The sequence below is a fragment of the Aeromonas sp. V90_14 genome, assembly GCF_029967615.1.
In the GTDB taxonomy this organism is placed as follows: domain Bacteria; phylum Pseudomonadota; class Gammaproteobacteria; order Enterobacterales; family Aeromonadaceae; genus Aeromonas; species Aeromonas hydrophila.
Genome location: NZ_JASCAS010000001.1, coordinates 115344 through 230686 on the forward strand (window position 1 = coordinate 115344; position 115343 = coordinate 230686).

At 57.8% G+C, this 115343-nt stretch carries 101 protein-coding genes, 1 tRNA gene, 2 pseudogenes and 1 riboswitch (1 of these 105 only partly in view); of the genes and pseudogenes, 32 read left to right on the forward strand and 72 right to left on the reverse strand.

Translation table 11 applies throughout. The features are described from left to right. The 7 genes from QLG02_RS00495 to QLG02_RS00525 all read left to right on the forward strand — a co-directional run bounded on the left by QLG02_RS00495 (nt 1) and on the right by QLG02_RS00525 (nt 7232). Nucleotides 1–1407 carry an alkaline phosphatase gene (locus QLG02_RS00495; protein ID WP_282464226.1) on the forward strand — a complete coding sequence of 469 codons (1407 nt, stop codon included), beginning with the start codon at nt 1–3 and terminating at the stop codon, nt 1405–1407. Nucleotides 1408–1459: 52 nt separating this feature from the next. Further along, nucleotides 1460–2140 (forward strand): hypothetical protein, encoded by a 681-nt coding sequence (locus QLG02_RS00500; protein WP_282464227.1) that lies wholly within the window; start codon nt 1460–1462, stop codon nt 2138–2140. Between the two features lie 80 nt (nt 2141–2220). Then, the gene (locus QLG02_RS00505) at nt 2221–2952 is read left to right on the forward strand and encodes a transporter substrate-binding domain-containing protein (RefSeq protein WP_233768774.1); all 732 of its coding nucleotides are present in this window, start codon (nt 2221–2223) and stop codon (nt 2950–2952) included. Between the two features lie 231 nt (nt 2953–3183). Continuing rightward, nucleotides 3184–3579 carry a nucleoside diphosphate kinase regulator gene (gene rnk, locus QLG02_RS00510; protein ID WP_011706600.1) on the forward strand — a complete coding sequence of 132 codons (396 nt, stop codon included), beginning with the start codon at nt 3184–3186 and terminating at the stop codon, nt 3577–3579. A 189-nt stretch (nt 3580–3768) separates the two neighbouring features. Next, on the forward strand, nt 3769–4359 hold the full coding sequence (gene uhpA, locus QLG02_RS00515) for a transcriptional regulator UhpA (protein WP_011706601.1): 591 nt from the start codon (nt 3769–3771) through the stop codon (nt 4357–4359). Next, nucleotides 4356–5876 carry a signal transduction histidine-protein kinase/phosphatase UhpB gene (gene uhpB / locus QLG02_RS00520; RefSeq protein ID WP_282464228.1) on the forward strand — a complete coding sequence of 507 codons (1521 nt, stop codon included), beginning with the start codon at nt 4356–4358 and terminating at the stop codon, nt 5874–5876. Before uhpA ends, uhpB begins: the two co-directional genes overlap by 4 nt. Before the next feature lie 27 nt (nt 5877–5903). Further along, entirely contained in the window at nt 5904–7232 is a 1329-nt protein-coding gene (locus tag QLG02_RS00525; RefSeq protein ID WP_282464229.1) for an MFS transporter, read from the forward strand. A gap of 4 nt (nt 7233–7236) precedes the next feature. On the opposite strand, the gene QLG02_RS00530 is transcribed toward QLG02_RS00525, so the two are convergent. Next, nucleotides 7237–8376 (reverse strand): GGDEF domain-containing protein, encoded by a 1140-nt coding sequence (locus QLG02_RS00530; protein WP_282464230.1) that lies wholly within the window; start codon nt 8374–8376, stop codon nt 7237–7239. A 501-nt stretch (nt 8377–8877) separates the two neighbouring features. Between QLG02_RS00530 and QLG02_RS00535 the strand changes: the two genes are divergently transcribed. The 3 genes from QLG02_RS00535 to QLG02_RS00545 all read left to right on the forward strand — a co-directional run bounded on the left by QLG02_RS00535 (nt 8878) and on the right by QLG02_RS00545 (nt 11443). Continuing rightward, nucleotides 8878–9666, forward strand: a complete 789-nt coding sequence (locus QLG02_RS00535; protein ID WP_168967060.1) for a transporter substrate-binding domain-containing protein — start codon at nt 8878–8880, stop codon at nt 9664–9666. A 90-nt stretch (nt 9667–9756) separates the two neighbouring features. After that, nucleotides 9757–10716, forward strand: coding sequence for an amino acid ABC transporter permease (locus QLG02_RS00540; RefSeq protein WP_167824962.1), 960 nt, complete (start codon nt 9757–9759; stop codon nt 10714–10716). Beyond that, nucleotides 10700–11443, forward strand: a complete 744-nt coding sequence (locus QLG02_RS00545) for an amino acid ABC transporter ATP-binding protein (protein WP_124253303.1) — start codon at nt 10700–10702, stop codon at nt 11441–11443. Before QLG02_RS00540 ends, QLG02_RS00545 begins: the two co-directional genes overlap by 17 nt. Nucleotides 11444–11515: 72 nt before the next feature. On the opposite strand, the gene QLG02_RS00550 is transcribed toward QLG02_RS00545, so the two are convergent. After that, nucleotides 11516–11977: a DUF2059 domain-containing protein gene (locus QLG02_RS00550; RefSeq protein WP_282464231.1), complete on the reverse strand. Its 462-nt coding sequence runs from the start codon at nt 11975–11977 to the stop codon at nt 11516–11518. Nucleotides 11978–12227: 250 nt separating this feature from the next. Then, nucleotides 12228–12982, reverse strand: a pseudogene (locus tag QLG02_RS00555) (ABC transporter substrate-binding protein). Between the two features lie 229 nt (nt 12983–13211). On the opposite strand from QLG02_RS00555, the gene QLG02_RS00560 reads away from it, so the two are divergent. After that, nucleotides 13212–14051 carry a sterol desaturase family protein gene (locus QLG02_RS00560; RefSeq protein WP_162516963.1) on the forward strand — a complete coding sequence of 280 codons (840 nt, stop codon included), beginning with the start codon at nt 13212–13214 and terminating at the stop codon, nt 14049–14051. 87 nt (nt 14052–14138) lie between these two features. Here the strand turns inward: QLG02_RS00560 and QLG02_RS00565 are convergent, their stop codons facing one another. The 9 genes from QLG02_RS00565 to tadA all read right to left on the reverse strand — a co-directional run bounded on the left by QLG02_RS00565 (nt 14139) and on the right by tadA (nt 25263). Then, entirely contained in the window at nt 14139–15539 is a 1401-nt protein-coding gene (locus tag QLG02_RS00565; protein WP_282464232.1) for a basic amino acid/polyamine antiporter, read from the reverse strand. A 9-nt stretch (nt 15540–15548) separates the two neighbouring features. Continuing rightward, nucleotides 15549–16451, reverse strand: a complete 903-nt coding sequence (locus tag QLG02_RS00570) for a homocysteine S-methyltransferase family protein (protein WP_282464233.1) — start codon at nt 16449–16451, stop codon at nt 15549–15551. A gap of 269 nt (nt 16452–16720) precedes the next feature. Next, entirely contained in the window at nt 16721–17263 is a 543-nt protein-coding gene (locus QLG02_RS00575) for a hypothetical protein (protein WP_282464234.1), read from the reverse strand. 19 nt (nt 17264–17282) lie between these two features. Next, nucleotides 17283–18602 (reverse strand): hemolysin family protein, encoded by a 1320-nt coding sequence (locus QLG02_RS00580; protein WP_011706614.1) that lies wholly within the window; start codon nt 18600–18602, stop codon nt 17283–17285. Nucleotides 18603–18794: 192 nt separating this feature from the next. After that, nucleotides 18795–19505: a phosphate signaling complex protein PhoU gene (gene phoU, locus QLG02_RS00585; RefSeq protein WP_005334097.1), complete on the reverse strand. Its 711-nt coding sequence runs from the start codon at nt 19503–19505 to the stop codon at nt 18795–18797. Between the two features lie 99 nt (nt 19506–19604). Next, on the reverse strand, nt 19605–20423 hold the full coding sequence (pstB, locus tag QLG02_RS00590) for a phosphate ABC transporter ATP-binding protein PstB (RefSeq protein ID WP_011706615.1): 819 nt from the start codon (nt 20421–20423) through the stop codon (nt 19605–19607). Between the two features lie 174 nt (nt 20424–20597). Continuing rightward, nucleotides 20598–22247: a phosphate ABC transporter permease PstA gene (gene pstA, locus QLG02_RS00595; protein WP_282464235.1), complete on the reverse strand. Its 1650-nt coding sequence runs from the start codon at nt 22245–22247 to the stop codon at nt 20598–20600. 32 nt (nt 22248–22279) lie between these two features. Continuing rightward, nucleotides 22280–24517, reverse strand: a complete 2238-nt coding sequence (locus QLG02_RS00600) for an ABC transporter permease subunit (RefSeq protein ID WP_282464236.1) — start codon at nt 24515–24517, stop codon at nt 22280–22282. Nucleotides 24518–24723: 206 nt separating this feature from the next. Next, the gene (gene tadA, locus QLG02_RS00605; protein WP_077095385.1) at nt 24724–25263 is read right to left on the reverse strand and encodes a tRNA adenosine(34) deaminase TadA; all 540 of its coding nucleotides are present in this window, start codon (nt 25261–25263) and stop codon (nt 24724–24726) included. Nucleotides 25264–25536: 273 nt separating this feature from the next. On the opposite strand from tadA, the gene QLG02_RS00610 reads away from it, so the two are divergent. The 4 genes from QLG02_RS00610 (at nt 25537) to aceA (ending at nt 29759) form a co-directional block, all read left to right on the forward strand. After that, a tRNA-Pro gene (locus tag QLG02_RS00610) sits at nt 25537–25613 on the forward strand. A 286-nt stretch (nt 25614–25899) separates the two neighbouring features. After that, nucleotides 25900–26046 (forward strand): hypothetical protein, encoded by a 147-nt coding sequence (locus QLG02_RS00615; RefSeq protein WP_017409853.1) that lies wholly within the window; start codon nt 25900–25902, stop codon nt 26044–26046. A 716-nt stretch (nt 26047–26762) separates the two neighbouring features. Further along, nucleotides 26763–28370: a malate synthase A gene (gene aceB, locus QLG02_RS00620; RefSeq protein ID WP_106552932.1), complete on the forward strand. Its 1608-nt coding sequence runs from the start codon at nt 26763–26765 to the stop codon at nt 28368–28370. Between the two features lie 75 nt (nt 28371–28445). Beyond that, nucleotides 28446–29759 (forward strand): isocitrate lyase, encoded by a 1314-nt coding sequence (gene aceA, locus QLG02_RS00625; protein WP_282464237.1) that lies wholly within the window; start codon nt 28446–28448, stop codon nt 29757–29759. A gap of 112 nt (nt 29760–29871) precedes the next feature. Here aceA and hda read toward each other — a convergent pair whose 3' ends face one another. The 3 genes from hda to upp all read right to left on the reverse strand — a co-directional run bounded on the left by hda (nt 29872) and on the right by upp (nt 32587). Next, nucleotides 29872–30573, reverse strand: coding sequence for a DnaA inactivator Hda (gene hda / locus QLG02_RS00630; protein ID WP_016351307.1), 702 nt, complete (start codon nt 30571–30573; stop codon nt 29872–29874). A 215-nt stretch (nt 30574–30788) separates the two neighbouring features. Continuing rightward, nucleotides 30789–31817, reverse strand: a complete 1029-nt coding sequence (locus QLG02_RS00635) for a DUF2066 domain-containing protein (RefSeq protein WP_282464238.1) — start codon at nt 31815–31817, stop codon at nt 30789–30791. Nucleotides 31818–31960: 143 nt separating this feature from the next. Next, nucleotides 31961–32587: a uracil phosphoribosyltransferase gene (gene upp / locus QLG02_RS00640; protein ID WP_005302745.1), complete on the reverse strand. Its 627-nt coding sequence runs from the start codon at nt 32585–32587 to the stop codon at nt 31961–31963. 175 nt (nt 32588–32762) lie between these two features. Here upp and purM point away from each other — a divergent pair, with 175 nt between their 5' ends. After that, on the forward strand, nt 32763–33800 hold the full coding sequence (purM, locus tag QLG02_RS00645; RefSeq protein ID WP_073350871.1) for a phosphoribosylformylglycinamidine cyclo-ligase: 1038 nt from the start codon (nt 32763–32765) through the stop codon (nt 33798–33800). Nucleotides 33801–33832: 32 nt separating this feature from the next. Continuing rightward, nucleotides 33833–34471: a phosphoribosylglycinamide formyltransferase gene (purN, locus tag QLG02_RS00650; protein WP_039213228.1), complete on the forward strand. Its 639-nt coding sequence runs from the start codon at nt 33833–33835 to the stop codon at nt 34469–34471. Between the two features lie 118 nt (nt 34472–34589). On the opposite strand, the gene QLG02_RS00655 is transcribed toward purN, so the two are convergent. The 5 genes from QLG02_RS00655 to QLG02_RS00675 all read right to left on the reverse strand — a co-directional run bounded on the left by QLG02_RS00655 (nt 34590) and on the right by QLG02_RS00675 (nt 40614). Next, nucleotides 34590–35351 (reverse strand): Nif3-like dinuclear metal center hexameric protein, encoded by a 762-nt coding sequence (locus QLG02_RS00655; protein ID WP_042033345.1) that lies wholly within the window; start codon nt 35349–35351, stop codon nt 34590–34592. Between the two features lie 147 nt (nt 35352–35498). Then, nucleotides 35499–36842: a sigma-54 dependent transcriptional regulator gene (locus tag QLG02_RS00660; RefSeq protein WP_077095382.1), complete on the reverse strand. Its 1344-nt coding sequence runs from the start codon at nt 36840–36842 to the stop codon at nt 35499–35501. A 61-nt stretch (nt 36843–36903) separates the two neighbouring features. After that, nucleotides 36904–37938, reverse strand: coding sequence for a sensor histidine kinase (locus QLG02_RS00665; RefSeq protein ID WP_024944839.1), 1035 nt, complete (start codon nt 37936–37938; stop codon nt 36904–36906). A gap of 106 nt (nt 37939–38044) precedes the next feature. Further along, nucleotides 38045–39466, reverse strand: a complete 1422-nt coding sequence (locus QLG02_RS00670) for a sigma-54 dependent transcriptional regulator (protein WP_017409846.1) — start codon at nt 39464–39466, stop codon at nt 38045–38047. 278 nt (nt 39467–39744) lie between these two features. Further along, nucleotides 39745–40614 (reverse strand): DUF2726 domain-containing protein, encoded by an 870-nt coding sequence (locus QLG02_RS00675; protein ID WP_282464239.1) that lies wholly within the window; start codon nt 40612–40614, stop codon nt 39745–39747. A gap of 229 nt (nt 40615–40843) precedes the next feature. Here QLG02_RS00675 and QLG02_RS00680 point away from each other — a divergent pair, with 229 nt between their 5' ends. The 3 genes from QLG02_RS00680 (at nt 40844) to ppx (ending at nt 44981) form a co-directional block, all read left to right on the forward strand. Continuing rightward, complete coding sequence (locus QLG02_RS00680) at nt 40844–41356, forward strand: ACT domain-containing protein (protein ID WP_016351315.1); 513 nt, start codon at nt 40844–40846, stop codon at nt 41354–41356. A gap of 75 nt (nt 41357–41431) precedes the next feature. Further along, on the forward strand, nt 41432–43501 hold the full coding sequence (gene ppk1 / locus QLG02_RS00685) for a polyphosphate kinase 1 (RefSeq protein WP_016351316.1): 2070 nt from the start codon (nt 41432–41434) through the stop codon (nt 43499–43501). Further along, a complete protein-coding gene (gene ppx / locus QLG02_RS00690; RefSeq protein WP_282464240.1) occupies nt 43491–44981 on the forward strand; it encodes an exopolyphosphatase in 1491 nt (496 codons plus the stop codon). Before ppk1 ends, ppx begins: the two co-directional genes overlap by 11 nt. Nucleotides 44982–45045: 64 nt before the next feature. On the opposite strand, the gene mgtE is transcribed toward ppx, so the two are convergent. From mgtE to QLG02_RS00760, 14 genes are all read right to left on the reverse strand, one after another. Next, nucleotides 45046–46389 (reverse strand): magnesium transporter, encoded by a 1344-nt coding sequence (gene mgtE / locus QLG02_RS00695; RefSeq protein WP_011706633.1) that lies wholly within the window; start codon nt 46387–46389, stop codon nt 45046–45048. A 120-nt stretch (nt 46390–46509) separates the two neighbouring features. Then, nucleotides 46510–46679: riboswitch (M-box (ykoK) riboswitch) on the reverse strand. Between the two features lie 214 nt (nt 46680–46893). Further along, complete coding sequence (gene flgL, locus QLG02_RS00700; RefSeq protein ID WP_017410419.1) at nt 46894–48102, reverse strand: flagellar hook-associated protein FlgL; 1209 nt, start codon at nt 48100–48102, stop codon at nt 46894–46896. Nucleotides 48103–48106: 4 nt separating this feature from the next. Then, nucleotides 48107–50107, reverse strand: coding sequence for a flagellar basal body rod C-terminal domain-containing protein (locus QLG02_RS00705; protein ID WP_282464241.1), 2001 nt, complete (start codon nt 50105–50107; stop codon nt 48107–48109). 3 nt (nt 50108–50110) lie between these two features. Continuing rightward, a complete protein-coding gene (gene flgJ / locus QLG02_RS00710) occupies nt 50111–51202 on the reverse strand; it encodes a flagellar assembly peptidoglycan hydrolase FlgJ (protein WP_226032001.1) in 1092 nt (363 codons plus the stop codon). 44 nt (nt 51203–51246) lie between these two features. After that, entirely contained in the window at nt 51247–52344 is a 1098-nt protein-coding gene (locus tag QLG02_RS00715; RefSeq protein ID WP_011706637.1) for a flagellar basal body P-ring protein FlgI, read from the reverse strand. A gap of 8 nt (nt 52345–52352) precedes the next feature. Further along, nucleotides 52353–53024, reverse strand: a complete 672-nt coding sequence (gene flgH / locus QLG02_RS00720; protein WP_011706638.1) for a flagellar basal body L-ring protein FlgH — start codon at nt 53022–53024, stop codon at nt 52353–52355. A 14-nt stretch (nt 53025–53038) separates the two neighbouring features. Further along, nucleotides 53039–53827 (reverse strand): flagellar basal-body rod protein FlgG, encoded by a 789-nt coding sequence (gene flgG, locus QLG02_RS00725; protein ID WP_011706639.1) that lies wholly within the window; start codon nt 53825–53827, stop codon nt 53039–53041. A gap of 14 nt (nt 53828–53841) precedes the next feature. After that, nucleotides 53842–54588, reverse strand: coding sequence for a flagellar basal-body rod protein FlgF (gene flgF, locus QLG02_RS00730; RefSeq protein WP_011706640.1), 747 nt, complete (start codon nt 54586–54588; stop codon nt 53842–53844). 135 nt (nt 54589–54723) lie between these two features. Further along, on the reverse strand, nt 54724–56058 hold the full coding sequence (gene flgE, locus QLG02_RS00735) for a flagellar hook protein FlgE (RefSeq protein WP_011706641.1): 1335 nt from the start codon (nt 56056–56058) through the stop codon (nt 54724–54726). A 10-nt stretch (nt 56059–56068) separates the two neighbouring features. Then, the gene (locus tag QLG02_RS00740) at nt 56069–56797 is read right to left on the reverse strand and encodes a flagellar hook assembly protein FlgD (RefSeq protein WP_106552938.1); all 729 of its coding nucleotides are present in this window, start codon (nt 56795–56797) and stop codon (nt 56069–56071) included. Between the two features lie 15 nt (nt 56798–56812). Continuing rightward, nucleotides 56813–57232: a flagellar basal body rod protein FlgC gene (gene flgC / locus QLG02_RS00745; RefSeq protein ID WP_011706643.1), complete on the reverse strand. Its 420-nt coding sequence runs from the start codon at nt 57230–57232 to the stop codon at nt 56813–56815. Continuing rightward, nucleotides 57232–57630 carry a flagellar basal body rod protein FlgB gene (flgB, locus tag QLG02_RS00750; RefSeq protein WP_282464242.1) on the reverse strand — a complete coding sequence of 133 codons (399 nt, stop codon included), beginning with the start codon at nt 57628–57630 and terminating at the stop codon, nt 57232–57234. Before flgB ends, flgC begins: the two co-directional genes overlap by 1 nt. A gap of 63 nt (nt 57631–57693) precedes the next feature. After that, a complete protein-coding gene (locus QLG02_RS00755; protein WP_011706645.1) occupies nt 57694–58518 on the reverse strand; it encodes a protein-glutamate O-methyltransferase in 825 nt (274 codons plus the stop codon). Nucleotides 58519–58536: 18 nt separating this feature from the next. Beyond that, nucleotides 58537–59448 (reverse strand): chemotaxis protein CheV, encoded by a 912-nt coding sequence (locus QLG02_RS00760; protein WP_011706646.1) that lies wholly within the window; start codon nt 59446–59448, stop codon nt 58537–58539. Nucleotides 59449–59670: 222 nt separating this feature from the next. On the opposite strand from QLG02_RS00760, the gene flgA reads away from it, so the two are divergent. The 3 genes from flgA (at nt 59671) to QLG02_RS00775 (ending at nt 61100) form a co-directional block, all read left to right on the forward strand. Beyond that, nucleotides 59671–60276 (forward strand): flagellar basal body P-ring formation chaperone FlgA, encoded by a 606-nt coding sequence (gene flgA, locus QLG02_RS00765; protein WP_257703145.1) that lies wholly within the window; start codon nt 59671–59673, stop codon nt 60274–60276. A 90-nt stretch (nt 60277–60366) separates the two neighbouring features. Beyond that, nucleotides 60367–60687 (forward strand): flagellar biosynthesis anti-sigma factor FlgM, encoded by a 321-nt coding sequence (gene flgM, locus QLG02_RS00770; protein ID WP_282464243.1) that lies wholly within the window; start codon nt 60367–60369, stop codon nt 60685–60687. Then, nucleotides 60687–61100: a flagellar protein FlgN gene (locus QLG02_RS00775; RefSeq protein ID WP_029299796.1), complete on the forward strand. Its 414-nt coding sequence runs from the start codon at nt 60687–60689 to the stop codon at nt 61098–61100. The genes flgM and QLG02_RS00775 overlap by 1 nt, the downstream gene beginning before the upstream one ends. Before the next feature lie 57 nt (nt 61101–61157). Here QLG02_RS00775 and yfcE read toward each other — a convergent pair whose 3' ends face one another. Both yfcE and QLG02_RS00785 read right to left on the reverse strand, forming a co-directional pair. Further along, nucleotides 61158–61700 (reverse strand): phosphodiesterase, encoded by a 543-nt coding sequence (gene yfcE, locus QLG02_RS00780; protein WP_282464244.1) that lies wholly within the window; start codon nt 61698–61700, stop codon nt 61158–61160. A gap of 10 nt (nt 61701–61710) precedes the next feature. Further along, nucleotides 61711–63300 carry a peptide ABC transporter substrate-binding protein gene (locus QLG02_RS00785; protein ID WP_282464404.1) on the reverse strand — a complete coding sequence of 530 codons (1590 nt, stop codon included), beginning with the start codon at nt 63298–63300 and terminating at the stop codon, nt 61711–61713. A gap of 273 nt (nt 63301–63573) precedes the next feature. Between QLG02_RS00785 and QLG02_RS00790 the strand changes: the two genes are divergently transcribed. Next, nucleotides 63574–64479 (forward strand): DMT family transporter, encoded by a 906-nt coding sequence (locus QLG02_RS00790; RefSeq protein ID WP_282464245.1) that lies wholly within the window; start codon nt 63574–63576, stop codon nt 64477–64479. A gap of 11 nt (nt 64480–64490) precedes the next feature. Here the strand turns inward: QLG02_RS00790 and rsuA are convergent, their stop codons facing one another. Next, on the reverse strand, nt 64491–65183 hold the full coding sequence (rsuA, locus tag QLG02_RS00795) for a 16S rRNA pseudouridine(516) synthase RsuA (RefSeq protein WP_016351327.1): 693 nt from the start codon (nt 65181–65183) through the stop codon (nt 64491–64493). Between the two features lie 174 nt (nt 65184–65357). Here rsuA and QLG02_RS00800 point away from each other — a divergent pair, with 174 nt between their 5' ends. Beyond that, nucleotides 65358–66554 carry an HD-GYP domain-containing protein gene (locus tag QLG02_RS00800; RefSeq protein ID WP_011706654.1) on the forward strand — a complete coding sequence of 399 codons (1197 nt, stop codon included), beginning with the start codon at nt 65358–65360 and terminating at the stop codon, nt 66552–66554. Here the strand turns inward: QLG02_RS00800 and QLG02_RS00805 are convergent. Next, complete coding sequence (locus tag QLG02_RS00805; RefSeq protein WP_282464246.1) at nt 66551–66739, reverse strand: hypothetical protein; 189 nt, start codon at nt 66737–66739, stop codon at nt 66551–66553. The two genes, QLG02_RS00800 and QLG02_RS00805, sit on opposite strands and share 4 nt — an antisense overlap. A gap of 99 nt (nt 66740–66838) precedes the next feature. Further along, the gene (gene fsa, locus QLG02_RS00810) at nt 66839–67489 is read right to left on the reverse strand and encodes a fructose-6-phosphate aldolase (RefSeq protein ID WP_024944821.1); all 651 of its coding nucleotides are present in this window, start codon (nt 67487–67489) and stop codon (nt 66839–66841) included. A 128-nt stretch (nt 67490–67617) separates the two neighbouring features. Between fsa and QLG02_RS00815 the strand changes: the two genes are divergently transcribed. The 5 genes from QLG02_RS00815 to QLG02_RS00835 all read left to right on the forward strand — a co-directional run bounded on the left by QLG02_RS00815 (nt 67618) and on the right by QLG02_RS00835 (nt 74842). Continuing rightward, nucleotides 67618–68514: a glycyl-radical enzyme activating protein gene (locus QLG02_RS00815; protein ID WP_282464247.1), complete on the forward strand. Its 897-nt coding sequence runs from the start codon at nt 67618–67620 to the stop codon at nt 68512–68514. Nucleotides 68515–68577: 63 nt separating this feature from the next. Beyond that, nucleotides 68578–71010: a formate C-acetyltransferase/glycerol dehydratase family glycyl radical enzyme gene (locus QLG02_RS00820; RefSeq protein WP_282464248.1), complete on the forward strand. Its 2433-nt coding sequence runs from the start codon at nt 68578–68580 to the stop codon at nt 71008–71010. A 92-nt stretch (nt 71011–71102) separates the two neighbouring features. Beyond that, nucleotides 71103–71849 (forward strand): DNA-binding transcriptional regulator YciT, encoded by a 747-nt coding sequence (locus QLG02_RS00825; RefSeq protein WP_011706659.1) that lies wholly within the window; start codon nt 71103–71105, stop codon nt 71847–71849. 127 nt (nt 71850–71976) lie between these two features. Beyond that, a complete protein-coding gene (locus QLG02_RS00830; RefSeq protein ID WP_282464249.1) occupies nt 71977–72867 on the forward strand; it encodes an EamA family transporter in 891 nt (296 codons plus the stop codon). A gap of 121 nt (nt 72868–72988) precedes the next feature. Continuing rightward, nucleotides 72989–74842 carry an extracellular solute-binding protein gene (locus tag QLG02_RS00835; protein WP_282464250.1) on the forward strand — a complete coding sequence of 618 codons (1854 nt, stop codon included), beginning with the start codon at nt 72989–72991 and terminating at the stop codon, nt 74840–74842. Between the two features lie 115 nt (nt 74843–74957). Here QLG02_RS00835 and QLG02_RS00840 read toward each other — a convergent pair whose 3' ends face one another. Together QLG02_RS00840 and QLG02_RS00845 are read right to left on the reverse strand one after the other, a co-directional pair. Then, nucleotides 74958–75350, reverse strand: a complete 393-nt coding sequence (locus QLG02_RS00840) for a DUF2750 domain-containing protein (protein ID WP_005302792.1) — start codon at nt 75348–75350, stop codon at nt 74958–74960. 93 nt (nt 75351–75443) lie between these two features. Next, on the reverse strand, nt 75444–76001 hold the full coding sequence (locus QLG02_RS00845) for a hypothetical protein (protein WP_194760413.1): 558 nt from the start codon (nt 75999–76001) through the stop codon (nt 75444–75446). A 250-nt stretch (nt 76002–76251) separates the two neighbouring features. Here QLG02_RS00845 and QLG02_RS00850 point away from each other — a divergent pair, with 250 nt between their 5' ends. Further along, a complete protein-coding gene (locus tag QLG02_RS00850) occupies nt 76252–76500 on the forward strand; it encodes a TIGR02647 family protein (RefSeq protein WP_011706664.1) in 249 nt (82 codons plus the stop codon). Here QLG02_RS00850 and QLG02_RS00855 read toward each other — a convergent pair. From QLG02_RS00855 to QLG02_RS00885, 7 genes are all read right to left on the reverse strand, one after another. Next, nucleotides 76487–76792, reverse strand: coding sequence for a hypothetical protein (locus tag QLG02_RS00855; RefSeq protein WP_029299769.1), 306 nt, complete (start codon nt 76790–76792; stop codon nt 76487–76489). The two genes, QLG02_RS00850 and QLG02_RS00855, sit on opposite strands and share 14 nt — an antisense overlap. A gap of 121 nt (nt 76793–76913) precedes the next feature. Further along, nucleotides 76914–77123, reverse strand: coding sequence for a cold-shock protein (locus QLG02_RS00860; RefSeq protein WP_005331438.1), 210 nt, complete (start codon nt 77121–77123; stop codon nt 76914–76916). 204 nt (nt 77124–77327) lie between these two features. Beyond that, nucleotides 77328–78428: a dihydrolipoamide acetyltransferase family protein gene (locus QLG02_RS00865; RefSeq protein WP_076361327.1), complete on the reverse strand. Its 1101-nt coding sequence runs from the start codon at nt 78426–78428 to the stop codon at nt 77328–77330. Beyond that, the gene (locus tag QLG02_RS00870; protein ID WP_011706667.1) at nt 78425–79411 is read right to left on the reverse strand and encodes an alpha-ketoacid dehydrogenase subunit beta; all 987 of its coding nucleotides are present in this window, start codon (nt 79409–79411) and stop codon (nt 78425–78427) included. The genes QLG02_RS00865 and QLG02_RS00870 overlap by 4 nt, the downstream gene beginning before the upstream one ends. Then, nucleotides 79408–80499, reverse strand: a complete 1092-nt coding sequence (gene pdhA / locus QLG02_RS00875; RefSeq protein ID WP_282464251.1) for a pyruvate dehydrogenase (acetyl-transferring) E1 component subunit alpha — start codon at nt 80497–80499, stop codon at nt 79408–79410. Before pdhA ends, QLG02_RS00870 begins: the two co-directional genes overlap by 4 nt. A gap of 281 nt (nt 80500–80780) precedes the next feature. After that, nucleotides 80781–81806, reverse strand: coding sequence for a succinylglutamate desuccinylase (gene astE, locus QLG02_RS00880; protein WP_282464252.1), 1026 nt, complete (start codon nt 81804–81806; stop codon nt 80781–80783). Nucleotides 81807–82080: 274 nt separating this feature from the next. Next, entirely contained in the window at nt 82081–82290 is a 210-nt protein-coding gene (locus tag QLG02_RS00885; RefSeq protein WP_041217336.1) for a DUF1127 domain-containing protein, read from the reverse strand. 521 nt (nt 82291–82811) lie between these two features. Between QLG02_RS00885 and QLG02_RS00890 the strand changes: the two genes are divergently transcribed. Continuing rightward, nucleotides 82812–83705, forward strand: coding sequence for a DNA replication terminus site-binding protein (locus tag QLG02_RS00890; RefSeq protein ID WP_282464253.1), 894 nt, complete (start codon nt 82812–82814; stop codon nt 83703–83705). A 136-nt stretch (nt 83706–83841) separates the two neighbouring features. Here QLG02_RS00890 and QLG02_RS00895 read toward each other — a convergent pair whose 3' ends face one another. The 24 genes and pseudogenes from QLG02_RS00895 to QLG02_RS01010 all read right to left on the reverse strand — a co-directional run. Further along, complete coding sequence (locus QLG02_RS00895; RefSeq protein ID WP_257685330.1) at nt 83842–87684, reverse strand: DEAD/DEAH box helicase; 3843 nt, start codon at nt 87682–87684, stop codon at nt 83842–83844. Nucleotides 87685–87898: 214 nt separating this feature from the next. Beyond that, nucleotides 87899–88552, reverse strand: a complete 654-nt coding sequence (locus tag QLG02_RS00900; RefSeq protein WP_257685329.1) for a DUF480 domain-containing protein — start codon at nt 88550–88552, stop codon at nt 87899–87901. A gap of 151 nt (nt 88553–88703) precedes the next feature. Then, on the reverse strand, nt 88704–90434 hold the full coding sequence (locus QLG02_RS00905; protein WP_282464254.1) for a Wzy polymerase domain-containing protein: 1731 nt from the start codon (nt 90432–90434) through the stop codon (nt 88704–88706). 92 nt (nt 90435–90526) lie between these two features. Further along, nucleotides 90527–92620 carry a YjbH domain-containing protein gene (locus QLG02_RS00910; protein ID WP_282464255.1) on the reverse strand — a complete coding sequence of 698 codons (2094 nt, stop codon included), beginning with the start codon at nt 92618–92620 and terminating at the stop codon, nt 90527–90529. Beyond that, on the reverse strand, nt 92620–93366 hold the full coding sequence (locus QLG02_RS00915; protein WP_282464256.1) for a capsule biosynthesis GfcC family protein: 747 nt from the start codon (nt 93364–93366) through the stop codon (nt 92620–92622). The genes QLG02_RS00910 and QLG02_RS00915 overlap by 1 nt, the downstream gene beginning before the upstream one ends. After that, nucleotides 93363–94034: a YjbF family lipoprotein gene (locus QLG02_RS00920; RefSeq protein ID WP_282464257.1), complete on the reverse strand. Its 672-nt coding sequence runs from the start codon at nt 94032–94034 to the stop codon at nt 93363–93365. Before QLG02_RS00920 ends, QLG02_RS00915 begins: the two co-directional genes overlap by 4 nt. An 89-nt stretch (nt 94035–94123) precedes the next feature. Next, nucleotides 94124–94360 (reverse strand): hypothetical protein, encoded by a 237-nt coding sequence (locus tag QLG02_RS00925; protein ID WP_268037177.1) that lies wholly within the window; start codon nt 94358–94360, stop codon nt 94124–94126. 96 nt (nt 94361–94456) lie between these two features. Then, complete coding sequence (locus QLG02_RS00930) at nt 94457–95419, reverse strand: Wzz/FepE/Etk N-terminal domain-containing protein (protein WP_282464258.1); 963 nt, start codon at nt 95417–95419, stop codon at nt 94457–94459. 75 nt (nt 95420–95494) lie between these two features. After that, nucleotides 95495–98119, reverse strand: coding sequence for an SLBB domain-containing protein (locus QLG02_RS00935; RefSeq protein ID WP_282464259.1), 2625 nt, complete (start codon nt 98117–98119; stop codon nt 95495–95497). A gap of 127 nt (nt 98120–98246) precedes the next feature. Continuing rightward, nucleotides 98247–99413: a nucleotide sugar dehydrogenase gene (locus tag QLG02_RS00940; protein ID WP_282464405.1), complete on the reverse strand. Its 1167-nt coding sequence runs from the start codon at nt 99411–99413 to the stop codon at nt 98247–98249. A 333-nt stretch (nt 99414–99746) separates the two neighbouring features. Further along, a complete protein-coding gene (locus QLG02_RS00945) occupies nt 99747–100589 on the reverse strand; it encodes a glycosyltransferase (RefSeq protein WP_282464260.1) in 843 nt (280 codons plus the stop codon). A 97-nt stretch (nt 100590–100686) separates the two neighbouring features. Beyond that, nucleotides 100687–101841 (reverse strand): O-antigen ligase family protein, encoded by a 1155-nt coding sequence (locus tag QLG02_RS00950; protein WP_282464261.1) that lies wholly within the window; start codon nt 101839–101841, stop codon nt 100687–100689. Further along, on the reverse strand, nt 101831–102934 hold the full coding sequence (locus tag QLG02_RS00955) for a hypothetical protein (RefSeq protein WP_282464262.1): 1104 nt from the start codon (nt 102932–102934) through the stop codon (nt 101831–101833). The genes QLG02_RS00950 and QLG02_RS00955 overlap by 11 nt, the downstream gene beginning before the upstream one ends. Before the next feature lie 137 nt (nt 102935–103071). Further along, nucleotides 103072–103932, reverse strand: a complete 861-nt coding sequence (locus QLG02_RS00960; protein WP_282464263.1) for a glycosyltransferase — start codon at nt 103930–103932, stop codon at nt 103072–103074. A 29-nt stretch (nt 103933–103961) separates the two neighbouring features. Further along, the gene (locus tag QLG02_RS00965) at nt 103962–105392 is read right to left on the reverse strand and encodes an oligosaccharide flippase family protein (RefSeq protein WP_282464264.1); all 1431 of its coding nucleotides are present in this window, start codon (nt 105390–105392) and stop codon (nt 103962–103964) included. 42 nt (nt 105393–105434) lie between these two features. Further along, on the reverse strand, nt 105435–106502 hold the full coding sequence (locus QLG02_RS00970; protein ID WP_282464265.1) for a TDP-N-acetylfucosamine:lipid II N-acetylfucosaminyltransferase: 1068 nt from the start codon (nt 106500–106502) through the stop codon (nt 105435–105437). Next, nucleotides 106499–107629, reverse strand: coding sequence for a dTDP-4-amino-4,6-dideoxygalactose transaminase (gene rffA / locus QLG02_RS00975; protein ID WP_282464266.1), 1131 nt, complete (start codon nt 107627–107629; stop codon nt 106499–106501). Before rffA ends, QLG02_RS00970 begins: the two co-directional genes overlap by 4 nt. A 16-nt stretch (nt 107630–107645) precedes the next feature. Beyond that, a complete protein-coding gene (locus QLG02_RS00980) occupies nt 107646–108206 on the reverse strand; it encodes an acyltransferase (protein ID WP_282464267.1) in 561 nt (186 codons plus the stop codon). Between the two features lie 149 nt (nt 108207–108355). Next, nucleotides 108356–109221, reverse strand: a pseudogene (locus QLG02_RS00985) (GDP-mannose 4,6-dehydratase); the annotation flags it as partial. A 138-nt stretch (nt 109222–109359) separates the two neighbouring features. Further along, nucleotides 109360–110397, reverse strand: coding sequence for a sugar transferase (locus QLG02_RS00990; protein ID WP_282464268.1), 1038 nt, complete (start codon nt 110395–110397; stop codon nt 109360–109362). Between the two features lie 510 nt (nt 110398–110907). Further along, the gene (locus tag QLG02_RS00995; RefSeq protein ID WP_282464269.1) at nt 110908–112893 is read right to left on the reverse strand and encodes a nucleoside-diphosphate sugar epimerase/dehydratase; all 1986 of its coding nucleotides are present in this window, start codon (nt 112891–112893) and stop codon (nt 110908–110910) included. Beyond that, nucleotides 112890–113915, reverse strand: coding sequence for a glycosyltransferase family 4 protein (locus QLG02_RS01000; protein ID WP_282464270.1), 1026 nt, complete (start codon nt 113913–113915; stop codon nt 112890–112892). Before QLG02_RS01000 ends, QLG02_RS00995 begins: the two co-directional genes overlap by 4 nt. After that, nucleotides 113915–114871, reverse strand: a complete 957-nt coding sequence (locus tag QLG02_RS01005) for an SDR family oxidoreductase (RefSeq protein ID WP_282464271.1) — start codon at nt 114869–114871, stop codon at nt 113915–113917. Before QLG02_RS01005 ends, QLG02_RS01000 begins: the two co-directional genes overlap by 1 nt. After that, nucleotides 114871–115343: the 3' portion of a glycosyltransferase family 2 protein gene (locus QLG02_RS01010; protein WP_282464272.1), read on the reverse strand. Its footprint extends 334 nt past the window's final position; only the last 473 of its 807 coding nucleotides appear in the window; its start codon lies off the right edge, out of view; it ends in the stop codon at nt 114871–114873. Before QLG02_RS01010 ends, QLG02_RS01005 begins: the two co-directional genes overlap by 1 nt.

A 115343-nucleotide genomic window follows, 5' to 3' on the forward strand; every position in this document is an offset into this window, starting at 1 on the left:
ATGAAAAGAGCCATCAACCAATCCATAAAGCAGAACCTGCATAAAACCCTGGTCAGCACGGCCCTGCTGGCCGCCCTCGGCGGCGCGGCCCAGGCACAGGCCAGCGATGCCAAGAACGTCATCCTGTTCATCGGCGACGGCATGGGCCCCACCGTGCTCACCGCCACCCGCCTCTACAAGGTGGGAGAAGAGGGCAATCTGGAGATGATGAAGCTGGCCCGCAGCGCCCGCATCAAGACCTTCTCCAACGATGCCCAGACCACCGACTCGGCCCCCTCCATGGCGGCCTACACCACCGGGGTCAAGATGAACAACGAGGTGATCGCCATGAGCAGCGACACCAGGGCCGTCGCGCCCGGCAAGGACGCCAACGGCAACAAGGGCGTCAACAACTGCACCAGCGACAACGGCAAGCCGGTGCCCACCCTTCTCGAGCTGGCCAAGGCGGCGGGCAAGTCGGTGGGCGCCGTCACCACCACCGAGCTGACCCATGCCACCCCGGCCGCCACCTACTCCCACATCTGCCACCGGGATGCCGCCTACGCCATCGCCGAGCAGGCGGTACCGGGCGGTGCCGGCTTCAACCAGGCGCTGGGGGACGGGGTCGACGTGCTGATGGGGGGCGGCGCCAACCACTGGACACCCTACAACAGCACCAGCAACAAGGGTGGCCGCGCCGACGGGCGGGATCTCACCGCCGAGCTGACGGCCCAGGGCTATCGCTATGTCACCACCAAAGATGGTCTGGCTGGCGTCACCTCGGGCAAGGTGCTTGGGCTGTTCAGCGCCAAATCCCACCTCGACTACGAGCTGGACCGCGTCGCCAAAGGGGCGGCCAATACCCAGCCGTCGCTCTCCGAGATGACCGCCAAGGCAATCGATCTGCTCAGCCAGAACAGCCAGGGCTACTTCCTGATGGTGGAAGGGGGCCGGATCGACCACGCCCTGCACGGTACCAATGCCAAGCGCTCGCTCACCGACGCGGTGGCGCTGGACGACGCGGTCAAGACGGCGCTCGGCAAGGTGGACTTGAAAGATACCCTGATCGTGGTCACCGCCGACCATGACCACACCATGACCATTAACGGCTACTCAGCCAAGGGCAACAAGGTGCTGGATCTGGTAAAAAATGGCGATGGCTCGACCCAGAACGACGTGGATGGCAAGCCGTTCACCACCCTGGTGTTCGGCAACGGCCCCAACCGCCCCGACGTGCGCCCCACCCTCACCAGCGATCAGGTGATGGCGGACGACTACCTGCAGGAGACCGGGGTCAAGCTCGGCTCCGAGACCCACGGCGGCGGCGATGTGATGCTGTTTGCCGACGGTGCCGGCAGCAGCCGCTTCAAGGGGACGCTGGATAACACCAAGGTGTTCGGCAAGCTGAAGGAGGCGCTCGGCCTGTAAACGACAGGGCCCGGCAGGGTGCCGGGCTCTGCTCGTTCGAGCGATCACCCATATGCGACTGTTACTTCCGTTGTGGCTGCTCGCCAGCAGCCTCGCTTTTCCCCTCCTGGCCGATGAAGTCCCCGATCTGGCCGCCCGCATCCGTTATCAGGACAGGGTCACCAGCAGCGACGGCGTCAGCAAGGAAAGCCAGTGGCAGGAGAAGTGGCTGCGGGTTGGCGATCAGGTGTGGAGCCAGCGGCTCATCCCGCTGCCGCTTGCCCGCGCCTATCACGCCACCCACGATGCCACCCCGGGCCACAAGCACTTTACCCACCAGATGGCGGCGCGCTGGGTGACCCGCGACCAGCAGGGGATGCTGCAACTGCGCTACGCCGACAACTGGCACAACCAGCTGGTGGAGGTGCCGGAGGAGGAGTACGGTCAGGTGGCTTTCAAACCCGACTGGCCGCGGATCCGCCACCTCATCAACCCGGCCCTGTTGCAGGAGATGACCCCCCTCGACGAGGCGGCCCCCGAACAGGCGCGCTGGTATGAAAAACGCGAGGGCAGGCAGCGCACCCGCATCCTCTGGTCGAACCGCTGGCAGCTGCCGCTGGTGGTGGAGTCGGCGAGCCTCGACGGTTATCGCAGCTACCGGATGGAGGTGACCCTCAAGCCCCTGCCAAAGAGCCTGCCCTGGCAGCAGCTGGAAGGCTACCAGACCCTGGATCTGCGGGACTTCTTCGACTGACGGGACGCCCTGAATGGGGTGAGCTGATTTGTGCTGACGGGATGTTACACTCTGTGTACTCATCCCGGATCCGGCCTGCCATGCGTACTTCCCTGCTCTTGCTGCTTTGCACCCTGCTCTTCCCCGCCGCCCAGGCCAAGGCCGTGGTGGTCATCGCCGCCGAGATCCCCCCCTATGTCATTCGCTCCTATCAGGGCGCCCCGAGCGGCATGGCCATCGAGGTGCTGGAGGAGGCGGCCCGCCGCCTGAAGGAGCCGCTGACCATCGAGCTGATGCCGCTGGCCCGCGCCCTCAGCCAGACTCGCCACCGCCAGGACGTGCTGCTGGTGCCGCCGGTGCGCAGCCCCCAGCGCGAGCCGCAGTTTCTGTGGATTGCACCGCTGCTGGACGAGGCCTTCGTGCTGGTCAGCCATCGCCACTACCATCCTGTCCCCATCACCAGCAAAGAGCTGCCCGGCCTCACGGTCGGCGTGATGCGCGGCTCCTATGGCCAGAGCCTGCTGCAGCCCTACCCGCAAGTGAAACAGGCGCTGGTGGCCGAGGAGATCCACAACGCCAGCAAGCTGGCGCTGGGCCGTATCCAGGGCTGGGCGGTGGCCTGGAACAGCGCCCGCTACAACCAGCAGCAGGCCGGCCTGCCGCTGGCGGATCTGGTGCGCGGCGACACCCTGCAGCGGGCTTCGCTCTATCTGGCCGCCAGCCCCCGTTTCCCGGCCGCCGAGGCAACCCGCTGGCGCAAGATCATCGCCACCATGCGCGACGATGGCAGCCTGGCGCGCATCATCAAGCAGTACGATTACCAGGCCCCCTGACAAGCTTGTCAGGATAATTGCCAAAGCAGTCCAGAATGGTTATGGTATCCCCATGAAAGCGCTCATTATTTTATCAAGCCAGCTCACACCCCGTTGAGCCCCCGCCCTCGCCTCCGACAGCGAGTCGTTCGGGGGCATCGCATTCCCGATCTGTTTTTTCGTATCGCACACTCTTTTTCGACCAGCTTGCCCGTCATCCTGGTCCTTTAACCCATTGATAAGGAATATCTTATGAAACAGCCTCATCTCGTGATCTCCAGCCTGGATCTCGACCGCATCGAGCAACTGCTCGGCAACCATCCCCAGCACCTGGCCCTGCAGGAGGAGCTGGATCGCGCCGAGATGCGCGAGCCGGCCGACATGCCGCCGGACGTGGTCACCATGAACAGCACGGTGCGCTTCAAGATGCCGAGCAGCGGCAACGAGTTCTGCCTGACCCTGGTCTACCCCAAGGACGTGCAGGGTGACGAGTCGAAGATCTCCGTGCTGGCCCCGGTCGGCAGCGCCCTGCTCGGCCTGAAGGTAGGCGACAGCATCGCCTGGCCCGGCCCGGCCGGTCGCACCATCGAGGTGGAGATCCTGGAAGTGGTCTATCAGCCGGAGCGTGCCGGCGAGCTGCACCGCTAATCCTCCCGGGTACGTGCCAAGCCGCTGGCGCAGGCCTGCGCACGTGCCCGCCCCTGATCCCGATCAAGCTTTGCCACAGAAGCGCCGCCAATCCCGCTCACATGCCCTGCTTTCTCTTGAGCCCGGGCGAGGCGGCAGGTATCTTGTTGGCCGCGCCAGCACCCTGGCCGCAGATTTCAGGCTGACATCATGATAAAGATTGCCCTCATCGACGATCACCAGATCGTCCGCTCCGGCTTTGCTCAACTGCTCAATCTCGAACCCGACCTGCGGGTGGTGGCCGAATTTGGCTCCGCCGCCGAGGCGCTGGCGGGACTGCCCGGCAGCGGCGTGCAACTGTGCGTGTGCGACATCTCCATGCCGGACCAGTCCGGGCTGGATCTGCTCAAGCGCCTCCCTTCCGGCCTCGCCGTGGTGATGCTGTCGGTGCACGACAGCCCGGCGTTGATCGAGCAGGCATTGCAGGCCGGCGCCAAGGGGTTCCTCTCCAAGCGCTGCAGCCCGGACGAACTGATCGCCGCAGTGCGCACTGCCGCCCACGGCGGCTGCTACCTCACCCCGGACATTGCCCACAAGCTGGCCTGCAACAGCCAGGATCCGCTCACCAACCGGGAACGGGAAGTGGCCCAGCTGCTGGCGCGGGGACTGGAGGTGAAGGCCATCGCCGAGCAGCTTGGTCTCTCTCCCAAGACGGTGCACGTGCACCGCGCCAACCTGATGGACAAACTCAAGGTCAGCAACAACGTGGAGCTGGCCCACCGCATGCTGGACAGCTGGTGATCCCCCGTCTTGCCAGCTATGTCGCCATCTCGCTGGCGGCCTGTTTCATCTTTGCTGCCGGCTGGTTCTGCCTGTGGAGCATCGGCCTGCACCTGGCGGGATCGCCCATGCTGGCGGCCCTGCTGTTCCCCTTCGGCCTGCGTCTGGGGCTGCTGCTGCAAAGCCCGATCGCCTACTGGCCGCCGCTGCTGCTGTGCGAATCCCTGCTGCTCTACTGGCTCAATCAGGAAGTGGGGCTGCCGCTGTGGCCGCTCATTCAAACGGGCAGCCTGCTGACCCTGCTGCCGCTGCTCATCGCCCGCCGCCAGCCGGTGCGCAACGACTGGCAGCAGCTGCTGGTGCTGCTGGCTACCGTCACGGTGGCGGCGGGGCTGCAATCCCTGCTCTGGCATCTTGCTGGCGAGGATGGCCTCACCGCGCTGCTGCTCACCCTCACCGGCGGGCTGACGCTGACCTCCACCTGCATGCTGATCTGGCACTACCTCACCCGCGCCACCTGGGTGCCGCTCGGCCCGACCCTGGTGGATCAACCGGTGGACTGGCGTTTTCGCCATCTGGTCTGGTATCTGCTGCTGTTCGTGCTGAGCCTCTGGCTGCAGCTCGGCCTGCCGGACTCGCTGGTGCGCTTCACCCCGTTTTGTCTGGCCATCCCCATCATGGCCATGGCCTGGCGCTACGGCTGGCAGGGGGCCCTGCTCGCCACTCTGATGAACACGGTGGCGCTGATGGCCAGCCAGGCCTGGCATGATCATCCGCTCGATCTGCTGCTCTCCCTGCTGGCCCAGAGCCTCACCGGCCTGCTGCTCGGCGCCGGCATCCAGCGCCAGCGCGAGCTCAACCAGGCGCTGAGCCGCCAGCTTGCCCACAATCGCCAGCTCACCGAACGGCTGCTGGAGACCGAAGAGAGCATCCGCAAGGAGGTGGCGCGCGAGCTGCACGACGACATCGGCCAGACCATCACCGCCATCCGCACCCAGGCCGGCATAGTGCGCCGCCTCGCCCCCGACAATGCCGGGGTCGGCCAGAGCAGCGCCCTCATCGAGACGCTGTCGCTGGGCATCTACGACGCGGTGCGCGGCCTGCTCGGCCGGCTGCGCCCCCGCCAGCTCGACGACATGAGCCTGGAGCAGGCGGTACGCGGCCTGCTGCGGGAGCTGGAGCTGGAGCGCCGCGGCATCGTCACCCGGCTCGAGTGGCAGCTGGCGGACGCCGGCCTCTCCGATGCCCAGCGAGTCACCCTGTTTCGGGTCTGTCAGGAGGGGCTCAACAACGTGGTGAAACACGCCAATGCCAGCTCGGTCACCATCCGGGCCCACCGCCAGGGCGAGCGACTGACTCTGCTGCTGGAAGACGATGGCTGCGGCCTGCCCGAACACCGCACGCCCCAGGGCTACGGCCTGCTCGGCATCCGCGAGCGGGTGCAGGCGCTGGGAGGCACATTGCAGCTCTCCTGCGTGCACGGCACCCAGCTGACCGTGACCCTGCCCGGCCGCAAACGGGAGGAGAGTCATGACTGACACCCTGCTGCAAGGGAGGAGCGTCTAATGCTCAGCTTCATGAGAAGCGCACCGCCTCAACCCCTCATCCGCGATCAGGCCGAGATCGACGCCTGTTATCGCCACTGGCGGCTGCACATCCTGCTGACCATGTATCTGGGCTACGCGGTGTTCTACTTCACCCGCAAGAGCTTCAACTTCGCCATGCCGGACATGTTGGCCAGCGGCATGCTGAACAAGGCCGACATCGGCATGCTGTGGACCCTGTTCTACATCACCTACGGCTGCTCCAAGTTCTTCTCCGGCATCATCAGCGACCGCGCCAACCCGCGCTACTTCATGGGCCTCGGGCTGATGGCGACCGGGGTCATCAACATACTGTTCGGGCTCTCGTCGTCGCTGTGGCTGTTCGCCGCCCTCTGGGTGGCCAACGCCTTCTTCCAGGGCTGGGGCTGGCCCCCCTGCTCCAAGCTGCTCACCAGCTGGTACTCGCGCAGCGAGCGCGGCTTCTGGTGGTCAGCCTGGAACACGGCCCACAACGTGGGCGGCGCGCTCATTCCCCTCATCGTCAGCACCCTGGCCCTGCAGCACGGCTGGCGCTACGGCATGATAGTGCCCGGCCTTATCGCCATCCTGGCGGGGTTGTTCCTCTGCTGGCGGCTGCGCGATACCCCGGCCGCCATGGGACTGCCCACGGTGGGCGAGTGGCGAAACGATGCCATGGAGCTGGCCCAGCAGACCCAGGATGCCGGCCTCTCCCATAGCCAGATCCTGCGCAAATACGTGCTCGGCAACCCCTATATCTGGCTGCTGGCCTGCTGCTACGTGCTGGTCTACGTGGTGCGCACCGCCATCAACGACTGGGGCAATCTCTACATGACCGAGCAGCGCGGCTTCAATCTGATGAGCGCCAACTCGGCCATCTCCATGTTCGAAGTGGGCGGTTTTATCGGTGCCCTGGTGGCGGGCTGGGGATCGGACAAGCTGTTCAACGGCAACCGCGGGCCCATGAATCTCATCTTCGCGGTGGGCATATTGCTGGCGGTGGGATCGCTCTGGCTGATGCCCTTCTTCAGCTATGTGATGCAGGCGGCCTGTTTCTTCACCATCGGCTTCTTCGTGTTCGGCCCCCAGATGCTGATCGGCATGGCGGCGGCCGAGTGCTCCCACAAGAATTCGGCGGGGGCCGCCACCGGCTTCGTCGGCCTGTTTGCCTACATGGGAGCGGCGCTCTCTGGCTATCCGCTCGCCAGGGTGCTGGAGATCTGGCACTGGCAGGGCTTCTTCGTGGTGATCTCGGTGGCCGCCGGCGTCTCCGCCCTGCTGCTGCTCCCCTTCCTCAAGGCGCAGGCGCCGCGTCCCCGCGACGCCGATTGACCGGCTAGGCTTGCGCCAGCCGGCAGACCCGATTCTTGCCCTCCCGCTTGGCCTGATAGAGGGCGCGATCCGCCTGGCTGAACAGGGGGTCGAAGTGCCAGCTGTGCTGGCAGCGCACCAGCCCCATGCTGACGGTGATGCCGATCCCGTGCATGTCCTGCGCCGCCAGAGAGCGGATGATCTGCTCGCAGCGCTGCTGCTGCGCCGTTTCATCCTCCTGCGGCAGCAGCAACACGAACTCCTCGCCGCCAAAGCGACTGGCCACCAGCTCTTGCTGAGCGCCGAGATAGGCCCCCACCGCCGCCAGCACCTTGTCCCCCATCTCATGACCATGGCGATCGTTGATCTGCTTGAAGTCATCGAGATCCAGCACCGCCAGGGCACCGAATTCGGTCATCCGGCGCCGGGCCATCAGCTCCATGAAGCCGCGCCGGTTGAGCAGACCGGTGAGCGGATCGTGGCTCGCCTGCTGGCGCAGGGCCAGTGCCCGGTACTGGGTGCAGAGCAGCAACACCCCGAAGGTGGAGAGGTAACTGCCCATCAGCATGGAGAGGAAGGGCAGCACGTTGACACCGCTCTGATCCATCAAGACTCTGGCATCCCCCTGCAGCAGAAATGCCATGCGCAGCAGGTTGAAGCCATAGAGCAGGATGTTGACCACGGTGAACACCAGTACGGCGGGCAGATAGGCGGGATAGCCGTGCCGCCAGATGAGAAAGACGATCACCGCCCCCAGCACCATGTAGCTCAGGCAAGCCAGCAGCACCCGGGGGGCCATCTGATCGTTGAAGGCAATGCTCCAGCTCAGGATCAGCACATAGATCAGCATGAACCAGCCGCTGGCATGCCAGCTGAGGGGCTGGCCGAAGAAACGCTGCAGCGCCAGCGGCATCAGGGCGATGCAGACGGTGATCAGCAGATTGGCCAGCCAGATCCCCGCCAGACTCGGCATGAAGGCCTGCAGGGTAAAGAGGCTCTGGGCCGCCAGTGCGAACAGACTGGACCACCACCAGTATCCGAGTCCGGGGATCTCCCTGTGGGTCGACCAGATGATGGAGAGAGTGATGAAGCCGAGGCTGTAGCCACCCAGTGCCATGATCATCAGAGTGAATACATCCAGCTTGAGCAGTATTGAGGCGTCCATACCAGTGTCACTAAACGAAGGTAACTGAGTATATTGGAAGCGCAAAACAAGACCCAGTGGTGTCTGACTAAATCCTCAATTAAAAACCATTTAGTGGGCGGCAATCGTACACACTAAATTCATTCGAATCTGTTTTTTGGCGCTTGGCGGCCAGATGAGCAACAATTGACACTACTGATGGCGGGCTGGCTTGTAACAAAATGTGCTGAATACATTTTTGGCTTGAACCCGCCTCATTAGATAGATATGTTGTTTTCGTGTGATTTTATGAGTGCCGCCACGGGGAAAAAGCGCCACTAACCTATTGAGTCATCTGGCACAATCGGAATTTGGTACATTTTTCACTCAGTCGGCAGCAAATAGAATCTCATATGGGGCTTTTGCCTCAATCAAGACAATAATCCTGTCTTGCCCTGTTGCCGGATGCAGCAGTCTCTTGTGCCACGGAGTCGCACGGGATCAGGTTCAAGGCCGAACACACTTTTGACAGAGACGTCACTTATGATCAAAAAACTCATTCTTTCTACCCTGCTGCTGTGCGGGCTGGCCAACGCCGCGCCCACTTCCACCCTGGATGCCGTGCTGGAGCGCGGCGTGCTGCGGGTCGGTTTCGACGCCGGCTATCAACCCTTCGAAATGACCAACAAGCAGGGCCAGTACATCGGCTTTGACGTGGATCTGGCCAAGATGGTCGCCAAGGAGATGGGCGTGAAGGTCGAGTTCGTCAACACCGCCTGGGATGGCATCATTCCGGCCCTCTTGACCGACAAGTTCGACGTCATCATGGGCGGCATGACCGTCACTCCCCAGCGCAACCTGCGCGTCAACTTTGCCGACCCCTACATCGTGGTCGGGCAGACCATCGTCCTGCGCAAGGACAAGGCCGGCGAGATCAAATCCTTCACCGACCTCAACGATCCCAAGTACAAGATCGCGGTCAAGCTCGGCACCACCGGCGAGCAGGCAGTCAAGCGTCTGATCCCGAAAGCCACCCTGCTGCAATTTGAAACCCAGGATGACGCCAAGCTGGAAGTGCTCAACGGCAAGGTCGACGCCTTCGTCTACGACCTGCCCTACAACGCCATCTTCGCCACCCAGAACAAGGGTGCCGTGGTGCACCTCGACAAGCCGTTCACCTTCGAACCGCTGGCCTGGGCCATCCGCAAGGGCGACCAAGACACCCTCAACTGGTTCAACAACTACCTGCGCCAAATCAAGGGCGACGGCAGCTACGACCGCCTCTACCAGAAGTGGTTCGAGTCCACCGCCTGGCTGAACCAGCTCAAGTAACCTCGCAAGGGGCGGCCCGCCGCCCCTTCACGCAGTTCCCCACACAATAACTACAACGAGGTTGCGACAGTGCACAACCCAACAAGACAGATGGAAAAACAACCCAATCAACTGCTCTGGCACGGGATCTTCCTGCTGGTCGTGCTGGCCGCCATCTTTGGCATCTACAAGGCCGTGCAATCGGTGGATTACACCTGGCGCTGGGAGCGGATCCCCCAGTACATCGCCTATCAGGCGGAACAGAAAAACTACGCCGAATTTGACGGTACCGTGGTCGCCGGCACCACCGAAGCCGACAAGGGCAAGCTGTTTTTGCAAAACGATCTCGATCCCAACCAGCGCCAAGCCATCGCCATCAGCGGCGGCCAGGTAGCAGAAGGGGACACCGTCTTTCGTGGCGACACCCTCGACACCCAGCTGAGCTGGACTGCCGGCCCCATCGCCTGGGGCGTCTGGGTCACGGTCAAACTCTCGCTGGTGGCAGGCATCTTCGCCATCCTGCTCGGCACCCTGGCCGGGCTGGCCCGACTCTCCCCCAACCCCGCCCTGCGCAACCTGGCGGTTACCTACGTGGAGCTCATCCGTGGCACCCCGCTGCTGGTGCAGATCTTCATCGTCTACTTCTTCATCGGTACCGTGCTGAACCTCGACCGATTCACCGCCGGGGTGGCGGCACTGGCGGTCTTTACCGGCGCCTACGTGGCGGAAATCGTCCGTGCCGGCATCAGCTCCATCCACAAGGGGCAGATGGAAGCGGGCAGAAGCCTCGGCATGACCTCGGCCCAGACCATGCGCTACGTCATCCTGCCGCAGGCGTTCAAGCGGGTGCTGCCCCCGCTGGCGGGCCAGTTCATCAACCTTATCAAGGACTCCTCGCTGGTCTCTGTCATCTCCATCACCGATCTCACCAAGGCGGGGCGCGAGGTGGTGAGCTCCACCTTCAGCCCGTTCGAGGTGTGGTTCACCGTGGCCCTGCTCTATCTGGTGCTGACTGGCACTCTCTCCTTCCTGGTGCGTCGTCTGGAGGTGAAATATGCGCGCAGCAACTGATCCCATTATCAAAGCCAGTGGTGTAGAGAAGTTCTACGGCACCGAAGTGCACGCCCTCAAAAACGTCAGCACCCAGGTCGCCGAGGGGGAAGTGGTGGTGATCGTCGGCCCCAGTGGCTCCGGCAAGTCCACCTTCCTGCGCACCCTCAACCAGTTGGAGACCATCAACGACGGCAATATCGTGGTGGATGGCATCAGTCTGACCGAGCCGGGGAACGTCAACAAATTGCGGGAGGAGGTGGGCATGGTGTTCCAGTCTTTCAACCTCTTCCCCCATCTGAACGTGCTGGACAACATCTGCCTCGCCCCGCAGAAGGTGCGCGGGCTGTCGCGTCGCGATGCCGAAGACAGAGCCAAAGCCCTGTTGCTCAAAGTCGGTCTGTCAGCCAAGGCCGAGAGCTACCCCTCCCAGCTCTCCGGCGGCCAGCAGCAGCGGGTGGCCATTGCCCGGGCACTCGCCATGCAGCCGCGCATCATGCTGTTTGACGAGCCCACCAGTGCGCTCGACCCCGAGATGGTGGGCGAGGTGCTGGACGTGATGAAGGGGCTGGCCCGCGAGGGGATGACCATGGTGGTGGTGACCCACGAGATGGGCTTTGCCCGCGAGGTGGCAGATCGCGTGCTCTTTATGGAGAGCGGCGAGCTGCTGGTAGACGAGAAGCCGACGGACTTTTTCGACAATCCCCCCTCCCCGCGCCTGCGCCAGTTCCTGAGCCAGGTGCTGTAATAGCGCCGGCGATAAAAAGCAGCAGAGGGAGCCCATGGCTCCCTCTTTTCGTTGATGCCCTGCCGACCATATCTATTTTTTCGCTTTGCGTTTTGCTTCATCCAGCATGGTTTGCAGCGCCGGCATGTTGCGCTCGGCCAGAGATTGGCCCACCAGCGAGCTCTCCTGAAAGATGGCCGGCATGGTATCCAGGGATTTCTTCCCGACCGGACTCTGATAAAAGGCGATCAGCGCCTTGAGCTCAGCCTCGGTGAAATGCTTGCGGTAGATAGCGGCCACTTCGCTACTCATTGCCCCCCAGGAGAGGTAACGGCTCACCCAGGCCTCCAGTACATCGCGGTGCTGGGCCAACTCCTGTGCATGTTCACCGGCGCCCCGGATGATCAGCGGGATCATCTGTGCCTGCATCTGGGCCTGCAGCTGCTCCGCCTGCTGCTCGCTGTTGAGCAGGTTGACCAGTTCCTGAGCAGGATCGGCCCACACACTGCCACTCCACACCAGGGCGATGACAACCCCTCTTTTCACCCACTGCATAACCACCTCACTAATCATATAAAAACAACAGGTTACATTGATTCATCAAACAGACCAGTCGCCAGATGGTGGTGATGCATGCAAGGTCTGTGATGGTCGCCCGGATCTGTGCCGGGGACACCCTGTGGTGCCGCCTTTCCCGCCGCCGTCACCGGTGACCCATCAAAAACAGCAGAGGGACTCTCAGTCCCTCTGCTATTGGCCGAAACCCTGTGTTTATCGGCTGAATCTGACTGGCTCCCTGATCAGTTCAGCGCGGGGACTTTCCCAGATAACGCTCCACGATGAGCCGGATCCCGTCCCGCTTCTTGAGCTCGTAGAGCCGCTTGTCGAACTGCTCGGCAAAGTCCTCCTTGAAGTCGAACTCCCCCTTGCGGCTGTAGCCGAGAAACCCCTGCTCCTTGCTGAGCACCGGCCCCTGCTTGAGCTGGGACATGTCGGCCACCGCCAGCTGATTGCCCTTGATCATGTTGAGCAGCTCATAGAGCAGGGAGAGGCGATCGTTGACGGTACAGTCCACCCGGCCGCGCACTATCTTGAGCAGGTTCTCCCGGTTGCTCTTCACCTCCTCCAACCCGATCTTCTGCTGCTGGACGGCCTGCCAGAAGGAGGCACCACCTATGGTGAAACCGGCATTCATGCCAAAGCGCAGCCCGTAGTAGTCGGCCGGGAATTGCGCCTGCGGGGTATTGACCGCCACCCCGGCGCCGCATCCTCGTCGAGCAGGGGTTGGGAATAGGGCCACATCCAGGGGCGGCTGTCGGGCTGGTAATAGGGCGGGAAGATGGCGAAGGCACTGCCCTGTTCCACCATGCTGAGACCCCGTCGCCAGGGCATGGCCTTGAGCACCACCTCGTACTCATCCATGGAGGCCGTCACGCTGCGCACTATGTCGGCATAGATCCCCTTCACCTCCTCCCCTTCCTGCCAGGAGTAGGGTGGATAGTTGGCATCGGCCAGGATCTCGACCCGGGTCTTGGCCTGCGCCAGCAGGCAAACTCCCATCAACAAACAACACCACAGCCGCATCATCTGCCACTCCAGGGGTAGAAAACCTCATCAAGCATAGTCACTGCGCCATGGTTCAGAGGGCCATCACGCCCTTTCATGGCCATGCGTTTGCGGACTCCCGCCGCCAGCGTCAGATGACGACGGCCATCGGGTGAAAATTGTTAATGAAAGATTAAATTCATCCTTTATGCTGGAGAGCAATTGCTCTGACTGGATACCCGACATGGATGTGCAACTGATCCTGCTCTACCTCTCGCCGCTCTTTCTGGCCTTCATCGGCTGGGAGATGCTCTACCTGCGCAAACATGGCGCCGCCTATCCCACCGCCGGCTACCAGTGGAAGGATCTCTTCGCCAACGCCACCCTGGCGCTGATGCATCAGGGGGGTGACGCGCTGACGGCCATCGCCATCGCCTACCTCTACGACGCCCTCTGGGGCTGGCGGCTGCTGGATATCGATCTCAACTTCTGGAGCCTGTTGCTGCTCTTTTTGTTGCAGGATCTCTGCTACTGGCTGTTCCACTTCGCCAGCCACCACGTGCGTTGGCTCTGGGCCTCCCACGTGGTGCACCACAGCTCGGAGCGGCTCAACCTCTCCACCGCCTTTCGCCAGAGCCTGATGTACCCGGTCTCCGGCATGTGGCTGTTCTGGATCCCGATGATCCTCATCGGCTTCCCGCCCGAGGCGGTGGTCGCCACCGTGCTGCTCAGCCTGGGTTTTCAGTTCTTCGTTCACACCCAGGTGGTGGGCAAGCTCGGCAGGCTGGAGTGGGTTTTCAACACCCCCTCCCACCACAGGGTGCACCACGCCAGCAACGCCAAATACATAGACCGCAACTTCGCCGGGGTGCTCATTATCTGGGACAGGCTGTTTGGCACCTTCGTGGAAGAGGACCCCGCCGAACCGTGTCGCTTCGGCATCACCAAGCCCATCCACAGCTTCAACCCGCTCACCCTCACCTTCCACGAGTGGCGCGACATGCTGCAAGAGGCCCGCGGCCTGCCCTGGCGGCAAAAGCTCGCGGTGCTGTTTGGCAAACCCGCCGGCCCCGCCAGCCGCTAAGTCCTTGCCGCAGTAAAACAAATCCGCATTGCAGCCAAAATGAGAGTGCCCCCTTGGGCGCTCTCTTGCATTGGATCACCACCTCACTCAGACGTGGGCAAAAGACCAGATGGCGGGGATCAGGCTCAGCAGCGTCACCCCGGCCAGCAGCCGCTCGCGCCCGCTGAGTCGCAGCTCGGCCCCCAGCTGGCGGCGGCTGTAGAGAAACAGCAGCAGACCCGGCCCGTAGAGCAGCAAGGAGAGCAGCAGGTACTCCCCCCCGGCGGCGTAGAGCAGCCAGAGGCCGTAACCGCTCGATACCAGCGCTACCGCCCGCATCAGGCCATTACCCTCCCCACGCAAGGAGAGCTTGAGCAGGAACAGACCGATCAACAGGTAGGGCACCAGGATCATCGAGGTGGAGATGAGCAGCAGGTTGGTGTAACCCTTGCCGAGCAGCCACACCAGCAGCAGACAGCCCTGCACCGTCAGGCTGGTGAGCCACAGCGATGCGATGGGGGTGCCGTTGCGGTTCTGGCGCCGGAAGATGGCCGGGAAGGCGCCGTGGCGCGCCGCGCTGAACGGCACCTCGGCCGAGAACAGGGTCCAGCTCACGTAGGAGGCCAGCACCGAGACGATAAGACCGACGCTGATGAGCAGCTTGCCCCAGGAGCCGGTCATCTGGGCCATCAACCCCGCCATGGAGGGGTTGGGCAGGGCCGCGAGCTCGGGGCGGCTCAGGATCCCGAGCGCCAGCACAGAGATGAGCACATAGAGCAGCAGCGCCAGCACCACCCCCAGCACGGTGGCCGTGCCCACATCCCGCTTGTTTCTGGCACGGGCCGACAGCACGGCCGCCCCTTCGATGCCGGTAAAGACCCAGAGGGTGATCAGCATGGTGTTGCGCACCTGCTCGGAGACCGGCACAGCCAGGGTGCTGCCCCCCTGATCCGCCGCGAAGGTGACAGGGTCGAACCAGTAGCAGGCGAACAGGATGAACAGCAGCAGCGGCAGGCTCTTGGCCAGGGTCGCCACCAGATTGAACAGGGCGGCCTGCTGCACGCCACGGGCCACCAGCAGATGCACGGCCCAGAGGATGCAAGATTCGCCGATGAAGGCGGCCAGGGTGTTGCCCTCGCCAAACCAGACCTGCTGCGGGGTGTCGACGAAGCTGCCCAGCGCCGCGAAGGCGATCACCAGATAGCCCACCACGCCGATGGTGGCGCAGAGCCAATAGCCCCAGGCGGAGAAAAAACCCACCAGATCGCCGAAACCGGCGCGGGCATAGCTGTAGATGCCGCCATCGAGATCCGGCCTTAATCGCGACAGATACAGAAAACTCATAGCCAGCGCCAGTATGCCCACCCCGGTGACGCCCCAGCCGATCAGCACGGCGCGCGCGCCAGCCACCTCGGCCATGTTCTGCGGCAGGCTGAAGATCCCCGCCCCTACCATGGAGCTGAACACCAGCGCGGTGAGGGACCAGAGCCCGATCTTGCTCTCTTTCATGGGCTCTCCTTAGCGCAGCCGGCGGCTCAGCGCCTGAATGTGCTCCGGCCCGATGCCGCAGCAACCGCCGATAAGGGAGGCTCCGACCCCGCGCCAGCGCTCGGCCCAGCCAAGGTAATCCAGCGGCCCCAGATCGGTGCGGATCTCGTCCAGCCCGTCGTTGGCGGTGGCCTCCTTGGGCTGGGGCGGGAAGGCGTTGGCATAGGCGCCGAGCCGGATGTCGCTGCGACCCTGCTCTTGCAAAGCGGCACCGGCCACCTTGAGCGCCCCTTCGATCACCTCGGGCTGACAGCAGTTGAACAGGATGGCGTCCACCCCGGCCGATGCCAGCGCGGTAACCGCATCGGCCACTCGCTCGCCGGAGCGCAGGGTTGGCTCGCCGCCCGGCGCCTCGTCCTCCAGGGTGAAGGAGACCCAGAACGGTTTGCCATCCTCGGGCAGCAGGGCCCGGATGGCCAGCGGCTCGGCGATGAGGCTCATGGTCTCCGCCAGCCAGAGATCCACGTGGGGGGAGAGCGCCCGAATAAGCGGGGTCGCCAGCTCGCTCACCCTACCCGCGTCGAACAGGTCGGCGCGGTAGGAACCAAACAGCGGCGGCAAGGAGCCGGCCACCTGCACGCGCCCCGGCTGCTCGTCGGCCACCTCGCGGGCCAGCTGGCCAGCCAGTGCCGCCAGCCCCTCCCCCTCTGCCACAAAACGCGCGTCACCGATATGAAACGGCACCAGCGCATAGCTGTTGGTGGTGATGACCCGGGCCCCGCTCGCCACATAGGCCTGATGCACCTCGCGCACCGTCTCGGGGGCCTCCATCAGGGCCAGCGCCGACCACTCCGGCTGGCGAAACGGCGCCCCCCGCCGTGCCAGCTCGCGTCCCATGCCACCATCCAGTACCCACAAATCCTTTGTATCCATCTCTGTCTCTCTGCGTGTCCCCGTCGTGACGGGTATTTATTGTGTTGAGTCAAAATGAGCCATCAAAACATCTAGACGGCTAGAATGCCTTTTCATCATGACCCAAAGTAGAACAAGAGGCAATCGGGTGCTACGAACAAATCTGAACAAGCTCAGGGAGATAACGGCAAAGGAAGGGAGGTATGGCTGTTGAAGGCTCAACACCAGGATGAGAAACGACAAGAGGCCACCCGAAGGTGGCCTCTTGTGGCAACAGTTGATCTGGCGGCTCAACGCCCGGCCAGTACCCGCTTGGTCTGCTTGACCCAGTCGGACACCCGACCCTGCTGGGGATACCCCTGCCAGATCTGCTCCCACTGGGCGGGGCTGAGCGGGCGGCCCAGTCGGCGCTGCACCCCGGCATAGAGGTAGTCGTGAGCCGTGGTGCGTGCCTGGGCGGAGGTGAGGAACTTGGCCACCGGATCGGTCAGGCGCACGTCCCGCATGCCGAGCAGCGGGTAGTCGCTGTGCACCGCCGCCAGCATGGTCTCGCGCATGGCCGACTCGATGTAGCCGCGGGCAAACAGGGCGGTCACCGACTCGAGCGATCCTTGATCCGGGCCGTGATACTCCTCGTCGAATACCGGACTCGGCTCCACCACGGCGCTTTGCACCACCGCATCCGGGTCCTGCTGCGGCACGACCACGGCCGCCTTGGGGGCAACCGGTTTGGCGACTGTGGTGGCCTTGCGCGGAGCGCTCTGGCTGCAGGCACCGAGTGCCAGGGCGAGCGCCACACAGGCCAGCGCACGGGAATGAGACTGCATCTTCATGATTGCTAACTAGCTCCTTTTACGATTCCTGAGCGGGTTTCTCGGCCGGCGTGGGCTCGACCCGGGTGACCAGCAGCTGGTCAATCTTGTAGCTGTCGATGTCCACCACTTCGAACTTGTAACCGGCGTATTTGACCGAATCGGTTCGCTTGGGGATCTTGCGCAGCATGTACATGATGAAGCCGGCGATGGTTTCATAATTCTGGTTTTCCGGGAACTCCTCGATGTCGAAGGCGCGCATCACGTCGGAGATGGGGGTCACCCCGTCCACCAGCCAGGAGTTCTCGTCCCGCTGCACGATCTGCTCTTCCACCACGTGGGTGGCCCACTCACCCATCACGGTACTCATCAGGTCGTTCATGGTGACGATCCCCACCACCAGGGCGTACTCGTTCATCACCACGGCAAAGTCGCCCCTGTGGTTCTTGAAGTACTCCATCGCCTCGTAGAGGTTGAGGGTGTCGGGGATGATGATGACGTTCTGCACCAGCGAGCCGCTGTTGAGGTCGATGCTCTGGCCGCTGATGACCCGGATCAGCAGCTCCTTGGAGTCGACGAAGCCCTTGATGCTGTCGAGGTTGTGGTCACACACCAGGAACTTGTTGTGGGGGTGTTCGGCAATCTTGGCCTTGATGCTCTCCTCGCCCTCTTGCAGGGTGAAGTAGATGAGGCTCTCGCGCGCGGTCATGGCGGAGGTGACGCCGAGGGACTGCAGCTCGAACACGTTCTCGATGAGCTGGTGCTCCTCGCGCTGGATGACGCCCGCTTCGGCGCCCGCATCCATCACCGCATAGATATCGTCGGAGGTGATCTCGTCGTTGCGCACCATGGAGATGCGCAGCAGGCGGAACAGGCCGTTGGCCATGCCGTTGAACAGCCACACCAGCGGCATCAGCAGGGTGACGCACAGCAACATGGGGCGCACCACCACCACGGCGATCCGCTCCGGCATGGTCATGGCGAGGCGCTTGGGCATCAGATCGGCGATCAGGATGAACATGCCGGTGACGAACACGAAGGAGGCAGCCGAGCTGATCTCGCCAAGCCAGGGCCCCTGATAGAACTCGGAGATGAACTCCTTGATGGCCGGGTTCAGGGCAGACTCGCCCAGGATACCGCCCAGGATGGCGACGGTGTTCAGCCCGATCTGCACCACGGTAAAGAAGTTGCCCGGCTGGGCCTGCAGTGCCAGTACCTTTTCGGCATGGCGGTTGCCCTCATCGGCCATCACCTGCAACTTGATCTTGCGGGAGGCGGCGAGGGAGATCTCGGAGAGAGAGAAGAACACGCTGCCGGCGACCAGCAGCATCAGGAAAAATAAACTATCGGCAAAACTCATGATTAACCTATTGCAACAGCCGCCTTAGCACAAGACGGCAAACTGGGTCCGGGGGACCGGACCGTGAGTCAATCCGGGACTCACACAGGGGGCATATTCTAGCAGAAAAGCGCCAAGCGGGTGGCGATATCTTGCACTGACTGAAAAGGCAACAAAAAAGGCGCTCAAAGCGCCTTTTTATGCATCTCAGACTCACCCTTTCCCCAGCAGGGTGCCCAGATCATCCGCCTTGGTGTGGCGCACGTCCTTGCCCTTGACGTAATAGACGATGTACTCGCAGATGTGCTGGCAGCGATCCCCCACCCGCTCGATGGCCCGCGCCGCCCACAGCACGTTGAGTACCTGCGGTATGGTGCGCGGATCTTCCATCATGTAGGTCATCAGCTCGCGAATGATGGACTCGTATTCGCGGTCCACCTTGTCATCTTCCTTGTAGACCGCCAGCGCCGCGTCCAGATCCATGCGGGCGAAGGCGTCCAACACGTCGTGCAGCATCTTGATGGTGCGGCGCCCCATGTTCTCTAGCGACACCAGCGGCGGCTGCGGCTTGTTGGCGTTGTCGGTCAGCATGCGGGCTATCTTGTCCGCCACATCGCCGATGCGCTCGAGATCGGTGATGGTCTTGATGATGGCCATCACCAGCCGCAGGTCGGAGGCGGTGGGCTGGCGTTTGGCGATGATGCGGGTGCACTCCTCGTCGATCGCCACTTCCATGGCGTTGACCTTGTGGTCGTTGGCGACGATCTTGCGCGCCGCGTCCAGATCCTGATCGTGGATCGCCGCGATGGCGTCGGTCAGCTGCTGCTCCACCAGCCCGCCCATCACCAGCACCTGGTTGCGCACGCTCTCGAGTTCGGCATTGAACTGACCGGAGATGTGTTTGTTGAGGTTCATATTGTCCATACAAATAATCCTTGATGCTCCGAGTATGCCTTAGTCGTTGAACTGACCGGTAATCTGTTTGTTGATGCTCATCTTGCTCATCTCCATCACCAGCATTCCTTAGCCGTAACGACCGGTGATGTAGTCTTCGGTCTTCTTCTTGGCCGGGGTGGTGAAGATGGTGTTGGTGTCCGAGTACTCGATGAGCTCGCCCATGTACATGAAGGCGGTCTGATCCGACACCCGCGCCGCCTGCTGCATGTTGTGGGTCACGATCACCACGGTGAACTGGCTCTTGAGCTCGTTGATCAGCTCCTCGATGGTGAGGGTGGAGATGGGGTCGAGCGCCGAGGTCGGTTCATCCAGCAGCAGCACTTCCGGCTCGATGGCGATGGCACGGGCAATCACCAGTCGCTGCTGCTGACCGCCGGAGAGACCGAAGGCGTTGTCGTGCAGACGATCCTTCACCTCGTCCCACAGGGCCGCGCCGCGCAGGGAGCGCTCGGCCGCCTCGTCCAGGGTGCGGCGGTCGTTGATGCCCTGCAGGCGCAGGCCATAGACCACGTTCTCGTAGATGGACTTGGGGAAGGGGTTGGGGCGCTGGAACACCATGCCCACCTGACGACGCAGGGCGGAGACATCCACGCTCTTGTCGTAGATGTTGTGGCCATGCAGCTGGATTTCCCCCTCGATGCGGCAGATCTCCACCAGGTCGTTCATCCGGTTGATGCAGCGCAGCAGAGTGGACTTGCCGCAGCCGGAGGGGCCGATGAAGGCGGTGACCTGACCCTTGGGGATCTTCATGTTGACGTTGAACAGCGCCTGCTTGTTGCCGTAGTACAGGTTGAGATCCTTCACTTCCAGCGCGGTCTGCTCCGGGCTCAGGTTGAGCAGGTCGGTCGCGGTATGCTGGCTGGATGCGGTCGTTACGTTGATCATCTGTTACCTCAAAATCTGTCGGTGGCGGCGGGCACTCTCATTGCCCGCGGCCGGAACGCTTGGCTGGCAGGGAACCCCGTTCCCTGCCCGTCTCTGTGGTGCTGGTCTATCAATGTTCCAGCGACCGGAATTTCTCGCGCAAGTGGTTGCGGATGCCCATCAGGCTCATCGTCATCAATGTTCCAAAGAACGGAACTTCTCCCGCAGATGGTTGCGGATGCCGATGGCCGTCAGGTTGAGGCCGACGATCACCGTCACCAGCAGGAAGGAGGTGGCGTACACCAGCGGACGCGCCGCCTCGACGTTGGGGCTCTGGAAGCCGACGTCATAGATGTGGAAGCCCAGGTGCATGAACTTGCGCTCCACGTGCAGGTACGGGAAGTTGCCGTCCATCGGCAGGGTCGGTGCCAGTTTCACCACCCCCACCAGCATCAGCGGCGCCACTTCACCGGCCGCACGGGCGATGGCCAGGATGAGGCCGGTCATGATGGCCGGGCTCGCCATCGGCAGCACGATGCGCCACAGGGTCTCGGCCTGGGTGGCCCCCAGTGCCAGCGAGCCCTGGCGGATGGTGCTCGGGATCCGGGCCAGCCCCTCCTCGGTGGAGACGATCACCACCGGCAGAGTCAGAATGGCCAGGGTCAGCGCCGACCAGATGACGCCGGGGGAGCCAAAGGTCGGGCTCGGCAGCGCTTCCGGATAGAACAGCTGGTCCAGCGAACCACCGAGGGTGTAGACGAAGAAGCCCAGACCGAACACGCCGTACACGATGGAGGGCACGCCAGCCAGGTTGATCACCGCGATGCGGATGATCTTGGTCAGGCTGTTCTTGCCCGCGTATTCATGCAGATAGACCGCCGCCACCACGCCGAGCGGGGTCACGATGATCGCCATCAGGAACACCATGAACACGGTGCCGAAGATGGCCGGGAACACCCCGCCCTCGGTGTTGGCCTCGCGCGGATCGTCGGAGACGAACTTGCCGATCTGGTGGAACCAGTAGCCCACCTTGGCCAGCAGACTCATGTCGTTGGGCCACACCACGTCCAGCACCTTGGACATGGGCATGGTCACCAGTTCGCCACGCATGTCCTTGACCGTGATGCTGTCTCTGTCCGCCTGGGCACGCAGGGAGAACAGCTCTTTTTCCAGCACCTGATAACGGTCGTTGAGGGCCTGACGCTCGCTCGCCAGCTGGGCTTTAAGCTGATCGGTCAGCTTGTCGTCCAGCTCGGCCTTGCGCTCTTTCAGACGCAGCCGCTCCAGCTGATAGTTGATGCTGCCGATGTCCCCTTTTTGCAGATCGTCGGCCTGCTCCGAGAGACCATTGGCCCGCGCCAGCACTCGCTGCAGGGCAGGATGCAGGTTCTCGGTCAGCGCCTTGCCATCCTCTTTCACCCCGACGATGTAGCCGTAGAAGTTGCCGTTGGTGGCACGCTCCACCATGGCCAGCTCGGTCGGCAGGCTCTGGGACTTGATGTCGGTCTCCAGTACCCAACGGAAGTCCAGGTCGACGAACTCGCGGTTGCCGGTCTTGACCAGATAGCGGGTCAGCAGCTCGCGCTCTTCCCCCTCCAGCGGCAGGCCGGCGGCCCGCAGCCGCTCTACCGGCACCAGCTCGCGGTCGTTGATTTCGCCGATCAGCACGCTCTTGTTGCCCTGAACGTCTTCCAGTTGCCACTCATAGATGGGATGGGGCCAGAAGTAGACCAGACCACGCCAGCCGATCAGCAGCAGCAGACCCAGTACCGCTACCAGACTCAGGCTGACGGCGCCGCCGGTCATCCAGATCCAGGGGGCCCCCGATTTAAACCACTTACCCATTGTCGATTCCTCGGTCCTTTCAGAGCAGCCCATCACAGAGAGCTGTATTTTTCACGCAACCGCTGACGGATGAACTCGGCCAGGGTATTGAACAAGAAGGTGAACACGAACAGCACGAAGGCAGCGAGGAACAGCACCCGATAGTGCGAGCTGCCCACTTCCGATTCCGGCATCTCCACCGCGATGTTGGCGGCCAGGGTACGCAGCCCCTGGAACATGGAGAAGTCCATGATGGGCGTGTTGCCGGTGGCCATCAGCACTATCATGGTCTCGCCCACGGCGCGGCCAAGGCCCATCATCACCGCCGAGAAGATGCCCGGGCTCGCGGTGAGGATCACCACCCGGCTCAGGGTCTGCCAGGGGGTCGCCCCCAGTGCCAGCGAGCCCTGGGTAAGGTGCTTGGGCACCGAGAAGACCGCGTCTTCGGCGATGGAGAAGATGGTCGGAATGACCGCGAAGCCCATGGCGATGCCCACCACCAGCGAGTTGCGCTGGTCGAACTTGATGCCCATCTCGTGGGTCAGCCAGATGCGCGAGTCACCGTGCATGAAGGCGTTCTCGATAAGCGGACTCACCGCGAAGGCGCCCCAGCCAATCAGCAGCAGCACCGGGATCAGCAAGATGGCGTGCCACCCTTCCGGCAGCCAGGATTTGCCGCGCTCCGGCAGGTAGTTCCAGATCAAGGCGGTCAGCAGCATCCCCATCGGCAGCAGGATCAACAGCAGCACCACGCCGGGCAGCGCCCCCTCGATGATGGGTGCCAACCACAGACCGGCCAGGAAGCCGAGGATAACGGTCGGCAACGCCGCCATGATCTCCACCGTCGGCTTGACGTATTTGCGCAGCCCCGCCGACATGAAATAGGCGGTGTAGATGGCACCGGCGACGCCGAGCGGCACCGCAAACACCATGGCATAGAAGGAGGCTTTGAGGGTACCGAACACCAGCGGCACCAGGCTCAGCTTGGCTTCGAAGTCGTTGCTGGCGGAGGTGGACTGCCACACGTACTGGGGCTCGGGATAGCCTTCATACCACACCTGTTGCCAGAGTGCCGACCAGGTCACCTCGGGGTGCTCGTTCTCCACCGCAAACAGCTTGAAAGCATCACCCTGCTGCATCAGCAGCACGTTGTGACGGGGGGAGATGGCCAGGGCCGACAGGGCGCCGCCCTCCACCTTCTCGCTCAGCAGCTTGGTCTCGCCGGTGGCGTGGAAGAAGCTGACGGTGCCCTCTTTGTCGGCACTGATGAAGCCCTTGCGAAAGTGCTCCGGGGTCAGCTGCGCCACGGCACCATCGCCCTTGAAGTCACGGATCTGGGTGAACTGGCGCTTGCCATCCCGGGCCACTTCGAACCACTGGGAGATAACGCCGTTGTCGTTGCCCACCAGCAGGGAGGAGGCGCCGGAGAGCAGCTCGACTCGGGTCACGTTGGCGTTGGGGGCATTGATTTCCATGACATCGCGCAGGGAGATGTCATTGAGGTTGTGAATGTCGTAGACGGAGAGGCGGTTGCCTTCACGCACGAACAGAATGCGCAGGTTGGGGGTCAGCAGCATCTGATCCACATGGCGCGGCAGGGACGGGATGCTGTAGTTCTGGGCGCTCCACTCGATGTCACCGGAGAGGAAGTTCTCCTCGCCGCTCATCACCGCCATCACGCCACGACCATCGGCGGTCACGGCGGCGGTGGCCATCTTGTCCTTGGTGGCCTCAAACACCATCAGCGTCAGCGCCTTGCCCTGGGGGTCCACCACCACCGGCTCTTCGCCGAAGGGTGACTGCAGGCTGGGCTCGATGACCCGCACGTCGTTGGGATAGGAGACCTTGAAATAGGGCTGCACCACCTGGGCCTTGCCATCGGCGAAACCATAAGCGATGAGCTTCTGGCCTGGCGCGGGAGGGGCGACGGCGGTGATGTCACCCTTCACCTGCCCCTGACCCAGCACCTGGCCCACCTTGACTTTGCCATCCCCCTGGACGGCGAAGAAGTTGACCTGGCCTTTGTCGCTGAAGCGATAGCCAATCTCGTTCTGCTCTTCCACCCCGAGCCAGGCGGTCTTGCCCGCCACGGGCAAGGTAAATGACGCGGTCGGCTCCATCGTGGCGCCATTGAAGATGGGTTTCACCACATAGAGCAGGTAGAAGAAAATGAGCAACAGGGCAACCAGCACCAGAGCACCACCCGTGGTGACCCCGTACTTGGCCAACTTATCCTTGATACGGCGCTTTCTGCTGCCCGCCATACCTAAGTTTATCGATTCCGATGACATGCAAAACCTCAATGTGAGCTAGGCTTGGCGGCATTATATGGCGGTTGCATGACAGTTTTGTTACATCAAGGCCCTCTGGGAAGAGGTTATTTTGAAGGGGGATTCAGACCAGGATCCGCTGGCAGACAGCATTGCCAACCATCTGTTTTACAAGAAGATAAAGGAAAATATAAAGCGCGAAGGCGGCCTCGCCGACTTCGCCGTTCTCAGTCGGCGGGGCCACCGCTTTGTTGCAGTGCCAATCTGGCGGCCTTTTTCTCCGCGCGCCGCCGCCGAAAGAAATCCGACAGCTGGGCCGAGCAGGCATCGGCCAGCACACCGCCGGTCAGTTCGACTCCGTGGTTATGGCGCGGGTCCTGCAAGATCTCGAACACCGAACCCGCTGCGCCGGTCTTGAGATCCCTGGCGCCATAGACTACCCGCTTGACCCGGCTGTGGATGAGGGCACCGGCGCACATGCAGCAGGGCTCCAGAGTGACATAGAGGGTGGTATCGAGCAGACGGTAGTTTTGCAGCCGAACGCCGGCGGCTCGGATCGCCATCACTTCGGCATGGGCACAGGCATCGTGCTCGCTGATGGAGCGGTTCCAGCCCTCCCCTACGATCTCGTCACCCACTACCAGCACGGCCCCGACCGGGATCTCGCCGATCCCCTCCGCCCTTTCGGCCAACGCCATGGCATGGCGCATCCAGCGTTCATCCTGCTCGCGCTGGCTCACTGATTCTGTGACGTCTGATGGTTTCACACCCTGGTTCCTCTCTGTGACGGGTTGCCGGCGATGCACTTGCAGCTTGATTGCCTGTCGACCATTGGCCGCAACCGGGTAGCGCAGCCAAGCAGCATGATGACGGGCTCCCCGGCAATACGGGGCGGCGATTATGCCAAATCTGCGCCACAGCCCCAAGTCGCATCTTGCCTGCACAATAAAGAAGCAGTCAGCATCTCCCTGATAAAAAAGGAGTTGCACCCATTTGCTCAGATCATTAGACTTCCCTCCGTCAGCTCGAACTGACCTCGTCGGTGTGTAGCGCAGCCAGGTAGCGCATCTGCATGGGGTGTAGAGGGTCGGAGGTTCGAATCCTCTCACACCGACCAATTTCCCCGAAAATAGCCCAGTCTCGCGACTGGGCTATTTTTTTGCCTGCTTTATATTTACGCCACCACTGTCGCAGCGCATCAGCCGGCCGTCTGAATGCTCTTCCTGGGTGAGCCTGTCGCAGAGTCACCACACAGTTGTGGTACAAATTTCATTCAGAACCGCTTGAAACCTTTCAAGAGTCCCGCTAGGATACGCAACTTTTCCGCCGGCAGTTCAAACAGGGAGGTGGGAGCGCGGGTGATGGAGTCACCGACCGGCTTGCAATCAATGAGGCAAGCACCCATGACCAAAGCAGTTGACACACAGCCCGAGTACGCCCCCCTGCCCCAACCGGCTACCGAGTCGGCAACCAATCAGTATGCCACCGAACACGGCCCGGTGGTGCGACTCGATGTCGTCGATCTGGCGGCCCCGGACGATGATTACTGAGCCGACGGCGCAGACATGCCGCTCTTGAACTACCGGGAGAAAATGGCAGTGGCACTGGAAATAGCGCCCCGTTTTACCTCCTTTGAGGGCCAGGATGGCCCGCTGATACAAATAACAATAAAATGCTAAATAACTAAACGACAGTAGTCATATCCACTGCTACATCCCCTCCCCGCCCCCAGGCACCTCATCAACCCAAGTGATACAAACCTACGTTATTGCGCCTCACTTTCTCCTCTTCTGCCGACCAGATCCCATTCGACCCCTTTTAGCCTAGATTGTTTTAAACAAACGTTCTTTCCTTAATGTCAGCAGGAGTTATATGCCTGCTGGGTTTACACCTTTCATTTCATACATGTGTTTTTTAGAAGCTTGGAGTTAGGTCGGGATTTGTTTTTGCATTTGTAATTTTATTACGTAATAACTTACATCCATGCATCCCTATTCCCCCTCACCATCCGCCACCGGCAGGGGATGAAAAACAAGAGCATAACCATCTGCATAGAGTTTTTACGCTAATCACATAAATTGTTTATAAACATCAACTTAACATCATGACCAAAACGTGCGTTTTAAAAAACCTGTTGACGAATAGAGCAATATTTCGCACCTTATGAATCGTGTTACCCCGTTGTTACGGGAAGTTTGAAAAAACAGGGATCGACTTTAGTCGTAGTTAATTAGTTCAAAATGTAATTCTCAAAGGAGTGAACCCTATGTCGGCACCGGCCCAGACCCACTGCAGCGCTCGTCTGCGCATCCAGGGCGAGACGCATCCCGATTACGCGCAAATTCTGACGCCGGATGCGGTGGCCCTGGTATCCGAACTGGTGGAACGCTTTGCTCCCCAACGGGACGAATTGTTGAAACAACGTGTGGCGCGTCAGGCCCGCATCGACGGCGGCGAGCTGCCCGATTTTCTGCCTGAAACCGCCCACATCCGCGCCGGAGACTGGACGGTGCGCGGCATTCCCGCCGACCTGCAAGACCGCCGTGTGGAAATCACCGGCCCGGTCGAGCGCAAGATGGTGATCAACGCCCTCAACGCCAACGTCAAGGTATTCATGGCGGACTTCGAGGATTCGCTGGCACCGGCCTGGAACAAGGTGATCGAGGGTCAGATCAACCTGCGCGATGCGGTCAACGGCACCGTCTCCTACACCAGCCCGGAAGGGAAGGCTTATACCCTGAGCGCCGATCCGGCCGTACTCATCTGCCGGGTGCGCGGTCTGCATCTGCCGGAAAAACATGTCACCTTCGATGGCGCTCCCATTCCCGGCGGCCTGTTCGACTTCGCCCTCTACTTCCTGCACAACTATCAGGCGCTGCTGGCCAAGGGCTCCGGCCCCTACTTCTACGTACCCAAGCTGCAGAGCCATCTGGAAGGGCGCTGGTGGAGCGAGGTATTCGCCTGGACCGAGGACAAATTCGGCCTGCCCCGTGGCACCATCAAGGCCACCGTGCTGATCGAAACCCTGCCGGCGGTGTTCGAGATGGATGAGCTGCTCTATCAGATGAAGGATCACATCGTCGCCCTCAACTGCGGCCGCTGGGATTACATCTTTAGCTACATCAAGACCTTGAAGAACCACCCTGATCGCGTCCTGCCGGACCGTCAGGTAGTGACCATGGACAAACCGTTCCTGTCCGCCTATTCGCGGCTGCTGATCAAGACCTGCCACAAGCGCGGCGCGCTGGCCATGGGCGGCATGGCAGCCTTTATCCCGGCGAAAGATCCTGCCGTGAATGAACAGGTATTTGCCAAGGTGAAGGCAGATAAAGAGCGTGAAGCCAACAACGGCCACGACGGTACCTGGGTGGCCCACCCCGGTCTCGCCGATACCGCCATGGCGGTGTTCAACGCTGCCATCCCGGCTGGCGCCAGCAACCAGATCGGCGTGCTGCGCGAGCAGGATGCCCCCATCACGGCCGCTGAACTGCTGGCCCCTTGCGAGGGTGAGCGCACTGAGGCAGGCATGCGCACCAACATCCGGGTGGCGCTGCAATACCTGGAAGCCTGGATCAACGGCAACGGCTGCGTACCCATCTACGGTCTGATGGAAGATGCCGCCACCGCCGAGATCTCCCGCACCTCCATCTGGCAGTGGATCCGCCACGGCAAGAGCCTGTCGAACGGCAAGGTGGTGACCAAGGATCTGTTCCGCCAGATGCTGGCCGAGGAGCAGGAGGTGGTCAAAGCCGAAGTGGGGGCCGAGCGCTGGCAGGCAGGCCGCTTCGCCGAGGCGAGCGAGCTGATGGAACAGATCACCTGCGCCGATACTCTGATCGATTTTCTGACGCTGCCCGGTTACGAGCGGCTCTGAACTACGGGCCTCCCCAGCGGGGCTCGCCAATAACAAGTCAATGGAAACGTGAAATCAATGAAAGAGGGAACTGATATGGCACTGACCCGTGAGCAACAGATCCAGGCTATCGAGAAAGACTGGGCGGAAAACCCCCGCTGGAAAGGGATCAAGCGCGGCTACAGCGCCGAAGACGTGGTAAACCTGCGTGGCAGCCTGCAACCGGTGCACACCCTGGCCCAACGCGGTGCCGACAAACTGTGGGAACTGATCCACGGCGGCGCCAAGAAAGGCTATGTAAACTGCCTCGGCGCGCTGACCGGCGGTCAGGCGGTGCAACAGGCCAAGGCGGGCATCGAGGCAATTTACCTCTCCGGCTGGCAGGTGGCGGCGGACAACAACCTCTCCTCCACCATGTACCCGGATCAGTCCCTCTACCCGGCCAACTCGGTGCCGTCGGTGGTGGAGCGCATCAACAACTCCTTCGCCCGTGCCGACCAGATCCAGTGGGCCAACAAGGTGGGCCCGCAGGACAAGGGCTTCATCGACTACTTCCTGCCCATAGTAGCGGATGCCGAAGCCGGCTTCGGCGGCGTGCTGAACGCCTTCGAATTGATGAAGGGGATGATTGAAGCGGGCGCCGCCGGCGTGCACTTCGAAGATCAGCTCGCTTCCGTCAAGAAGTGCGGCCACATGGGCGGCAAGGTGCTGGTACCGAGCCAGGAAGCGGTGCAGAAGCTCATCGCAGCCCGTCTGGCAGCCGACGTCTGCGGCACCACCACCCTGGTGATCGCCCGTACCGACGCCAACGCCGCCGACCTGCTGACCACGGATGCCGATCCGTACGATGCTGGCTTCCTGACCGGTGAGCGTACCTCAGAAGGCTTCTACAAGGTGCAGGCCGGTATCGAACAGGCCATCTCCCGCGGTCTGGCGTATGCCCCTTACGCCGACATGGTGTGGTGCGAAACCGCCAAGCCGGATCTGGACGAGGCACGCAAGTTTGCCGAGGCCATCAAGGCCCAGTACCCGGACAAGATCCTGGCCTACAACTGCTCACCGAGCTTCAACTGGAAGAAGAACCTGGACGATGCCACCATCGCCTGCTTCCAGCAGGAGTTGTCCGACATGGGCTACAAGTACCAGTTCATCACCCTGGCGGGCATCCACAACATGTGGTTCCACATGTACGAGCTGGCCTACCAGTACGCCCGTGGCGAGGGGATGAAGCACTATGTCGAAATGGTGCAGCAGCCGGAATTCGCCGCTGCCGAGCGCGGTTACACCTTCGTGGCACACCAGCAGGAAGTGGGTACCGGTTACTTCGACAAGGTCACCACCGTCATTCAGGGCGGCCAATCCTCGGTGACCGCGCTGACCGGTTCCACTGAAGAAGATCAGTTCCACTGATAGGCAGAACTCTTTGAGAGAGTCCTTGAGATAGCAAAACCCCGGCCAGTGGCCGGGGTTTCTTTTTATTCATTGCCTCGGCGCCGCTCGCGCTCAAGCACACCCGAAGGGCTCAGAGCTCGAGGATCTCTTTGACAAAGGGAATGGTCAGCTTGCGCTTGGCGCGAAAGGAGGCGTTGTCGAGCTGATTGAGAGTGGTGAGCAGGGTGCGCATGTCGCGCGAGAGGCGGTTGAGCAGGAAGCGGCCCACATCGATGGGCAGTTTGAAGCCCCGCAGCTCGGCACGCAGCTGCAGGGCACTGAGCTTGCCCTCATCGTCCAGCTCGTCGAGGTGGAAGCTCACTCCCCAGTCGAGACGGGAGGCAAGATCCGGCAGTTGAAGCCCCAGTTTGCGTGGCGCACTGCAGCCGGTCACCACCAGGGTGCCCTCGCCCTTCTCCTGCCAGCGGTTGTAAAAATCGAACAGGGCCCGCTCCCACAGCGCATTGCCGGCGATCGCCTCCAGGCTGTCGAGGCAGACCAGCGGCAGGCTTTCGAGGGCATCGAGCATGCTGGGATCGAGCTGTTCAAACTGATCGAGGGAGAGATAAGCGGCTGCGGCGTCGCGGGCATTGACCTCGGCGCAGGTAGCGTGCAGCAGATGGGAGCGGCCCGATCCCTTGGCCCCCCAGAAATAGAGGAAAGGTGAGCCCTGACCAATGGCCGCATTTTTGAGGGCGGTGATCAGATGAGCATTGTTGCCGGGATAAAAACTGACGAAGGTTTCATCATCCGGTAGTTGTACGGCTAAAGACAGTTGGGCCGGTTGCTTCACTCGTTGGGCTTTGACTGTGACATTTGCGGGCAAGTGTATCATCGCGAAGGCGGATAGAGAACCGCCCGGACGATGCCGGGCGGTGTGGATCCTCATAAAGGATCCAGGCTGCGACCATTGCTAACGAAAGCGGCTACTCCTTGGCCGGCGCGAAAAAACGCACCCTGGGCCCACGCTGGTTGTGCGCGACCAGCCGGTCAGGATCCTCGCCAGGATCAGGGCTGCGACCATTGATAGCTCAGCCCCTCCGGGGTATCCGCCAGCTGGCGCAGCCGGCTCTCCAGCTGCAGCCCGCGGATGAGCTCGGCCTTGTCCCCTTGCAGGCTCAGGTTGAAGGTCACCTTGTCCCCCTCCAGTTTGCCAATCTCCACCTTGGTGACGCTGGCCATCCCCTGCAACATCTTCTGCACCGTGATCATGCCATCGATGCCGGACAACCCCTCCACCACCAGTGTCTGGCTGGAGGCGACACCCGAGATACGCGCCCCGTAGTTCTGCACCAGCCAGCCTGCCAGGGTATCGGCGAACGTCTGCGCCACCTCGGCCTGAGTACCGGAGCCCTCGCCCTTGGTCAGTTCGCTCAGCTCACCACCCGCTTTGGGGCCGTAGAGTCCCCAGTCGATGCTCCACTTGCCCTCCTCCTTGCCATCAGGCGTCAGCTTGCCCAACACCACCATCTCGGCGCCATAACGCTGGCTCGCCTTGAGGATAGGGTCGGCGAAGCGGCCCCAGACATCGGTGGCGTTGACCGCCATGTTGTCGTCCAAGTCCATCAGCGGAATGCTGACCGGCAGCCCCATGGTCTGGGCCTGGGTACGCAGGGCGGCAGCCCAACCATCGCTGGACTGATCCGGCAGAATGCGCCGCTCCCCTTCATTGATCACCAGCCAGATGGCCACTTGTGGCCGGGCCGGGCCCAGCAGGGCGAACTTGCTCTCGGCCACCAGAGCATTGACCTTGGCCACATCGAAATCGGCCTTGAGAAACTTCACCGGCCCCACGTCCTGATAACCGTAGTGCTGCACGAACTCGCCGGGGGTCGCCAGCGCCTTGACCACCGCCGGCTGGGTCAGGATGTCGCGCTTGCCGGTCACCTTGATCAGCACCTCGCCCAGGGCCTGGGACTGGGCCGCTGCCATGTCGCCGCTGGTGGGCGCCTTGCCCTGATAGAGATCGGTCACCTGGGCGGCCGACACCATGAATGACAAGCCGCAGCAGAGGGCGGTCACAACACGTTTGAGCATGAGAGGAGTCTCGAAATGGGAGATGGTGCTTATGGTAGCGGCAAGGCGCGCATGGCAGCAAGCCGGGGCGGGAGAAACAGCGGAGCCGGCGGGGTGCCGGCTCCGTTTGCGCGCCTGCTGGCGCGCGATGAGGCGATCGAGGCTTACTTGGTGCCGAAGATCTTGTCGCCGGCGTCGCCCAGACCCGGGACAATGTAGCCCTTCTCGTTCAGGCCCTGGTCGATGGAGGCACAGAACAGCTCCACGTCCGGGTGAGCGGCTTCCAGCGCCTTGATGCCTTCCGGTGCGGCAACCAGCACCAGTACCTTGATGGACTGGCAGCCCTTCTTCTTGAGCAGGTCGATGGTGGCGATCATGGAGCCGCCGGTGGCCAGCATGGGGTCGATGACCAGCGCCAGACGCTCTTCGATGTTGCTGACGATCTTCTCGAAGTAGGGAACCGGCTGCAGGGTCTCTTCGTCGCGGTAGATGCCGACCACGCTGACGCGGGCGCTCGGCATGTGCTCCAGCACGCCATCCATCATGCCAAGACCGGCACGCAGGATGGGCACCACGGTGACCTTCTTGCCCTTGATCTGGTCAACTTCCACTGGCCCATTCCAGCCATCGATGGTAACCTTCTCGGTTTCGAAGTCAGAGGTCGCTTCGTAGGTCAACAAACTGCCCACTTCCTTGGCCAGTTCACGGAAACGCTTGGTGCTGATATCGCCTTCACGCATCAGACCGATCTTGTGCTTGACCAGGGGGTGTTTGACTTCAACGACTTTCATTATTATCTCCTCTAACTGCCGCAAAAAAATCGCGGAATCATACAACAAAAGCCGCCGCTTGTAGAGCATTTCCGCCCAAAAACGCGCAAACGATTTCCTTTCTGGTTTTTCACCGCCACTGTTAGAATACGCCCCGAATTTTACCCTCCACTTCTTTATATGACGGGGAATACGCGTGACTGACAAAACCTCACTGAGCTACAAGGATGCTGGCGTGGATATCGATGCCGGCAATGCACTGGTTGAACGTATCAAGGGCGTGTCAAAGCGCACTCGTCGTCCTGAAGTCCTTGGTGGTCTTGGCGGCTTTGGGGCCTTGTGTCAAATCCCTGCGGGCTACAAGGAGCCGGTGCTGGTCTCCGGTACCGACGGGGTGGGCACCAAGCTGCGCCTCGCCATCGACCTGAAGAAGCACGACACCGTCGGCATCGATCTGGTGGCCATGTGCGTCAATGACCTGATCGTGCAGGGCGCCGAGCCCCTCTTCTTCCTCGACTACTATGCCACCGGCAAACTGGACGTCGATACCGCCGCGGCCGTGGTCACCGGCATCGGTGCCGGCTGCGAGCAGTCCGGTTGCGCCCTGGTGGGCGGCGAGACCGCCGAGATGCCGGGCATGTATGAAGGGGAAGACTACGACATCGCCGGTTTCTGCGTCGGTGTGGTGGAGAAGAGCGAGATCATCGACGGCAGCAAGGTCGGCGAAGGGGATGCCCTGATCGCCCTGGCCGCCAGCGGCCCCCACTCCAACGGCTTCTCGCTGGTGCGCAAGATCCTGGAAGTCTCCAAGGCCGACGTGCAGCAGCCGCTGGGTGACACCACCCTGGCCAATGCCCTGCTGGAGCCGACCCGCATCTACGTGAAACCCGTGCTCAAGCTCATCAAGGAGTGCGAGATCCACGCCCTGTCCCACATCACCGGTGGCGGCTTCTGGGAGAACATCCCGCGCGTGCTGCCCGCCAACACCAAGGCGGTGATCGACGAGCAGAGCTGGCAATGGCCGGCGGTGTTCAGCTGGCTGCAGCAGGCCGGCAACGTCACCCGCCACGAGATGTACCGCACCTTCAACTGCGGCGTCGGCATGATCATCGCCCTGCCGGCAGATCAGCTGGAAAAAGCGCTGACCTTGCTCAAGGCCGAAGGCGAGAACGCCTGGCATATCGGCCATATCGCCAAGGCGGCCGATGGTGAGGAGCAGGTCATCATTCAATGAATGACCGGATCAACAGCCAAATGGCCTCCCCCATGAAACGCATTCTGGTGCTGATCTCCGGCAACGGCAGCAACCTGCAGACCATCCTCGACAGTTGTGCCGGTGGCAAGATTGCCGGTGAGGTGGTCGGCGTCATCAGCAACAAGGCCGATGCCTATGGTCTGGTGCGTGCCAAAGAGGCGGGGGTGGCCACCGCCATCCTCGCCCAGCAGCAGTTTGCCAGCCGGGAGGAGTATGACGCCGCCCTGCTGGCGCTGATGGCGGACTATCAGCCAGATCTGGTGGTACTGGCCGGGTTTATGCGGATCCTGAGTGCCGACCTGGTGCGACACTTTGCCGGGCGGATGATCAACATCCACCCCTCCCTACTGCCCAAGTACCAGGGGTTGCACACCCACCAGCGTGCCATTGAGGCCGGCGACGACGAGCATGGCGCCAGCGTCCACTTCGTCACCGAAGAGCTCGACGGCGGCCCGGTGATCCTGCAGGCCCGCGTCCCCATCTTCGAAGGGGATGGTGCCGACGAGGTGGCGGCCCGAGTACAGGTACAAGAGCACAGCATCTACCCGCTGGTGGTGCAGTGGTTCTGTGAAGGGCGCTTGCAGATGCGAGCAGGGGCTGCCTTGCTCGATGGCAAGCTGCTTGGCCCGGCAGGCTATGCCAGCGAGTAACCGCTAACAACAGCATGCAAAATAGAACAAGGGAGGCCCAGGCCTCCCTTGTTATTTCTATCTACCAGCGCACTTGCTGCAGTCACGTCCGGTTACCCCGCGACGCGGCTAATCGGCCCTAGACCGGATTGTCGATATCGATAAAGGTCACATCCAGCCCGTGCACCGTCGCCAGCCACTCCCCCAGCGCCTTGACGCCGTAACGCTCGGTGGCGTGGTGACCGGCGGCGTAGAAGTGCATGCCCATCTCGCGGGCGGTGTGGATGGTCTGCTCGGAGGCTTCGCCGGAGATGAAGGCATCGATGCCCTGCTCCGCCGCCAGATTGATGTAGCTCTGGCCGCCGCCGGTGCACCAGGCCACGGAGCGGATAAGCTCGGGGCCGCTGTCGCCGCAATGGAGCGGTTCACGGCCGAGCCGCTCGGCAATGAGCTTGGCAAAGTCAGACCCGCTCATGGGCTCTTCCAACTTGCCCACCATGGCGACGCTCTTGCTGTTCCAGGGCTCGAGGCCGCGGCGCACCTTGATGTCGAGCAGCTTGGCAAGCTGGGCGTTGTTGCCCACCTCGGGGTGCACGTCCAGCGGCAGGTGGTAGGCAAACAGGTTGATGTCGTGGGCCAAGAGGGTCTTGATGCGGCGCTGTTTCATGCCGGTGATCTGGGCCGGTTCACCGCTCCAGAAGTAGCCGTGATGAACCAGGATGGCGTCAGCATCGGCGGCCACGGCCGCATCGATCAGGGCCTGGCTGGCGGTGACGCCGGTCACCACCTTGCGAATGCGCTCACGCCCCTCCACCTGCAGGCCATTGGGGCAGTAATCCTTGATGGCATGCGGTTCGAGCAGATGGTTGAGTACGGTTTCGAGTTTTCGATGAGAGATCATAGGGGTCCCTTATAAAGGCGCCGACCCCTGTGCTGCGATGCAGACAGGAATCGGGCTCATAACGCCGAGGCCCCATGATAATCGAGGCTAGCCGCCAAGACCATGATGCCTCCCGCACTGCGGCCCATGGCAGGGCCTGGAATGGCTTCAGGCCGGCAGATCGATCCCCGCCTCGCGCATCTGGGCCAGCTTGTAGCGCAGGGTGCGCGGGCTGATGCCGAGCCGGTCGGCCACCGCCTTGCGGCTGCCGTTGCAATCCTGCAGGGTGTCGAGAATGATCTGGTGCTCCTGCTGCTTGAGCTCGCTGCCCAGGTGTTCGCTGCCGCTGCTGCGCTCACTGCCGACAAGGCGGATCTCTTCTTCCTCCACCTCTTCCAGGATCAGGTGCTCACAGCCGATGAGGCCATCCGGGCTCAGAATAAGGGCGCGCTGCACCACGTTGTCGAGTTCACGCACGTTGCCGGGCCAGGGGTGAGCCAGCAGCCGCGCGCGCGCGGGTTCTGTGAGCTGCGGCGTCGGCAATCCCTGTTGGCCGGCATGCAGCGCCAGCAGGTGTTCCGCCAGCGGCAGTATGTCGCCGGGACGCTCCCACAGCGCCGTCCAGCGCAGCGGGAAGACATTGAGCCGGTAGTAGAGATCCTCGCGAAACAGGCCGTCCTGCACCGCTTTTTTCAGATCCCGGTTGCTGGTGGCGATGACCCGCACGTCGAGCGGGATCATCTTGCGGCTGCCGAGCCGCTCCACCTCTTTCTCCTGCAACACCCGCAGCAGCTTGGCCTGCAGCCCCAGATCCATCTCGGTGATCTCGTCGAGCAGTAGAGTACCCCCCTGCGCCTGCTCGAACTTGCCGGGGCAGCCCTGTACCGCGCCGGTAAAGGCCCCCTTCTCGTAGCCGAACAGGGTCGCCTCCAGCATGTTTTCCGGAATGGCGGCGCAGTTGATGGCGACGAACGTCTGCTCGGCGCGGCTGGAATTGTCGTGGATGTAGCGAGCCAGCACCTCTTTGCCCGTCCCGCTCGGGCCGGTCACCATCACGGTGGCCTCGCTTCTGGCCACCCGGGTCGCCAGCTGGAACAGCTCGGCGGTCTTGGGATCGCCGTAGACCACGGCCCGCTTCTCCACCTTCTGGGCCGGCACATAGCGGCTGACCTGGTTGAGCAGTACCTCGGGCGAGAAGGGCTTGGCCAGGTAATCGATGGCGCCTTCGCGCATGGCACGCACCGCCCCGTCGATGTTGGCGTAGGCGGTCATCAACAGCACCGGCACCTGGGGATATTGCTGACGAATGTTGGCCAGCAGGGTCAGGCCATCCATGCCCCCCATCTGGATATCCGAGATCACCATGTCGAAACTCTGGCGCGACAGGGCCAGCAAAGCCCGCTCGCCACTGTCCACTTCGCGGCACTCATAGCCGCCGAGCAACAGGGTATCCACCAGCGCCTCGCGCAGGCCATTGTCATCTTCCACTACCAGGATCCGGGCCTGAGTCATGCTACACCTCCCACCACAGCCAACCTGGCCGCTGCAATATTCATTTCCACTAGCCTGACGCTCATGCTACACCCCCCAGCTGCACCGCTTGCTGGTGCAGGGGGAACGACAGGGTAAAACAGGTTCCCTCGCCGGGTACCGAAGCCACGCTGACCTCGCCCTGATGGGCACGGACCACGGATTGCACCACCGCCAGCCCAAGGCCGGTGCCCTGGGAGCGGGTGGTGAAGAAGGGTTCGAAAATCTGGCTCAGCAGGTGAGCGGGCATCCCCTTGCCATTGTCGAGAATGCGCAGCTCCACCCGGGTGCCGCTGCGCACCGCACTCACCAGAAGCGACGTTGCGCCGGCTTGCTGGGCATTGGCAATGAGGTTGTTGACCGCCCCCGCCAGCGCGCTGCTGTTGGCCAGCAGGCAGAGATCGGGCTCCGGTGCCTCCATGTGCAGCTCACAGCCCTGCTGGCTGCAAAATGCCTCGGCGCCAGCCTGCACCTCGGCCAGCAACCCCTGCACCGACGTCGGGGTCACCACCTGGTTGTCGCCGTTGCGGGCAAACAGCAGGATGTCGCTGATCTGTTTCTCGAGATCCTGCAGGCGCGCCATCAGCTTTTGCTGGAACTGGCTGCGGGATTCAGGTTTGAGGGTGCGGTTGGCCAGGTTGGCGGCATAGAGCATGGCGGCGGAGAGCGGCGTGCGGATCTGGTGGGCCAGCGAGGCGGCCATGTTGCCAAGGGCGGACAACCGCTTCATGTGGTTGATGCGATCTTGCAGCTGGCGGGTTTCGGTCAGATCGTTGATGAACACCAGCTGGCCCGGCTGATCCGGCAGCGGCTGGGTCGACAGCTGGACCCGGCGCCCATCGCGCAGGGAAATTTCGTGGCCGTCATCCTCGCGGGGCTGGAAACAGCGGTCGATGATCTGGCGCCAGGCCTGGCCTTCCAGCGGCTCCCCCAGCAGCGCCTTGGCGGCCGGGTTGGCGCGGGTGATCCGGCCCTCGCCATCGAGCAGCAAGACACCGGTAGGCAGCGCCGTGAAGATGGCGTAAAGCTGGCTCACCTCGTGAGACTGGAGCGGGGTATCCTGCGGCTGGGCTGTCATAAAGCTGACCTCAAACTGGCGACTGAGTCAGCTTATTCAATTTCCATGCCACTAAAATTCACATGTAAAATCAAAGCCTTGAAGCTAGGCGTCAAGGCTTTGACCCTTATGCTTCCTTGCTCATCCCGTATTTTTTCATCTTCTCCACCAAGGTGGTGCGGCGCATGCCGAGCAGGTCGGCGGCGCGGGCCACCACCCCGTCCTGGGACTCCAGCGCCTGGCGGATCAGCTCCACCTCCAGGTCGGCCAGCATCTCCTTGAGGTTGACCCCCTCCTCCGGCAGCTGCATGGCGCGGGCGTGGCTGGCGGGCAGATCCAGCTCGGGCGGATCCTGGAACACGGCGGCCAGCGCATCGCGCTCGTCCATCTCGGTCAGCCGCTCGTCCCGCGGCTCGCACGGCAGCAGACGATAGCGGCTCGGCAAGTCAGCCACGTCGACGATCTGCTGCGGATAGAGGATAAGCAGCCGCTCCAGCAGGTTGGAGAGCTCGCGCACGTTGCCGGGCCAGGGGTACTGCATCAGGGATTCCATGGCGCGCTGGGTCAGGCGGATCATCCCCTGATGCAGCTCGGCATGGCGGTTGAGCAGCTCCTGCAGCAGCAGCGGGATGTCGTCGGCCCGATCCCGCAACGGCGGGGTCTCGATGGGGAAGACGTTGAGGCGATAGTAGAGATCTTCACGAAAACCCTGGGTACGGATCATGGCTTCCAGATCCCGGTGGGTGGCCGCGATGATGCGCACATCCGCCTGGATGGGCTTGCCGCCGCCAACCCGATCAAACAACCGCTCCTGCAGCACCCGCAGCAGCTTGACCTGCATCGGCAGCGGCATGTCGCCGATCTCGTCGAGAAACAGGGTGCCCCCCTGTGCCAGCTCGAAGCGGCCGCGCCGGGCCGCGATGGCACCGGTGAAGGCTCCCTTCTCGTGGCCGAACAGTTCGCTTTCGAGCAGCTCAGCCGGAATGGCGCCGCAGTTGATGGGCACGAAGGGGCCCTGGCTTCGGCCGGACAGCTCATGGATGGCGCGGGCCACCACCTCCTTGCCGGTACCCGATTCGCCGAGGATCAGCACGTTGGCATCGGTCTCGGCCACTTGGCTGATGAGCCGACGCACCTCCTGGATCCCCTTGCCCTTGCCCACCAGCAGCCGCAGCAGCGCCTGACCCTTGTCGTGGGTCTGCTGACGGGGATGGAGGGAGACGAAGGCCTGGCAAAAGTGCAGATGGCGGGTCAGGGATTCGTAGGTGAAAGGCGCCTCGGCCACCCCGATGAAGTTGCTGTTGGGGAAGTCGGCCTCCACCAGCGACAGGAAAGGCACCCGGGGGAATCCGGTCAGCAGCTCGCCCAGCGGGCGGCCGTTGAGGGAACCGGTCAACACCCCCTGCAGCGGGCCGGATGACTCGATGGCCACATCCAGATCGCCCTCGGCAACGTCCTGCCAGGGGATCCCCATGAACGAGAGAACTGTCCCCAACTGTTGGCGCCGCTGCGCATCGGCGTCAACAATCAACACTCCCATTGCCATCATATCCATCCCTCTATTCTCGACGTAACTTATTGTTTTATTGTGCTTATGTGGTCAAGCCACGCACTTTATGCAGGATGCACAAAGTGCCAAAATTCCGACGCATTGTCAAAATTTGTCGCATTTCACCTAAGTTTATCGACCCAACGGCGCAACAAGATAAATTTTGTCGCCTCTTTTTTTGGGTACGGTGGGCAGACAGCGGGCAAGCAAGAGAGGCAAGAACACGAGCAGGTGCGCCTGCTTGCGGCCGGCAGCAGGCCGCAAACAGGAGGTGGGGATCAATGGCGGGCGTGAGTATGGGGAGCGGCGTAGCGACATTCAGGGAAGCGGCTGCACGCCAGGAACAGCCGGCCCGCATGGGGGCCCTTCTTGGCTTCCCGTTCCACCAGCGGCGCATCACAGCGCGGGCAGTGCGGCACCTGATGGGGATACGCTTCCTCATCCTCCTCCACCTCGGCAAACAGATTCTCCACCAGCTCGGCGTCGGCCGCCGGCAGCGGTGCACTGCGCGGCGATACGATCGCCTTGATGGGGGCCACGGCCGGGGCACGACCGCCATGGCGAGGCTCTTCCACCTCGACCCGATCCAGCTGCAGGGGGCTGAAGGTGGGCTCGCGGCGATCACCTGGCAGCAGATCCTCATCCGGGGCGCGGCGGGGGCCGCTTAGCAGCGGCAGGATCTGTTCGCGCAGCTCCTCGACCTGATAATGGCTGCTTGCCGGGATCTGCAGCAGCGGCAGACCGGCGCTGTCAAAAGCGGCCTTGAGGAAACTGTCGCGCACCTTGCGCTTCTGGTGACGATGGGAGCTGTCATCGAGCTCGATGGCGCAGATGAAGGAGAGATCGGAGGGGTGGCAGAGCAGATAGTCCACGTGCTTGGCGCTGATCTTGTTGAACGCCTGCTGCCACTTGCTCTTGCCCATGCCCGTCTCCGGCGTCAGCACATCGGCCACCCGCACCTTGGCAAAGACCCGGGCCTGGTCGCCGACCGCCAGATCCAGCACGCCGAGAAAGGAGCGCTCGGCGGGGCTGAACAGAGTCTCCTGCAGATCATAGGGCAGCGCCTTGCCCTTCTTGCCCCTGCTCCAGAAGATCGCCAGCAGCAGCAACACCAACAACACCAATCCCGATACGACAAGGCTATTCATACACGCACATCCCGTTCACAAGAGCTATCCGGTTCACAATACAAAACAGGGGCATCACTCTACCACGGTGCAGCGGGCGCAGGCAGTGCAGCGGGCGCAGGCAGTGCAGAAATGGCGCCAACCCCCTCCCGGCGGTGCTTTTTCGCCATATTTGCGGTGGGCGGGGCTTCATATGGCCTGTGACAGCAGGCACAATGCTACGGAGTACCCATTTTCCAAGGAGAGCAGGATGCAAAAGCAATTGGTCGTGACCGTGATAGGCGCTGACAAGCCCGGTATCGTCGAGAGTCTGGCGGACGTCATCACCCACCAGCAGGGCAACTGGCTGGCCAGTTCCATGAGCGAGCTGGCGGGACAATTTGCCGGCATCCTGCACGTCAGCGTGCCTGACGAGCACTACCGCAGCCTGTGCGAGGCGCTGGTGATGCTGCCCGGCCTCACCGTCAGCTTCGCCGAAGGCCAGCTCAGCCAGGAACCGGAACGGCAGGTGATGGTCAGCGTCACCGGCAACGACCGGGCCGGCATCGTCCACGAGGTGGCCAGCATCCTGCGTCAGCTCAACATCAACGTGGCCGACCTCACCACCGGCTGCGAGCCGGCCCCCCACTCCGGCGCCCCACTCTTCTACGCCCACGCCCTGGTGGCGCTGCCGCCCCGACTCGAACTGGGGGATCTCATCAGTGCGCTGGAGTCGCTGTCGGACGATCTGGTGGTCGACATCGATCAGGCCATCATCGACTGAGCGAATGGTCATCAATCTGTCATATTTCCACGCCATAACTGCCGCGCAGACGCGACCTGACCACAGAGGCATCACATGAGCACCGACAAGCAGTATGAAGAGAAGGAGCTGAGTTGGCTCTCATTCAATGAACGGGTGTTGCAAGAGGCAATGGACAAGACGGTCCCGCTCATCGAGCGGGTCCGCTTCCTTGGGATCTTCTCCTCCAACCAGGACGAGTTCTTTAAAGTGCGGGTATCGGACGTCAAGCGCCGCATCCTGATCAACGAAGTGCACGGCGGTGACGACGAGGCCAAGGTGCTGCTGCGCGCCATCCAGCAGAAGGTAATGGCGCTCGGCGAGGCGTTCGACAACACCTACAAGGAGCTGTTGATAGCGCTCGCCCGCCACAACATCTTCCTGGTCAACGAGTACCAGCTCTCCGAGTCCATCCAGCAGTGGCTGCGGGTCTTCTTCAAGGAGAAGGTGCTGCGCCACATCATCCCGATCCTGCTCAACAAGGAGGTCAACCCGGTCAAGTTCCTGAAAGACGAGTACACCTATCTGGCCATCGAGATGAAGAAGAACGGTCAGGTGATCCAGTACGCGCTGGTGGAGGTGCCGACCGACGATCTGCCCCGCTTCTTCCAGCTGCCGCCGGAGGGCACCCGTCGCAAGAAGCAGATCATCATCCTGGATAACGTCATCCGCTTCTGTCTCGACGAGATCTTCAAGGGCTTCTTCGACTACGACGAGATAGCCGCCTACGCGGTCAAGCTGACCCGGGATGCCGAATACGATCTCTCCGACCAGCTGGACTTGAGCCTGGTGGACAAGATGAGTGACGGCTTGAAGCAGCGCCTCACCGCCATGCCGGTGCGCTTCGTCTACGAGCGGGAGATGCCGGCGGCCATGATAAGCTTCTTGAAGCTCAAGCTGCAGATCAGCTCCTACGACGCCATCATGCCGGGCGGTCGCTATCACAACTTCAAGGATTTCATCGGCTTCCCCAACGTGGGCCGGGACTATCTGGAAAACCCCAAGCTGCCGGCGCTGGATTGCCGCGATTTTGATGGCTTCGTCAACGCCTTCGACGCCATCACCAAGCAGGACATACTGCTCTACTACCCGTACCACAAGTTCCACCACTTCACCGAGCTGGTGCGCCAGGCGGCGTTCGATCCGGCGGTCAGCGCCATTCGCATCAACATCTACCGGGTGGCCAAGAAGTCACGGATCATCCACTCCCTCATCGACGCCGCCAACAACGGCAAGAAGGTGACAGTGGTGGTGGAGCTGCGCGCCCGCTTCGACGAGGCGGCCAACATCGACTGGGCCAACATCCTGACCGATGCCGGCGTCAAGGTGGTGTTCGGGGTACCGAGCCTCAAGATCCACTCCAAACTCTGCCTCATCACCCGTCACGAACAGGGTGAGGCGGTGCGCTACGCCCACATCGGCACCGGCAACTTCAACGAGAAGACGGCGAAGATCTATACCGACTTCTCCCTGCTGACCCGCCACCCGGACATCACCGCCGAGGTGGAGGGGGTGTTCGAGTACATCGAATACCCTTATCGGCGCTACAAGTTCAACCACCTGCTGGTCTCCCCCATCAACAGCCGCCGTCAGCTCTACCGGCTCATCGACAACGAACTGGCCAACGCCAAGGCGGGCCAGCCGAGCGGCATCACCCTCAAGATCAACAACCTGGTAGACAGAGACCTCATCAACCGGCTCTATGCCGCCGGTCAGGCCGGGGTGCCCATCCAGATGATCATCCGCGGCATGTGTGCCCTGCGTCCGGGCGTGCCGGGCTTGAGCGACAACATCAGGGTGATCAGCATCATCGACCGCTTCCTCGAGCATCCGCGGGTGATGGTGTTCCACAACAAGGGCAATCCCCAGCTCTATATCTCCAGCGCCGACTGGATGAGCCGCAACATCGACGGCCGCATCGAGGTGGGCACCCCCATCTATGACGAGCGGCTCAAGCAGCGCATCCTCGACATCCTCGAGCTACAACTGAGTGACACCTGCAAGGCGCGGGTCATCGATGCCGACCAGAAGAACGAATACGTGAAGCGGGGCAATCGCCGCAAGATCCGTTCCCAGGTCGCGATTTACGACTACCTCAAACGCATAGAGTCAAACAATGGACAATAGCCTGTACGCCGCCGTGGATTTGGGCTCGAACAGCTTTCACATGGTCATCGCCCGCCTCACCGAGGGACGGCTGCAGATCGTCGATCGGATAAAAGAACGGGTGCGGCTGGCAGAGGGAATGGACGGCCAGCGCCGCATGTCTGCCGAAGCCATGACCCGGGGCCTCGACTGCCTCGCCCTGTTTGCCGAGCGGCTGACCAACATCAAGCCGGATCAGATCCGCATCGCTGGCACCTATACCCTGCGCCGAGCCAGCAACGCCCGCGAGTTCGTGAGCGAGGCGGCCAAGGTGCTCAACCACCCCATCGAGATCATCAGCGGCCAGGAGGAGGCGCGCCTCATCTATCAGGGGGTCGCCCATACCCAGCACATCGAGGGCCAGGTACTGGTGGTAGACATCGGCGGCGGCAGCACCGAGCTCATCATCGGCGAGGGCTTCGATCACAAGGCGCTCACCAGCCGCAAGATGGGCTGCGTCAGCTTCACCCAGAGCTTCTTTGCCAACGGCAAGCTGAGCGAAAAAGCCTTCAACAATGCCGTGCTGGAGGCCCAGCACCAGCTCGCCCCCATCATCAACCAGTACCGCAAGCTGGGCTGGCAGAGCTGCCTCGGCAGCTCCGGCTCGATCCGCACCGTGCGCGATGTGTTGCAGGGGGAAGAGTGGACCGATGGCGCCATCACCCTGGCCGGGCTGGAGCGGCTCAAGCAGGAGATGATCAGACACAAGCGGGTCGGCGATCTCAAGCTGGCCGGCCTCACCGAGGAGCGTCAGGAGGTGTTTGCCGCCGCGGTGGCCATCCTGCTCGGGCTCTTCACCTCGCTGCCCATCGAGCGGATGGACTATTCCGATGGCGCCCTGCGTGAGGGACTGCTGTACGAGTTCGAGGAGCGCTTGCAGCACCACGACATTCGCGAGCGCACCGCCCTGGCGCTCTCCACCCACTATCGCATCGACAAGCGTCAGGCTGGCCGGGTCGAACAGAGCGTGCTGACCCTGTTCGATCTGCTCAGCGGCACCTGGGAGATGCCGGAGGAACCCTATCGCGCCATCCTCGGTTGGGCGGCGCGCCTGCACGAGATCGGCCTTGCCATCAACTACAGCGGCATTCACCGCCACTCCGCCTATATCCTGCAGCACACCGACCTGCCCGGCTTCAACCAGGACGATCAGGCCCTGCTGGCCGCGCTGGTACGCTTTCACCGCAAGGGGCTCAAGCTCTCCGAGCTCCCTTCCCTGCCCAACCACGACGAACAGACGGTGCTGCGCTGCATCCGCATCCTGCGCCTCGCGGTTGCCGCCCACCACAGGCGCCAGGACAACCTGCTGCCCGATTGGCATGTGCAGGCCGCCGGCGATCAGCTGGTGGTCACCCTGCCACTGGACTGGTGCGACGAGAACAAGTTGCTGATGCAGAATCTGGAGAAGGAGCACCGCTACTGTCAGGAGCAGGGCTGGCCACTGTTGTTCCAGCTCGGCTGACGCCGGCTCGGCGAAACAAAAAAGGCAGCCCGCGGGCTGCCTTTTGCATTTTCGGGATGGCGGTTTACTGCAGCTCGGGCAGCAGCAACTTGGCGATTTCGAAGTAGATGATGAGACCGGTACCATCCACCAGGGTGGCTATGAAGGGGGCGGATACCACGGCCGGGTCGATGCGGAAGCGACGCAGCACCATGGGGATCACAGACGCGACGGTGGCGCTCCACAGCACGATGGCGATGATGGTCAGGGTAACGACCATGCCGATCTGGGGACCAACCCCCAGGCTCCAGGCCCGTACCCAGGCGGCCAGCGCGATGGCGGCCGAGATGAGCAGACCGGTGGAGATCTCCTTTTTCAGCACAGTGCCGAGGTTGCGCAGGCTCACCTCCCCGACCGCCATGGCACGCACTATGGTGGTGGTGATCTGGGTACCACTGTTGCCGCCGGTGCCGATCAGGAGCGGAATGAAGAAAGCCAGCGCGATGGCGGCTTCCAGCTGCTCTTCAAACGCCCGCAGCACGGTACCGGTGTAGGCTTCGGCCACGAACAGGATCAGCAGCCAGCCCACCCGCTTGCGCCACAGTTGCCAGGGGGTCGCCTGCAGATAGGGAGTGTCGAGCGGCGAGGAGCCACCCTGCATCTCCGCATCCTCGGTGGATTCGAGCTCCAGGATGTCGGCGGCATCGTCCACGTGGAAGATACCCACCAACTTGCCCTGATCCTCGACCGGCAGGGTCGAAATGTCGCGGTCGATCAGCAAGCGGGCGGCCAGTTCCTGATCCGCCCGGGCGTTGATACGCACCGTCTCCCGGTCCATCAACTCGCTCACCGGCAGTTGCGGGTCGGCAATCAGCAGGGACTTGAGCGAGATGCTGCCAAGCAGGCGGTGGTCGTTGTTGACCACATAGAGGTTCTGGAACAGCTGGGCGTTGTCCCAGGCATCGTGGATCAGCTGCTTGGCACTGCCCACCGTCTCCTGATCGCCGATGGCCAGGAATTCGTGGCGCATGTTGGCGCCCACCGATTCGGTCGGCCAGTCGAGCAGGGAGTAGAAGGTGGACTGCACCTGCTCCGGGAAGCGGGCAAGCAGCATGGTGCGATCACTGCTGCCCAGCCGGCGCAGAATGGCCAGCATGTCGCGACGGGGCATGGCCCCCTGCAACACGCTGACGATGCTGGCATGCAGCCGCATCAGCAGGCGCCCGGCACAGTCAGCAGACAACGAACTGAGCAGCGCCGCCCCATCGGCAGTGGGCAGGGTATCGAAGATGCAGTTGAGCTCTTCCGGACGCAAGGTCAGCAGCTGGTCGGCACGCTGAACCGGATCCAGGTTGTGCTCCAGCCAGCCCTGCAGGGCAGCCAGATCGAGCAGTTGATGACGATTGAGTAGAGTCTGTGTTTTCTTCATCACAAATGACCTCATGTGATTTCAGGCAAGCCTGAGCGCGAACGGTGATCCGTCGCCGTCTGAAAGAAAACAGCAATTTGATTGACGAGTAATAGGCAGGAAATGACGCCGTCCGGCGTGTCATCATCCCCACGTACCAGCTTTAGCACTGCATAACGTATCCGGCATGCCGGAAGCCACTTGGGTTTACACCTTAATCCGATGAAAACTGTCCTGATCTTGGGCGTCTCTGGACGTCGTGAGATCAGTGGCCTGTGTTTATACAGGAGCCTCGCCTAACGAGATGCTGCAAATATGCGCACAACCCTCTGTCGTGCGGGCTGCATGATTATCGAATGATCAATAGGAGTCAACCCGTCGCCATGCGCTAAATAGCCTGTGGCAACAGCTTGTTACAATTGGCCGACATGGGGAGTTGAATGAGGATAAACGAGCGGGAAAAACAGGGGCCAAGCGGGTAACCATCGCTCGCAGCCATCAGGGCCGCGAGCGATGGGTGACCGGTCAACGAATGTAGTCGAACAGGGTCAGCTTGCTGATCTTGCTGAAGGAGAGCTGGGTGGCGCTCAGTGCCGCATCCTCTTTTGACAGGGTGGCAATCACCTCATAAAGATCCGCTTCGGAGACCTTGGCCCTCGCCTGCTGGTTCAAGGTGCTCAGCCCTTCGTTCGAGCCCATCACCTGCTCCAGCCCGTTCATTCTGCCGCCAATCTCCCCCAGTCCCTGATCCACGTTCAGCCGGGCATTCTTCATGTGGGCGGTGGCATCCGCCACCTTCAGCTGGAAGGTATCCGGCGTGATGTTGGGATCCCGCAGCGCCGTGATGAAATCGGACATGCCATCGAGGATGTTGTTGTTCTGGGGCGGGTCCAGCACGAAGTTTTGCGCCGCGCCCCCCGCCGGCAGCGACAGAGTCAGCTCCAGCCCGTTGAAGGGGATCTTGTTGCCCGCCACATAGTCACCGCTTTGCAGCAAGGCACCGCCGCCATCCCTGATCTCATAGGTATCCGGCGTGCCGGCGATGGTATTCACCGTATACTGGTTGCTGGCAAGCGAAGGGTCGTAGTTGTTGCGATAAAAGCTGTCGAAGTGGCCCTGATCGGCCACCCCTACCTGAATATTGGCGCTCCCCGCGCTGCTGGTTCTGCGGGTCGGCACTATCTCGAACAGGTTGAAGCCGGAATCGTTGGCAGGGATCTGTACCGTCGGCGACACCTGAATGTTGCGCTGGCCAGTATCCCCCTGAAAGACATAATTGCCACTGGCATCCTGAATGAAGGGTTGAGTCTTGCTCTGATTGCCGCCGAAAATGTATTCGCCCTGGGAGTTCTTGCTGTTCATCAGGTCGAACATCTGCTTTTGCAGCCCCTCCAGCTCGCTGGCAATCGCCTGGCGATCCTCGTACCCCACGGCCGAGTCGTTCGCCTTCTGGATCAGGGTCTGGGCACTGGTCATGGCGGTGTTGAGGGCGGTCAGCACCGTCTCCTCGTGGCCCAGGCTGTTTTCCAGCAGGCTGCCGTTGACCCCGTACTGCTTGAAGAGATCGATCTCCTTGGTGAGCGCCAGCTTCTGGCTCATGCCGGAGGGATCTTCCCCCGCCGTCTTGAACTTGTTGCCGGTCATCAGCTGCTCATACGCAGTGCTCAGCCGCTCGTTGGCGCCGTTCAGCGAGGAGATGTTGCGGTCATAGACCATGTTGGTGGTGATACGCATCGATTTACCTCACTGATGACAACAGGGTATCGAAGATGGTCTTGGCGGTGCTGACAATCTGGGCGGAAGCGGCATAGGACTGCTGATAACGGATCAGGTTGGCCGCCTCCTCCTCCAGGCTGACACCGGAGACACTCTCGAAAATCCCCTTGCTCTGGGTCAATTTCGTTTCGTCTGCCTTGAGCTGACTCTTGGCCTGGCTGGCGGTATTGCCCACCCCGGTCACCAGACTGGAGTAAGCCTCGTTGAAGGTCATCTTGTCGTTGCTGGTGCCGGCGTTGCTGCTCTTGCGCACCAGATCCTTGTTCTGCAGATCCGCCAGAGCCAGCCCGTTGGCGTTGTCGGCAAAGCCGTCGGTGTTGTAGCTGAGGGTAAAGCTGTCCTTGGCCTCCACCTTGCCGGTAATGCTGAACTCGTAACCCGGAGTCTGGGTCGGAGTGGCATAAACCTTGGGGCCGCCCAGTGGACTCTCGAGGGCAGCCATCAGGTTCTGTCCCTTGCTGGAAGCGGGGGCTACCCCAATCAACGTGGTACCGTCCGCCGCATAGACCTCATAGTTGCCGCTGCCGTCTATCTTCACTATCTGAGGTGAGGCCGGATTCAGACTGTTGATACCAAAGCCTGAGCCGGCACCGGTATTGGTAATGCCGTTGAGCTTGATCTCTCCCGAACCGAAGTTGTTCTTGCCTTTGTCGGCCTTGAGCGGCGATGCCAGCGCCAGATCTTCGGCCCGGGTTGCCAGCTGACCCAAGCCGGCTGCCGCCCGCTTGGTCGGTTGCAGCAGGATCTTATCCCCCGCCGCCGGGGTGCCGGAGAGATCGATCTGGATACCGTGACCCGCCACCTGCACCGTGGCGGGCGGCGTGGTACCTGTGGTCAGCGAAATGCGGTTGCCATCCTTGTCCACCGAGAACACCTCGTAACCGGTAGCGCTGCTGAACTGCACTTCGTAATCAAAGGTGGTCACTTCCGTGCCCTTGCCGGGCACGAAGCTCACCTTGGCGGCGCCGCTGCCGGTGTTCTGGCTGTAGGCCAGACCATCGCTCGAGCCAAGAGAGAAGAGATCCCCTCCCAGCTCGTTGTCCAGATCCATCCCCAGCCGGTTCTGCTGGTTCATGGCATCGGCCATGGCTGCGGCCAATTGGCCCAGCTCGCGCTTGGACGGTTCCAGATCGTTGCGGGCGGAGAAGAGACCGCCGAGACCGCCACCAATGTCCTTGTTGTTCAGGGTGATCTTGTTGGGGTCCATGTTCAGCTGCAACTCGGGCTCACGGGCATCGGGATTGCCCGGCACCACGCTGAGCTGGGCAACGCTGCCATTGAGTACCAGGGAGTGGCCGGTGCTCATGTTGACCAGCATGCTGCCGTTGTCCTGCGGCACGGTGCGGATCTCCATCTTCTCGGAGAGCTGGCGGATGGCCTCGTCGCGCTGGTCGAACAGCATCAGGTTCTCTTCCGGCGTGCCCTGGGTGCGAATGATGGCCTGGTTCAGATCGTTGATGCTGTTGATCAGGCTGTTCACCCGCTTGGCCTCATCGCCGATGGTGGTATTGATGGTGTCGGTCTGCTTGTCCAGCTGGGCCGACAGGGTGTGAAAGCGGTTTACCATGCCACTGAGCTGGCTCAAGGTGGTCTTGCGGCCGGAGATATCGGCAGGGGCTTCGTTGGCGGTATGGAACCCTTCGAAATAGGAGCTGATGGCGGCGCCGACGCTGTTGCTGGTGTCACCCAGCAGGCTGTCGGTGTTGGCGAGTTGCTGATAACGGGTGGAGGAGGCATAGAAGGCGGACGTGTCGCGTCTGACCTCTCCCTGGGCATAGGCGTTGATGACCCGCTCGGTCAGCATGTCGCCGGTACCAAGTCCGTTGGCATTGGTATAGATCAGGGTCCGTTCACGCACATAGCCCTGGCTATTGACGTTGACGATGTTGTTACTGGTGGTCTGCAGCAGTCGCTGCTGGGCCATCACACCCGAGGTACCAATTCCAAGCAGATCGCTTGCCATGACTTACAGCTCCATTTCTGTATTGTTGGTCGCGGAGTAGCCGGCAATGGCGTCACTGCGCAATACCTGTTTCAGTTTCCTGGCATAGTGCGGGTCGGTGGCGTATCCAGCCTGTTGCAAGGCTTCGAAATAACGGTCCGGACTGTCCACCTTGGCCAGGGCTCCCTTGTAGCGGGAACCCGAGGTCAGGAAATCGACATAGTCGTTGAAGCTCTCCTCGAACGACTCGTAGGAGCGAAACGCCGCCTTCTGGCGCGATGCCACTCCTTTCTCATATTCCAGAGTGCTGACCACCGTCTTGGGCCCTTCCCAGCGCGGATCGGCCTTGATGCCGAACAGGTTGTGGGTCACCTGCCCCTCCCCGTTCTTGATCACCCGCTTGCCCCAGCCGCTTTCCAGCGCCGCCTGGGCTACCAGCACTGCCGGGCTCAATCCCAGCTTGTCGGCCGCCTTCTTGGCCAGCGGCATCAGCCGGTTGACAAACTCTTCAGGGGTGTCAAACACCTGGGTCGTTTCATCGAGCGCCTTGGCGCCGCGAATGCCGTGTCCTACTTGCGCAGGCCCCATCGGCGGTATGGTGCGGCGACTGCGATGAGCCATTGCCAAAGGCTGCACATCGCCACTCATCTCCTTGTCAGCAAAATCTTTGCCAACTTTTGAGGCTGAGATGAGATCGTTGGCCGCCGAGGTGGGGGGTTGATAGGGTTTATAGACCCGCTCGGTACGCTGCGGCATCTTGAGCACCCGCCCGTCGTGATGGGTAAAGGTCTCCGGCGAGAGCTGCTTGGCCACCATGGCAGCCAGGCCGATGCCGCCCTTGCTCGACATGTCGGCGACCCGCTGTTCGTCCAGCATCCCCTCATAGAACTGGGTGTAGCTGCTGTTGAAGGGGCTGTCCTGGGTCAATACCTGGTTGGCCTGGCGCATGCTTTGAAACAGGGTCTGGGTAAAAATGGACTCAAACTGGCGAGACGCCGCCATGAGCGCATCCGCCTTGCCCTCCTTGCTCTGGCTCAGCTGGCGCAGGCGATCCAGGTTCTGGATATCCTGCACCATGCCCAGATTCACGCCACTGTTGGTATCTAACTCTGCCATTTTGCTTACCTCATTGCCGCCCGTGGCAACCCCTTGCCGCTTTATTACAGTATGACCAGCTGACCTTCGATGGCACCGGCCTGTTGCAGCGCCTCCAGGATCGCCATCAGATCGCCGGGCGCCACCCCGACCTGATTCACTGCCCGCACCAGATCATCCAGGGTGGCCCCGGTATCCAGCTTGAACATGCGTCCCTGCTCCTGCTGCACGTTGATGGTGGAGTTGTTGGTGACCGCCGTCTGCCCGCCGGAGAGCGGATTGGGCTGGGACACCTGCTGATTTTCCGCGATGGTGACCGTCAAGCCGCCATGGCTGATGGCCGCCGGCTTGAGCCGCACTTGGCTGCCGATGACGATGGTGCCGGTCCGGGAGTTGACGATGATCTTGGCTGCCTCGCTGGCCGGATCCACCTCCAGGTTCTCGATGGTGGCGAGATAGGAGACCCGCTGGCCCGGGTCCCGCGGTGCGTAGACCTTGACCGAGGTGGCATCAAGCGCCTGCGCCGTGTTGGGGCCGACCAGATCGTTGACCACGTCCGCCAACCGGCGCGCCGTGGTGAAATCGGGGCGGTTCAGGTTGAAGGTGATGGTATCCCCCTGGCTGAAGGAGTTCGGGACTTCCCGCTCCACGGTAGCCCCGTTGGCGATACGACCCACGGTCGGGGTATTGATCACCACCTTGGAGCCGTCGGCCCCCTCGGCCCCCAGCCCGCCAACCACCAGACTGCCCTGCGCCACCGCATAGACCCGGCCATCCAGCCCCTTGAGGAAGCTTTGCAGCAAAGTGCCGCCGCGCAGGCTCTTGGCCTCGCCGATGGCCGATACCGTCACGTCGATAGTCTGGCCCGGCTTGGCAAACGGCGGCAGATCCGCATGAATGGCCACCGGTGCCACGTCCTTGATCTTGGGCTTGATGTTGTCCGGCACCTTGATGCCGAAATTGTTCAGCATGGTACGAAAGGTCTGCTCGGTGAAGGCGTTGCTCTTCTCACCCGTGCCCGGCAGACCGACCACGAGACCGTAGCCGATCAGCTGGTTGCTACGTACCCCTTCCACCGAGCTGATGTCCTTGATCCGAGAGGCATGGGCCATCCCCAGGGGCAACAGGCAGCAGAACAGGGCAACAAGACGGAGCGACTTCATAACACCTCCTAGAGCGGCCACCAGGGGCCATTGAAAAAGCTGGTGAGCCACCCCTGTTCCTGGGTATTGGCCAGATCACCGGTACCACCGTAATGGATGCGCGCATTGGCCACCTTCTGGGATGAGACGCTGTTGTCGGTAGTCACATCCTCGGGGCGGATCATGCCGGTGATCCGGATATATTCGTTGCCGTTGTTGAGCATGATCCACTTCTCGCCGCGCACCAGCAGGTTGCCGTTCGGCAGTACCTTGGCCACGCTGACGGAGATGTTGCCCTGCAGACTGTTGCTCTGATCCGCCTTGGCCTGCCCCTTGAAGGCACCGTTCTGGCTGAGGGAGGCCGACAGATCGTAGGGGCCGGCCGTCACCGGCACACCGCCCAACACAGCCGGATTCATGGTGAATTTATTATCCTTGCCACTCTGGGTATTGGCCTTCTTGGAGGCGGAAGTGGACTCGGCCAGCTCGATGGTGATGATGTCGCCCACCTTGTGCGCCTTGATGTCCGAATAGATGCCGTTGACCTGATCGGGCTGGAAGATGGCACCGGTCGGTCTGACCGAAACCGGCTCCGACTCCCCGTAGACGGGGGCAAACTCGGGATCATCGGGTTTGGCGGTATTGGGCGTGCTGCTGCAGCCCCCCAACGCCAGCAGTCCCAGCATCCATATGGCTTTCATCATGCGCCTCCTACTTATGTGCGCTGGATCAGGAAGGACATCATGCCATCCACCGCCGAGAGAACCTTGGAGTTCATCTCGTACACCCGCTGGGCCTGGATCAGGTTCACCAGCTCTTCGGTCACGTTGACGTTGGAAGTCTCCAGCATGCCCTGCTTGATCACCCCCAGTCCGTCCGTCCCGGCGACACCCTGCACCGGCGCGCCGCTGGACTGGGTCTCGACAAACATGTTTTCGCCCATGGGCTGCAGGCCAGAGGCGTTGACGAAGTCGGTGGTGTTGATCTGGCCTACCACCTGGGAGGCGCCATCCCCTTTGAGCTGTACCGACACCTGACCATCCTCGCCAATCGTCACGCTCTGGGCGTTCTCCGGGATCTGGATCTCCGGCTGCAGCGGATAACCGTTGCCCGGCGTGACGATGGTCCCTTCACTGTTGAGGGTGAACTGGCCGTTGCGGGTATAGGCCGCGCTGCCATCGGGCAGCTGGATCTCGAAGTAGCCACGGCCGCTTATCATCAGATCCAGCGAGTTGTCCGTGGTTTGCACGTTGCCCTGGCTGTGGTTCTTCTGGGTGGCCACTACCTTGGCCCCCGCCCCCAGCATCAGGCCGGAAGGGCGCTCGGTGTCGGCCGATGAACGGCCACCGGGCTGGTTGATGTTTTGATAGAGCAGATCCTCGAAGATGGCCCGGGATTTTTTGTAACCCACGGTGCTGGCGTTCGCCAGGTTGTTCGAGGTAACCGAGATGTTGGTCTGCTGTGCATCCAAGCCGGTCTTGCTGATCCAGAGTGCAGGGTTCATGTAAAACTCCTTGGTTAGCTGATACGCAGCAGCTGGGTTTGAGCCTCGTCATTCTCTTCCGCGGTCTTCATTATTTTGACCTGGGTTTCAAACTGACGTTGCAACCGAATAAGGTTGGTCATTTCATCAACCACGTTGACGTTGCTCCCCTCAAGGGAGCCGGCAATCAGGCCGACAGTGGCCGACGCCGCTTCATTCTGGCCATCCTTGCGACGGAACAGGCCGTCCTGCCCCTTCTCCACCGCATCCACCGCCGGATTGACCAGCTTGATGCGCTGGAAATTCTCCGGCAGGTTGGCGGCGGCCCCTTCCGGACGGCCACTGATGGTGCCGTCCCGGTTGATTTCAATTTTCTCCATCGGCAGCGGCAGCACGATGGGCTGACCGCCGTCGTCCACCACGTTCAACCCGGTGGAGGTTTGGAGGTTGCCGGTCGCGCTCAGCTGCAGATTGCCCATGCGGGTATAGGCTTCGCCGCCCTTGGGATCTTGCACCGCAATCCAGCCCTGGCCGTCGACGGCAACGTCAAGATCCCGACCCGTGGTCATCAGCATGCCATGCTGCAGGTTCTGGCCAGGCCGCTCCGCCATGGCGAATACCCGGGTGGGCAGCCCCTCGCCAAACGCCTGCATGCTGCGCGCCTGCTCGAAGTCGGACTTGAAGCCGGTGGTATTGGCGTTGGCCAGGTTGTTGCTTCGAACAGCCAGGCTGTTCATGCTCTCCTTGGCGCCCGACATGGCGATGTATAGCAGGTGATCCATGGGATCCTCCGTCAAACTGATGACTCTGACAGAGGAACTGCAATTTGAATGCCAATCCCCATTACCTCGGGTCACCAAGGCGGCAAATACCCATGAAAAAGGGCGCCGAAGCGCCCTTTGTTAACAAGAGGGTGATTAGCGGATCTGCAGTATGGTCTGCTGCAGGGAGCTGTTCACTTCCAGCGAACGGGAGTTGGCCTGGAAGTTGCGCTGCGCCGTGATGAGGTTGACCAGCTGGGAGGTCAAATCCACGTTGGATTGCTCCAGCGCAGAGGACTTGATGCTACCCAAGGTGCCCGAGTTGGGGGTGCCGGGCAGCGCATCACCAGAGAGCAGAGACTGGCGCCAGGAGGTATCCCCGACCTGGGTCAATCCTTGCGAGTTGGCGAATTTGGCAAGTGCCACCATGGCAACCTTCAACGTCGTCGCATTGCTGTAGGTCGCCGACACAATACCGTCCGGCGTAATCTCGACCTTGGTCAGATTACCAACAGTGGCACCATCCTGGGTCAGTTTGGTGACGTTGAAAGGTGAGCTGTATTGAGTCACATCACCGAGACGGATCTCCAATGTCTGAGCGGGATCCGCACCGTTGGTAATAATCCCGGCCGTCGTGCCAAGGGCGACGGTTTTGATCGGATCAGCTGGAACGGTTTTAGTTGGATCCAATTTGCCGCCGGAAGTAAACTCCATCTTTACGCCTGTGGGGACGCCTGTCGCTGGGCTGGGTGAACCACCGGCGATATCAATGGGCTTGTTCCCTTCATACATGTACATGCTCCAGGTACCCGGCGTCAGCGGCGTTCCCGGGGCAGCCGGATCCTCATGGCGGACAAAATATTTGGTGATCACATGGGGAGCACCAAGCGAATCATATATCGTCACCGAGGTTGAGTGGGCAAAGGTAGCCGAGTTGGTCGGATCAAACGCAGTCGGTGACGTTGGTTTGGTTTTCGACTCGATACTCAGGTTGAAACTGGCTTCCACCAGCTCGGTCATTTTTGGCTCACCCGCCCGATCCGGTATTTGAATCGGTTTGGTGGCGTTGATGCTGACCGCCTTGGGCGTCCCATCCGTGTTGATTTCATAACCTTGCAGATAGTTGCCCTGATTGTTGACCATATAGCTGTTTTCATTCAGCTTGAAGGCGCCGGCCCGGGTAAAGGTACGATCCAGGTTGGTCAGACCGTCCGACGTCACGAAGAAACCGTTGCCCTGAATGGACAAATCAAGGGCGTTGTTGGTGAACTGCAGCGCCCCCTGGTGAAACTGCTGTGCCACCGCCCCCGTTGCCACACCATTGCCGACCTGGGTCTTGGCATTGACGAAGATGGAGTTGGCATATACATCCGCAAACTCGGCACGAGACTCTTTAAAGCCCGTGGTATTGACGTTGGCAATGTTGTTGGCGGTAACGTTCAGATCTTTTTGTGCCGCGTTGACACCGCTCAAGGCATTGTTAAATGACATATCCAGCTCCTTAGATCGATGCTGTTGGCATAGGGGTTGATGGTGTTTTCACCGTACCTGCAATCTGCAAGATACTGTTCAGGCTTGTTGTACCGAGGCCTTTCAAATTGAGCTGAGTCGGATTGCTTGCCGTACCCAGGATCACGCTGTCGACCTTGCCATAGGCAAAGATCGGGACACTCTCCGACTTCCCGTCCACGGTACCGTTTGCCTTGAGGGTGTATTTGCCCTCTTTGGCCGGGTTTCCGTCCTTGTCCTTGCCATCCCAGACGATTTCGATGTTGCCCTTCTGGTCACCTTCCAGCGGAAACTCCTTGATGACCTGCCCGCTCTCGTCTTCGATGGTGATCTTCACGTTCGAATACTTGTTTTCTGTGCCCACGGCGACCACGCCTGGCAAAGAACCGTCTTTTTCCAGGTAACCCACATTGCTCTGCAGCAAGACGTTTTGCCCCACCAGCGCCGAGGCTTGTAGCGCCTGGCTGGAGGTCATCAGGCTATTGAGGCTGCCAATCTGGTTGGAGAGGCTGCTGATCCCCTGCGACGTCGACATGGAGGTCATCTGGGAAAGCATCTGGGCGTTGTCCACCGGCTTGAACGGATCCTGATAGGAGAGCTGCATGGTCAGCAGCTTCAGGAACGACTCCTGATCCAGCTCCTTCTTGGGCGTCGACGTCGTGCCCGTAGTCTGGGTGGTCGTGCGGCCGATGCCGTTCACGCCACTGGTTGTATCTGCCATCTATGCGTCCCCCTGTCAGGACTTGCCGAGGTTGAGCGTCTGCTGCAGCATCTTCTTGGCAGAGTCTGCAACCTGCACATTGGTTTGATAGCTGCGCGAGGCGTTGATCATGTCCGCCATCTCTTCCACCATGTTGACGTTGGGTTTGAAGATGAAGCCGTCTTTATCCGCCATGGGGTGGTTGGGGTTGTACTCCTTGAGCAAGGGTGCCTCGCTCTCGACAATCCCCTTTACTTCAACCCCGGCCGACGCCTGCTTGTCCGACATGGCCTGATCCAGCTGGGCGGCAAAAATTGGCCGCCTGGCATGGTAAGTTTTTTCCACGCTGGAGCTGACGCTGTCGGCGTTGGCCATGTTGCTGGCTACCGTGTTGAGGCGAACAGACTGTGCACTCATGGCCGAGCCTGCAATGTCAAAGACCTTGAACAAACTCATCACTGTTCTCCTTTCAAGGCCTTCAGCAGGCCGCTGATCTTGCTGTTCATAAATTCAAGGGAGGTCTGGTATTCAAGGCTGTTGCGCAAAAACTCGCTGCGCTCCTGCTGCACGTCTACCGTGTTGCCATCACCGGTATCGGGCTGCAAGGGATTGCGATATTGCGTAACGCCTGGCGCATTCATCTGCAGGGCGAAATGCTTCTCACTGGTCGTGGCAAGGCCAAAGCCCTGTTGTTGCTGGGCCTCTTCCAATGCTTGCGAGAAGTTGATATCCCGAGCCTTGAAGCCCGGCGTGTCCGCGTTGGCAATGTTGCTGGACAACACCTCTGCACGCTTGGAACGAACGCTCAGCGTGTATTGATGAATACCAAATGCCTTGTCGAATGAAATTGCCATAGCACACCTCCTGCTTGAGAAATTATTAGCAAGAGGTGTGCCAAAGAGGGATTTAAGCGGGGATCATTTAACCTTGTAGACGATGCCGGGGTTGCACCGGATCATCTCGAACCTGTCGGTCAACCCGGCCAGCGACTCGGAAGCCCCCAGCATCAGATAGCCGCCGGGATTGAGGCTGGCAGCAAACTGGTTGAGGATCTTCGACTTCACTTCCGGTGCAAAATAGATGAGCACGTTGCGACAAAAGATGATGTCGAACTTGCCAAGCAGACTGTAGCTTTCCAGCAGGTTCAATGGCCGGAAGGTGGTCAATTTTCTGACACGCTCCACCACCCGCATCTTGTTGTCACCATAAGGTTCGAAGAACAGCTTCTTGCGTTCGGGTGACAGACCGCGAGCCAGCGCCAGACTGTCGTACACCCCTTCCTTGCACTGATTGAGCATGGTGCTGGAAATATCAGTCCCGACGATCTGCACCCCGCCTGGCAAGGTGCCCGGTTTCTTGACCTGCTGTTCCAATGCCGTCATGGCAATGGAGTAAGGCTCCTGCCCAGAAGAGGAGGCCGCAGACCAGATTTTTATCGGTCTGCCACTCTTGCCGAGCTCGGGAAATATCTTGTCCGTCAGCAGCTGGAAGGGGTAAGTATCGCGAAACCACAGGGTTTCGTTGGTAGTCATGGCATCAACCACTGCCATTTTCAGGTCACGCTCACGCACACTCATCGCTCGAGTAACCAGATCAGACAGACTCTCAATACCAAACTGAGTCATCAAGGGTGAAAGCCGACTCTTGACCAGATACTGTTTGTTGTCACCCAGCACGATTCCGCTCTGTACCGCCAGAAAATTGCTGAATTGTTTGTATAAGTCGTCCGAAAGTGTCTTCATGCAGTTTGTTCTTCTTGATTAGAGTGCGCCTTGTACGGCCTTGGCCAATTCATCCGGCTGGAATTTGGCAATGAAATTGTTCGCACCAACTTTCTGCACCATGGCCTGATTGAACACCCCACTGAGGGATGTGTGCAGAATAACATGCAAGTCCTTGAGATTGGGATTGTTGCGGATCTCGGCGGTAAAAGTATAACCATCCATTTCCGGCATCTCGATGTCCGAAATCACCAAGGCGATCTGATCCTTGATGGGACCGTTTTTGGACATCTCCAACAACATGTTGAGCGCTTCACGCCCATCCTTGGCCAATACGCACTGCACGCCGATGGCTTCGAGCGCACGCTGTACCTGCTTGCGAGCCACGGAGGAGTCATCCGCTACCAGCACCGGGCGTCCCAGGGTCGGATGCTCCACGCTGGCTTCCACCAGCTCTTTGCTGACCTCGGTCGATACCGGCGAGATTTCGTTGAGAATGCGTTCCACGTCCAGGATCTCGACCAACTCACCGTCGACCTCGGTCACTGCCGTCATGTAGTTGATGCGTCCGGCCCCTTTCGGCGGCGGCAGGATGGATTCCCAGTTCATGTTGATGATGCGCTCGACCGAGTGCACCAGGAAGCCCTGAATGGAGCGGTTGTATTCGGAGATGATGATGAAGCACTTGGTCAGATCTTCGATCGGACGCTTGCCCATCGCCATGCTGAGGTCGATCACCGAGATGGTTTGGCCGCGAATATGGGCCACCCCGCGAATGCAGGAGTTCAGCTTGGGCATGACAGTCAAGGGAGGACACTGCAACACTTCACGTACCTTGAATACGTTGATGCCAAATCTTTGACGTCCGTTGAGACGAAACAACAATAACTCCAGCCGGTTTTGCCCAACTAGCTGGGTACGTTGGTTGACCGAGTCCAGGATACTGGCCATAAACACTCCCTAAAAACGCTTGGCATTAATCATGCATGCGTGTTGGCTTGCGTCAGACTATCGATGTCACTGCGAACGAATTCTGAAGCAAGCATAGTTAAATATGGTGATATACGTGAACAACTTATCGGCCAGCGAGCGAAAATGATTAGTAGACTTTTCCTCACCTTACTGCTGTTTTGCGGCATTTCTCACGCCACGGCATCCGAGGTGACCAGTTACTTGCAAGAAAAGGCGCAGGATTTTGTGCTCGGCCAACTCGATGTCCCGCTCGATGCCCAGGTACAGGTGCAGGCAGCCTCCATCGATGAACGCCTGCCTTTGAGCCGCTGCGACGAACATCTTGCCATCACGCTGCCCGCCAAGATGGAGATCCGCCGCAATACCACCGTCTACCTCAAATGTGAGGAAGAGAAGCCCTGGGATCTCTACCTGCCGGTGCGGGTCAGCATACAGAAGCCTTATGTGACCGTCTCCACCCCGGTGGCCAAGGGCGATATCCTCAGCGAAAGTGTGCTGACACAGGCCTATCAGGATCAGACGCTGATGCGCGGTGACTATCTCAGTGATACCACGGCGCTCATTGGCGTGCGCAGCAAGCGCGAACTCAAGCCAGGCCAGCCTATCCGGCTCAGCCAGGTCTGCGTGGTCTGCAAGGGCGATCAGGTGACCCTCAGCGCAGAAAATAGCAGCATGCAAATCAAAACCATGGCCCGAGCCTTGCAAGATGGCAGCTTCGGAGACATGATCAGGCTCGTCAATATCCGCTCAGGCAAAACGGTGCAGGGTAAAGTCAACGCTGTTGGCTCCGTGGTGGTCACCTTCTGAGTGTTTTTCAGATCACTTTTTTTCTAAAGTTATGGCGATGACCACCGATAAACAGGTAAGCGAACAGCAAAGCAGACGAAGGTAAACACTATGGCTATTAACAATATCAACAACTTGGCGAACAACCGGTTGCAAAATACCGGGAGCAGCCAGGGTGCCAATACCAAACCAGCGACCTCGTCCCCCGATAACCGTGCGGCGACCGTCAAGACCGACTCCGTCTCCTTGACCAGCGAGGCGCAGCAATTGCAACAGATGCAGAAGAACCTCAACTCAGCTTCCACCGGCAATGAAAGCCGGGTCGAGAGCCTGAAGAAAGCCGTGGCCAATGGTGAATATCAGGTCAACAGCGAAGCTGTGGCCAAGAAGATGTTCAACTTCGAATCCAACCTCGACAAGTTGCTGGGATAATGGATTTACCTTCGCTGCTGCACACTCAAGACGACTACCTCTCCCAGATGCAAGGCTTGCTGGAGGAGGAGTTCAACCTGCTCAAGCAGCACCAGGCGCTGGCGCTGCCCGAGCTGGCAGAACGCAAGCAGAAGCTGCTTGCCGATATTGAAGAGCTGGACAAGGCCATGGCGCAGCTGCCAGACCTGAAACAGCAACTGAACGCCTACCCCGAGCAGATGCGCACCCTGCGTGAGAAACTCGATGCCTGCCAGGAACAGAACGATCTGAACGGGCGCCTGCTCGAGCTCAGCATCGTCTCCAACCGCCGGCTGGCCAGCTACCTGAGCAAGCTGCGGGATCGCAACTCCCTGACCTATGACGCCAAGGGCAATACCCGCTCCGGTACCCGCTCTATCGGCATCAAGGCCTGATCTCCCCGTTACGACTATTGGTTGCTCCGCAGCACGAGCATCCCAACCCCCTCTCTTTTACAGTTCCAGCCGCATCAGCACTTCGCTGTCCGCACAGGCGTGGAGACCGAGCACCCCATCCTCGTAGCGGCCATAACTTGCCGTCAGGTTGCCGCGCGGAAAGCAGATGGATCCCGGGTTCATCAGCACCAGCTCCCCTTCGCGTTGCAGCACGGGCAAATGAGTGTGACCGCTGATGAACAGGCTGCCAGCAGGCAGCGGCACCTCTGCAGGCCGATAGAGATGGCCGTGGCTGACGAACCAGCGCCGACCATCCACCAGCATCTGGTTGTAAGGGGCGGTGATGGGGAAATCCAGCAGCATCTGATCCACTTCCGAATCACAATTGCCCCGTACCGCCATGATGCGGGAAGCCAGCGTATTGAGTCGCTCGGCCACGGCCGCAGGGGCATAGCCCGGCGGCACCGGGTTGCGCGGGCCGTGGTTGAGCAGATCGCCGAGCAGCAGGTAGTGATCCGGCTGCCAAGGGGCAAGCTGGTCCAGCACCCGCTCCAGCGCACTCAGGCTGCCGTGCAGGTCGGACAGAATGGCAATTTTCATGGCAAGCTCCTTACTGCTGGCTGAAGTAGAGATCCTTGGTGGCGATCGCCCCCTTAAGGTTCTGCACTGGCAGGCCGCGCAGGGTGGGATCCACCAGCCGCATCTGGTTGTAGTGATAGACGGGAATGGCCGGCATCTCGTCCATCAGCAGCTGCTCGGCCTGGTGGTAGAGCCCGGTCCGCGCATTGCCATCCAGGGTATCAGCCGCCTGCTGCAGCAAGCCGTCGAAGATCGGGTTGCAGTAACCGCTCTCGTTCTGGGGATCCTGGCAGCGGAAGCTGTTGAGCATGGCAGAGGGCTCCACGTAATCCCCGAACAGGAAGGAGCGGGCCAGCATGAAATCACCGCTGTCTTTGGCCACCTGATAGGCATTCCACTCCATGTTGTTGAGTGTCACCTCGACCCCCAGCGGTTTCCACATGGACGCGACCGCCAGCGCCAGCTTCTTGTGATTCTCCGAGGTGTTGTAGGTGAGCGTCAGCTTGAGAGGATGCTGACTGTCATAGCCCGCCTGGGCCAGCAGTGCCGCCGCCTTGGCCAACCGGGTCGGCTGATCCTGCAGGGCCAGGGGGGAGCTCAGCGCCTCGTAGCCCGGCATGCCGGGCAGCAGCGACCAGGCGGCCTGCTCCCCCTGCCCGCTGACCTTCTCGGTCAACAGGTGCCGATCGATGGTCATGGCCAGCGCCTGACGTACCCGCACGTCCTGCAGCTCGGGGCGGCGCAGGTTGAAGGTGTAAAGGTAGGTGCCCAATAGCGGCAGTCCCCAGATCCGCTCGGGGGTCGCTTCCTTGGTCTTCTGGTAATACTCCAGCGCCACCTTGTTGGTGAGCTGGATCTCCCCCGCCTCGTAGCGCAGCCGTTCGGCATGCTGGGAGGCGAGCGGCAGGTAGGTCACCCGCTGGATCCGGGTGTGGGCATCATCCCAGTACTGGACGTTGCGCTCGGCCTCGATGCGCTCATTGGGCACCCAGTTCACCAGCTTGTAGGCGCCATTGCTCACCAGCTTGCCGGGCTGGGTCCACTGCTTGCCAAACTGGCTGACCGCTTTCTGATTGACCGGCACGAAGGGGCGCTGGCTTATCAGCTGCAGGAAGTAGGGCACCGGCCGCTCCAGCGTCACTTTGAGGATCTGGTCGCTTTCCGCCTCCACCCCCAGGGTGTTGAGATCGAGCGCACCGGCATAGATGGACTGGGCATTGTTGATGCCGGTGGCCAGCAGCAGGCCGGCTGAGGGCGAGGCCTGGGCCGGATCCAGCAGACGACGCCAGGCATAGACGAAATCGGCGGCGGTGAGCGCGTCACCATTGGACCACTTGAGCTGGGGGCGCAGGAAGAAACGCCAGACCAGCCCGTCCTCGCTGGTCTCCCAGCGCTGGGCCTGGGCCGGCACGATCCGCCCCTGCCCATCTTCGCTCACCAGCCCCTCGAACAAGTCCACCAACACCACTTCACCGGGAAAACCAGAGCGGATCTGGGCCGGATCGAGGGACTCGGGTTCGGCGCCATTGCCCTTGACCAGGGTCTGGCGATCAGACAGCGCAGGCTCCTGGGATACCGTGGTCGCCTGCAGCGACGGCGCCAGCAGCAGACCCAGCAGCATGGGAGAGAGCCAGCGACGGGCTGGCCGGGAAGCGGGGCACAAAACCATGACATAAACCTCGTTCAAAACACTTATTTCAAGAAGGGGGAAGGCCGGCGGCGCGCCTGAATACGAATGCATGATGCCGCGCTTGTTATCCCCGAAGACGCCCCGTATTGTATCGGGCTTGCCCAAAAGATGGAGTCTCTCGGGCTATTTTTTTCCGTAGTTTTTTATGAGGTGCGAGCGGTTGTCGCCTGTGTCCTGCATCTGGCTACATTTTCAGGAGTTTTTATGGGGTACGAGTGGCTGGCACTGGCAGCAGCCAGTTTATGGGCGGTAGCTGCCCTCATCTCCGTCAAACCGGCTCGCCACTTGGGGGCATTTGCCTACAGCCGCTGGCGCATGTTGCTGGTCAGCCTGATGCTGGGGTCGGCCAGTCTGGCCACCGGCGGCTGGCAGACCCTGACCCAGAGCGCCCTGCCCCTGCTGGCACTGTCGGGGCTAATCGGCATATTCGTTGGCGACACCGCCCTGTTTGCCTGCATGAACCGGCTGGGGCCAAGACGCAGCGGCCTGCTGTTCTCCTGCCATGCCCTCTTCTCCGCCCTGCTCGGCCTCTGGCTGTTTAGCGAGCAGCTCGGTGGCTGGCGACTGGTGGGGGCCATGCTGGTCTTTGCCGGTGTCATGCTGGCCATCCTGTTCGGTCGCCGTGGCAATGCTCAGCAGAGTGAATGGGAACAGGTGCGCGGCCATCTCGTCATCGGCATCGGTCTGGGCCTGACCGCCGCCTTCTGCCAGAGCCTGGGTGCCATCATCGCCAAACCGGTGATGATGAGTGGCACCGTGGATGCAATCAGCGCCTCCGGCATCCGCATGGGCAGCGCCCTGCTGGCCCACTGCACCCTGCGGGCGCTGAGAGTGCCGCTGTCATTGCCGCACAACCCCATCAACCGCCAGGTATTGGGGATGATCGGCATCAACGGCTTTCTGGCGATGGCCATGGGCATGACGCTGATCCTAGTCGCCTTGCGCCAGGGGGACGTCGGCATGGTGGCGATCCTCTCCTCCACCACGCCCGTCATCCTCTTGCCACTGCTGTGGTGGCACTCGGGTCAGCGCCCTTCCCTGGCGGCCTGGGCCGGCGCCCTGCTGGCGACCCTGGGCACCACGCTGGTACTGGGAGCCAGCGGACACTGACTCCCGAAGGGTCAGAACCGGGCGATCTCGTCGGCAGTCAGCTCGCGATATTCGCCCGGTGCCAGCTCTTCATCCAGCGTCAGGTCACCCACTCGCTCCCGGTGCAGTCCCACCACCTTGTTGCCGATGGCGGCAAACATCCGCTTCACCTGATGGTACTTGCCCTCATGGATGGTCAGACGCGCCTCGCACTCTCCCAAGATCTCCAGCTGGGCCGGCCGGGTCTTCTCGGTCTCGCTGCGCAGCAGCACCCCTTCGGCAAACAGCGCGATGGCATCCGGGCTGACCGGGTCTGCCAGCCAGACGTGGTAGGTCTTGGCACACTCATGGCGGGGGGAAGTGATGCGATGGGACCACTGACCGTCATCGGTCACCAGCACCAGACCGGTGGTGTCGAGATCGAGCCGCCCCACCACGTGCAGCTTGCCCATGGCCGGCTCATCCATCAGGAAGAACACGGTGGGGTGATCCGGGTCTTCGTTGGAGCAGACATACCCTTCCGGCTTGTGCAGCATGAAGTAGCGGTTGCGCTGATCCAGGGTCAGGGTGACACCGTCAAATTCCACCTGGCTCTGCTCGTTGATGTGGAAGGCGGGCTGCTTGACCACGATACCGTCCACCATCACCTCTCCCTGCCGGATCAGTTTGCCCGCCAGTGAGCGGGTCAAGTCGGAACAATCGCAAAGAAATTTATCGAGCCGCATGCACAACCTCAGAGTCCATCAAGAAAGGGGCGTCATTATATCGGCCGGGGCCGACAACTCCAGCACTAAGCGCCGCGGCTGCCACGCATGTCGCCATGACGAACCGGGGCGCCGGTGTTAGACTGCCAACAGAGGGCCTAACGTTACGCATAATAATAAAGTTCAGGAAGCCGTATGAAGTCGCAAACACCTCATCCCGTTATTCCCGTCAACCAGCTGCAACCCGGCATGTACGTGATCGCCATCATCAGCCAGACCGGCGGCATGGAGATTGCCCAGATGGGGCTGGTGACCACCCGCCAGCAGATCAACGATCTGGTCAAGCGCGGCGTACTCACGGTGCGGGTCGATCTTGCCCGCAGCAAGCTACCCGGCATCGAGCAGGTCATCTCCCCCGACCCGGCCATCTCCCCGGCCAGCACCCAGCGTCCCTCCGGCAGTGGCAACGGCGAGGGGCGCGAGCTGAAGATCCGCCGGCTTTATCAGGAGGCCCGCGAGCTGCAGGGCAAGTTCATCCGCCACCTCAAGGCGGGGGAGCCCATCGACATCACGCCGCTGGCGGCGGTCGCCGAGGAGATGGTGGACACCATGTTCACCCACGGTGACGCCATGCTCTGCCTGGCCCGCATTCGCGCCAAGGATGCCTACCTGATGGAGCATTCGATGAACGTCGCCATCCTGCTGGCGAACTTCGGCCGATATCTGGACCTGGACCGCAGCGTGCTCAAGGAGCTGACCCTGGGCGGCCTGCTGCACGACGTGGGCAAGATCATGACCCCGGACGAGGTGCTCAACAAGCCGGGCAAGCTCACCGACGAGGAGTTCGCCGTCATGCGCCAGCACGTGGTGCACAGCTACGAGATCCTGAGCAACACCCCCGGCATCACCGCCACCATGCTAGAGGTGGCCGCCAACCATCACGAACGGCTCGACGGCACCGGTTACCCGCAGCGGCTCAAAGGCGAGCAGCTCTCGCTCTATACCCGCATGAGCGGCATCGTCGATGTCTATGACGCCGTCACCGCGGATCGGGTCTACAAGCAGGGCATGCAGCCAACCCAGGCCTTTCGCATTCTGCTCAAGGGGATCAACCACCACTTCGACGCCGAACTGGTTACCAAATTCATCAAGTGCATGGGGGTCTATCCGGTGGGGACGCTGGTGCAGCTCTCCAACCAGCGGCTGGCCATCGTCATGCAGCGCAATCCCCATGAGCCGCTCAAACCGGTGGTGAAGGTGATCTATCACGGGACCCAGCGCCACTACCTCGAGGTGCAGTGGCTGGATCTGGCCAAGAACGGGGTGCAGGAAACCATCGAGAGCACGGTCGATCCCAAAGAGTTCGGCATCAACCTCGCCAACTTCGTCTAGTCGGCATCCCCTTCCCGCAACCGCGAGGCGCAGTGCTGGATGAGGAACTCCTCATCCAGCGGTGACAGATCAAAGCGGATGCAGGCCTCTTCGATGGCCCGGATGTCGTGTTGATGGTGCTCGCTGAGCCAGCGCACGGCGCGGCGCAGATCTTCACCATGGGGCAGCAGGGTATGGTCGCTCATGGGGCACCTCCGATCAGCCATCGATACCGGCCCGTCACAGCGGGCCCTCTCTTCTAGCTTAGCCCGCCTGCCGCCCCTTCATCCTGCCTTCAAGCAGCCTCAGGCAAACGCCCGCTGCCAATCCTCGTCAAACTTCGCCAGCGCCGCATCCACCGCCGGCACCCGCAGCAGCTGTTCGGCCACGTCGAGCGGCAATGTGATGGACTGGCAACCCGCCAGCAGGCAATCGAGTGCCTGGCGCGGAGTGCGGAACGATGCCGCCAGCACCTTGCTGTGCGGCGCGTGCAGCGCCAGCAGCTGTTGCAGCTCCTGTACGGTGGCGATGCCATCGCCCCCCTGGGCATCCAGCCGGTTGACGTAGGGCGCCACGTATTCGGCCCCCGCCACCGCCGCCAGCCAGCCCTGCAGCGGGGTATAGACCGCCGTGCCCAGGGTCGGCACCCCGTTGGCCGTCAGGGTCTTGATGGCCGCCAGCCCCTCTTCACATACCGGGATCTTGATCACCAGGTCCCGGTCCAGCTCACGCAGGGCAAATGCCTCGCGCACCATCTCGGTCTCGGTTTTGGCCATCACCTGGGCAAACAGCCGCGCCTTGGGACCCAGCACCTCCCGCAGGGCGGGCAGCAACTCGGTCAGCGGCATACCGCCTGCCGCGGTAATGGACGGGTTGGTGGTGACGCCGGCCAGCGGCAGGATCCGTGACCAGCGGCGCACCGCAGCCACATCGGCAGTATCGAGATAAAGCTCCATCTCTGACTCCTTAATGGGATGTTCAATCTGTCGCCATTCTAGCGAGATAACATCCGCACATTGTTTGATCAAAATCAAATCAACTTTCGAACGAAAGAAAATAGAATGCAAAAACAAAAGGAGGCGGTATGATTTTCGACCTGCAACGCTATTCAACCCACGATGGCCCCGGCATTCGCACCCTGGTGTTTCTCAAGGGGTGCTCGCTGGCCTGTCGCTGGTGTCAAAACCCGGAAAGCCGCTCTCCCAAGCCGGACATACTACTCGACCGGCGCCAATGCATCGAGGGATGCCGGCTCTGCAGCGATGCCTGTCCGGCAATCTTGCGTGACAGCCAGGGTGTCCAGCTCGCCCGCTCAGCCCTCGGCAATCAGGATGTGGAACGGCTGCGCGGCCTCTGCCCCAGCGAAGCGCTGCAGGTGTGCGGCCGGGAGGAGAGCCTGGACACCCTGATGGCCACCATCCTGCGGGATCGCCCCTTCTTCGAGCGCAGCGGCGGCGGGGTGACCCTCTCCGGCGGCGAGCCCTTCATGCAGCCCGAGTTTGCCGCCAACCTGCTGGCCCGCTGCAAGGCCGAGGGGCTGCATACCGCGGTGGAAAGTTGTCTGCACGTGCCCTGGCACCAGATTGAACCGAGCCTCCCCTATCTCGACCTGCTGCTGGCGGATCTCAAGCATGTGGATGAGGAGCGCTTCTTCCACTGGACCCGTGGCAAGGTCGCCCTGCCCCTGGCCAATCTCAAGCGTCTAGCCAAGCGCGGCGTGTCCATGCAGATCCGGGTGCCGCTCATCCCCGGCTTCAATGCCGACCGCGCCTCCATCGAGGCCATCACCCGGGCCGCCGCCAACCTCGGCACAGTACAGGAGATCCACTTTCTCCCCTACCACACCCTGGGCGCGGGCAAGTACGCCCTGCTCGACCAACCCTATCAAGCACCACCGCAACCGCTCGATGACCCGGCACTGCTCGCCTTTGCCCATGAGTGCGCCCGTGCGCAGGGGCTGACCCCGCTCACCCGGGGCTAGCAACACCCCATGACATCAGCCACTTACCGTCAACTCACCGTCCTATGACCAGAGGATAAGACCATGACCCAGCTCGACCTCACCACCCTGCCCCCGCGGATCCGTGCCCACAAGGAGAGCCTGATCCACATCGTCCAGCCGCCGGTCTGCACCGAGCGGGCCCGCCACTACACGCAAGCCTATCAGGCCCACCTTGCCCGGCCGCTGCCGGTACGCCGCGCCCTGGCGCTGGCCCACCACCTCAAGGAGCGCACCATCTGGATCAAGCACGACGAGCTCATCGTCGGCAACCAGGCGAGTCAGGTGCGGGCGGCGCCGCTCTTTCCCGAATACACGGTGGGCTGGATCGAAAAGGAGATCGACGAGCTGGCCGACCGCCCCGGCGCCGGTTTTGCGGTGAGCATGAGAGACAAGCAGATCATCCACACCCTCACCCCCTTCTGGCGCGGCCAGACGGTGCAGGATCGCTGCTACGGCCTCTTTACCGATGAACAGAAGGGACTGCTTGAGAGCGGCATCATCAAGGCCGAGGGCAACATGACCTCGGGGGATGCCCACCTCGCGGTCAACTACGAGCAGCTACTTGCTCTCGGTCTCGACGGCCTCAAGGTCAAGGTGGCCGAGCGGCGCGGCCGGCTCGATCTGGCGGACTGGGCCGATCTGCAGCGCGAGCAGTTCCTGCAGGCCGTCGCCATCACCTTCGATGCCGTCAGCCAGCACATCGAGCGTTACGCCGCGCTGGCCCGCGAGCTGGCGCTGCAGGAGCCGCGCCCAGAGCGCCGCTGTGAGCTTGAGACCATCGCCCTCAACTGCGCCCACATCGCCCACCGGCCTCCCGAGACCTTCTGGCAGGCGCTGCAGCTTTGCTACTTTATCCAGCTCATCCTGCAGATCGAGTCCAATGGCCACTCTGTGTCGTTTGGCCGGATGGACCAGTACCTCTACCCCTGGTATCGCCGCGAAGTAGAGCTGTCGGAATCCCTGCCGCGCACACGCGCCATCGAGCTGCTGCAAGGGTGCTGGCTCAAGTTGCTGGAGGTGAACAAGATCCGCTCAGGCACCCACTCCAAGGCCTCCGCCGGCAGCCCGCTCTACCAGAACGTCACCATCGGTGGCCAGAACTGGTGCAATGGCAAGGCCCATGATGCGGTCAACGGCCTCTCCTACGCGATTCTGGAGTCCTGCGGCCAGCTGCGCTCGACCCAGCCCAATCTCTCGGTGCGCTACCACGCCGGCATGAGCGAGGATTTCCTCGACGCCTGCATCCAGGTGATCCGCTGCGGCTTCGGCATGCCCGCCTTCAACAACGACGAGGTGGTGATCCCCGAGTTCATCAAGCTCGGGGTGAGCGAGGAGGATGCTCACCACTACGCCGCCATCGGCTGCATCGAGACCGCTGTGCCCGGCAAATGGGGCTATCGCTGCACCGGTATGAGCTTCATCAACTTCGCCCGTATCCTGCTGGCGGCGCTCGATGGCGGCCGTGACGCCACCACCGGCAAGGTCTTCCTGCCCCAGCCCCAGTCACTGCGACAAGGCACGTTCGGCCACTTCGACGAGGTGATGGCCCGCTGGGACGAGCAGGTACGCTACTTCACCCGAAAGTCCATCGAGATCGATTGCGTGGTCGACAGCGTGCTGGAGGCCCAGGCCCACGACATCCTCTGCAGCGCCCTGGTGGATGACTGCATCGAGCGCGGCAAGACCATCAAGCAGGGGGGTGCCGTCTATGACTGGGTCTCCGGCCTGCAGGTGGGGATCGCCAACCTGGGCAACAGCATGGCGGCGCTGAAGAAACTGGTGTTCGAACAGGGAGTGGTGGATCAGCGCGAGCTGGCCGAAGCGCTCGAGCAGGATTTTGCCGGTGTCAAAGGCGAGCAACTGCGCATGCGCCTCACCAATGCCGCCCCCAAATATGGCAACGATCTGGACGAGGTAGACATGCTGCTGGTACAGGCCTACCAGAGCTACATCGACGAACTCAAGGGGCTACACAACACCCGCTTCGGGCGCGGCCCCATCGGCGGCACCTACTATGCGGGCACCTCCTCCATTTCGGCCAACGTGCCCTTTGGGGCGGCCACCATGGCCACCCCGGATGGCCGCCACGCCCGCACCCCGCTGGCGGAAGGGGCCAGCCCAGCGTCAGGGTCGGATCGCCTGGGCCCCACGGCGGTGTTCAACTCGCTCGGCAAGCTGCCCACGGCGGCCATTCTCGGCGGCGTGCTGCTCAACCAGAAGCTGAGCCCGGCAAGCCTTGAAAACGAGCGGGACAAGGCCAAGCTGATGAGCCTGCTGCGCACCTTCTTCGAGGTGCACAAGGGGTGGCACGTGCAATACAACATCGTCTCGCGGGAAACCCTGCTGGCCGCCAAGGCCCATCCCGACCAGTATCGGGATCTGGTGGTGCGGGTGGCGGGCTATTCTGCCTTCTTCACCGCCTTATCCCCCGATGCGCAAGATGATATCATCGCCCGCACCGAGCACAGTCTCTGACGGGCCCCACCAGGGGCAGCTGTGCCCCTTTATGACCGGCAAGCCACCCGCGCGGTGGCTTGCCGCTATCCACTGCCAGCCAGCGAGGCCCCATGAATCCACGCCACCAACTGATCCTCACCCTGGTCCATCAGGCCCGCAAGATGAGCGTGAGCGAGCTCTCCCAACGTACCGGGGTCTCGGAAGTGACGGTGCGCAACGACCTGACTGCCCTTGAAAAACAGGGACTGCTCAAGCGGGTGCACGGCTCGGCCATGGCGCTGGAGAGCGACGATCCCGATGCCAGGATGAACATCAACTACCTGCTCAAGGAGCGCCTCGCCGAGCGGGCCGCCCAGCTGGTGGAGGATGGCGAGACGGTCTTTATCGAAGGGGGCAGCGCCAACGCCCTGCTGGCCCGCCATCTGGCCCTGCACAAGCGGGTCACCATCATCACCATCAGCAGCTACATTGCCCACCTGCTGCGCGACACCCAGGCCCAGGTAGTGCTGCTCGGCGGCCTGTTCCAGCATCAGAGCGAGAGCGTGGTGGGCCCGCTGACCCGCCTGTGCATCGAGCAGGTGCACTTCTCCAAGGCCTTCATCGGGGTAGACGGTTTTCATCCCGAGATGGGCTTCACCGGCCGCGACATGATGCGGGCCGACGTGGTCAACAGCGTGCTGGCCAAGGGGGTGACCAATGTGGTCATCACCGACAGCAGCAAATTCGGCGCCATCCACCCGAGCCCGCTCGGCACGCCAGGCCAGATCGGCGTGCTGGTCACCGACGACGCCCTGCCAGCCCCCATGCGGGCCACCCTGGCCGCACGCGGCATCACAGTACACTGCGTCGCCGCCTGAATCGCACTTTACCCCCCGTTGCCCGGTTGCTCCCCCGCCTGGCGGCTTGACGGCGCCCACCGAGGCTGGGGTATGCTCGTCCTCTTTTGGCCTCTCCTGCCAGAGGCCACACACCGAAGGACGCCGCATGCACACCAAGGACAAGTTTCTGGCCGCTCTGGTCATCCTCTGCTGGGGGCTCAACTTCGTCGCCATCAAGTGGGGGCTGGAGGGCATTCCCCCGCTGCTGCTGGGGGCGCTGCGCTTCGTCGGGGTGGTCTTTCCCGCCATCTTGCTGGTCCCCAGACCCGCCATGCCGTGGCGCTGGCTGCTGGCCTATGGCGGAGCCATCAGTCTGGGGCAGTTCTCCTTTCTGTTTTGCGCTATGAAGTTCGGCATGCCGGCAGGCATGGCCTCGCTGGTGCTGCAATCCCAGGTGGTGTTCACCCTGCTGTTCGCCATGATCTGGCTGGGTGAGCGCTGGCAATCCCACCACTGGGTGGCCCTGCCGCTGGCGGGGGCCGGTCTCTATCTCATCGCCACCCATGGCGAAGGCAATCTCACTCTGCTCGGCTTCGTGCTGACCCTCTGCGCAGCCGCCTGCTGGGGGCTTGGCAACGTCATCAACCGCCAGATCGGGCTGCGCTACCAGACCACGCTGCCGAGCCTTATCGCCTGGGGCGGACTGGTGCCCATCCTTCCCTTCCTCGCGCTCTCCTGGTTGTTCGAGGGGCCCGAGCTGATGGCCAGCAGCCTGCTCAACATCAGCTGGCAGGGGTTCCTGTGCGTGCTCTATCTCTCCTTTGTCGCCACCTGGCTCGGCTACGGCCTGTGGGGACGGCTGCTGATGCACTACCCAGTGGCGCAGGTGGCCCCTCTCTCCCTGCTGGTGCCCTGCGTCGGCATGGTGGCCGCGGCCCTGCTGCTGGACGAGCACCCCACTCCCTTGCAGTGGCTGGGCTCGGCCCTTGTGCTGCTGGGATTCGTGGTGCATCTGCTGGGCGGCCGGCTGCGCTGGTTCAAGCCGCAGGCCGTCTGATCCTTATTTGCCTGCCGCCATTGACCAGGGCGGGGAAACTTTCCATGATGAGCCAGCCCCCATCGGGGCTGGAGCCACCAGCGAGTGGCCTGCAGGACGCAGCCATCAGGAGAGCAAGGACATGCCATCGACCTTCACCGCCAACCCCCGCATCATCATCCCGCGCCTTCTGCGCACCAGCGCCATTGCCCTGACCCTCTGTCTGAGCCACTACGGCTGGAGCGCCACCCTGCCAGCCGATCTGACGTGGGAGAGCAACAACGCGGATCCCGCTTTCGCGGATCCGGCCGCCAAGCGGGGCGGTACCTTTCGCGGTTTCATGACCAGTTTTCCGCTGACCCTGCGGGTATACGGCCCGGACTCCAACGGCGGCTTCGCCGGCTATATGCGGGAGACCAACCTGCCGCTCTTGAGCACCCATCCCGTCACCGGCAAGCCCATGCCGATGCTGGCCAACGAATGGGCCTTCGGGCCTGACCACAAGACCCTCTATCTGCGCATCAATCCCAAGGCGCGTTGGTCGGATGGCCAACCGGTCACCGCCGATGACTGGCTGTTCACCCTCAAGCTGCTGCGCAGCAAGGAGATCAACGATCCCTGGTACAACAACTACTACAGCACCCAGATAAGCGAGGTGACCAAGTTTGATGACCACACCCTGGCCATCTCCAGCGGCAGTGCCAAGAGTCGCCAGGATCTGCTGGAATCACTGCCCTTCAGCCCAGCCCCCAGCCACGCCATCAAGATCACCGCCGACTGGGTCAAGGCGTACAACTGGAAGCTGCTGCCGGTGACCGGCCCCTATCAGCTTGGCGAGGTGAAAAAGGGCAAGTCGGTCACCTTCGAGCGGGTCAAGGATTGGTGGGGCAATGACGAGCGCTACTTCCAGCACCGCTTCAACCCGGATCGGATCGAGCTCAAGGTACTCAGGGATCAGAACATCGCCTGGCAGCACTTCCTGCGCGGCGAACTCGATACCTTCCCGCTGGTGATGCCCAACTGGTGGCACGACAAGAGCAAAACGCCGGAGTTCGCCAAGGGCTATATCGAGCGACTCTGGTTCTACAACCAGACGCCCCAGCCCCCAACGGGGCTCTATCTCAACACCGCCGATCCGCTGCTGCGCAATCTCGATGTGCGGCTTGGCATCCAGCACGCCCTCAATCTCGACAAGATGCTCACCACCCTGCTGCGGGGGGATTACCAGCGTCTCAACAGCTACGGCTCCGGCCAGGGGGAGTTCACCAACACGGATCTCAAGGCCCGTCCGTTTGATCCCGAACTGGCGCGCCACTACTTCGCCAAGGCCGGTTTCACCAAACCCGGTCCCGACGGTACCCTGCAAAACAGCCAGGGCCAGCCGCTGACCCTGGCCATCACCTACACCACGGCGGAGCACGCCCAGCGCCTCACGCTGCTGCGCGAAGAGGCCAAGAAGGCGGGGCTCAACCTCGAGCTCAACCTGATGGATGCCTCGGCCGGCTTCAAGTCGATGCTGGAGAAAAAACACCAGAGCGCCTGGATGGCCTGGTCAGGCAGCCGTTATCCCGCCTATTGGGAGTTCTTCCACAAGATCAACGCCAACAAGCCGCAGACCAACAACATCATGAACATCGATGATGACGCCATCACGGCCCTGGTGGAGCAGTACGACAAGGAGTTCGACTTCGCCAAAAAAGCGGCGCTGTCGCGCCAGATCCAGCAGCGGCTCTATGAACTGGCCAGCTTCGTACCGGCCTACCAGGTGCCCTACACCCGAGAGGGGGCCTGGCGCTGGATAAAACTGCCCAAGCTGCCGGCGACGCCCAAGAGCGAGGTGCTCTACTGGCCGCTGGATGGCAGCAACAGCGGCTACAGCTATGGCGGCCTGTTCTGGATTGATGAAGAGGCCAAGACGCAGACCCAGGCCGCCATCAAGGCGGACCAGGCCTTCCCGGCCGTCACCCGGGTTGATACCACCTATCAGCAGAAATAGGAGGCCTGCGCAGCCTGCCCCTTTGCCAAGGTTTGCCTAGGCCACCAACAAAAAGACCCCGCACATTGGCGGGGTCTTTTTTGCAACCGGGGTTGCCAGCCGGAAGCAGAAGCGATTAACCGCGCTTGGCCTGCTTCTGGGCGATGGCGTCGGCCACGTCGGCCGGCTCCAGCACGATACCTTCCTGATCCGGGGTCGGGAACACGGCAACGCACAGTTCATCCTGCTCCATGCCGTCGATCCAGCGCTCCAGCCACACCTTGAGGGTGATGGACTGCGGCTTGCAGTCAGCCCACTCCCCTTCGGCCCACGCCTTGGCGTATTCTGGGTGCGGCCATACCGGGATGCAGTCTTCATCGTCGGTGGTCAGCATCATGACGCCGTGCTCGTCGGTCAGAACGAACAGCTCTTCGTGCTCGACCAGCTTGCTGATGAAGTGATCAAAGCGGTAGTCCGCGTTCAGTTGCAGCGCTGCATTGCGCTCGGTGTCGCTCAGTTCATAGCTCATCGGTCAAGTCTCTTGTGCAATAAAGGGCGCCATGTTCACATCTTGCCGGCGCCTTGTCCAGTATGAGAGATCGGTCACCGATTTTTCGCGATCTCATCCCAGCTCGGGGGTCACCAGGGTGATCTCCGCCATCTCGCTGAAACGCTGGCGCAGCCAGTAGGCGGACTCCACCTCGACGAAGCAGAGCTGCTCTCGTCCGGCCAGGGCAGCGGCCATGATCTGCTCGAAACGGGCCTGTTGCTGTGCTTGCCAGGCGGCGGCCAGCTTGCCGCCATGGGCCTCATCCACCACCTCGCGGCGCAACTCGAACAGATTATCGGTGATCGGGTTGTTGATCTTGGCCGGGCTGTGCCAGTACATCAGCAGATTGTCCATCATCTCGCTGTCGTAATTAGCCAGCGCATCCAACTCGGGTGTCGTCCCCTCTTCACCGGTAGCAAAATCACACCAAGCCGCCGTCAGCGGAGCCAAGGTCTGGGCGGCTGCCCCCTTGCCATGCTGACGCAGGGCGGCGACATCCGCTCCCTTGCAGGCTGGCAACCAGACATCGCCCTGATGCTGCTCGAGTAGGGGCAACAACAGGGAGGCGGGATAGACGGGGAAACGCGTCCCCAGTGTGTGCAGCAGTGATACCAGTGTGATCTTGACCATGGAATACGCCTTGAACCGGAGGCCGATACGCAGCGTTCGGCCAGAAAGACAAAGGAGGCTCCTATCCTATCATGTTTGGCATGGCAGGGGCGGACTCAACTACGCCTCCTGCAAGCACTGGCAGGACGACCAAAAAAGCAGCGTTTGAGCACGTATGGAAAGGAGAAAGCCCAATAGTTTGAGCCAGCGCCCACTAAAGTGGATCCGGGAATGCTAGTTTGCATACATCTTTAGCGTAAGGAGTGCATTCATGATCGGGATCGACCAGGTTTCTAACGAGTTTGTAAACGATTTGAAAATACTGGCATGTTTTGATCCGGCCAACATGAGCCTGGGGATCAAGTTGCGCAGCGACATGTCCGACGAACTCTGCCAGGCGGCGTCACGCCTGCATCAACAGGGGCTCATCAGCGCGGAAGATGGTGGCTATCTGACACCATTCGGCATGACCATGGTCGAGCACCTGCAGCACCTGCTGGTCGCACTCAAACCGCTTTGATCGCTTTGGGAGCCCACAGCGAAAAGTTGAGCAGCTCCCAGCGTTTCCCCTGACGCAGCAGACAGACAAACAGCAAAGGACCTTCGGGTCCTTTTACTTTGCCATCGACCATCCACTCCCCCACCCGTTTTGGCAATGGTTGAGCCTTGATCTCGTCGGGCAAGGAGCCGCCGCCCACGCGCACCTCGACAAACTGCTGGCATACGGCTTTTGCCTCGGCCTCGACAGTATCCTGTCTCTGCACATCGGCAGAAGTGATCAGAGTGGCGGCGAGCAGAAGAGATGGCAGCATAGAGGAGGCAACGAGAGAGTAGGAAGTAGCATCATTCACTCTCTGCAGATGAGAGTGACACGTCCATAAACAAAAAGCCGTGGAACCAGAGGCACCACGGCTTTCTTAAATTCTGTAAGAATTACAGAGCAGTTACGTTCTCAGCCTGCGGGCCTTTCTGACCTTGGGTCACAGAGAACTGTACGCGCTGACCTTCAGCCAGGGTACGGAAACCGTTACCGCTGATAGCGCTGAAGTGAACGAAAACGTCCGGGCCGTTTTCTTGCTGGATGAAGCCAAAACCTTTGGTTTCGTTGAAAAACTTAACGGTACCGGTGATCATGTTAGACATATCTTTAAACCTGTATTCAAAATAATTACTTATGCTTTTCAGCGGATAAAGCTCAAAAAACGGGATTAACTTATGAACAACAGGAAAAGATGTAAAACATCATATTCATTGACATAACTATCGCCCTTTCAAGCTGGTTTAGATTATACGTGGCTTTGGGGATTACGCAAACAATTTGTGCCCTGCCACGGCAGGGCACACATGTCACAATGCGGGGGCTTCCAGCGCCTGTACCAGGGCTTTGAGGAAGCGTGCCGCCTCACCGCCGGTGCAGGCTCTGTGGTCGAATGTCATCGACAACGGCAGTGCTCTGACCGGGCGTGCCTCCCCATGAATAAACACGACTTTCTCGAACAATTTGCCCGCCCCTATGATGGCCACTTGAGGTGGCGTCACGATCGGGCTGGCATAGCGCCCCGCGATGGCGCCGAAGTTGGTGAGGGTGATGGTCGCCCCCTGCAACATCTCGCGCGGCACCGCGCGCGCCTTCACGTCGGCAATCATGCGATCCAGCCCTTGGCGCAGGTCGGCCCCTTCCCGCTCAGCCACGTTTTCCATTACCGGCACGTAGAGCCCGTGCTTGGAATCCACCGCAATGGCCACGTTGACCTCTCTGAACAACCGTCTTGACAGGGTGTCGCCATCAAACCAGGCGTTCATGGAGGGTTCGGCCCGACAAGCCACACCGATGGCCTTGATGAGGCGCACCGTGACGTCTTCGTCGGGGCGCCAATGACGCAAGTCCACCTCGTCGGTGATGCTGACCGGCACTACCGTTTTGTGGGACAGCTCCATCGCCTTGGCCATGGCCCGGCGAGATCCCTTGAGGAACTCGTTGCCACTGCTCTGCTGGGCCTCGAATGCCTGCTGCACATCTTGTTCGGTCACCATGCCGGCACTGCCGCTACCCTTGAGCCGCTCGATATCCAGCCCCAGTTTCTGGGCCAGCAGGCGTACAGCCGGCATGGCCTGCACCAAGGCACCGCCGGGAGCGATGGCCCCCACCACGAAGTGATCCTCGATGTGCTGCTGATGGGCATTGACCTTGCCCACAACGGTGCCGTCATCCTCACCGCCTTCAAACTCCACCAGCGGCGCGCCGATGTGAAGGATGTCCCCCTCGGCACCACACAACCTGGCGATGACCCCCGCCACTGGCGAAGGTACATCCACCAGCGCCTTGGCCGTCTCTACCGACAACAATACCTGGTCGACGCTCACGGTATCGCCGGCGCTGACCTTCCATTCGACGATCTCGGCTTCGGCCAAGCCTTCACCCAGATCCGGTAATTTGAAAAATTTCATAGCCACTGGTTCTCCATCAGCTGATGAGCCGCATCGGCAATGTCCTGCTCGGTGATGAGGTAATACTCTTCGTTGCGGTAATAGGGGACGGCGGCGTCCACCCCGGTGAGCCGTCTGGGCGGTGCCTTGAGGGAGGTCAGCGCCTCCTCGGTAACCCGCGCCACGATCTCGGCGCCGACCCCGAAGCTGCCGCACGCCTCGTGCACTACCAGCAGGCGGCCGGTCTTGCGAACCGACGCCAGAATGCTCTCCATGTCCAGCGGCTTGATGGTGGCGAGATCCAGCACTTCGCATTGAATGTCCTGCTCCGCCAACAGGTTCGCTGCCCGCATCACCTCCTGGATGCAGGCTCCCCAGGCGACGACCGTGATGTCGCGGCCGGGACGCAGGGTAAAGCAGACATCCAGCGGCAACCCGATGCCGTCATCCACCACGTCGGATTTCATCGAGCGATAGATGCGGTCTGGCTCGAAGAACATCACGGGATCCGGGTCACGAATGGCCGACAACAGCAGACCATAGGCCCGTTTCGGGCTGGAGGGGATCACCACCCGCAGCCCGGGAATGTGGGCGAACAGGGCTTCCACGCTCTCGCTGTGGTGTTCGGGGGAGTGAATGCCGGCGCCGTAGGGGGAGCGGTAAACAATCGGACAGGTGATGCGGCCCCGGGTGCGATTGCGCATCCGCGCTGCCTGGCAGATGATCTGCTCCATGCCCGGGAAGATGAAGCCCTGAAACTGGAACTCGGCCACGGGCTTGAGCCCCTGGGTGGCCATCCCGACCGCCACCCCGGCGATCAGCCCCTCGGCCAGCGGGGTATCGATCACCCGCTTGAAGCCGAACTTGTCGCGCAGGCCCACGGTGGCGCGAAACACCCCGCCGTTGACCCCCACATCCTCGCCGAGCACCACCACGTCCGGGTCCCGCTCCATCTCGTGATGCAACGCCAGATTGACGGCCTCGAGCAACGTCATATCACTCATGCTTCCTCCCCGCTGTGCTGCTGCATGCCCTTGGCGATGATACGCTGGCGCTGCGTGCGGTAATCCTTCGGCAACTCGGCAAACTGGTAGTCGAGCAGGGTTTCCGGCGCCTGCGCCGCCGTGTTTTCATACACGGCTACGGCGCGCTCGACCTCGCGGGCCGCCTCGGCCAGCAATGCCTGCTCCTGCTGCTCGTCCCACCAGCCCTGTGCAAACATGAACTGGCGCAGCCGCTTGACCGGCTCCTTGGCCCAGGCGGCTTCCACCTCGGCCGCTTCCCGATAACGGGTCGCATCGTCGGCCGTGGTGTGATCCCCCAGCCGATAGCTGACCGCCTCGATCAGGGTCGGTCCCTTGCCGCTGCGGGCGCGCTCGACGGCGCTGCGGGTAGCCTCATAGACGGCGACCACGTCGTTGCCGTCCACCTGAATGCTGCGCACGCCAGCCCCTACCCCTTTCTGGGCCAGGGTGGGAGCGCTCGACTGTAGCTTGCGCGGCACCGAGATGGCCCACTGGTTGTTGTTGATGATCATCACCATGGGCAGGTGCCAGACACCGGCACAGTTGAGCCCCTCCAGGAAGTCGCCCTTGGAGGTGCCGCCATCGCCGATGGTCACCACGGCGACCCTGGGCTGATTGCGCAGTTTGAAGGCCGCGGCGATGCCGGCGGCATGGGTGATCTGGGTGGCGATGGGCACGCAGATGGGCAGGTCCTCGGAGAGTTCGCCATCCGCCTTGTAAAAGACGCTGCCACGCTCGTCTCCGCCCCAGTACTGCAGGTTTTTCTCCATGGGCACGCCCCGAACATAGAGGGTGGGCATGTCCCGGTAGTAGGGCACATAGACATCCTGCGGCTGCATGGCGAGCCCGACTCCAATCCCGACCGCCTCGGCGCCCAGGTGGGAGGGAAACGTACCAAGCTTGCCGGTTCGCTGCAGCGCGATCGCTTTCTTGTCATAGCTGCGCACCATCACCATGTTGCGGTAGAAGGTGTGCAGTATCGCCTTGTCCAGCCAGGTCGGTAGTGTGGCGACCGGGCGCCCTTCCTCATCGAGGTAACGAAGGAAAGGGATGTCGACATGGGTCATAACTGGCTCCTTGCCGTTGTCAACGTCACCACCATGAGGTGACCCTTTGAATGTAAATAGATTGTTAACCAAAGGGCAATGGGATTTAGCCAGGTAAGACCAGTAGAAACTTCTTTAATTTCAGAAAGAAGCTGGATTTTTCGGCTGAGAGAAAACGAAACAGGGAGCCGCATCGGGCTCCCTGTCAGGATGGGGGCGGGATCGCTCAAGGCTCCCGAAAAGGGCTGCACGCCCGGCAATGCCGGTGGCAACCTGCCATTGCCATCAAAAGTGGCGCCGGGTTACTCCCACAGCCGGGTCGGCACCACCAGCAACACGGTACGCTGGCCGATCGCCACGTTGGCGTTGGGGAACACCACCGCCTCCCGCGGTTTCTCTACCGTGTAGCGCAGCTCGCCATCCTCGGCCAGCACGAAACCCTGGGGAAATTCGGTGAAATTGTCCACATCGCTGGCAAACAGGAAACGAAACTGCTCCGAGCGCTTGTTGATCACCCGATCGATGGCAAAGATGGTGAAGTCATCCGCCCGCCAGGGCTCCAGCACCACCTCGTCCCGGGTCACCAGATCCTGCAGCGCCTGCCGGGTTTCGATGAAACGGGTCATGTCGTTCTCGCCAAACGGGCGCACCTTGCCCAGCTCCACCGTAAAGGCGTGAGCACCGTGGCGGTGGGAGCTGTAATAGCTGAAGGTGGTGGTGGGGCCGCTGGAGAGCAGAATGGTGCGCACGCCGCAGGCGCCGAGAAACTGCACCTGCTCCTTGCAATGGGGCCGCTCGTGGGGGAAGGGATAGACGGCAAACTTCTCGTGACGCGAGCCGCGAATGGCAGTGTGCAGGTCGTAGTGGTAGCGCGGTCTGGCCGGATCGGCAAAGAAGCGGCTCACATACTGCTCGAGGCGCATGGCACGGATCCGCTCCTGGTTGCACAGCCCCTCCCCCTTGCTGTGGGCACCGGAGAAGAGCCGGTTCATGTTCTCCTCCACTTCGCGCACGCCCAGGTTCATGGCCGCCGGGTTACCGAACAGGAACAGCACCCGGTGACGGGCCCTGAGCTCGCCACTGAGCAGGCGGCTCAGCAACTGGTTGCAGATCTCGATGGGGGCCGTCTCGTTGCCGTGGATGCCGCAGGAGAGCACGATATCCTTGCGCCCACCGGGCAGGTCGCCGGCGCCGCAGGCAGGCTCAAGGCAGAGCACCCCCGTATCCCACACACTCGCGCGAGCACCATCCGGCAGATCAAATGAGAACGGCTCAAGCTGCCACTCGTGGCGGCGAGTCAGGGCCAAAAAGTCATGCTGGGGAATCATCCATCTCACCCTTTTGTCAGGAACGCTTGGGCGGATTATACGCAAGGCCCTCGGGCTTAAAATCAATTTTTAAACAAATTCAAACAGTAATGTTACAAGTGTGGGCGATGGGAACATCACGGAGGTACAAAAGGGTCGGCAACAGGCCGTGAGAGAGGGAAACGGGTATAACGAAGAGAACGGGCCCAGGCAAACGGGGCTGCATGTCACGCCATGGCGGCGCTGGCTGGCAACAGTGAGTCAGCAGTAAAACGAGGCATCCTTGCCCGGCAGATCAACCACGCCAGAACGGCTTGGTGGTCTCTTGATAACGATCGGCTTCGTTCAGACCGATGTCCTTGAGCAGGTACGCGGGCAGCTCAGAGAGCTGGCGACGGCTGCGGCTGCGTTCCAGCCAGGTCAGTACGGTCATTTTGACGCGAGCAGCCAGATTCAGTTGGCTGGAATGCTGGTAACCGGCTTCGGTATAAGTCATGTTGGCCATGATGTGGCTCCTCTTTACGATATCTGCGCGGGGTGCGAATTTGTTGCGCAAAGCTTAGTCAGGGGGGGTAGCCGACTCAATTGACGAATTTTGATAGCAGACATTATTAAAACTAATGGTTAATGTCGTCACAGACATAAAAATAACGCATTGATTAATAACAACTTAATCATGTTTTCGTCTGTGCGGGATAGCCTGCAGCATATTCTCCTGCATGGATCCCTTCTAACTATGCAGTTTCCTCTACTGGCTATGCATTCACTGTGGGCACAAGCAAGACGGGCAACCTGACTTTTACATTCAGTTGTTAATCAAGAGATCTTTTATTGATCCCTTATTAACAGTCAGATACAAAGCCGTCACCTTCGAATGGCTCCGATCTTTTGTCCCTCTCCAACCCCCTGGAACGCAGGCACTTGGCACCCATGCCGCAGGCTGATATGGTTATTTATACAGTACTTTCACTGCCCTACGATCAGCCCGTTCACCAGGGCTGACAGAGGCAAACACAGGACATGCCGATGGAGACATTTACCCCCACAGCTGCCTTGCGCCAGCAGATGGAGCGGCTTGAACAGGCGCTGGACAACCTGGCCGCGCAGCTGGAACAGCTTGAGTTGCTGGAGGCCCACGTCTATCCCCTGCCCGCCGTACCACAAGGACAGGAGCATGAGCCCATCGAGCAGATCGAGGTGGGTTATCTGGGTGAGGAGGCCGCACTGGCCGCTACCCTCAGTGCCTATCGGGATCACAGCGCCCGCCCCGGCTGCTCCACCAAGGCCACCCGCCGCCTGCCGGGCTGGCTGCGCTTTCCTGCCGCCTGTGCCCCCCTGCTGCGACCGCTGATCGATGAGGTCAACGGGTGCAAGCTCGCCTTCAAGGCACTGGTGCAGCAGGCGGGCGGGCGGGATGAGAAGTTCGAGCTGGTACACAGGGCGCTACCCGGGGTCATCACCCTGCAGGTCTATCGCAAGCTGACTTGGCTTCAGGGAGAACTGCACTCGCTCGGCTTTACCTGGGCTGACAAGCAGAGCATCAGCCGGCTCAGCCGGGAGCAGGTGCTGGAGATGCTGGAGCGCAGCCGCCGTTATATTCCGGCGCTGTCGAACAACGAGGAGTGGAGCAAGATGGTGGATCAGGAGGTGTACGACATCCGCCGCCTGCCTGCGGACGCAGAGCTCAGGATCCGCCGGCCGGTCAAGACCCACCCGATGATCAACCTGCTCTGGCAGGACCGGGAGCCTCGCAAGCAGCAGCTCAAGGCGAGCCTGCCCCTGCTGCTCTGCTCGGACACCCAGCCCGCCGTCACCCACCTTGGCCACTACCCGCCCAAGCTGCGCCAGGCCCGGCGGGATCGCAAGATTGGCGGCGAGCCCATCATAGAGCGGCTGCATCTCTACCTCTATCAGGGATAACCCGCCCGAACGTCGGTGCGGCCTCGCCCAGGTGTCACGTGCGCCACACGGCACGAGCCAAACAACACGTACCAAACAACAAGGGGAGCATCACCGGATGCTCCCCTTGTCTGTTGCCCGAGTCAGCTGATCGCGGTCAGCTCATCAGCAGGGCCCGCAGGCTCTCCACATCCAGCCCGCGCACTTCCGACTGGCCGCTCAGCAGGCCGTCGGCCAGCGCCCGTTTCTCATCGTGCAGGGCGACGATCTTCTCCTCCACCGTCTGCTCGCACACCAGGCGATAGACAGTCACCGGCTGGGTCTGACCCATGCGGTGGGCCCGATCGCTCGCCTGATCTTCCACCGCCGGGTTCCACCAGGGATCGAGGTGCAGCACGGTATCGGCCTGGGTGAGGTTGAGGCCAGTGCCCCCCGCCTTGAGGCTGATCAGAAACAGCGGCACCGCCTCGTGGCGAAAACGCAGGATGGACTCCTGTCGTGACTTGGCCGAGCAGCCGCCGTCCAGGTAGCAGTAGTCCCACTGCTGCTGCTCGATGCGGGCCCGCAACAGGCTCAGCAGATCGACGAACTGGCTGAACACCAGCACCCGATGACCATTGCCGATGGCCTCCTCCAGCAGCGCCATCGCCTCGTCCAGCTTGCTGCTGGCCTGGGACCATTCGGGCATTACCAGCTGAGGTGAGCAGCAGAGCCGGCGCAGCCGGGTCAGCCCGCTCAGCACGTGCATCAGGGCGCGGCCGTCGGCACTTTGTACCTGCTGCACCACTTCGCGCCGGGTTGCCTCGTAGAGCTGGCGCTCTTCGGGGGAGAGGCTGATGTGATGAATGATCTCGGTCTTGTCCGGCAGTTCGGTCAGCACCTGCTGCTTGAGGCGGCGCAGGATGAAGGGGCTGATCACCGCCCGCAGCAGCGCCATGTGCTGGGGATCCTTCACCGCCTTGCCGAAGCGGCGCTTGAACTCGCCGAGGCTGCCGAGCAGGCCGGGGTTGATGAAGGTGAACAGGCTCCACAGCTCCCCCAGGTGGTTCTCGATGGGCGTGCCGGAGAGGGCGAGCCGAAAATCGCCGTCCAGCTGGAACAGCAGCTTGGCCCGCTGGGTGCCGGCATTTTTGATCTGCTGCGCCTCATCCAGCACCATGGAAGACCAGCGACGGGCCTTGAGCGCCTCCGCCAGACTGCCGAGCATGCCGTAGTTGAGCAGGATGATCTGGCCCGCCTTGGCTTCGCGGATCATCCCTTCCCGCTCGGAGGGGTTGTCAAACACCACCACCTCCAGCTCGGGAGCAAAGCGTGCGACCTCCTCCTGCCAGTTGGTGACCACTGACTTGGGTACCACCACCAGCGCCGGGCCCAGATGCTGGCGCATGCGCAGCACGATGAGCGCCTGCAGCGTCTTGCCAAGGCCCATGTCGTCGGCCAGGCAGGCGCCAAAGCCGTGGTGGGCCAGGGTCGCCAGCCAGCGAACCCCCTCCTTCTGATAATCCCGCAGCGGCCCCATCAGCTCGGCCGGACACTCCACCTCTTGCTGCCACTCCTGTTGCAGGGAGTGCCAGGCGGCATCCCCCTCGGTGGTGATGACGGAGAGCAGGCGGGTCAGCGGGTAGGCCAGCTTGTGATTGATGCGCTGCTCTTCATCGAGCATGGCGCCCAGCATGGTGAGCCGCTCCACCAGCTTGTCGCTCAACATCAGGCTGGTCTTCTCGTCCAGCTGAACGGTGCGTTGACCCGGGGTCAGCTGGCGCAGGATAAGGCGCAGGTCGAGGATCTGGTGCTCATCGAGGGAGAGCGCCCCCTCCACCTGGAACCAGTCCTGGCGACGCTCGATCCGCAGGCTCAGGGCGGCTTCATCGAGGCTCTTCAGACGCGCGCTGTCTTGATGCCAGTGAATGACCACGCCGGCATCCACCAGCTCCGGCAGGGCGTTGACCAGCGCCAGTGCCTGCTCTCCTTCAAGTCGCCACTCGCTGCCGGGCAACTCGATGGGCAACTGGTTGCGCAGCCGCTGGGCCTCGCCCTTCTCGGCCGCCAAGTCCCGCTGCCAGTAGTGATAATCCTTGATCCCCTGGCGCACGATGGCCTCGCCCTTGCCAAGGGGCTGCGGCGGCAAGTCGTCGAACCGGGTCACCAGCCGTACTGCCAGCTGGCCATCCTGCCAGTCAAGCTGAACCGAGGCCACGCCGGGCCAGGGAGCCAGCTCGGCATTGCCGTGCAAGCCCGCCACCTGGCTGTGCCAGGGCAGCCCCGCAATGGAGTCCAGGGTATGCTGCAGTTCCGCCAGCCCCTCGGCCGGCAGCAGCGGAATGGCTTCCAGCGCGGGCAGCCGGTCGAGCAGCGGCTGCGGGGTGAGGATGAGTTGCCACAGATCCTGCGCCAGCGGCAGTATGTGAGCCCCTCGCGCCGCGGCAGCCGGGCTCAGTACGGCACTCATGCCCTGCTCGGTGGCCACTATCTGCAGCAAGGGTGCCGTGATGGCCAGCTGCAGCTTCTGCCCTCTGGCATTGAACAGGCGGGAATGGTTGGCAAGCGGTGCCCACACCTCGCGCGGCAATCGCCCAAGCGTGCGCGGCAGCGTGCGGACCAGCGCCCAGTCCTCCTCGTCGAGCAGGTTGGCGTACTGGGTGGAGAGCAGGGTGGGATCGACCCGGCGACCGGCTGTCCACTCCCCCTTGGTGCTCTGTTTCTGGATCTTGCACTCGAGCTCGGGCCCTTCCGCATGCAGCAGCCAGACCAGTCGCTCCTGCGGCTTGCGCACGCCGCTGGCGCGCCCCAACCCCTGCAACCAGTTGAGCCAGCTGGCGGAGGCGGGTGTCTTGTCCTCCCCGTCCTGCTCATCAGCCTCCTGCTCGCCGCTGGCGGCGCGCAGTTGCTGCAGCGGTTGCTGCTGCGCCCCCTGCCCCAGCAACAGCCGCAGCAGATCCTGACAGAAGGCCATCAACCTGTGGCGGGGCGCAGCATCCAGCACGTGGGAGAGATCCCATTTGTGCAGGATGGCCACCTGGGGGCTCTGCTCCCCATGCCGGGCGAGGGCGCAGAGATCGAGCCAGAGGTAACCCCAGTGCAGCTCTTCCGGCGGCAATTGCAGGGTATCGAACAGCCCGACCGCCTGACCGTGGCGATCACCCGCCCACTGCCCCAGCAGATCCGCCAGCAGCGGAAACTGGTTGGCCAGGCTGCGCTGCCACTTCTTGCGCTGCTCGCTGGCGAGCACGGGATCGGCCTGCTGCAACCAGCCAAGCCAAAGCAAGGCACTGAAGGTCAGTGGCCACTTACCCTGCCCATCCTCTTGCCCTTCCTGCGCCTGCCACTGTCCAAGCGCTGCCAGCAGGCGCTCGGCAAGGGGCTGCTCTCCCCCCTGCTCCGCCAGTTGTTGCAGGGCGGGCCAGTGAGTGTTTGCTTTCCCGCTCAGCTCGCCACAGAGCCACTGCCACTCGGCAGCAAAGCCATCGCTCAGCTTGGCCAGCTCGGCGGCACACTCGCCGGCCGCCTGGGCCAGCGGCCACTGCTCATGGGGCTCGGCATCCAATAACGTTTGCAGGGCGAAGTGCTGCAGCATCAGCCGCTGCCACTGAGGGCTCGAGCCTGCCAGCAACCGGTGGGCATCGGGCAGATCGAGCAGGCTCAGCAGATCGGCCGCCAGATAGTAAGCGGGCACTTGCCCGGCCTCCCCCAGACAGAGCTCACGCACCAGCGCCTGTGCCATCTCCTGGCCGGTGACCGACGGCACCCGTGCCCAGTTGGGCATGGGACAATCGCCGCGGCGTACCGCCAGGATCAGCGCCAGGGTTCCCTCTGCCGTCAGACTCCACTGTTGTTCCCCACGCAGCCGTACCAACCCCAGCAGTTGCAACTGACTCAACTTGTCGAGCAGGGCCTGCCCAAGCGGCAGCTGTTCTTGCAAATAGCGGGTACTGGCGGTGCGCTGCAACTGCAGCTCACCGAGCAGGGCATAACAATCTGAAGAGAGAGTGGACGCAGACATCGAGACTCACGGGCAGGTGCAAAAGCGGAATTTTAACGGGAAAGCGACGGCGGCTCGACCCTTAACGACGAAATAACGCAAAAAAGCTGCGGCATCCCCGTCAGGGGCGGGCTTGGGGCAAGGTGAGACCAGGGGGTTCACCGGATGGAGATGACAGAAAAGGCGCACAAAAAAAGGCGCCTGGGCGCCTCTTGATGGACATATTGCCAGCGCGTCAGCCTTCCAGCTGCGCCAGACGCTCGGCCAGCAGCTGCAGCTGCGCCTTGAGGCTCTCGACCTCCTCCTCCAGCGCCGTCAGTCGATCCGCCGCAGGCGAGGCATAACTGCTGGCGGGGGCAGACTCGGCCAGCGCCTGCAGATCCACCTCGCCACTGAACAGGTGCGCATAACGGGACTCGCGCTTGCCCGGCTCGCGCGGCAGCTTGACCACGTAGGGCCCCTGCTCGGCGAGCTTGGCCAACACGGCATCGACCTGGGTCACGTCGTCGAAGCTGCACAGGCGGTTGGTGCGCGAGCGCAGCTCCCCCGGCGTCTGCGGGCCACGCAGCAAGAGTTCGCAGATAATGCCGAGCTCCTGGGCCGTGAACTTCAGCTCGCCGAACTCGGTGTTGCAGAAGCGGTGCTGATAACGGGGAACCCGGGCATTGAAGCCGGCGGTATTGACCACCAGCCGCTTGCGGATCAGCTCATCCACCACGGCCCGGATGTCGAGCTCGGACAGCTCCAGCACCGGCTCGCGGTTGCTCTTCTGGTTGCAGGCATTGACCAGCGCATTGAGAGAGAGGGGGTATTGATCCGGGGTGCAGATCTCTTTTTCGATCAGACAGCCGATCACGCGGGCCTCCAACGGGCCAAGCACTAACTCCATTTCATACTCCCTACTGAACAAGACGTTGAGGCCACTATCTTAGCCATGGCGCCTCTGCCGTCCAGCAGCGGCCGCCATTTTTGCGAGGCGATGGGGCAGTTGATGAAACATCGCGCAGCCTGCCGGCCCCACATGGCCTCGACAGCCGCTATCAGGCCGAGGGTTTGCGCTCTAGCGCCGTGGCCACGGAGGTGGCGGCCGAGCCGGTCAGCAAGGGATCACCCGGGTAGAGCGCCAGCGCCTCGCGGCGCAGTACCCGGGCCTCCTCTTTTCGTCCCAGCGCATCCAGCGCGATCACCATGTTGGCGTAGATGTTGGCTCTCGGCGTGTGGCGCACAAACGCCTGACCCCACTCTAAATACGCCTCCAGCTCTGCGTGATTGTTGGCCTGCAAGCCCACCATCAGCCGCACCGAGTTGACGTCAAACTCGACCCGGGTCAACCAGGCCATGGGATTGACCACGTCGAGCAGCAGGGTCGGCTCCTTGTAGCCGCCGCGCTCGTACTTGGTGACCACCCAGGCGGTATGAATGGCGGTCAGCATGAAGGGCACCACCAACAGGGGAATGATGATGGCCACGAAGCGCAACAACAACCAGGGGCGATAGACATACTCGGACCAGCTGGCACGGCCCGAGGCTTGCAGCCCCTCCTCCACTTCCGCATCCAGCACATACACCAGCAGCAGCAGGGCCCACCACAGGGCGATGGCGTGATAAAGCGGATACTCGGTCTGGGTGTGCAGCAGGATGGGGGTCACCAGGGCCAGCAGCGCCGCCCCTTTGACCCAACCAGCCTTGAGCACGCGCCACAACAGAGCGCCGCCCATCAGCACCATGCCGATCATGGGAGCCAGCCCCCCTTCCACCGCCCAGTAGAGAAACTCGTTGTGGGGGTGATCGAGGTTGTATTCAATCTGTACCATGGCCGGGTTCAGCGCCTTGTCGGCCATGTAGTGGTGCAAAAAGGTGGTTTCAAAGCTGCCGTAACCCCAGCCAACCCAGGGAGACTGGGCAATCAGCTTGGCGGCATAGGGCCAGTAGATAGAGCGCATGCCACCGGACTGATAAGCCTCCAGCCCGCGTTTGACACCGCTGATCCCGTACTGGGAGGCGATCCCCAGCCCGATACCGAGAGCAACCAAACCCAGTACCAGCGCCAGCCGCTGCTGACGATGCAATGCGGGCACGAGCAGGAGTAGCGCCAGCAGGCCCCCCAACTGCCCCACCCGGGATTGCAGCGCCACCAGCAGCAGGCTAGCCGCCAGGATCACCCCATAGAGCAGCCCCTTGAGCAAGGGGTTGGCATTACCGCGCAGTTCCAGCCAGCCGGCCAGGGCAAGCCCGGTCGCCATGAAGGTCGCCATCACATTGGGCTGTTGAAAGATGCCGTAGGGGCGGTTGGTGTGGGTGTCATACCCCAGCCAGTTACCCGGGATCAGCAGGTAGTACTGCACCAGGCCGAGCAGCGCCTCGATGGCTACCGCGCCCAGCAGCAGATAGAGCAGCCGGTCACGAGACGCCCGCACCAGCTGCCACTGATAGAGGCAGAACAGAAACAGCAGACCGGCAAACAGCCCAAGCAAACGGGGAATGGCGTAATCTTTCAGGTCAAAGCCGGGATAGGCCATGGGCAGCAGCAGCAGCAGCGCCCCCAGCCAGAGCCAGCCCTGCAAAGAGGAGAACACCAGCCGCTGCTGCAGCGTCACCTGCCACAGCCCCAGACCGATAACCAGGCTGGCGAAGACCCATCCCCAGGCGTTGAACGGCAGATAGAGCCCGGCCCCACCAGGGTTGTGCATGAAAAAATGCATGCCCAGCAGCCAGTACAAGACGAATAACCCAAAACATGTTCTCTGGATCAGATCGGGAAAACGCACCATGAAACCTCTTCCATGCACCAAAGCAAAAAAAGCCGCGATAGCAGAACACTATCACGGCTTGTTGTCTTTACGAATGAGGGCGATAGCCTTTGTTACAGCGGCAAACGCTCTGTCAGATCATAGAGCGATTGACTACGATTGAGCATCTGGCCACCATCCCTTGTCAGCGGAACCCAACCAATGGTGCCCTTGGATGTAGTCGGACGAATCAGCATCAGATCGAAAGGTATGGTCACATAAATACCTTTGGTAAAGCTGCCCTCACCATATTCATCTGCCGACACATCTGTCAGCGTTGCATAGGCCCCCATGACAATGCCTGAGTCGAATCGCTTCGAAAAATCGAATGTCGCGCCGACATCTCCAGCCAGGTAGCGACCAACAGCAACCTTCGCGGTGACACCTTCCAAGAAAGGCAATTGCCAATAGCCAGTCACATGACCGGTAACCACATCGTAGTCGGCCATCTTGAGGGTATTATTCCAGTCCCGCTGTTTCACCCAGTTGCCGTCTACCCCTAATGCCCATGACTTTCCGAAAGGCCGATACAATAGCTCACCGCCAGCACCGGCATACATCATCTCAAGGTATCCGCCATAAACCTGGCCATACCAATCCCGAGACAATGATTGCATATGAGTTAGTTGCAAGTTATTAAGTAGCACATTAGAAGAGTCAACATACTCACGAACCCAAGTCCGAACTCGTGGCAATGCATCACCATCAGAAGGAGGGGCTTTATAGTTGAACTCATCATAGTTATTAACCAGATTAAAGAACAACGTCCCTTGCAAACTGTTGTTTTCACTCATGTGCCAGTCAGCATTGGCGTTGATACCAAGCTGATACATATAGAAAGATTCAGCACCACCAAAAGACTGTGTCAGATCAGGGTCAAAGGAGTATGAAAAAGATTTACGTCCGGCTGCATAAATGGGTTTCCCCTGAACTTCTCTTGCAGCCTGTACAGTCGATTTCTCATGCTGCTCTTCTCCCAATATTTGTACCACATTAGCTCGACGAACAGACGGGAGATTAATTTGGGTCTCTTGCAGATGAAAGTTCGCCTTCCGTTCAATAACATTCAGGTCATGGACTGTGCTTGGCAAATAATTGGCCGCTAATAGGGATGTTCTCTTCATAGCCTCACGTTCATCGCGATACTTACTCTGGGTACCAATGATCGTGACTGAACTGAAATCTGTGTAAATTTCTGTGTCTTGCCAACCAGCATTAACTTTCAGATCCTTCGCCAACGCAGGCCACTCAACTTCAGCAATAGAACCTGGCACTTGGTCTGGTTGATAAATGGGTCTTGGTAGGTCAATCTGGGCAGGTTTCAGCTCATTAAAGTTGGTCCGCAAAGTCACCCCCCACATCAGGGTATTTCCCCTCTGCCAACTCAGATGGCTATCCAAGTTGTCGAAAATGCGATATACCGCGCCAACATTCCATGGTGAGTCTTGAGAAATATGACCGGCAAATTCTTTACTATAATCATTACCATCATATTCAAGCTTCAATCTCAACGGCTTCCAGGGTGTCTGATATTCTATACCACCAAAGAATGCAGCAGGACCATGAAATAAACTACCGAGTTCAAACTTACCGCCATTACCAGAGTAACCATTATCCCTTTGACACCAGCTATCCTTATATTCACAAAATGGATTTTTGATATTACCACTCTCGGCCATATTCCCCCAACCGACGCCTAGCGTAAAATCAAATGGCCCATATTTTTTACTGGTAGAAAAAAACTCACTATCAAACAAACCAGTCCCCATCAAGTCTCTAAAACCGACTGACACTTGTGGCAGATAGTTCGATTCCTGCAAAAGACGGAACTTGAAGTCCATACCTTTATCTTTATAGGTCTGGTCACCACTAAAATCTTCGTATGGACTGTATTTTTTAGTTCTTACATCAGTATATCTTAATGTCGCTTCAAGCCAATCAAATGGCTGCGCAGAGATAGACCACCTACGGTATTGATAATTATCAAAATAGTTGGCACTGAATTCGCCTGTTTTAGCCATGCGAGCTGTCGGCATCTGCAACAAGCCAACCCCACCAAAATCACCTTGCGATGGGCCATAAGAATCAAAAACCGATTCTGTAGCGTGTCCCCCCCCAGAAACGAACCATGAAACAAAAAACGCTATATATTTACATTTAGGAAGCATTATTCAGGCACTCGATTAGCAAGTAAGTTAGCAATCCGAATATTGATATCTCTATATTTCTCGGGCAAAACGTCAGAGTCAAAACCGACAAAAAGTGTCGCACCGGCCATTGGTTCTCGATGCAGCTGATTCCAATTAGCGACAGGGACACGACTGATTGTGCCATCAGGCTGGATCAGAAATGCCTCGCTTGGATCTGCCCCTACCAACAAACTATAGCCCTGCCAATAGTCGGCCAAACTGGCTCCGACCTGTAAAGGTTGTTTACTACGACCATTAATCAATCCCACAAAGTAGATAAAACCAGGTCTTGGAGCGACAAAAAGCGTGTAGTTTCCTTTCAGCAAGGGATTACCTGCAGGATCAACTCTACTCTTAGCTGGGTCTAAAAGTACTGGTAAACGACCACTGACAGGAATTCTGTCTAGCTCTTGTAACAACTGTTGGGTTGACTGGATCAATGCACCTTGATCACCACCTCTCATCCAAAACACTTGTAGTGATTTAAGATCCTTGAGCAGTGTTTCTTTAGCAACCTGAATCGCAGCCATCGCTTGAGGATTAGCTATCTGTGCACTGCGCCAGTAGATATCATTAGGTAGCTTGGTATTGAATAACAGGTCTGTAAGCCTAGCTCCATCATGAACTTCGATCTTAGTTATAGAATGACGTTCATAAACCACATCTATATCAGATTGAGCTAAGGAATAAAAAGAAACAAGACCGAGCATTATATATTTTTTCATAAGGCGTAAGGTTTTAATATTGTCATTTCAATTACCGGTAAATCCGGCCCCAACTGCTGCTGGCTCTTCAATATTCTTCCGGTACTGTGCTCAAACCAATAGTAGTTATGCCAAGAAGCATGGCTATGTTCAACCGTGGCCAATTCATCAATCAACACAACATCATGTAATTTATCAAGAATGATCAACTTTTCTGGCACTAAAGATATAAACTCAGTCTTTATTTTATAACCACTTAAATAGTCCTTCGCCCACTCCGCATGATATTCCCAATTCATCATATTTGGATTAATGGAATAAGCAGGTGAGTCTGCAATTTTTTTCAATGGATCAACCCAAGATGATTTCGTCAAGTAGAGATCATTTTCCAAACCCATCGTCTTGTTCAACCGACCTGCGTTGGTAACAAAAAGTTTATTATCAGCGCTTACCCAGCTCAAAGAACCATCAGGATCTGCAAATGCAAGTACCACTAATGCCTGTGGATTATTATCCACTCGTAAATAAGCACTTGCATAAGGCAACTCACGCACTTTTTCTTCAGTTACCACAACATCATCTACCCCCATAAAAGCGTAGCGGAGCGTGGCGTAAGTATCAGAACTGGTGGTGGAACAACCACTTAAGAGTAACAATCCCAGAGACATAAACAAACGAGATGAAAACATAAAAAGGTCACTCGGTGGAATTGGAAAATGATTGCAAAGTGACAAAAATAAGGCTGCCAGTGTGGCAGCCTTATTCCAACATAAAAAACTTACTTCTTAGTAGAAGTAGTGGTGCTAGTACTGCTGGAGTTGTCATTTGCATCAGAAATAACAACCGCAGCCAGTGCTGCTGCACCGACACCAACAGCGACTAGAGTAGTGGTACCAACAGCAGCAGTACCAGCTACGCCAGTGGAACCAGCAGCAGTACCAGTAGTTTCCTCAGCAGCAAATGCGTTTGAAGAGAGTACCAACAGAGCAGCCAGAGTCAATACTGATTTTTTCATTACTAATTTCCTTATTTAAACATGACTTAAAGTATTAACAGGATATCTTGAAACGGGCCAATTGACCAGAGCCAGTCGCTCAGATGAGCCCTCTCATCAACTCCGAGCCGGACGTGCGATTGCATGGCGTACCAATACAATCATAGCGCCAAGCATGCCACCAAGCAGGGTACCTAAAACCGCGATCAAAGCACGCTTGGGTTTGACCTTTTCTTCTGCCACAACAGCCGGGTCAAGAGTTTTGAACACATACTCTTGGTTCACTTCAGTCAACATCAAGGTCTTGGTCTGATCCTCGATCAGTTGGTAGAACACCTTTTGCATATCTGCGACCGGGGTTTTCTCAAGCTGTGCTTTGAGATAGGTAATGTTACGTGTCGCATCAGTTTGATCACGCAGTTTCATGGCTTCATTGAGATCGGCCACCAACCAGTCAACCCATTGCTTGGCAGACTCAGGGGAGTAGAACTCCACTGCCACCGTAACTAACCCTGATTTGGCATCCTGACTGATACTGGCAACATCGCGAAACGTCTTGACCAGCTCCCAGTCCGTTGGTTCAACCGACTTGCCAGGGGGCACTTCGCGCACCCACTTTTTGCTGGCCACATCATAGATCTCTGCATCAATCACCAATTCGCCTGTAGTCTTATCCGCTTTGACAACGGCCATCAACGGCACTTCCAGGTGATGTTGGCGAATAAAATTGCTGAGGAACTGGCGAGATCTTCCGATCTCGACTGCAATAGCAGTCTTGTCCGGCCCCCCACTATTGAGATTAACCCCTGCCAAGCTGGCAAGCCCACCAAATTGAGCCGCCATAGCAGCAAGCCCGCCACCTTGCTGTTCAGCTGAAGGCGCAAGCAAAGCCTCGGAGCGATAAACATCTGGCAGTGAAATGGCAACCAGCACAGCAATTACTGCACCGATTAGGGTACTGGCGACAATCCACCACTTACCACGCCAAAGCGCCGCAAACAATTCACGTAAATCGATCTCATCTTCCCCACCACCGCTCATCGCAATAGGCAAGGGAGGGTGTTCTTCTATCTGTGTCATATAACTAACCAAATCTCAAAAGAGCCAGGTGGCCTTCACCACCTGACTGAATGGACTATCAAATGAGTAGTGGAATTACTTGATGGCACTCCACGCGACACCTAGTTGATAGAGGATCTGGGTAGCAGAAGTCATGATGCTCAGGTTATCCAGATAATCGGAATCAACAGGAACCACGATCGTATCACCAGGCTCCAGGTGCTTACGGCTACCAAACCAGCTATCGCCAGGCAACATCACACTACCATTCGCCTTTATCACATAGATACGATCAGTATCAGCCTGCTTCTTGGTGCCGCCAGCCCGGCTCAGGTAATCATTGACACTCAGGTTACCATCGTAGACGTGGGAAGATGGGAATTGCACCATCCCCTGAATAGAGACTACATTTTGCAATGCGGGTACATAGAGCTTGTCACCATCTTGCAGCATCACATCAGCCTGCTTATCACCAGACAATATCGCCGGCATGTCGATAGTCATACGCCCGACCGCCTTGCTATTTTCAAGCTGGTTAACGACGGTCATCGCTTCTGCAGGCGAGCTGGTGTAGTTAGCAATGCTGGATTGACGGCGCAACGTCATCGTTGCGATTTCTTGCTTGAGTTCATCACGCAACAATGCAATTCGTTCCGCTTCCTGCTTGCGTAGCGCCTCACGAGCAAATACTGCGCCATTCGGGTTCGCATAAGGGGTTATACCGCCGACTCGTTGGATCAAGTCCTGCAGGCTTTCGCCACGGCGAACCGTATAGGTCCCAGGATACTTCACCTCGCCAAACACCTGTACAGTGGCTTCTTCACGCCATTGGGGGTGAGGCAACACATTCAAGCTGTCTTTGGATTGAACCAAAGGTGAGCCGGTGACACGATTCGCAGTTGCCAAATCAAGGCGCTGATTTTCAATCGCAATATCGTTGCCCCTTTCACTAACCCGTGATAGCTCAATCACATTCGCTTGTTCGTTGAAACCACCTGCCGCCATGAGCAAATCATGAGTACGACTATAAGGCGTCAAAGGATAGATCCCCGGGTATTTCACCTCACCGCGCACTTCAGCAATCTGTACCGGCTTGCCTTGTGCCGCTTGTGCTTTCAAACGTTCAAGAATGGGAGCAAGAAGAGCCTGACGAGAAGCCCCAACGACCGCCTCAGTTGTGGTTGTACCAGACACCTCAGCCAGTGTCATTTTCTCTTCCCTGGCAAGCTGAGCACGGCTGACATCGGCACCGGTGCTGCTATCGACCGTATTAGCTTGTTGGGCAATTCGTTGTTGAGCCTGCTTGTTGATACTAGTAGACGGCGTGCGAGCATTAGCCTGTTGTGTCAAGCGGTCAGTCGTATCATTGCTAAAGACAAGCACCTGATCACGCGGCTGCAAGCGAATGTCATCTTCGCTCCCCGGCATTTGCAGGGCTCGCCCCAGATTGAATTGCAACACCTCGATATTACGCTGGGCATCCACTTCACGGACAACCAAGGCATAGTTCAAGTCAGTGACCGAGGTCAGATCACGATCAGCACTTTGTAAAACGCGACTGATCCGCATCCCTGGCTGAAAACTGAATACCCCTTCACGAACCACGGCACCTTTCACCACAATCGCTTGGCTATATTCGGTACTACTCGGCTTGACCGTGATCTTGTCACCATCGCGCACAACAAACTGGCGATCATGCTGACTTACCAGATTCAAGTTGAATACCCGCATCCCAGTTTCACCGTAGCGGGTCACCGAAACCTCTTTGAGCGCAGCAGCCTTCATGCCTCCAGCCAACCCCAGGACATTAACCAGAGCAGCCGGGCCACTTAACTCATAAATAGCGGGACGTTTAACCAGACCATCGATGCTCACCTCGCTCCCTTTGGCAGGGATAAATACAGTGTCACCGGAACGCAAACGAATATCCTGACTGGTGTCACCCCATACCAGCATCTTGTAGAGGTCGACATCGATCACTTTCTGCCCAGCACGCTTGACCTGGATCTTACGCAGCGACCCCACTGTATCGATACCCCCAGCGGCTTGCAAAGCCTGGGTCACTGTCGCCATACCATTGACATTGTAAGCACCAGGGCGATAGGCATCGCCCATCACAAAGACCTGCATGGTACGTAAAGCGCCAAAACTGATAAACGCCTCTACACCAATCTTTTGCTCTTTGATCCGGTTTTCCAGTTCAGTGCGTAGTTGCTGGAAGGTCTGGCCACTGGCAGCAATAGGGCCAAGGGATGGAAAATCGATAAAACCCTCGCGGCCAATCGCAAGGCTGTAACTCGCATTCTCCTTGCCATAAAGCTGAACCCGGATCTCGTCACCCGGCCCCATCACATAATCATCGGCAACCGGCATATCTACCACGGGCGCATCGGTCAGCGGCTCACCAGCAAAAACGCTATAGCCAAAAGGCTGCAATGCCCCCTCTTGTGTCGCACCGGCGACCAATGGTCGCTGAGATGCCTGGCTGTAATCCACTTCACGTGGGGCCGCCACAGGCGCAGTGTTTACCGGTGTGACACTGCTTTGGCTGTTACTCCCTCCCAACTGAGATGGGTCGATACCATACTGAGCAGCCATCGCTTGCTGCTGAGCAGGAGATAACTGTTTAAATTTGGCCATCATCTCGGGCGTAATTTGTGGCGCCGCTATAAGCGGCAACCCCATCAAAGCCAGTGAGAGAAGCAATCCCTGTTTTTTCATCTTGATAAATCCACCACATACAAAATATTGATACCACCCACGGCATAAGCAGGTAGTATCATACCAAAAAGCGCATGTCTTAGGTTAACGAGTTAAACTAGCATCCGAAAAATGTCAGAGTCTAATGTTAATCACTACCAAACAGATCGCGGGTATAGACCTTGTCAGCGATATCGGTCAGCTCAGGCACCATGCGGTTGGCCAGAATTACATCGCAGCTCTCTTTGAACTCGGCAATATCGGTAAGGACTTTTGAGCGAAAGAATTCCGGCTGTTGCAGGGTTGGCTCATAAATAACCACTTCAATCCCCTTGGCCTTGATCCGCTTCATCACTCCCTGAATAGCAGAAGCACGGAAATTATCGGAGCCCGCCTTCATTACCAACCGATATACCCCAACCCGCTTGGGATGTTTACAGATCACCGAGTCGGCAATAAAATCCTTGCGGGTGGTATTGGAATCGACAATGGCCCGGATCAGGTTATTCGGTACATTATTGTAGTTAGCCAATAGCTGCTTGGTATCTTTCGGCAGACAATAACCACCATAACCGAATGAGGGATTGTTGTAATGGCTGCCGATACGCGGATCGAGCCCCACCCCTTCAATCACTTGACGGCTATCGAGGCCGTGGTGCTGTGCATAGGTGTCGAGCTCATTGAAAAAGGCGACTCGCATGGCCAAATAGGTGTTGGCAAACAGCTTGATAGCCTCAGCTTCGGTGCTGTCAGTAAACAGTACAGGCACATCCTGCTTGATTGCCCCTTCCAACAGCAGGTTGGCAAATACCTGGGCCCGTTCACTGCGCTCGCCGACCACAATGCGGGACGGATGCAGGTTGTCGTAAAGCGCTCGCCCTTCACGCAAGAACTCCGGCGAGAAAATAAGGTTTGCACACCCCAGCTCTTCACGCAACCGAGCGGTAAAGCCGACCGGAATAGTCGATTTGATCACCATCACCGCAGCGGGGTTGATGGCCATCACATCCTTGACCACAGACTCGACCGTGCCGGTATTGAAGTAATTGGTCTCGGGATCGTAATCGGTGGGAGTAGCGATAATAACAAAGTCGGCGCCCTGATACGCATCGGCTTTATCCAGAGTCGCTCGCAGATTCAAATCGTGGTTAGCCAGATAGCTTTCAATCTCGTTATCAACGATGGGGGAGCGGCGCTGATTGATGAGAGAAATTTTCTCTGCCAATAGGTCGAGAGCGACCACTTCGTTGTGCTGGGAAAGCAGCACGGCATTTGACAGACCGACATAGCCGGTCCCCGCTACAGCAATTTTCACCATGGGTTTACCTGATTGATTAAATTAAGGTTCTGACTTTGGGCTGGCAATTTGAGCTATAAAAATGACTTACCATAACTCGAGTGGTAGAAAAAGGGGCATCGTTGGCGGACAGAGGCATACCCTCCCCGTCAGGACTGCTGAACAAGGTGTTTATTATACCAGCATGAGCGATACCATTAATATATAAACTGAAATTTAAATGTCATATTAGAAAATAAATAATTCTCATCACATCTATCTTCGAACTAAAAACCCCATATTAATCTACATATTTAAACTTAAAAATCATGCAACATCAACATAGAGACAATAAAGTTGAAGGATATAGCTTTACCGCATTTTCTTATACATGAAGAGCTTAATGAAATCGGGAGATAAGCGAACAACTGCTCGTAAAAATGATGCTTTTATCAGCTCACCAAAGTTGATAAAACTTGATTTATACATCAGTCTATAACTAATCAACTCTCCTTTTAAAAATGTGAAACCACGACGAGTGATAAAAGCCTCACCTGTTCGCATTCTCAATAAAACATTGGGGATATTGGCCAATTTATATCCGGACTGAATTACTCTCACCCACAAAAGATGATCTTCAGGGTATATATTATAGTAGCCCCCAACGCCTAAGATTACTGACTTTCTAAAAATTGCGGCTGGATGGCTAATGGGGGAACGCAGTTTAGCAAAATTAACTATATCATTGTGGGTCAGTGGTAACCTACGAATTGACATCTGAGAACTAAAATCTGTATTCCACTCTTCAATAAAGCCACTAGATACAGCCACATCCACATTGGCATTCATAAATGCTATTTGCAAATTAAAACGATCCGGCAAAGATACATCATCTGTATCCATTCTAGCTACCAAATCGAAATTGCAATATTCTAAACCGATATTTAATGCAGAAGCCAAGCCAACATTACTTGGCAAGGTTACACACGTCATAACCGTCCCTAATCTATCACACCAGCCCTCAATTTCGGCATTTAATTCAGGAGTTAACGGACCATCTTTTACTAGGACAATTTGCCTTGGTTTTAAGCTTTGTTTGTACCAAATACTATCGAGCGCTTGAGACAAATATAATGGTAATTCTTTATTATAAACGGATAGCAATACTGTAAAATCAGCCAAAGCGATGTCCTTAACAATATTATCTTCAACCATGTACAATATGCCTCAGGGAAATGGTTATTATCAAAGAATAAACTCGGACATGACTTCCCAAAAAATCATTGTGAAGTAATGCACACCATTAATTTTTTCAAGAGTGACTGGATGCATTCGTGTTTCGATAATCTCTATTAATCCAAGCTACCAACAATACAAATATATATATTGGTGAATAGTGCACATTTAGCATCATAGCCATTAAACATGCATAAGTTACGATAGCACTTGAAACTTTAGAATATGACCTAAATGCCAAAGATGAAAGTATTGCAATAATAGGAAAAATACCGAACTCAAATGACATACCAACATAAGAATTATGTGTATCTCTAGGTAGGAATTCTAACAGCGTTTTATGTCCATATCCAAGTGGGTTAGCAGCGAACAGAGATATAGCTTGTGAAACGCTTTCAAATCTATAAATTAGTGATCTAAACTTAATTTCAGACAACTCATTGGACAATCCAAAAAAAGTATTGGTTAACATATTAAAACTATCTAAAAATGCATCAGAGTATAGATAAAGAACAGGATAGATGACAAAACTCACAAGTATACATACAATCGGTTTTACTATGGAATATTGAAGCCTGAAAAAATTCGACAATGCCAATGATAAGATTGCAAAAAATATTGCTGATACGCTTCCAGAAAGGAGGATGCAAATAACACTAATGTACTGTGCAATTTTTTTCCAGCGAGATTCTTGAGGAGAGTAAATAGCACTTATCAGTAACACACCATATATGAAACCAAGAAAATTAGGATCATTAAACGGCCCAGAAAACCTAGGCATCAGATAATATTCAACGGGAAATAAATACGTTCTCCCTTCCAAAAAAAATAAACACGCATCTAATATAATCACAAAACCTAAAAAAACGTAAAATTTTAAAACAAGAGAGATATAGCTACTATATTTCGCCCTAAACCATTTAAAATGAAACCCTATAAATCCAATCAAAAAAAACCAAGATAACCTTGATACATCAGCGATAAGATCTTTTCCAGATGGGAAGATAAGAAAAAGAAAAGACACCAGTAATATAATTATATGAATAGCATCCCCCCCTTTAATCCTATCGGCATTAACTATAATATGAAAAAAAATAAGCACTGATATTATTAAATGTGTGAAATTAGAAACCTTATTAGCTATCATTACCTCTAGCTGACCAAAGGTAACTAAAAAAATCACACACCATGAAATTATATCACTCAGTTCAATTTTTATTTTATGATGCACCTAAAAGCCTCTTCAATACTCTCGTATAACTAGTTATATCTAGGTGATTTAAAAATTTGTCCGCAGCTATTTGTTTGACTTGATGAGAAGTGGGGCAGAAATCAGATAACATTGTTAATAGTTCATTGCTAGATGAATAAACATAAAGAATGTCCGACAATCTATTTGAGTCATAGAATGAAGAGCAATATACAGGTAATCCAGAGGAAAGCGATATGGACAGTTTCGCAGGATAAACCCCATTCATCGCTCCTTTATAAGGGATAATTAAAGCATCACAAGTATCTACTATTTGCTGCAGTAATAGATTTTGATCTGCTTCATAACCCATCCTATTAACCTCAACAGGAAGGAGTGATTCATCCCCCCCCCAATAGTAGATCTCATAACCTTGTTCAATCAGAGAGAAAAAAACCTCAACATCTATATGTTCTGAAATAGAACCAAAATATCCAACTTTATTTATTCGCTTATACTCAGTAGTGAATTCTTTTCGTTTTACTTCAACAGGAGGAATTAGTTGCTCTATTTCCTTTGAATTAGCAATGCTAGGTAGATGAATTTCTTTTAGATAGTATGAATCACACAGTATATGATCTGCGCTATCAACTAATTCTTTTTCATTTTCATATAAACGCTCATCATACCCCCCCCATTGTGAGAACGCTCTCACGCAGTCATAAATAACAAGTGTATCTTCACTTCTCTCCAAAAACCTTAAAATATCAATAGGTACATAGTAGAAGACAACATCATATTTTCTATGTAATTTACGGCCCAATAAAAGCATAAAGACAAGCCGATTACATAATAAATTTAATTTACCTCCCGGAGGGAGAAAATTAGATGTTATTACTCTAATATTTGAGTTTTTAACGTTATGCATTATACACTTTTTATTAAAACCAAACCCTTTAATTAATTTTAAAAACAAAAAATAAAATATCTTACTAAACCCAAGCCTGCTAGTTTTACAAGATTGAAGGAAATCGACTTGATAGCCAAGTTCAGCCAGAATGTTTGCATTCAACTGATGGCGTTGATAAGTAGCATTCCATGCAATACCAGATATAAACAGAGCTCTCTTAGTCATGATATAAAGCCTAAAAAAGCCATAATATAAATAAAATTGTCTGACATCAGATTTTAAACATCCCTTTTATAGCATATAGAGAATAGTAAAATGATATTTTTTGACCAAAAAAGAATATCAACAACCTTAATAAAACCTCATAATTTACAGTTCATTATTTTGAGAAAAACTATTTTTATCAAGGTTCTAAAGCTGAATCCAACAGAAATAAAATTACAAAAAATCAAATTCAGAAACAACATTTTAATGTTATATGCACTTCTTTTAAAATAAGGTCCGAGCTGTGTTGAAAGCTGTGCTTTTTCTCGAAATTTTAAGTTATTCTCAAAACAAAAAATATTATATGCAGCCTGTATTTTGTCTACTTTACTATTTGTAATCCTTTCATGTGGGTGGCTCATGTCTACAACATAAGATGCATGATGAATACAATGAGCATCCGATTCACTCAACAATCTAAACCAACACTCAAGGTCCTGCCAAGCGGGCATATTAATATTGAACCCACCAATTAACCTCAATAATCTCGTATAAGTAAATACTTGATTGCCAATATAATTGGCTTTTAATAAGTCTCTTTTCTTAACGACAGACTTTTTTTCAACAACTTTAACTCTACCCTTTTCATCAATTACTTTACAATCTGAGAATACGACTTGATAATTATTGGATTCTAATTCATTTAGTAAAAACTCCAATCTCTCCGGTAAAAAATAATCATCATCATCCAACCCCGTGATGAACTTCCCTTTTGCTACATCTATAGCTTTGTTTCTTGCCACACAAGCGCCAGAGCGAATTTCATTCCTTAAATAAATAATATTATTGTACTTTTCTATCAAGCCCTTACAAAAATATTGTGTGTCATCATCAGAACGGTCATCAGATATTATAATTTCTATATTAGAGTATGTTTGTGTCAATACGGACTGAACCGCCCTCTCTAATAAATAACGTCTATTACATGTTGGAATGTATACTGAAATTAATGGTTGCAAGATAAACCTCGTTAAAAATTGAATAAAACTTAATGTTTCCCCTTAAAAAAATCTTGTATAAAGAAAAAAAATTTATTTTTTATAAAAAAAACCTCAGATTTAAAAAAATAACAAGATCCCAAAAGCAACATTAACCAATATAAGTAACTATATAAAATTATTCTTTCCTGTAGAAGGGCAACAATTACTGCACCAACTACAATCAGAAAAGTGAAGCCATATAATGCAATTCTTGGCATAGGTCTCCAAACATGGATGGAGAACTCAGTACGGCATACTAAAAAAAACCAAAAAGATAATGCGGTACTGCTGGCTGCACCTGCTGCTCCAAAGAGTGGAATCAAAAAATAGTTACACAACAAGTTTACTAACAATGCTAATACAGCGGCCAACATAGCATATGAGGACTTGCGTGAAATACCAATCCCCACAACCGTAGTCTCTGAAAGAGTATAGAGAAGTGGATAAGCAATACATGCGACTAAAATCCACTGTACGGATGTATATTCGCTAGGCAGAATAAGTGGAACAATCCAGGAGAATAAACCAGCCAAGCAAAATAATATAACCACGAGCATGAGAACATAACGATTAACCATTATAACTTTATCATGGCCTTCATTGTTGCTCGCCCACTTATATACTGTCGGTGCCCATACCGTTGAGAACACAGATTGAAATATTGTCGCGGCGGCAGCAAAACTAACAGAGACAGAGTAAATTGCCAGTTCGCTATAATTACTCCAGCGACTTAGCATCACTCGATCTACTGAGGTCAATCCCCAAAACGCTATGCCACTAAATATTAATGGAAAACCAAAACGAAGCATTTTTTTCAACTGCTGAATATCTATTTTACAAGAGAAACTTAAATGCCATTCAGTGCGAGTATTCCAGAAAAATATCAAGCACGCAAAAACTATTGACAAAGTATTCGCTAATAGAAGGTTCTCAAATGTTTTCTCTATGTTTAGCTGAAAATACGAAAAAATGATGCACAAAACAAATATTTTAGGCAACACTTGGCTCATTGAAAAAGCCAAGCCACGTTCATTCATGCGCAGTACAAGCGATAAAAACCGTGATAAAAAACTAGATAATACGGCAATGGCCAGTATCCAACTAACGAAGGTCGATTGTATTGAAAATACCAACTCACTTAAAAAAGACCCAAACAGTAAACAAGTCATCAAACTGATGAGTAATACAGTAAATCCTGGCAATAAGGCGGATTTTAATAACTGTGGCTTATTCAGCGAATCATGGAATTCACGAACGTAACCTTGATCAAGTCCAAGGGTAAAGAACAAGGTGGCAAAGCTCAGCACAACCTGTAGTAATGCCATTTTACCTACATCCTCTTGGCTAAATAACCAGGCAATAATGGGTAATGACATTATCCCCAGCAATGCTCCACCGACCGGGCCCAAGGCAAAATGTAGTATTTGTTTTAGTGGCATACTGTAATATCACACATAGAGATATACCTGTCAGATAGCATTTCAAGTAAAGATAATTTCAAGTTGCTTGATTAAATTCTTTTCGCTAAAATAATCACCCACATTTCTATTGTTTTCTAATGAAATTGCCGCAGGCTGAATTATTATACTTAAATCTTCGAGAGAGAATACTGTGATACCAAGTTTCTTCAACAAATTATAAGAACTAGTTCCATCACGCATAAACACCGTTTTTCCACGGCCAAGTAAATTAATGGTATTGCCCATACCCTGCTGGCGATGATGAGCAAATATGGCTATATCAATCTCATCTAATATTTTGTTATATTGCTCTAATGGCATAAAATCTATCAATGGATAAAATTTATCCCCAAACATCATTTCCCCCTTGAGTTTAATCTGACTCGCATACTCAGGATCGCCGTATGATAATGGGCAGTATATTCTCTCTACTAAATTGGATAAATCAAACTCAGCCAGCCTTTCAAAAACATGTAGATGGTTATTTGCTGGATCAGCTGAGTTTCCAACAAGCAAGTTCACCTTTTGACTACCACTTATAACCTTTTCTTTTTCACCCGATGAAAATAACTCTCCTCCACTATACACATTGCTTCTATACATAATACATTCACAATATTTACCTTTGGCACCATACCACCGCTGTGCATTTTCATAATCGCCATCAATATAAGTGACCAAACCTCCTAGTCGACTAATAAGAAGCTTCCTAAATATTTCCATAAATCGGTAATGAGCATTTTTCACCGCAAGCTGATGATAGTAGAGATCCCATCCCCACATAACCCAATAGCATTTTTTATGTAACCATGGCATAAAACATAACAATATCACCAGATGGTTCATAAATAACCCATGTAATATTATTCTATCATGCTTATGCAATGCCAACAGGAGTTGAAATAAAACTCTCACACTCTTGAAAGTAGTGAAATGCATAGTATTTTGAGTTTGATTGTAGTGGTATTTTTTATTATCACCAAATGTCAACACCGTATGTAATTCACTGCAAAAATGCTGATGAAGCAGGTCAATAAAGCCAGGAATAAATTTATCAAGAGAAGCAATATGTAATATTTTATTTTTCATTGCTTTTTAACAAAATCTAAAATTTTATCGCACACGAAATCCACCTGTTCATCAGTTAACTCATAAAACAGCGGTAGACGCACCAAAGTATCAGTAAAATAATCAGAGTTTGGTAAAGCGTTGCCTATGTAATTGGCTTGATAAAATTCACTTGCATGTAGCGATAAATAATGGAACACAGCATGCACTTCATTGTCTTTCAAGTACTGAATTAATGCGGTACGCTGTTCGAGTCTTGCACATACTAAATAGAACATATGCGCATTGTTAGTTGAATAATCAGCAACAGTTGGTAATGTAATTCCTGTACCAACTAATGCTATACTCAACTTATCATAGTAGCGTTGCCAAATCGCTTTTCGTCTTGCCTGTATTGCATCAATATTTTCAAGCTGAGCATAAAGATAAGCAGCAATGATGTCTGAAGGTAAGAAAGATGAACCGATATCGACCCATCCATATTTTGCTACTTCACCGCGGAAAAATGATGAGCGATTAGTACCTTTTTCGCGAATAATTTCCGCACGATGAATATACTTTTCATCATTGATAACAAGTAAACCACCTTCACCTGAAATTATATTCTTGGTCTCATGGAATGAGAAAGTTCCAAAAGTACCGATACTACCCAAAGGTCGTCCTTTGTAATAGCCATCAATTGCTTGAGCTGCATCTTCTACAATTGGAATATTATGCAGCTTGGAAAGCGCCATAATTGCGTCCATGTCACATGCCACACCAGCATAATGTACCACTACAATAGCTTTAGTTTTCGGCGTAATCAGTTTTTCAATTTCCTGTGGATCAATATTCGGATGTTCTGGATAACTGTCAGCGAAAATAAGATTCGCACCGCGTAGTGCAAAGGCGTTTACCGTTGAGACAAAGGTATAAGAAGGAGCAATTACTTCATCGCCAGGCTTAATATCAAGCAGGATCGCTGCCATTTCTAATGCATCCGTGCAGGATGTAGTCATCAGCACTTTTTTAAAACCATAACGCTGTTCAAAAAAATCATGACATCTTTTAGTGAAGGTTCCGTCGCCAGAAATTTTACCAGTGGCAACAGCTTGAGCAATATACACTAATTCTCTACCATGAAGATATGGTTTATTAAATGGAATCATTAAAACTCTCCAATAATTAATTACATTCTTTCAGATATTCATCTTCATAATCCAAAAGATCTTTTTTTCTTTCTTTTATTCTTTTTGCTGGAATCCCGAAATAAATTCCCCAAGGTTGAGTGCTCTTTGTCAGCATTGTCATTGCACCAATGGAACAGCCTTCAGCCACTGTCACACCAGGAAGAACAATACTTTTAGTTCCAACAATTACATGTTTTCCAATATAGACTCTTTTATAAATTTCTTTTTTGTATTTTTTAGGGACCGTCGGATTAGTCATTGTTCGCCCTGAATAATCATCACTTTGAGTGAATACATGGCAACCATAGGCCAAGCCAGAAAAGTCCTCCATTTCAATTCCCAGTTCACCACCAGCTAAATTACAATATGCTGCTATATGTACATTCTTACCTATTTTTATATTCCCAGATAATAAGCAGAAGTCATCGACTCTTGAATTATCACCAATAGATATTAAATCAGCATTGTAGATAGCCGTTTTATCACTAATCTTTACATTATTGCCAATATACTTAAAACCAATAGAATTAATTTGCTCTTCTGTTAGAAATGCCATTTAAAAACCTCCATTAAAAAACGAAGAAAATACTGGCTATAGCTATTTTCTCACTATGTCACTTATCTATTAATAATTTATTTCGCTATGCTACATTCTCTAGACAGGCGATATTATAACCTTTGCGCTCTTCGATGGTTTCAACAAAGATCGCGGTAGGAGCCGGCCTTGGGCACCATTTCATCCAGTAGCTCGCAGATGGTATGAACGACTTCCAGATTCTGTTTCTCGTTGTGGCCGCCGATGTTGTAGGTCTCGCCGATGATACCTGTGGTGACCACGGTATAAAGCGCGCGGGCGTGATCTTCCACATAAAGCCAGTCACGGATCTGGTCACCCTTGCCGTACACCAGCAGCGGTTTGCCATCCAAGGCGTTGAGGCTCACCAGCAGGCTCAGCTTCTCGGGGAAATGGTACGGGCCGTAGTTGTTGGAGCAATTGTGACGACGGTCGGCACGGTGCGTGCGCACCAGATCGTCACTTGAAGTCTTGGAGGCAGAATAGGGGCGGCTGGGGGCATAGGGGGTGGTTTCGGTGAAGAGCGGCAGTGCCGCACCGGGGGCCACTTCATCCGGATGGGGTAGGTCGCCATACACCTCGTCGGTGGAGATATGGTGGAAACGGAAAGCCGCCTTGCGTACCTCGTCCAGACCGTTCCAGTAGGCGCGAGCCGCTTCCAGCAGTATGTAGGTGCCGACAATATTGGTCTCGATGAAGTCGGCTGGGCCGGTGATGGAGCGGTCAACATAGCTCTCGGCGGCCAGATGCATCACGGCATCCGGCTCGTGCTGGGCAAACACTCGATCCAGCACTCGATCCAGCTCAACACGGTTGCAGATATCCACCTGTTCAAAGGCATAACATTCACTACTGGCGACACTGGCCAAGGATTCCAGATTGCCCGCATAGGTGAGTTTATCGAGATTGATGATGGCATCTTGGGTATTACGGATGATATATGGCGCACTACACTTGAGCCGATAAAGCCTACACCACCTGTTATAAGAATATTCACTTTATTGTGCCGAGTTAAACAGTTTCTAGAAAAAATGCTAGTAAAAAGAACCAAGCGCAACAAAAATAGATAATATCAATGTAGGTTGGCAAACCGTTTAAATATCATATTATTCAGTGCTCAGCATCTATATAAAAATTATCGCCCCATACCAAAAAGAACTGTTTTTACAGTGCGCAGCAAAACTTTAACATCTAACCAGAGATTTTGATGTTTAATATAGTAGATATCATATTTGTGTTTCCAAATAGCATCTTCAATAGAAGCACCGTAAGGATAGCTGACTTGAGCAAGTCCAGTTATTCCTGGCTTTACTGCATGGCGGAAACGATAGTAAGGAATCACAACCTCTAATTCCTTGATAAAAACTTCACGTTCGGGCCTTGGACCGACAAGTGACATCTCATTTTTAAATACGTTAATAAGCTGTGGGAGTTCATCGATTCGAGTTTTTCGAATAAACGCACCGACTCGGGTAACACGAGAATCATTCTTACTCGCCCATTGTGCACCATGCTTTTCAGCATCTTTGTACATAGAACGAAACTTAATTACATCAAACTCTCTGTTGAACTGACCAACTCTAGCTTGACGATAGAAAATAGGCCCCGGAGATTCTAATTTAATAAAAAACGCAGCCATCAAGCAGATAGGAATAGCAAACAGAGAAAGAATTGTGGCAGCTATAAGGTCCAATGCACGTTTTATAACTCGATTAAAGGCATTAGAAAGAATAGAAAATGCCTTCATATGCAAAAAGTAGCCACTATGTAGCAATTCAACCTCCGTCAAACCAAAACGACGGTCAATATAGCTAACTAATGGTTCTACATAGGCCCCACACTCCATTGCTTGGACGAGCATAGATGCGATATCATCGGGTAAATTATTGCTTTTGTAGTGAACTAGGGTTTTCCCCCTTAAATCACTCAAAATATTTTCATTATAATATACCGTTAGATTATGTCGTGATAGAACTCGACTAATGAGCTCAATATCACCAGCGTCACAATAGACATATAACTCTGCAGTTTTTACATGCTCTTTTTTTATTTCATCAATAACTCTGCTTACATCAACCGGAACGTTTTGATATACCTGACGGCTCTTTGCCCACTGTGTGGGTCTATCCACATCACAATCCAAAGGTTCTTGATCACCCACACCCTGATGCATATTCATCTCCAACCACTACCCTGTGCAAAATGTTAATAGCCATACGACTTGGTTATTTATAATTATCAACAAAGAAAGCCAGATATTAACTTAAGCCTGAGGAAACGGTGAATCCCCCCTCGCCTCTGATTATTGATAGAAAGCACCATTACAAACTATCACAGATAGATATCCTCTATCAAAAGGGAAAGCTACCGCCCCTGAGTTACAGCCCTCAGCCCGCTCAATAATCTATCGAATTGTCAAGCAAGTGGTAAGAGACATGATGTGCTCATTGAGCTATGACTCAACACCTTAGTTGTGGTTAAGCAGACCAAATCTGCTGCCTTTCGTGCTAGATGTCATGTCTCTTGTCTAACCAACCTACCAGGAAAACATAAACGCAGATATGCCCTTTCAAAAAGGCACCCTATAATACCTGCAGTTTGATAAAATTAGTAGCCAAGTTAGTCCAGTCGCAGGTTATTTAACCAAAACATAAACTCCCCACTGACACATCTATACAAAAAATCAGTTTTTTGCAAGCAAAAACTCGATATTGTGAGAAGGCAACGATCCGACATGGTCATGTGATCGGGCCTGTTTTCTGGCAAGCCACACCAGATCACAAATACCATCTGTCGGTTCGAATGCAGCCGGCGCATTCATCAAGATGTCACGTACTTGCTGGTGATCAAAACGATGGCAAGCATCATCCAATGACGCCAACAAGGGACGCAGTCGAAACCAAGGAAGCCAAGTCTCTTGTGCCACCATGATCCTGGAATGTTCAGTGCCTCTAGCATCATCACCAATCAGTAGTTCTTCATAGAGTTTTTCACCCGGTCGCAAACCGGTTACCTCGATTGCAATATCACCATCGGGTCGTGATTCATCACGTAGAGTCAGACCACTCAGGCGGATCATTCGCTTGGCCAATTCCATGATCCGTACAGGTTGCCCCATATCGAGCACAAACACATCACCTCCCTCCCCCATGGCACCAGCTTGTATCACTAGTTGAGCAGCCTCTGGAATTGTCATGAAGTAACGAATTATATCGGGATGAGTCAGGGTGATTGGTCCGCCCTTATCTATCTGCTGTCTAAACAACGGTACCACAGAACCGGAAGAACCGAGCACATTACCAAAACGAACCATGCAAAAACGGGTTTGATGCTTCTCACGGGTCAAAGCTTGCAAAACTAACTCAGCCATACGCTTGCTAGCCCCCATGGTATTGGTCGGGCGCACCGCTTTATCGGTGGAGATCAGTACAAACGTTTCCACTCCAGCTTCAATAGCGGCCTGCGCCGCATAGAGAGTACCAAATACGTTGTTGCGTACCCCTTCGATGATATTGAACTCAACCAGTGGCACATGTTTGTATGCTGCCGCATGGTAGACGGTCTGGATCCGAAAGCTCTGCATCACTGTTTTGAGGCGATGCTGGCGCTGTACAGACCCTAATAGCGGTATTAGCTCAGTTGCGATCCCTTCGCGCTGACATTGTTCGCTCAAATTTTTATGCAGGTCATAGAGGGCATACTCAGATAGCTCGAACAATACCAGCTGAGAGGGGTGACACCGTAAAATCTGGCGACAAAGCTCAGATCCAATAGAACCCCCAGCACCAGTCACCATTACGGCCTTACCTGTGATATTGGCCTCCATTAGTCTAATCACAGGTTCTACAGGGTCTCTTCCCAACAGATCGTCGATAGAAACCTCATTGAGCTGATCTATACGCGCAGAACCGTTAACCAAATCGGCCATGCCCGGGATAGAGAGCACTTCACAAGAAAGGGGCTCAAGTGCCTTGATTACCTCTTGACGACGAGCCCTAGTGCTGCTTGGGATAGCCAGCAAGATCTTCTGTACACCATGGAGCTCAATCAGAGTTGGCAATTGGGCACTGTGATAAACGGTACATCCTTGGATCACACAGCCCTGTTTGCCGGGATCATCATCAACAAAGGCGACCGGGTAAAACTCATTACCTTGCAGCAAGGCCACCTGTAACTGACGCCCCGAAGAGCCAGCGCCGTAGATCAATACCTGAGTACGTGCCAAACGGGTAGTATTAAGCAGCGCTCGAAAAAACAGGCGCACACCACCGACCAACAGAACAAGAAATGAGAGATAGATAACCGATACAGTTCTGGGCAGGAAGATATCGAAGTAAAACGCAGAGATAACGAAGAAACAGGTAGAAAGGAATGCCCCTAACAAGATAGTCCAGAGCACTCGAAAGCTGACATATCTCAAGACCGCACGATACAACCCCAGACGAACAAATAGGCCTATGCTGACAATAATGATTGCCCCTAACAGTGCCCAGTGATGAGGGCTATCGATTGGCCAACTGCGCTCAAGCCTGATCCAGTAGGATCCCCAATATGTCATTGTGATGAGCATAACATCGACTGTGACAGACACTGCGCGCTTACTTGTTCTGGACAATGAACCAAGGAAAGTGAGCAACCAGCTTCCCACAGGAAACCACTCATGTTTCATTCCGGCACTCCTGCTTTCAGGCGATACACAAGATAGGCTAACGGGAGATAGGCTATGGATAAGCCAAAAAAACCATCGAGTTGGCCAGATACTATCATCGCAGCGATCGGTGCAAGCCAGAGGCTATTGATAAAAAACACAGCCAATGTCACGTTTCGATGACTTTGCCAACGTCTCGCCAGATATTGATAGCCATGAGTACAATGAGCCTCGCTCAAACGACATTTCAGACGATAACGATTCAGCAGCGTCCAAGTCGCATCAACCACAAACACTCCGAGCATGACTAGCCATGCCCACAGGAATTGAGGTGCAGAAGCGGCATCCAGTAACATCAAGGAAGCCAGCATCAAGCCAAGAAAACCACTGCCACCATCCCCCATAAATATCCTGGCGGGCGGAAAATTCCAGCACAAGAAGCCCGCCGCCGAAGCCCCCAGTAGCAGCGCCAAGCCTGCAGACGACCACTCACCTCCAACCAGATAGTGAAACAACGCCATGAAGAGGCAGACGACAACGGCCTCGCCAGCCGCCAAGCCATCGATGCCATCCATAAAATTGTAAAGATTGATAAACCAGATCACCCCCAGCCAGGCCAGCAGGTAACCAAACCAGGCAAGATCCAGCTGCCAGCCAAAGAAGGGCAGCGCTGGCAAACCATCAACCGCAGATACTACCAAACCTGCCGCCATGCTCTGCACAATCAGGCGGGTTCGGGGCTTGAGAGAGATGTGGTCATCGATAAAACCGACCAGTGCAATGCCCAGCGCCGCAGCCCATATAAATGCGAAGCTGCTCTGGGATATACCATAGGGGAGTGGGATCAGGGTAACAAACAACGGGCCTGCCAGCAGGAAGGTCACCACGATAGCCATGCCACCGCCTCTCGGGGTAGGCACCTGATGCGAACTGCGATGATTGGGTTGGTCAAGCAAGCGGGTCTGGGCGTAGCGTCTGAGCAGGCCGGTCATGGTGATTGAAAGAAACAGACAAAACAACGACAACAAAACAAATGCCAGCATCAAGACGACTCACTATGGGAAGATGCCATCAGAGATAGGGTCTGAGAGAGCGAATAGGGTGCCGACCATTGTAATCGGCTCTGAGCCTTACCGATATCCATTTCCAGAGAGCCATAAATCCGTTGTAGCTTCGCATCAATCCCCAAACAACGGCCAAACCCTCTTATCACTCCTGGTGGAAGATAAAACAGCCGACAGGCAACCCCTTCTGCATCAGCAATCGCCGCCAACAACTGAGACGTCGACACCGCGACCTGATCTGCTACCAAAAAGACTTGGTTCACTGCGGCAGGATGCGCCATTGCATGGGCAATGAAGTCACACAGATTAGGCAACGCCAACAGGCTCCGCGCATTGTTCAAACGGGCAAAAGGGAGCGGGATCCCTTTACGCACCCACGTCATCATGCTGGCAAAATTAGCCTTCACTCCTGCCCCATAAATAAGAGGAGGACGGATGATGGTTACAGCCATACCACATTCTTTCGCGAGTGCCATCAGACCCTGCTCCGCCTCATACTTAGAACGTCCATAGGGATCTTCTGGCGGACTCTGCACACTCTCATCAAATGGCTTGCCTAGCTCGGTCTGCTCGCCATTCACTTTGATCGAGCTGATAAATATGAAGCGCTTCACCCCTATCTCAGCCGCCTGCCGAGCAAGCGTGAGGGAGCCCTCTGTATTCACCGCTCGAAACGCCGCCAGGGGATCTGTCGCGGTATCCGACATCACATGCACCCTGGCCGCACAGTGAACAACCACATCCACTTGTTGCAATGGGGCCGTCCAGTCAGCATCCGCAGTCAAAGAGGGAGCCTGAACCTGGTAAGAAGCGAGCGAACTACCGCGCACCGCACCTTTCACATTCGCCCCACATCTAATCAGGTGTTCACAGACCGCTTTGCCTACAAATCCGTTGGCTCCTGTGACCAAGACTGTACTTTTGATATCTGCCATTACCACCAACGCCAACCGTGAATATTGAAGAAAGTCACCATGGAACGCCCAAACATCCAAATATGGTGCCAGCCTTTGCGGGATGCATGGCCACCGTGATGGACCACCTTTACTTGAGGGACATAGGCAATACGGCTGATCTTTCCTGCCCTCAAACTGATGTCAAAATCTTCAAAATAGAGGAAGAAGCGAGGATCAAACCCTCCGAGCCGCTGCAGAACATCTGTACGAAACAGCATAAAACAACCACTGACAATAGGAGGATCCCACAGCACGTCATGATTATTGAGCTGATCTGCCAGCTCATATTTTGCCAAGCGTGTCTGGAATAACTTCTTCACAAATGCAGGAGCAAAACCGCGCAGCAATAAATCAAATACGGTTGGATAGCGTTTACAAAGCCGTTGTACCTTACCATCTTCCCATGTAGCAAAAGGCGTCAATAATCCACAATCCGGATGTTTCTCCATAA

Excerpts from the sequence above, each read along its gene's own strand:
- QLG02_RS00495 (WP_282464226.1), top strand. The coding sequence starts at position 1 with ATGAAAAGAGCCATCAACCAATCCATAAAGCAGAACCTGCATAAAACC.
- QLG02_RS00500 (WP_282464227.1), top strand. The coding sequence starts at position 1,460 with ATGCGACTGTTACTTCCGTTGTGGCTGCTCGCCAGCAGCCTCGCTTTT.
- QLG02_RS00505 (WP_233768774.1), top strand. The coding sequence starts at position 2,221 with ATGCGTACTTCCCTGCTCTTGCTGCTTTGCACCCTGCTCTTCCCCGCC.
- rnk (WP_011706600.1), top strand. The coding sequence starts at position 3,184 with ATGAAACAGCCTCATCTCGTGATCTCCAGCCTGGATCTCGACCGCATC.
- uhpA (WP_011706601.1), top strand. The coding sequence starts at position 3,769 with ATGATAAAGATTGCCCTCATCGACGATCACCAGATCGTCCGCTCCGGC.
- QLG02_RS00525 (WP_282464229.1), top strand. The coding sequence starts at position 5,904 with ATGCTCAGCTTCATGAGAAGCGCACCGCCTCAACCCCTCATCCGCGAT.
- QLG02_RS00530 (WP_282464230.1), bottom strand. The coding sequence starts at position 8,376 with ATGGACGCCTCAATACTGCTCAAGCTGGATGTATTCACTCTGATGATC.
- QLG02_RS00535 (WP_168967060.1), top strand. The coding sequence starts at position 8,878 with ATGATCAAAAAACTCATTCTTTCTACCCTGCTGCTGTGCGGGCTGGCC.
- QLG02_RS00540 (WP_167824962.1), top strand. The coding sequence starts at position 9,757 with ATGGAAAAACAACCCAATCAACTGCTCTGGCACGGGATCTTCCTGCTG.
- QLG02_RS00545 (WP_124253303.1), top strand. The coding sequence starts at position 10,700 with ATGCGCGCAGCAACTGATCCCATTATCAAAGCCAGTGGTGTAGAGAAG.
- QLG02_RS00550 (WP_282464231.1), bottom strand. The coding sequence starts at position 11,977 with ATGCAGTGGGTGAAAAGAGGGGTTGTCATCGCCCTGGTGTGGAGTGGC.
- QLG02_RS00560 (WP_162516963.1), top strand. The coding sequence starts at position 13,212 with ATGGATGTGCAACTGATCCTGCTCTACCTCTCGCCGCTCTTTCTGGCC.
- QLG02_RS00565 (WP_282464232.1), bottom strand. The coding sequence starts at position 15,539 with ATGAAAGAGAGCAAGATCGGGCTCTGGTCCCTCACCGCGCTGGTGTTC.
- QLG02_RS00570 (WP_282464233.1), bottom strand. The coding sequence starts at position 16,451 with ATGGATACAAAGGATTTGTGGGTACTGGATGGTGGCATGGGACGCGAG.
- QLG02_RS00575 (WP_282464234.1), bottom strand. The coding sequence starts at position 17,263 with ATGAAGATGCAGTCTCATTCCCGTGCGCTGGCCTGTGTGGCGCTCGCC.
- QLG02_RS00580 (WP_011706614.1), bottom strand. The coding sequence starts at position 18,602 with ATGAGTTTTGCCGATAGTTTATTTTTCCTGATGCTGCTGGTCGCCGGC.
- phoU (WP_005334097.1), bottom strand. The coding sequence starts at position 19,505 with ATGGACAATATGAACCTCAACAAACACATCTCCGGTCAGTTCAATGCC.
- pstB (WP_011706615.1), bottom strand. The coding sequence starts at position 20,423 with ATGATCAACGTAACGACCGCATCCAGCCAGCATACCGCGACCGACCTG.
- pstA (WP_282464235.1), bottom strand. The coding sequence starts at position 22,247 with ATGGGTAAGTGGTTTAAATCGGGGGCCCCCTGGATCTGGATGACCGGC.
- QLG02_RS00600 (WP_282464236.1), bottom strand. The coding sequence starts at position 24,517 with ATGTCATCGGAATCGATAAACTTAGGTATGGCGGGCAGCAGAAAGCGC.
- QLG02_RS00615 (WP_017409853.1), top strand. The coding sequence starts at position 25,900 with ATGACCAAAGCAGTTGACACACAGCCCGAGTACGCCCCCCTGCCCCAA.
- aceB (WP_106552932.1), top strand. The coding sequence starts at position 26,763 with ATGTCGGCACCGGCCCAGACCCACTGCAGCGCTCGTCTGCGCATCCAG.
- aceA (WP_282464237.1), top strand. The coding sequence starts at position 28,446 with ATGGCACTGACCCGTGAGCAACAGATCCAGGCTATCGAGAAAGACTGG.
- QLG02_RS00635 (WP_282464238.1), bottom strand. The coding sequence starts at position 31,817 with ATGCTCAAACGTGTTGTGACCGCCCTCTGCTGCGGCTTGTCATTCATG.
- upp (WP_005302745.1), bottom strand. The coding sequence starts at position 32,587 with ATGAAAGTCGTTGAAGTCAAACACCCCCTGGTCAAGCACAAGATCGGT.
- purN (WP_039213228.1), top strand. The coding sequence starts at position 33,833 with ATGAAACGCATTCTGGTGCTGATCTCCGGCAACGGCAGCAACCTGCAG.
- QLG02_RS00655 (WP_042033345.1), bottom strand. The coding sequence starts at position 35,351 with ATGATCTCTCATCGAAAACTCGAAACCGTACTCAACCATCTGCTCGAA.
- QLG02_RS00660 (WP_077095382.1), bottom strand. The coding sequence starts at position 36,842 with ATGACTCAGGCCCGGATCCTGGTAGTGGAAGATGACAATGGCCTGCGC.
- QLG02_RS00665 (WP_024944839.1), bottom strand. The coding sequence starts at position 37,938 with ATGACAGCCCAGCCGCAGGATACCCCGCTCCAGTCTCACGAGGTGAGC.
- QLG02_RS00670 (WP_017409846.1), bottom strand. The coding sequence starts at position 39,466 with ATGATGGCAATGGGAGTGTTGATTGTTGACGCCGATGCGCAGCGGCGC.
- QLG02_RS00675 (WP_282464239.1), bottom strand. The coding sequence starts at position 40,614 with ATGAATAGCCTTGTCGTATCGGGATTGGTGTTGTTGGTGTTGCTGCTG.
- QLG02_RS00680 (WP_016351315.1), top strand. The coding sequence starts at position 40,844 with ATGCAAAAGCAATTGGTCGTGACCGTGATAGGCGCTGACAAGCCCGGT.
- ppk1 (WP_016351316.1), top strand. The coding sequence starts at position 41,432 with ATGAGCACCGACAAGCAGTATGAAGAGAAGGAGCTGAGTTGGCTCTCA.
- ppx (WP_282464240.1), top strand. The coding sequence starts at position 43,491 with ATGGACAATAGCCTGTACGCCGCCGTGGATTTGGGCTCGAACAGCTTT.
- mgtE (WP_011706633.1), bottom strand. The coding sequence starts at position 46,389 with ATGAAGAAAACACAGACTCTACTCAATCGTCATCAACTGCTCGATCTG.
- flgL (WP_017410419.1), bottom strand. The coding sequence starts at position 48,102 with ATGCGTATCACCACCAACATGGTCTATGACCGCAACATCTCCTCGCTG.
- QLG02_RS00705 (WP_282464241.1), bottom strand. The coding sequence starts at position 50,107 with ATGGCAAGCGATCTGCTTGGAATTGGTACCTCGGGTGTGATGGCCCAG.
- flgJ (WP_226032001.1), bottom strand. The coding sequence starts at position 51,202 with ATGGCAGAGTTAGATACCAACAGTGGCGTGAATCTGGGCATGGTGCAG.
- QLG02_RS00715 (WP_011706637.1), bottom strand. The coding sequence starts at position 52,344 with ATGAAGTCGCTCCGTCTTGTTGCCCTGTTCTGCTGCCTGTTGCCCCTG.
- flgH (WP_011706638.1), bottom strand. The coding sequence starts at position 53,024 with ATGAAAGCCATATGGATGCTGGGACTGCTGGCGTTGGGGGGCTGCAGC.
- flgG (WP_011706639.1), bottom strand. The coding sequence starts at position 53,827 with ATGAACCCTGCACTCTGGATCAGCAAGACCGGCTTGGATGCACAGCAG.
- flgF (WP_011706640.1), bottom strand. The coding sequence starts at position 54,588 with ATGGATCACCTGCTATACATCGCCATGTCGGGCGCCAAGGAGAGCATG.
- flgE (WP_011706641.1), bottom strand. The coding sequence starts at position 56,058 with ATGTCATTTAACAATGCCTTGAGCGGTGTCAACGCGGCACAAAAAGAT.
- QLG02_RS00740 (WP_106552938.1), bottom strand. The coding sequence starts at position 56,797 with ATGGCAGATACAACCAGTGGCGTGAACGGCATCGGCCGCACGACCACC.
- flgC (WP_011706643.1), bottom strand. The coding sequence starts at position 57,232 with ATGAGTTTGTTCAAGGTCTTTGACATTGCAGGCTCGGCCATGAGTGCA.
- flgB (WP_282464242.1), bottom strand. The coding sequence starts at position 57,630 with ATGGCAATTTCATTCGACAAGGCATTTGGTATTCATCAATACACGCTG.
- QLG02_RS00755 (WP_011706645.1), bottom strand. The coding sequence starts at position 58,518 with ATGAAGACACTTTCGGACGACTTATACAAACAATTCAGCAATTTTCTG.
- QLG02_RS00760 (WP_011706646.1), bottom strand. The coding sequence starts at position 59,448 with ATGGCCAGTATCCTGGACTCGGTCAACCAACGTACCCAGCTAGTTGGG.
- flgM (WP_282464243.1), top strand. The coding sequence starts at position 60,367 with ATGGCTATTAACAATATCAACAACTTGGCGAACAACCGGTTGCAAAAT.
- QLG02_RS00775 (WP_029299796.1), top strand. The coding sequence starts at position 60,687 with ATGGATTTACCTTCGCTGCTGCACACTCAAGACGACTACCTCTCCCAG.
- yfcE (WP_282464244.1), bottom strand. The coding sequence starts at position 61,700 with ATGAAAATTGCCATTCTGTCCGACCTGCACGGCAGCCTGAGTGCGCTG.
- QLG02_RS00785 (WP_282464404.1), bottom strand. The coding sequence starts at position 63,300 with ATGCTGCTGGGTCTGCTGCTGGCGCCGTCGCTGCAGGCGACCACGGTA.
- QLG02_RS00790 (WP_282464245.1), top strand. The coding sequence starts at position 63,574 with ATGGGGTACGAGTGGCTGGCACTGGCAGCAGCCAGTTTATGGGCGGTA.
- rsuA (WP_016351327.1), bottom strand. The coding sequence starts at position 65,183 with ATGCGGCTCGATAAATTTCTTTGCGATTGTTCCGACTTGACCCGCTCA.
- QLG02_RS00800 (WP_011706654.1), top strand. The coding sequence starts at position 65,358 with ATGAAGTCGCAAACACCTCATCCCGTTATTCCCGTCAACCAGCTGCAA.
- QLG02_RS00805 (WP_282464246.1), bottom strand. The coding sequence starts at position 66,739 with ATGAGCGACCATACCCTGCTGCCCCATGGTGAAGATCTGCGCCGCGCC.
- fsa (WP_024944821.1), bottom strand. The coding sequence starts at position 67,489 with ATGGAGCTTTATCTCGATACTGCCGATGTGGCTGCGGTGCGCCGCTGG.
- QLG02_RS00815 (WP_282464247.1), top strand. The coding sequence starts at position 67,618 with ATGATTTTCGACCTGCAACGCTATTCAACCCACGATGGCCCCGGCATT.
- QLG02_RS00820 (WP_282464248.1), top strand. The coding sequence starts at position 68,578 with ATGACCCAGCTCGACCTCACCACCCTGCCCCCGCGGATCCGTGCCCAC.
- QLG02_RS00825 (WP_011706659.1), top strand. The coding sequence starts at position 71,103 with ATGAATCCACGCCACCAACTGATCCTCACCCTGGTCCATCAGGCCCGC.
- QLG02_RS00830 (WP_282464249.1), top strand. The coding sequence starts at position 71,977 with ATGCACACCAAGGACAAGTTTCTGGCCGCTCTGGTCATCCTCTGCTGG.
- QLG02_RS00835 (WP_282464250.1), top strand. The coding sequence starts at position 72,989 with ATGCCATCGACCTTCACCGCCAACCCCCGCATCATCATCCCGCGCCTT.
- QLG02_RS00840 (WP_005302792.1), bottom strand. The coding sequence starts at position 75,350 with ATGAGCTATGAACTGAGCGACACCGAGCGCAATGCAGCGCTGCAACTG.
- QLG02_RS00845 (WP_194760413.1), bottom strand. The coding sequence starts at position 76,001 with ATGGTCAAGATCACACTGGTATCACTGCTGCACACACTGGGGACGCGT.
- QLG02_RS00850 (WP_011706664.1), top strand. The coding sequence starts at position 76,252 with ATGATCGGGATCGACCAGGTTTCTAACGAGTTTGTAAACGATTTGAAA.
- QLG02_RS00855 (WP_029299769.1), bottom strand. The coding sequence starts at position 76,792 with ATGCTGCCATCTCTTCTGCTCGCCGCCACTCTGATCACTTCTGCCGAT.
- QLG02_RS00860 (WP_005331438.1), bottom strand. The coding sequence starts at position 77,123 with ATGTCTAACATGATCACCGGTACCGTTAAGTTTTTCAACGAAACCAAA.
- QLG02_RS00865 (WP_076361327.1), bottom strand. The coding sequence starts at position 78,428 with ATGAAATTTTTCAAATTACCGGATCTGGGTGAAGGCTTGGCCGAAGCC.
- QLG02_RS00870 (WP_011706667.1), bottom strand. The coding sequence starts at position 79,411 with ATGAGTGATATGACGTTGCTCGAGGCCGTCAATCTGGCGTTGCATCAC.
- pdhA (WP_282464251.1), bottom strand. The coding sequence starts at position 80,499 with ATGACCCATGTCGACATCCCTTTCCTTCGTTACCTCGATGAGGAAGGG.
- astE (WP_282464252.1), bottom strand. The coding sequence starts at position 81,806 with ATGATTCCCCAGCATGACTTTTTGGCCCTGACTCGCCGCCACGAGTGG.
- QLG02_RS00885 (WP_041217336.1), bottom strand. The coding sequence starts at position 82,290 with ATGGCCAACATGACTTATACCGAAGCCGGTTACCAGCATTCCAGCCAA.
- QLG02_RS00890 (WP_282464253.1), top strand. The coding sequence starts at position 82,812 with ATGGAGACATTTACCCCCACAGCTGCCTTGCGCCAGCAGATGGAGCGG.
- QLG02_RS00895 (WP_257685330.1), bottom strand. The coding sequence starts at position 87,684 with ATGTCTGCGTCCACTCTCTCTTCAGATTGTTATGCCCTGCTCGGTGAG.
- QLG02_RS00900 (WP_257685329.1), bottom strand. The coding sequence starts at position 88,552 with ATGGAGTTAGTGCTTGGCCCGTTGGAGGCCCGCGTGATCGGCTGTCTG.
- QLG02_RS00905 (WP_282464254.1), bottom strand. The coding sequence starts at position 90,434 with ATGGTGCGTTTTCCCGATCTGATCCAGAGAACATGTTTTGGGTTATTC.
- QLG02_RS00910 (WP_282464255.1), bottom strand. The coding sequence starts at position 92,620 with ATGCTTCCTAAATGTAAATATATAGCGTTTTTTGTTTCATGGTTCGTT.
- QLG02_RS00915 (WP_282464256.1), bottom strand. The coding sequence starts at position 93,366 with ATGAAAAAATATATAATGCTCGGTCTTGTTTCTTTTTATTCCTTAGCT.
- QLG02_RS00920 (WP_282464257.1), bottom strand. The coding sequence starts at position 94,034 with ATGTTTTCATCTCGTTTGTTTATGTCTCTGGGATTGTTACTCTTAAGT.
- QLG02_RS00925 (WP_268037177.1), bottom strand. The coding sequence starts at position 94,360 with ATGAAAAAATCAGTATTGACTCTGGCTGCTCTGTTGGTACTCTCTTCA.
- QLG02_RS00930 (WP_282464258.1), bottom strand. The coding sequence starts at position 95,419 with ATGACACAGATAGAAGAACACCCTCCCTTGCCTATTGCGATGAGCGGT.
- QLG02_RS00935 (WP_282464259.1), bottom strand. The coding sequence starts at position 98,119 with ATGAAAAAACAGGGATTGCTTCTCTCACTGGCTTTGATGGGGTTGCCG.
- QLG02_RS00945 (WP_282464260.1), bottom strand. The coding sequence starts at position 100,589 with ATGGTTGAAGATAATATTGTTAAGGACATCGCTTTGGCTGATTTTACA.
- QLG02_RS00955 (WP_282464262.1), bottom strand. The coding sequence starts at position 102,934 with ATGACTAAGAGAGCTCTGTTTATATCTGGTATTGCATGGAATGCTACT.
- QLG02_RS00965 (WP_282464264.1), bottom strand. The coding sequence starts at position 105,392 with ATGCCACTAAAACAAATACTACATTTTGCCTTGGGCCCGGTCGGTGGA.
- QLG02_RS00970 (WP_282464265.1), bottom strand. The coding sequence starts at position 106,502 with ATGAAAAATAAAATATTACATATTGCTTCTCTTGATAAATTTATTCCT.
- rffA (WP_282464266.1), bottom strand. The coding sequence starts at position 107,629 with ATGATTCCATTTAATAAACCATATCTTCATGGTAGAGAATTAGTGTAT.
- QLG02_RS00980 (WP_282464267.1), bottom strand. The coding sequence starts at position 108,206 with ATGGCATTTCTAACAGAAGAGCAAATTAATTCTATTGGTTTTAAGTAT.
- QLG02_RS00990 (WP_282464268.1), bottom strand. The coding sequence starts at position 110,397 with ATGCATCAGGGTGTGGGTGATCAAGAACCTTTGGATTGTGATGTGGAT.
- QLG02_RS00995 (WP_282464269.1), bottom strand. The coding sequence starts at position 112,893 with ATGAAACATGAGTGGTTTCCTGTGGGAAGCTGGTTGCTCACTTTCCTT.
- QLG02_RS01000 (WP_282464270.1), bottom strand. The coding sequence starts at position 113,915 with ATGCTGGCATTTGTTTTGTTGTCGTTGTTTTGTCTGTTTCTTTCAATC.
- QLG02_RS01005 (WP_282464271.1), bottom strand. The coding sequence starts at position 114,871 with ATGGCAGATATCAAAAGTACAGTCTTGGTCACAGGAGCCAACGGATTT.